This is a genomic window from Mycobacterium pinniadriaticum (assembly GCF_026242045.1).
Classification (GTDB): Bacteria; Actinomycetota; Actinomycetes; order Mycobacteriales; family Mycobacteriaceae; genus Mycobacterium; species Mycobacterium pinniadriaticum.
The window spans coordinates 224,514-336,562 of record NZ_JAPJDO010000001.1; the positions used below are offsets into that span (position 1 = coordinate 224,514).

114 protein-coding genes, 4 tRNA genes and 2 pseudogenes (2 of these 120 cut by a window edge) are annotated in these 112,049 nt (G+C 66.1%); 70 read left to right on the top strand and 50 right to left on the bottom strand.

The window, feature by feature from the left end; translation table 11 throughout:
* From ORI27_RS01150 to ORI27_RS01160, 3 genes are all read right to left on the bottom strand, one after another.
* Positions 1-232: the start of a hypothetical protein gene (locus tag ORI27_RS01150; protein ID WP_265994851.1), read on the bottom strand. It extends 296 nt beyond the left edge of the window; 232 of the gene's 528 nt are visible here — the first part of the coding sequence; it begins with the start codon at positions 230-232; the stop codon falls past the left edge of the window.
* Positions 229-1,584 carry an aromatic ring-hydroxylating oxygenase subunit alpha gene (locus ORI27_RS01155; protein ID WP_265994631.1) on the bottom strand — a complete coding sequence of 452 codons (1,356 nt, stop codon included), beginning with the start codon at positions 1,582-1,584 and terminating at the stop codon, positions 229-231. The genes ORI27_RS01150 and ORI27_RS01155 overlap by 4 nt, the downstream gene beginning before the upstream one ends.
* Before the next feature lie 167 nt (positions 1,585-1,751).
* Complete coding sequence (locus tag ORI27_RS01160) at positions 1,752-2,390, bottom strand: hypothetical protein (RefSeq protein ID WP_265994629.1); 639 nt, start codon at positions 2,388-2,390, stop codon at positions 1,752-1,754.
* 51 nt (positions 2,391-2,441) lie between these two features.
* On the opposite strand from ORI27_RS01160, the gene ORI27_RS01165 reads away from it, so the two are divergent.
* The 4 genes from ORI27_RS01165 to ORI27_RS01180 all read left to right on the top strand — a co-directional run bounded on the left by ORI27_RS01165 (position 2,442) and on the right by ORI27_RS01180 (position 6,724).
* Positions 2,442-3,335: a phosphoribosylaminoimidazolesuccinocarboxamide synthase gene (locus ORI27_RS01165; RefSeq protein ID WP_265994628.1), complete on the top strand. Its 894-nt coding sequence runs from the start codon at positions 2,442-2,444 to the stop codon at positions 3,333-3,335.
* Positions 3,332-5,446 carry a S9 family peptidase gene (locus tag ORI27_RS01170; protein ID WP_265994627.1) on the top strand — a complete coding sequence of 705 codons (2,115 nt, stop codon included), beginning with the start codon at positions 3,332-3,334 and terminating at the stop codon, positions 5,444-5,446. The genes ORI27_RS01165 and ORI27_RS01170 overlap by 4 nt, the downstream gene beginning before the upstream one ends.
* Positions 5,447-5,459: 13 nt before the next feature.
* The gene (locus ORI27_RS01175; protein ID WP_265994625.1) at positions 5,460-5,948 is read left to right on the top strand and encodes a glutathione peroxidase; all 489 of its coding nucleotides are present in this window, start codon (positions 5,460-5,462) and stop codon (positions 5,946-5,948) included.
* A 68-nt stretch (positions 5,949-6,016) separates the two neighbouring features.
* Positions 6,017-6,724 (top strand): DUF2334 domain-containing protein, encoded by a 708-nt coding sequence (locus tag ORI27_RS01180; protein WP_265994624.1) that lies wholly within the window; start codon positions 6,017-6,019, stop codon positions 6,722-6,724.
* Here the strand turns inward: ORI27_RS01180 and ORI27_RS01185 are convergent.
* The gene (locus ORI27_RS01185) at positions 6,713-7,513 is read right to left on the bottom strand and encodes an SDR family oxidoreductase (protein WP_323055516.1); all 801 of its coding nucleotides are present in this window, start codon (positions 7,511-7,513) and stop codon (positions 6,713-6,715) included. The genes ORI27_RS01180 and ORI27_RS01185 overlap by 12 nt on opposite strands.
* Positions 7,514-7,608: 95 nt before the next feature.
* Positions 7,609-8,247, bottom strand: coding sequence for an MBL fold metallo-hydrolase (locus ORI27_RS01190; protein WP_265994622.1), 639 nt, complete (start codon positions 8,245-8,247; stop codon positions 7,609-7,611).
* On the opposite strand from ORI27_RS01190, the gene ORI27_RS01195 reads away from it, so the two are divergent.
* From ORI27_RS01195 to purQ, 3 genes are read left to right on the top strand one after another with little or no spacing between them, the layout of a single operon-like run.
* Positions 8,224-8,937: an ATPase gene (locus ORI27_RS01195; RefSeq protein WP_265994621.1), complete on the top strand. Its 714-nt coding sequence runs from the start codon at positions 8,224-8,226 to the stop codon at positions 8,935-8,937. The genes ORI27_RS01190 and ORI27_RS01195 overlap by 24 nt on opposite strands.
* 52 nt (positions 8,938-8,989) lie before the next feature.
* Positions 8,990-9,229 (top strand): phosphoribosylformylglycinamidine synthase subunit PurS, encoded by a 240-nt coding sequence (gene purS, locus ORI27_RS01200; RefSeq protein ID WP_265994619.1) that lies wholly within the window; start codon positions 8,990-8,992, stop codon positions 9,227-9,229.
* The gene (gene purQ, locus ORI27_RS01205) at positions 9,226-9,900 is read left to right on the top strand and encodes a phosphoribosylformylglycinamidine synthase subunit PurQ (RefSeq protein ID WP_265994618.1); all 675 of its coding nucleotides are present in this window, start codon (positions 9,226-9,228) and stop codon (positions 9,898-9,900) included. The genes purS and purQ overlap by 4 nt, the downstream gene beginning before the upstream one ends.
* Before the next feature lie 64 nt (positions 9,901-9,964).
* On the opposite strand, the gene ORI27_RS01210 is transcribed toward purQ, so the two are convergent.
* The 3 genes from ORI27_RS01210 to ORI27_RS01220 form a co-directional block, all read right to left on the bottom strand.
* A complete protein-coding gene (locus ORI27_RS01210; protein WP_265994617.1) occupies positions 9,965-10,687 on the bottom strand; it encodes an SDR family NAD(P)-dependent oxidoreductase in 723 nt (240 codons plus the stop codon).
* 66 nt (positions 10,688-10,753) lie between these two features.
* On the bottom strand, positions 10,754-11,551 hold the full coding sequence (locus ORI27_RS01215) for a family 1 encapsulin nanocompartment shell protein (protein WP_265994616.1): 798 nt from the start codon (positions 11,549-11,551) through the stop codon (positions 10,754-10,756).
* Positions 11,551-12,576 (bottom strand): Dyp-type peroxidase, encoded by a 1,026-nt coding sequence (locus tag ORI27_RS01220; RefSeq protein ID WP_265994615.1) that lies wholly within the window; start codon positions 12,574-12,576, stop codon positions 11,551-11,553. The genes ORI27_RS01215 and ORI27_RS01220 overlap by 1 nt, the downstream gene beginning before the upstream one ends.
* A gap of 39 nt (positions 12,577-12,615) precedes the next feature.
* Between ORI27_RS01220 and ORI27_RS01225 the strand changes: the two genes are divergently transcribed.
* From ORI27_RS01225 to ORI27_RS01250, 6 genes are all read left to right on the top strand, one after another.
* On the top strand, positions 12,616-13,908 hold the full coding sequence (locus ORI27_RS01225; RefSeq protein WP_265994614.1) for a M18 family aminopeptidase: 1,293 nt from the start codon (positions 12,616-12,618) through the stop codon (positions 13,906-13,908).
* A 237-nt stretch (positions 13,909-14,145) separates the two neighbouring features.
* Positions 14,146-14,328 carry a hypothetical protein gene (locus tag ORI27_RS01230; protein WP_265994613.1) on the top strand — a complete coding sequence of 61 codons (183 nt, stop codon included), beginning with the start codon at positions 14,146-14,148 and terminating at the stop codon, positions 14,326-14,328.
* 4 nt (positions 14,329-14,332) lie between these two features.
* Positions 14,333-14,953 (top strand): TetR/AcrR family transcriptional regulator, encoded by a 621-nt coding sequence (locus ORI27_RS01235; protein ID WP_265994612.1) that lies wholly within the window; start codon positions 14,333-14,335, stop codon positions 14,951-14,953.
* A gap of 9 nt (positions 14,954-14,962) precedes the next feature.
* A complete protein-coding gene (purL, locus tag ORI27_RS01240) occupies positions 14,963-17,260 on the top strand; it encodes a phosphoribosylformylglycinamidine synthase subunit PurL (RefSeq protein ID WP_265994611.1) in 2,298 nt (765 codons plus the stop codon).
* The gene (locus ORI27_RS01245) at positions 17,257-19,041 is read left to right on the top strand and encodes an alpha/beta hydrolase (protein ID WP_265994609.1); all 1,785 of its coding nucleotides are present in this window, start codon (positions 17,257-17,259) and stop codon (positions 19,039-19,041) included. Before purL ends, ORI27_RS01245 begins: the two co-directional genes overlap by 4 nt.
* Positions 19,038-19,661, top strand: a complete 624-nt coding sequence (locus ORI27_RS01250) for an Rv0804 family intramembrane glutamic endopeptidase (RefSeq protein ID WP_265994607.1) — start codon at positions 19,038-19,040, stop codon at positions 19,659-19,661. Before ORI27_RS01245 ends, ORI27_RS01250 begins: the two co-directional genes overlap by 4 nt.
* Here ORI27_RS01250 and ORI27_RS01255 read toward each other — a convergent pair.
* Entirely contained in the window at positions 19,658-20,086 is a 429-nt protein-coding gene (locus ORI27_RS01255) for a PPOX class F420-dependent oxidoreductase (protein WP_265994606.1), read from the bottom strand. The genes ORI27_RS01250 and ORI27_RS01255 overlap by 4 nt on opposite strands.
* A 74-nt stretch (positions 20,087-20,160) precedes the next feature.
* Here ORI27_RS01255 and ORI27_RS01260 point away from each other — a divergent pair, with 74 nt between their 5' ends.
* Both ORI27_RS01260 and purF read left to right on the top strand, forming a co-directional pair.
* Complete coding sequence (locus tag ORI27_RS01260) at positions 20,161-20,553, top strand: sterol carrier family protein (protein WP_265994605.1); 393 nt, start codon at positions 20,161-20,163, stop codon at positions 20,551-20,553.
* A gap of 90 nt (positions 20,554-20,643) precedes the next feature.
* Entirely contained in the window at positions 20,644-22,176 is a 1,533-nt protein-coding gene (gene purF / locus ORI27_RS01265; RefSeq protein WP_265994849.1) for an amidophosphoribosyltransferase, read from the top strand.
* A gap of 3 nt (positions 22,177-22,179) precedes the next feature.
* Here purF and ORI27_RS01270 read toward each other — a convergent pair whose 3' ends face one another.
* Entirely contained in the window at positions 22,180-23,502 is a 1,323-nt protein-coding gene (locus ORI27_RS01270) for an NAD(P)H-binding protein (RefSeq protein WP_265994604.1), read from the bottom strand.
* A gap of 210 nt (positions 23,503-23,712) precedes the next feature.
* Here ORI27_RS01270 and ORI27_RS01275 point away from each other — a divergent pair, with 210 nt between their 5' ends.
* Positions 23,713-24,330 (top strand): DUF2461 domain-containing protein, encoded by a 618-nt coding sequence (locus tag ORI27_RS01275; RefSeq protein WP_265994603.1) that lies wholly within the window; start codon positions 23,713-23,715, stop codon positions 24,328-24,330.
* A 47-nt stretch (positions 24,331-24,377) separates the two neighbouring features.
* A complete protein-coding gene (purM, locus tag ORI27_RS01280; RefSeq protein WP_265994602.1) occupies positions 24,378-25,448 on the top strand; it encodes a phosphoribosylformylglycinamidine cyclo-ligase in 1,071 nt (356 codons plus the stop codon).
* 37 nt (positions 25,449-25,485) lie between these two features.
* On the opposite strand, the gene ORI27_RS01285 is transcribed toward purM, so the two are convergent.
* Complete coding sequence (locus ORI27_RS01285) at positions 25,486-25,671, bottom strand: DUF3073 domain-containing protein (RefSeq protein WP_265994601.1); 186 nt, start codon at positions 25,669-25,671, stop codon at positions 25,486-25,488.
* Between the two features lie 137 nt (positions 25,672-25,808).
* Positions 25,809-26,900, bottom strand: coding sequence for a CAF17-like 4Fe-4S cluster assembly/insertion protein YgfZ (gene ygfZ / locus ORI27_RS01290; RefSeq protein ID WP_265994600.1), 1,092 nt, complete (start codon positions 26,898-26,900; stop codon positions 25,809-25,811).
* Positions 26,901-26,965: 65 nt separating this feature from the next.
* Here ygfZ and ORI27_RS01295 point away from each other — a divergent pair, with 65 nt between their 5' ends.
* Complete coding sequence (locus tag ORI27_RS01295) at positions 26,966-27,829, top strand: aminodeoxychorismate lyase (protein ID WP_265994848.1); 864 nt, start codon at positions 26,966-26,968, stop codon at positions 27,827-27,829.
* Positions 27,830-28,097: 268 nt separating this feature from the next.
* Here ORI27_RS01295 and ORI27_RS01300 read toward each other — a convergent pair whose 3' ends face one another.
* From ORI27_RS01300 to lmeA, 9 genes are all read right to left on the bottom strand, one after another.
* On the bottom strand, positions 28,098-28,409 hold the full coding sequence (locus ORI27_RS01300) for a hypothetical protein (RefSeq protein ID WP_265994599.1): 312 nt from the start codon (positions 28,407-28,409) through the stop codon (positions 28,098-28,100).
* 327 nt (positions 28,410-28,736) lie between these two features.
* On the bottom strand, positions 28,737-29,045 hold the full coding sequence (locus tag ORI27_RS01305) for a hypothetical protein (protein ID WP_265994597.1): 309 nt from the start codon (positions 29,043-29,045) through the stop codon (positions 28,737-28,739).
* Positions 29,045-29,692, bottom strand: a complete 648-nt coding sequence (locus ORI27_RS01310) for a heme-binding beta-barrel domain-containing protein (RefSeq protein WP_265994595.1) — start codon at positions 29,690-29,692, stop codon at positions 29,045-29,047. Before ORI27_RS01310 ends, ORI27_RS01305 begins: the two co-directional genes overlap by 1 nt.
* 155 nt (positions 29,693-29,847) lie before the next feature.
* Positions 29,848-30,150, bottom strand: coding sequence for a DUF1416 domain-containing protein (locus ORI27_RS01315; protein WP_265994594.1), 303 nt, complete (start codon positions 30,148-30,150; stop codon positions 29,848-29,850).
* 2 nt (positions 30,151-30,152) lie between these two features.
* Positions 30,153-30,986, bottom strand: a complete 834-nt coding sequence (locus ORI27_RS01320) for a sulfurtransferase (RefSeq protein WP_265994593.1) — start codon at positions 30,984-30,986, stop codon at positions 30,153-30,155.
* Between the two features lie 35 nt (positions 30,987-31,021).
* Entirely contained in the window at positions 31,022-31,492 is a 471-nt protein-coding gene (locus ORI27_RS01325) for a DUF4395 domain-containing protein (RefSeq protein ID WP_265994592.1), read from the bottom strand.
* 90 nt (positions 31,493-31,582) lie between these two features.
* Positions 31,583-31,684, bottom strand: a complete 102-nt coding sequence (locus ORI27_RS33080; protein ID WP_407666191.1) for an Ms5788A family Cys-rich leader peptide — start codon at positions 31,682-31,684, stop codon at positions 31,583-31,585.
* A 20-nt stretch (positions 31,685-31,704) separates the two neighbouring features.
* Positions 31,705-32,127, bottom strand: a complete 423-nt coding sequence (locus ORI27_RS01330) for a thioredoxin family protein (RefSeq protein WP_265994591.1) — start codon at positions 32,125-32,127, stop codon at positions 31,705-31,707.
* On the bottom strand, positions 32,124-32,927 hold the full coding sequence (gene lmeA / locus ORI27_RS01335; protein WP_265994847.1) for a mannan chain length control protein LmeA: 804 nt from the start codon (positions 32,925-32,927) through the stop codon (positions 32,124-32,126). Before lmeA ends, ORI27_RS01330 begins: the two co-directional genes overlap by 4 nt.
* Before the next feature lie 198 nt (positions 32,928-33,125).
* On the opposite strand from lmeA, the gene ORI27_RS01340 reads away from it, so the two are divergent.
* The 6 genes from ORI27_RS01340 (at position 33,126) to pstB (ending at position 38,971) form a co-directional block, all read left to right on the top strand.
* Positions 33,126-33,938: a winged helix-turn-helix transcriptional regulator gene (locus tag ORI27_RS01340; RefSeq protein ID WP_265994846.1), complete on the top strand. Its 813-nt coding sequence runs from the start codon at positions 33,126-33,128 to the stop codon at positions 33,936-33,938.
* Positions 33,935-34,939 (top strand): mycothiol synthase, encoded by a 1,005-nt coding sequence (gene mshD / locus ORI27_RS01345; RefSeq protein ID WP_265994590.1) that lies wholly within the window; start codon positions 33,935-33,937, stop codon positions 34,937-34,939. Before ORI27_RS01340 ends, mshD begins: the two co-directional genes overlap by 4 nt.
* A gap of 149 nt (positions 34,940-35,088) precedes the next feature.
* Positions 35,089-36,201, top strand: coding sequence for a phosphate ABC transporter substrate-binding protein PstS (pstS, locus tag ORI27_RS01350; RefSeq protein ID WP_265994589.1), 1,113 nt, complete (start codon positions 35,089-35,091; stop codon positions 36,199-36,201).
* Positions 36,202-36,299: 98 nt separating this feature from the next.
* On the top strand, positions 36,300-37,259 hold the full coding sequence (gene pstC / locus ORI27_RS01355) for a phosphate ABC transporter permease subunit PstC (protein WP_265994845.1): 960 nt from the start codon (positions 36,300-36,302) through the stop codon (positions 37,257-37,259).
* Positions 37,256-38,161, top strand: a complete 906-nt coding sequence (gene pstA / locus ORI27_RS01360) for a phosphate ABC transporter permease PstA (RefSeq protein WP_265994588.1) — start codon at positions 37,256-37,258, stop codon at positions 38,159-38,161. The genes pstC and pstA overlap by 4 nt, the downstream gene beginning before the upstream one ends.
* A 33-nt stretch (positions 38,162-38,194) precedes the next feature.
* Positions 38,195-38,971 (top strand): phosphate ABC transporter ATP-binding protein PstB, encoded by a 777-nt coding sequence (gene pstB, locus ORI27_RS01365; RefSeq protein WP_265994587.1) that lies wholly within the window; start codon positions 38,195-38,197, stop codon positions 38,969-38,971.
* Positions 38,972-39,030: 59 nt separating this feature from the next.
* On the opposite strand, the gene phoU is transcribed toward pstB, so the two are convergent.
* From phoU to ORI27_RS01385, 4 genes are all read right to left on the bottom strand, one after another.
* Positions 39,031-39,696: a phosphate signaling complex protein PhoU gene (gene phoU, locus ORI27_RS01370; RefSeq protein ID WP_265994586.1), complete on the bottom strand. Its 666-nt coding sequence runs from the start codon at positions 39,694-39,696 to the stop codon at positions 39,031-39,033.
* Between the two features lie 94 nt (positions 39,697-39,790).
* Entirely contained in the window at positions 39,791-41,776 is a 1,986-nt protein-coding gene (locus ORI27_RS01375) for an LCP family protein (protein WP_265994585.1), read from the bottom strand.
* Positions 41,777-42,012: 236 nt separating this feature from the next.
* The gene (gene dusB, locus ORI27_RS01380; RefSeq protein WP_407666190.1) at positions 42,013-43,098 is read right to left on the bottom strand and encodes a tRNA dihydrouridine synthase DusB; all 1,086 of its coding nucleotides are present in this window, start codon (positions 43,096-43,098) and stop codon (positions 42,013-42,015) included.
* Between the two features lie 104 nt (positions 43,099-43,202).
* A complete protein-coding gene (locus ORI27_RS01385) occupies positions 43,203-44,198 on the bottom strand; it encodes an acyl-ACP desaturase (RefSeq protein ID WP_265994583.1) in 996 nt (331 codons plus the stop codon).
* 336 nt (positions 44,199-44,534) lie between these two features.
* On the opposite strand from ORI27_RS01385, the gene ORI27_RS01390 reads away from it, so the two are divergent.
* Together ORI27_RS01390 and ORI27_RS01395 are read left to right on the top strand one after the other, a co-directional pair.
* Positions 44,535-44,987, top strand: a complete 453-nt coding sequence (locus tag ORI27_RS01390) for a hypothetical protein (RefSeq protein ID WP_265994582.1) — start codon at positions 44,535-44,537, stop codon at positions 44,985-44,987.
* Positions 44,988-45,123: 136 nt separating this feature from the next.
* Positions 45,124-45,594 carry a hypothetical protein gene (locus ORI27_RS01395; protein ID WP_265994581.1) on the top strand — a complete coding sequence of 157 codons (471 nt, stop codon included), beginning with the start codon at positions 45,124-45,126 and terminating at the stop codon, positions 45,592-45,594.
* Here ORI27_RS01395 and ORI27_RS01400 read toward each other — a convergent pair.
* A complete protein-coding gene (locus ORI27_RS01400; RefSeq protein WP_265994580.1) occupies positions 45,576-46,172 on the bottom strand; it encodes a TetR/AcrR family transcriptional regulator in 597 nt (198 codons plus the stop codon). The two genes, ORI27_RS01395 and ORI27_RS01400, sit on opposite strands and share 19 nt — an antisense overlap.
* Positions 46,173-46,242: 70 nt before the next feature.
* On the opposite strand from ORI27_RS01400, the gene ORI27_RS01405 reads away from it, so the two are divergent.
* Positions 46,243-47,277: an oxygenase MpaB family protein gene (locus ORI27_RS01405; RefSeq protein WP_265994579.1), complete on the top strand. Its 1,035-nt coding sequence runs from the start codon at positions 46,243-46,245 to the stop codon at positions 47,275-47,277.
* A gap of 392 nt (positions 47,278-47,669) precedes the next feature.
* Here ORI27_RS01405 and ORI27_RS01410 read toward each other — a convergent pair whose 3' ends face one another.
* From ORI27_RS01410 to ORI27_RS01420, 3 genes are all read right to left on the bottom strand, one after another.
* On the bottom strand, positions 47,670-49,154 hold the full coding sequence (locus tag ORI27_RS01410; RefSeq protein ID WP_265994578.1) for a sugar transferase: 1,485 nt from the start codon (positions 49,152-49,154) through the stop codon (positions 47,670-47,672).
* Positions 49,155-49,255: 101 nt separating this feature from the next.
* Positions 49,256-49,924, bottom strand: coding sequence for a GAF domain-containing protein (locus ORI27_RS01415; RefSeq protein ID WP_265994577.1), 669 nt, complete (start codon positions 49,922-49,924; stop codon positions 49,256-49,258).
* 84 nt (positions 49,925-50,008) lie between these two features.
* Positions 50,009-50,081, bottom strand: a tRNA-Lys gene (locus ORI27_RS01420).
* A 120-nt stretch (positions 50,082-50,201) separates the two neighbouring features.
* On the opposite strand from ORI27_RS01420, the gene ORI27_RS01425 reads away from it, so the two are divergent.
* The 8 genes and pseudogenes from ORI27_RS01425 to ORI27_RS01460 all read left to right on the top strand — a co-directional run bounded on the left by ORI27_RS01425 (position 50,202) and on the right by ORI27_RS01460 (position 55,470).
* Positions 50,202-50,274 (top strand) — tRNA-Glu (locus ORI27_RS01425).
* Positions 50,275-50,304: 30 nt separating this feature from the next.
* A tRNA-Asp gene (locus tag ORI27_RS01430) sits at positions 50,305-50,381 on the top strand.
* 40 nt (positions 50,382-50,421) lie between these two features.
* Positions 50,422-50,495 (top strand) — tRNA-Phe (locus ORI27_RS01435).
* Between the two features lie 137 nt (positions 50,496-50,632).
* Positions 50,633-51,282 (top strand): annotated as a pseudogene (locus ORI27_RS01440) (SDR family NAD(P)-dependent oxidoreductase).
* Positions 51,279-52,106 carry an SDR family NAD(P)-dependent oxidoreductase gene (locus ORI27_RS01445; protein WP_265994576.1) on the top strand — a complete coding sequence of 276 codons (828 nt, stop codon included), beginning with the start codon at positions 51,279-51,281 and terminating at the stop codon, positions 52,104-52,106. The pseudogene ORI27_RS01440 and the gene ORI27_RS01445 overlap by 4 nt, the downstream one beginning before the upstream one ends.
* Positions 52,103-53,176, top strand: a complete 1,074-nt coding sequence (locus tag ORI27_RS01450; protein ID WP_265994575.1) for a phosphotransferase family protein — start codon at positions 52,103-52,105, stop codon at positions 53,174-53,176. Before ORI27_RS01445 ends, ORI27_RS01450 begins: the two co-directional genes overlap by 4 nt.
* A 9-nt stretch (positions 53,177-53,185) precedes the next feature.
* Positions 53,186-54,532 (top strand): flavin-containing monooxygenase, encoded by a 1,347-nt coding sequence (locus ORI27_RS01455; protein WP_265994574.1) that lies wholly within the window; start codon positions 53,186-53,188, stop codon positions 54,530-54,532.
* Positions 54,529-55,470, top strand: a complete 942-nt coding sequence (locus ORI27_RS01460) for an alpha/beta hydrolase (RefSeq protein WP_265994573.1) — start codon at positions 54,529-54,531, stop codon at positions 55,468-55,470. The genes ORI27_RS01455 and ORI27_RS01460 overlap by 4 nt, the downstream gene beginning before the upstream one ends.
* Here ORI27_RS01460 and ORI27_RS01465 read toward each other — a convergent pair.
* Both ORI27_RS01465 and ORI27_RS01470 read right to left on the bottom strand, forming a co-directional pair.
* Entirely contained in the window at positions 55,424-56,245 is an 822-nt protein-coding gene (locus tag ORI27_RS01465) for a mycofactocin-coupled SDR family oxidoreductase (RefSeq protein ID WP_265994572.1), read from the bottom strand. The two genes, ORI27_RS01460 and ORI27_RS01465, sit on opposite strands and share 47 nt — an antisense overlap.
* On the bottom strand, positions 56,242-57,417 hold the full coding sequence (locus ORI27_RS01470) for an acyl-CoA dehydrogenase family protein (RefSeq protein ID WP_265994571.1): 1,176 nt from the start codon (positions 57,415-57,417) through the stop codon (positions 56,242-56,244). Before ORI27_RS01470 ends, ORI27_RS01465 begins: the two co-directional genes overlap by 4 nt.
* Before the next feature lie 96 nt (positions 57,418-57,513).
* Here ORI27_RS01470 and fabG point away from each other — a divergent pair, with 96 nt between their 5' ends.
* From fabG to ORI27_RS01490, 4 genes are all read left to right on the top strand, one after another.
* The gene (gene fabG, locus ORI27_RS01475) at positions 57,514-58,254 is read left to right on the top strand and encodes a 3-oxoacyl-ACP reductase FabG (protein ID WP_265994570.1); all 741 of its coding nucleotides are present in this window, start codon (positions 57,514-57,516) and stop codon (positions 58,252-58,254) included.
* Positions 58,255-58,327: 73 nt separating this feature from the next.
* Complete coding sequence (locus tag ORI27_RS01480) at positions 58,328-59,539, top strand: acetyl-CoA C-acetyltransferase (protein ID WP_265994569.1); 1,212 nt, start codon at positions 58,328-58,330, stop codon at positions 59,537-59,539.
* A gap of 58 nt (positions 59,540-59,597) precedes the next feature.
* Positions 59,598-60,791, top strand: coding sequence for an acyl-CoA dehydrogenase family protein (locus ORI27_RS01485; RefSeq protein ID WP_265994568.1), 1,194 nt, complete (start codon positions 59,598-59,600; stop codon positions 60,789-60,791).
* Position 60,792: 1 nt separating this feature from the next.
* On the top strand, positions 60,793-61,479 hold the full coding sequence (locus ORI27_RS01490; RefSeq protein WP_265994566.1) for a GntR family transcriptional regulator: 687 nt from the start codon (positions 60,793-60,795) through the stop codon (positions 61,477-61,479).
* Here the strand turns inward: ORI27_RS01490 and ORI27_RS01495 are convergent.
* The 7 genes and pseudogenes from ORI27_RS01495 to ORI27_RS01525 form a co-directional block, all read right to left on the bottom strand.
* On the bottom strand, positions 61,464-62,081 hold the full coding sequence (locus tag ORI27_RS01495) for a maleylpyruvate isomerase N-terminal domain-containing protein (RefSeq protein WP_265994565.1): 618 nt from the start codon (positions 62,079-62,081) through the stop codon (positions 61,464-61,466). The two genes, ORI27_RS01490 and ORI27_RS01495, sit on opposite strands and share 16 nt — an antisense overlap.
* Before the next feature lie 11 nt (positions 62,082-62,092).
* Positions 62,093-63,587, bottom strand: a pseudogene (locus tag ORI27_RS01500) (class I adenylate-forming enzyme family protein).
* A complete protein-coding gene (locus ORI27_RS01505) occupies positions 63,580-65,085 on the bottom strand; it encodes a class I adenylate-forming enzyme family protein (RefSeq protein ID WP_265994563.1) in 1,506 nt (501 codons plus the stop codon). Before ORI27_RS01505 ends, ORI27_RS01500 begins: the two are co-directional and overlap by 8 nt.
* Positions 65,075-66,526 (bottom strand): class I adenylate-forming enzyme family protein, encoded by a 1,452-nt coding sequence (locus ORI27_RS01510; RefSeq protein ID WP_265994562.1) that lies wholly within the window; start codon positions 66,524-66,526, stop codon positions 65,075-65,077. Before ORI27_RS01510 ends, ORI27_RS01505 begins: the two co-directional genes overlap by 11 nt.
* Positions 66,526-67,317, bottom strand: a complete 792-nt coding sequence (locus tag ORI27_RS01515) for an enoyl-CoA hydratase/isomerase family protein (RefSeq protein ID WP_265994560.1) — start codon at positions 67,315-67,317, stop codon at positions 66,526-66,528. Before ORI27_RS01515 ends, ORI27_RS01510 begins: the two co-directional genes overlap by 1 nt.
* Complete coding sequence (locus ORI27_RS01520) at positions 67,314-68,126, bottom strand: enoyl-CoA hydratase/isomerase family protein (protein ID WP_265994559.1); 813 nt, start codon at positions 68,124-68,126, stop codon at positions 67,314-67,316. The genes ORI27_RS01515 and ORI27_RS01520 overlap by 4 nt, the downstream gene beginning before the upstream one ends.
* 16 nt (positions 68,127-68,142) lie before the next feature.
* Positions 68,143-68,955 (bottom strand): enoyl-CoA hydratase/isomerase family protein, encoded by an 813-nt coding sequence (locus ORI27_RS01525; protein WP_265994557.1) that lies wholly within the window; start codon positions 68,953-68,955, stop codon positions 68,143-68,145.
* An 85-nt stretch (positions 68,956-69,040) separates the two neighbouring features.
* Between ORI27_RS01525 and ORI27_RS01530 the strand changes: the two genes are divergently transcribed.
* The 3 genes from ORI27_RS01530 (at position 69,041) to ORI27_RS01540 (ending at position 71,943) form a co-directional block, all read left to right on the top strand.
* Positions 69,041-69,814, top strand: coding sequence for a FadR/GntR family transcriptional regulator (locus tag ORI27_RS01530; RefSeq protein ID WP_265994555.1), 774 nt, complete (start codon positions 69,041-69,043; stop codon positions 69,812-69,814).
* A 9-nt stretch (positions 69,815-69,823) separates the two neighbouring features.
* Positions 69,824-70,690: an enoyl-CoA hydratase/isomerase family protein gene (locus tag ORI27_RS01535; protein WP_265994554.1), complete on the top strand. Its 867-nt coding sequence runs from the start codon at positions 69,824-69,826 to the stop codon at positions 70,688-70,690.
* A gap of 77 nt (positions 70,691-70,767) precedes the next feature.
* Positions 70,768-71,943: a thiolase family protein gene (locus tag ORI27_RS01540; protein WP_265994553.1), complete on the top strand. Its 1,176-nt coding sequence runs from the start codon at positions 70,768-70,770 to the stop codon at positions 71,941-71,943.
* 44 nt (positions 71,944-71,987) lie between these two features.
* Here ORI27_RS01540 and ORI27_RS01545 read toward each other — a convergent pair whose 3' ends face one another.
* Positions 71,988-72,722: a TetR/AcrR family transcriptional regulator gene (locus ORI27_RS01545; RefSeq protein ID WP_265994551.1), complete on the bottom strand. Its 735-nt coding sequence runs from the start codon at positions 72,720-72,722 to the stop codon at positions 71,988-71,990.
* Positions 72,723-72,882: 160 nt separating this feature from the next.
* Between ORI27_RS01545 and ORI27_RS01550 the strand changes: the two genes are divergently transcribed.
* The 12 genes from ORI27_RS01550 to ORI27_RS01605 all read left to right on the top strand — a co-directional run bounded on the left by ORI27_RS01550 (position 72,883) and on the right by ORI27_RS01605 (position 86,051).
* Positions 72,883-73,644 (top strand): crotonase/enoyl-CoA hydratase family protein, encoded by a 762-nt coding sequence (locus ORI27_RS01550; RefSeq protein WP_265994550.1) that lies wholly within the window; start codon positions 72,883-72,885, stop codon positions 73,642-73,644.
* Positions 73,645-73,656: 12 nt separating this feature from the next.
* Positions 73,657-74,454 (top strand): SDR family NAD(P)-dependent oxidoreductase, encoded by a 798-nt coding sequence (locus tag ORI27_RS01555; RefSeq protein ID WP_265994549.1) that lies wholly within the window; start codon positions 73,657-73,659, stop codon positions 74,452-74,454.
* Between the two features lie 26 nt (positions 74,455-74,480).
* Positions 74,481-75,488, top strand: a complete 1,008-nt coding sequence (locus ORI27_RS01560; RefSeq protein ID WP_265994547.1) for a dihydrodipicolinate synthase family protein — start codon at positions 74,481-74,483, stop codon at positions 75,486-75,488.
* A gap of 77 nt (positions 75,489-75,565) precedes the next feature.
* Positions 75,566-76,408 (top strand): enoyl-CoA hydratase, encoded by an 843-nt coding sequence (locus ORI27_RS01565; RefSeq protein ID WP_265994546.1) that lies wholly within the window; start codon positions 75,566-75,568, stop codon positions 76,406-76,408.
* 18 nt (positions 76,409-76,426) lie between these two features.
* Complete coding sequence (locus ORI27_RS01570; protein ID WP_265994545.1) at positions 76,427-77,635, top strand: amidohydrolase family protein; 1,209 nt, start codon at positions 76,427-76,429, stop codon at positions 77,633-77,635.
* Between the two features lie 2 nt (positions 77,636-77,637).
* Positions 77,638-79,248 (top strand): acyl-CoA synthetase, encoded by a 1,611-nt coding sequence (locus ORI27_RS01575; RefSeq protein WP_265994544.1) that lies wholly within the window; start codon positions 77,638-77,640, stop codon positions 79,246-79,248.
* Positions 79,245-80,072 carry an amidohydrolase family protein gene (locus ORI27_RS01580; RefSeq protein ID WP_265994543.1) on the top strand — a complete coding sequence of 276 codons (828 nt, stop codon included), beginning with the start codon at positions 79,245-79,247 and terminating at the stop codon, positions 80,070-80,072. Before ORI27_RS01575 ends, ORI27_RS01580 begins: the two co-directional genes overlap by 4 nt.
* Complete coding sequence (locus ORI27_RS01585) at positions 80,073-81,110, top strand: acyl-CoA dehydrogenase family protein (protein ID WP_265994542.1); 1,038 nt, start codon at positions 80,073-80,075, stop codon at positions 81,108-81,110. It begins immediately after the preceding gene.
* A 12-nt stretch (positions 81,111-81,122) separates the two neighbouring features.
* Entirely contained in the window at positions 81,123-82,322 is a 1,200-nt protein-coding gene (locus tag ORI27_RS01590; protein ID WP_265994541.1) for an acyl-CoA dehydrogenase family protein, read from the top strand.
* A complete protein-coding gene (locus ORI27_RS01595; protein ID WP_265994540.1) occupies positions 82,319-83,557 on the top strand; it encodes an amidohydrolase family protein in 1,239 nt (412 codons plus the stop codon). Before ORI27_RS01590 ends, ORI27_RS01595 begins: the two co-directional genes overlap by 4 nt.
* 77 nt (positions 83,558-83,634) lie before the next feature.
* Complete coding sequence (locus ORI27_RS01600; RefSeq protein ID WP_265994539.1) at positions 83,635-84,837, top strand: acyl-CoA dehydrogenase family protein; 1,203 nt, start codon at positions 83,635-83,637, stop codon at positions 84,835-84,837.
* Positions 84,834-86,051, top strand: coding sequence for a cytochrome P450 (locus ORI27_RS01605; protein ID WP_265994538.1), 1,218 nt, complete (start codon positions 84,834-84,836; stop codon positions 86,049-86,051). The genes ORI27_RS01600 and ORI27_RS01605 overlap by 4 nt, the downstream gene beginning before the upstream one ends.
* Here the strand turns inward: ORI27_RS01605 and ORI27_RS01610 are convergent.
* Positions 86,028-87,209 (bottom strand): CaiB/BaiF CoA transferase family protein, encoded by a 1,182-nt coding sequence (locus tag ORI27_RS01610; RefSeq protein ID WP_265994537.1) that lies wholly within the window; start codon positions 87,207-87,209, stop codon positions 86,028-86,030. The two genes, ORI27_RS01605 and ORI27_RS01610, sit on opposite strands and share 24 nt — an antisense overlap.
* A 4-nt stretch (positions 87,210-87,213) precedes the next feature.
* Positions 87,214-88,359 (bottom strand): thiolase family protein, encoded by a 1,146-nt coding sequence (locus tag ORI27_RS01615; protein WP_265994536.1) that lies wholly within the window; start codon positions 88,357-88,359, stop codon positions 87,214-87,216.
* Between the two features lie 70 nt (positions 88,360-88,429).
* Here ORI27_RS01615 and ORI27_RS01620 point away from each other — a divergent pair, with 70 nt between their 5' ends.
* Positions 88,430-90,673, top strand: coding sequence for a molybdopterin-containing oxidoreductase family protein (locus ORI27_RS01620; RefSeq protein ID WP_265994535.1), 2,244 nt, complete (start codon positions 88,430-88,432; stop codon positions 90,671-90,673).
* A 1-nt stretch (position 90,674) separates the two neighbouring features.
* Here ORI27_RS01620 and ORI27_RS01625 read toward each other — a convergent pair whose 3' ends face one another.
* A complete protein-coding gene (locus ORI27_RS01625) occupies positions 90,675-91,886 on the bottom strand; it encodes a CaiB/BaiF CoA transferase family protein (RefSeq protein WP_265994844.1) in 1,212 nt (403 codons plus the stop codon).
* Positions 91,887-92,101: 215 nt separating this feature from the next.
* Here ORI27_RS01625 and ORI27_RS01630 point away from each other — a divergent pair, with 215 nt between their 5' ends.
* The gene (locus tag ORI27_RS01630; RefSeq protein WP_265994843.1) at positions 92,102-93,565 is read left to right on the top strand and encodes an aldehyde dehydrogenase family protein; all 1,464 of its coding nucleotides are present in this window, start codon (positions 92,102-92,104) and stop codon (positions 93,563-93,565) included.
* 10 nt (positions 93,566-93,575) lie between these two features.
* The gene (locus ORI27_RS01635; RefSeq protein WP_265994534.1) at positions 93,576-94,424 is read left to right on the top strand and encodes a mycofactocin-coupled SDR family oxidoreductase; all 849 of its coding nucleotides are present in this window, start codon (positions 93,576-93,578) and stop codon (positions 94,422-94,424) included.
* On the opposite strand, the gene ORI27_RS01640 is transcribed toward ORI27_RS01635, so the two are convergent.
* From ORI27_RS01640 to ORI27_RS01650, 3 genes are all read right to left on the bottom strand, one after another.
* Positions 94,421-95,632, bottom strand: coding sequence for a cytochrome P450 (locus ORI27_RS01640; protein ID WP_265994533.1), 1,212 nt, complete (start codon positions 95,630-95,632; stop codon positions 94,421-94,423). The genes ORI27_RS01635 and ORI27_RS01640 overlap by 4 nt on opposite strands.
* Before the next feature lie 117 nt (positions 95,633-95,749).
* On the bottom strand, positions 95,750-96,355 hold the full coding sequence (locus ORI27_RS01645; protein ID WP_265994532.1) for a cysteine hydrolase family protein: 606 nt from the start codon (positions 96,353-96,355) through the stop codon (positions 95,750-95,752).
* Complete coding sequence (locus tag ORI27_RS01650) at positions 96,352-97,356, bottom strand: aromatic ring-hydroxylating oxygenase subunit alpha (RefSeq protein ID WP_265994531.1); 1,005 nt, start codon at positions 97,354-97,356, stop codon at positions 96,352-96,354. The genes ORI27_RS01645 and ORI27_RS01650 overlap by 4 nt, the downstream gene beginning before the upstream one ends.
* Positions 97,357-97,433: 77 nt before the next feature.
* Here ORI27_RS01650 and ORI27_RS01655 point away from each other — a divergent pair, with 77 nt between their 5' ends.
* A complete protein-coding gene (locus ORI27_RS01655; protein WP_265994530.1) occupies positions 97,434-97,871 on the top strand; it encodes a nuclear transport factor 2 family protein in 438 nt (145 codons plus the stop codon).
* On the opposite strand, the gene ORI27_RS01660 is transcribed toward ORI27_RS01655, so the two are convergent.
* Entirely contained in the window at positions 97,864-98,787 is a 924-nt protein-coding gene (locus ORI27_RS01660) for a TIGR03619 family F420-dependent LLM class oxidoreductase (protein WP_265994529.1), read from the bottom strand. The genes ORI27_RS01655 and ORI27_RS01660 overlap by 8 nt on opposite strands.
* Positions 98,788-98,886: 99 nt before the next feature.
* Between ORI27_RS01660 and ORI27_RS01665 the strand changes: the two genes are divergently transcribed.
* Positions 98,887-100,497 (top strand): flavin-containing monooxygenase, encoded by a 1,611-nt coding sequence (locus tag ORI27_RS01665; RefSeq protein WP_265994528.1) that lies wholly within the window; start codon positions 98,887-98,889, stop codon positions 100,495-100,497.
* Complete coding sequence (locus tag ORI27_RS01670; RefSeq protein WP_265994527.1) at positions 100,497-101,609, top strand: PHB depolymerase family esterase; 1,113 nt, start codon at positions 100,497-100,499, stop codon at positions 101,607-101,609. The genes ORI27_RS01665 and ORI27_RS01670 overlap by 1 nt, the downstream gene beginning before the upstream one ends.
* On the opposite strand, the gene ORI27_RS01675 is transcribed toward ORI27_RS01670, so the two are convergent.
* Positions 101,597-102,205: a TetR/AcrR family transcriptional regulator gene (locus tag ORI27_RS01675; protein ID WP_265994526.1), complete on the bottom strand. Its 609-nt coding sequence runs from the start codon at positions 102,203-102,205 to the stop codon at positions 101,597-101,599. The genes ORI27_RS01670 and ORI27_RS01675 overlap by 13 nt on opposite strands.
* A 26-nt stretch (positions 102,206-102,231) precedes the next feature.
* Here ORI27_RS01675 and ORI27_RS01680 point away from each other — a divergent pair, with 26 nt between their 5' ends.
* From ORI27_RS01680 to ORI27_RS01695, 4 genes are read left to right on the top strand one after another with little or no spacing between them, the layout of a single operon-like run.
* Positions 102,232-103,287 carry a phosphotransferase gene (locus ORI27_RS01680; protein ID WP_265994842.1) on the top strand — a complete coding sequence of 352 codons (1,056 nt, stop codon included), beginning with the start codon at positions 102,232-102,234 and terminating at the stop codon, positions 103,285-103,287.
* Entirely contained in the window at positions 103,287-103,661 is a 375-nt protein-coding gene (locus ORI27_RS01685) for a nuclear transport factor 2 family protein (protein WP_265994525.1), read from the top strand. The genes ORI27_RS01680 and ORI27_RS01685 overlap by 1 nt, the downstream gene beginning before the upstream one ends.
* Positions 103,658-104,704: a TIGR03857 family LLM class F420-dependent oxidoreductase gene (locus ORI27_RS01690; RefSeq protein WP_265994524.1), complete on the top strand. Its 1,047-nt coding sequence runs from the start codon at positions 103,658-103,660 to the stop codon at positions 104,702-104,704. Before ORI27_RS01685 ends, ORI27_RS01690 begins: the two co-directional genes overlap by 4 nt.
* 5 nt (positions 104,705-104,709) lie before the next feature.
* A complete protein-coding gene (locus ORI27_RS01695; protein WP_407666189.1) occupies positions 104,710-105,855 on the top strand; it encodes an LLM class flavin-dependent oxidoreductase in 1,146 nt (381 codons plus the stop codon).
* 2 nt (positions 105,856-105,857) lie between these two features.
* Here the strand turns inward: ORI27_RS01695 and ORI27_RS01700 are convergent, their stop codons facing one another.
* Positions 105,858-107,357, bottom strand: a complete 1,500-nt coding sequence (locus ORI27_RS01700; RefSeq protein WP_265994523.1) for an acyl-CoA carboxylase subunit beta — start codon at positions 107,355-107,357, stop codon at positions 105,858-105,860.
* A 62-nt stretch (positions 107,358-107,419) separates the two neighbouring features.
* Here ORI27_RS01700 and ORI27_RS01705 point away from each other — a divergent pair, with 62 nt between their 5' ends.
* Both ORI27_RS01705 and ORI27_RS01710 read left to right on the top strand, forming a co-directional pair.
* Positions 107,420-108,454, top strand: a complete 1,035-nt coding sequence (locus ORI27_RS01705; protein WP_265994522.1) for an LLM class F420-dependent oxidoreductase — start codon at positions 107,420-107,422, stop codon at positions 108,452-108,454.
* A gap of 105 nt (positions 108,455-108,559) precedes the next feature.
* Entirely contained in the window at positions 108,560-109,651 is a 1,092-nt protein-coding gene (locus ORI27_RS01710) for an alkene reductase (protein ID WP_265994521.1), read from the top strand.
* On the opposite strand, the gene ORI27_RS01715 is transcribed toward ORI27_RS01710, so the two are convergent.
* Entirely contained in the window at positions 109,624-110,112 is a 489-nt protein-coding gene (locus tag ORI27_RS01715) for a DUF2834 domain-containing protein (RefSeq protein WP_265994520.1), read from the bottom strand. The genes ORI27_RS01710 and ORI27_RS01715 overlap by 28 nt on opposite strands.
* 74 nt (positions 110,113-110,186) lie before the next feature.
* Here ORI27_RS01715 and ORI27_RS01720 point away from each other — a divergent pair, with 74 nt between their 5' ends.
* From ORI27_RS01720 to ORI27_RS01730, 3 genes are read left to right on the top strand one after another with little or no spacing between them, the layout of a single operon-like run.
* Positions 110,187-110,786, top strand: a complete 600-nt coding sequence (locus ORI27_RS01720; RefSeq protein WP_265994519.1) for a TetR/AcrR family transcriptional regulator — start codon at positions 110,187-110,189, stop codon at positions 110,784-110,786.
* Between the two features lie 28 nt (positions 110,787-110,814).
* Positions 110,815-111,207 (top strand): nuclear transport factor 2 family protein, encoded by a 393-nt coding sequence (locus tag ORI27_RS01725; protein WP_265994518.1) that lies wholly within the window; start codon positions 110,815-110,817, stop codon positions 111,205-111,207.
* Between the two features lie 54 nt (positions 111,208-111,261).
* Entirely contained in the window at positions 111,262-111,675 is a 414-nt protein-coding gene (locus ORI27_RS01730; protein ID WP_265994517.1) for a hypothetical protein, read from the top strand.
* Here ORI27_RS01730 and ORI27_RS01735 read toward each other — a convergent pair.
* Entirely contained in the window at positions 111,558-111,911 is a 354-nt protein-coding gene (locus tag ORI27_RS01735) for a UBP-type zinc finger domain-containing protein (RefSeq protein ID WP_265994516.1), read from the bottom strand. The two genes, ORI27_RS01730 and ORI27_RS01735, sit on opposite strands and share 118 nt — an antisense overlap.
* 83 nt (positions 111,912-111,994) lie before the next feature.
* On the opposite strand from ORI27_RS01735, the gene ORI27_RS01740 reads away from it, so the two are divergent.
* Positions 111,995-112,049 carry the start of an SRPBCC family protein gene (locus ORI27_RS01740; protein WP_265994515.1) on the top strand. Its footprint extends 389 nt past the window's final position, so 55 of the gene's 444 nt are visible here — the first part of the coding sequence; the start codon lies at positions 111,995-111,997; its stop codon lies off the right edge, out of view.

Here is a 112,049-nt window from a genome sequence, read left to right on the forward strand (position 1 = left end):
GCAGCGAGTACACCTTGGCTTCCATGGTCGATGCGCGAGCGGACTCCTCCGGGAACTCGCTCAGTTTGAACGCTTCGTCGCCGGTGAAGTAGGGCGATGCGTACATGCAGTCCGGATGAAACTTCCAGACCTCGACGAACTTCTCCCCGTCCTGCACGCCTTGGCGCAGGTAGGCGTCACCATAGGCGTGGGCCATCCGGTTGTGCAGGGCTATGCGGTCCTCGAGATTCACTGGGCTGCCGTTCCGGCTATCCATCGGTCCATGGTGTCGTGGAACTTTGCGACGACGACTTCCTCTTTCACCAGCGTCAAGTGGTCGAGGCCCGCATTGCGTAGGCCGGCCTGCTGGCGCTGCATCTGCTCGTAATCCTGTTGCAGCGCTTCGAAATACTTGTAACTGCCCGGCTCGTCGACCTCGGTCAGGTCGACTTTGAAGGCGTCGGCCATCTCGGGTGGCAGATACATATAACTGGCCACATGCCAGATGCACCGGTTGGGATCTCCGTCGGGGTGCGGTCTGGACAGGATCACGTGGCACTCGCCGGCACGGATGGTCATCATGAAGTTGGGGAAGAGGAACCAGCCGTGGTTGTCGCTCATCTGGGCGTCGGTGAGTCCACTGACGTCCAGTCCCATCTCCGTCAGGTGCGTGCGGGTGGCCTTCTGTAGCAGGAAGCGCGCCGTGACACCCTCGGGGAAGTCGATGGACCCGTCGTCGGCGGTGTACTCCTTGACCAATTCCTGGAATCGCGGGATCACCGCGACCGTGCCCGGGAAGGTTTCGGGCAGAGCGAGGGTTCCCTCGACCTGCTTCTCCGGGGTGGCCCCAACGACCTCGAAAGGTGCCATGGCGATGCTGTGGTTCTCGAAGAATTTGTAGCGCGTGGTCTCGGGCTGGATGTTGAGGACTGCCAGCAGTTGCGGGTGCACGCCATTGACGTGGTAGCCCTCGTTGAAGGCATCCATGACGACTTTCCAGTTGCAGTCCAATGCCTCTCGGACGTTCATCACCGTCGACATCAGTTCCAGGTGGTACGGCTCGAGAGTCGCCATGGCCTCTTCGCCGAGCCACTCCGCCAACGGCTGGGCACCGGGATCGGGGTTGATGAAGATGAAACCGCCGAAGGAGTCCACCGGCACCTGGATCAGAGAGTTGTCGCTCTTGTCGAGGTTGCCCGAGCTTTCTTCCCGCAGCAGTCCCTTGAGTCGGCCGTCGAGGTCATAGGACCACAGGTGGTACTGGCACAGGAAGCCGCGCTTGGCGTTGCCGGTACGGCCCTGGCAGATCGCGTTGCCGCGATGCCGGCAGGCGTTGACGAAGCCGCGAAGCTTCTCGTCCTTGCCGCGCACGATAAGAAAGGACTGGTCGTAGACCTTGTACTCCATCCAATCGCCGATCTTGGGGAGATCGTCGACCCGTCCGGCGACCTGCCACGTCTTCATCCAGATCGCCTCGCGCTCGCGTTGGGCGTACTCCGTCGACCGGTAGCGGTCCGCGGAGACCCGAGGCGTGAATTGTCCGGCCAGGTCGTCCAGGCCCGGGGCGTGGTCGACCCATTCGCCGGGCAGCGCGGTTGCTGTCATGACGTGAAACCTCCTGAGCTCAGGAACACTTCTGCGACGGTTTTCTCGCGACGTTGATCGTCGGCACATCGCAGCGCGCCCAACTAATTAATCGATTGATTGATTTATGATGCGGGCCACATGCAGACGTGTCAAGGTGTGGTGCGGTCGCGTGCGCCCGGCGCTCGTCAGCGCGCCGGAGAACGCCAGTAGCGGGGGGCACGGACACCGGCCGAGCGCAGTTCGAGTGCGGCCAGTCCCCGAATGGCATAGGGATCCTCGCGCCGCCACGCGCCGACCGGGTCGAAGCTGACCTCGGTGAGCCGGCGCAGCGGCCGATTGGCCAGTGCCCGCAGTGCCAGCAGTTGCTCACCGGCCGGGGTTCTGGCCAGCATGATCACCGTCCATTTGCGCCGGAAGAAGCGGATCCGAAGAAACAGCCAGGGCATCCCGATCGCCAGGATCGGCGGCGCGGCCACCGCGATGCCCAGCAGCACCGCCAGCCAGGACGCGGTGGTGTCGAGGTTGTTGCCCGCGCCGGCCAGGTCGAGGGCCGCCTCGCTGGCCGCGCGCAGCGGTTTGGAGACCGTGTCGCCGACTAGCGGGATCTTGTGCGCACTGTCACCGGCGGAGTTCAGGTTGTCCGAGATCCCGGTGGCACCGTCTTTGACCTGGCGGCCCACCTCCGCGATGGTCGCGACCGCGGCGTGAACGGCCAGACCGACCAGCACCCATATCGTGATCCATAGCGCGACCAGCAGGTCGCTGACCAACTGCGCGAGCAGCCGACCCGGCGTGGTGGCGTAGGGCAGGAACCGCGATCTCATGGCTCGATCCCAGCACAGTCGCGCCGGGTCAGGGGCCGTTAGGCTGACGCGATGCGCCCTGCTCTGAGCGACTATCAACACCTGGCCAGCGGTAAGGTTCGCGAGCTCTATCGCATCGATGACAAGCATCTGTTGTTCGTCGCCAGCGACCGGATCTCCGCCTATGACTATGTTCTGGACAGCCTGATCCCGGATAAGGGTCGAATCCTCACCGCGATGAGCGTCTTCTTTTTCGACTACATCGACGCGCCCAACCACCTGGCCGGCCCGCCCGACGATCCCCGCATCCCCGATGAGGTGCTGGGCCGTGCTCTGGTGGTGCGCCAGCTGGAGATGGTGCCGATCGAGTGCGTGGCCCGCGGTTATCTGACCGGCTCGGGCCTGCTGGACTACCAGCGCAACGGCACGGTCTGCGGCATCGTGTTACCCCCAGGCCTGGTCGAGGCCAGCAAGTTCGCCTCGCCGTTGTTCACCCCGGCGACCAAGGCCGAACTGGGCGAGCACGACGAGAACATCTCATTCAACCGGACCATCGAGCTGGTCGGCGCCGTGCGCGCCAACCAGCTACGTGAGCGCACCCTGCAGATCTACATTCAGGCGGCCGACCACGCGTTGACGAAAGGCATCATCATCGCCGACACGAAGTTCGAGTTCGGTGTCGACGACGACGATCGGGTGGTGCTGGCCGACGAGGTCTTCACCCCGGATTCGTCCCGGTACTGGCCGGCCGACACCTATCGCGCGGGTGTGGTGCAGCCAAGCTTCGACAAGCAGTTCGTCCGCAATTGGCTTACCGGACCCGAATCGGGCTGGGACCGTTACGGTTCCACTCCGCCACCGCCGTTGCCCGACGATATCGTCGAAGCCACCCGGGCCCGCTACATCGAAGCCTACGAACGCATTTCCGGGCTGTCGTTCGCCGACTGGATTGGACCCAGCGCATGATCCCTCCCAACGCGAAACGTGTCGACACGCACCGTGTCCACCACGACGACGTTTTCGTCGACCCGTACGAATGGCTGCGCGAAAAGTCTGATCCGGAGGTCATCGCCCACCTGGAAGCCGAGAACGTCTACGCCGACCGCGCGACGGCGTACCTGGAGCCGTTGCGGCAGAAGATCTTCGAAGAGATCAAGGCCCGCACCAAGGAAACCGATATGTCGGTTCCGACTCGGCGAGGTCAGTGGTGGTACTACGGGCGCAGTTTCGAAGGCAAACAGTACGGGGCGCACTGCCGGTGCCCGATCACCGGACCCGACGATTGGGATCCGCCGGTGTTCGACGAGGACACCGACGTTCCCGGTGAACAGGTACTGCTCGACGAGAACACCGAAGCCGATGGATACGACTTCTTCGCGCTCGGCGCCATCGGCGTGAGTCTCGACGGCCATCTGTTGGCCTATTCGGTCGATGTCATCGGCGATGAGCGGTACACGCTGCGATTCAAGGATTTACGCACCGGTGAGCTCTACGCCGACGAGATCACCGGCATCTCATCCGGGGTGACGTGGGCCGCGGACAACGCGACTGTCTACTACACGACCGTCGACGAGGCGTGGCGTCCGGACACCGTATGGCGTCACCGACTCGGATCCGGTGAGCCCGACGAGAAGGTGTTCCACGAACCAGACGAACGGTTCTGGATCGGGATGGGCCGCACCCGCAGCGATAAGTACCTGATCATCGCGGCCGGCTCGGCGATCACCTCGCAAGTGTGGTTCGGCGATGCCGCCGACCCGAATGCCGTCTTCACCAGCGTGCTACCCCGCCGCGACGGTATCGAGTACTCGGTGGAGCATGCGGTCATCGGCGGTGAGGACAAGTTCCTCATCCTGCACAACGATGGCGCGGTCAACTTCACGCTCGTCGAAGCGCCGGTCGCCGACCCGGAAGACCAGCGCACATTGATCCCGGCGCGTGATGACGTCCGGCTCGACGGCGTCGACGCCTTCGCCGACCATCTGGTCGTCAGTTACCGGCGGGAGGCACTACCGCGGATTCAGTTGTGGCCCATCACCGCCGACGGCTATGGAACGCCCGAGGAGATCGGTTTCGACTCGGAACTGACCTCGGCGGGATTGGCCGGCAATCCCAATTGGTCGACCCCCAAGTTGCGAGTGGGTACCACCTCGTTCGTCACTCCGTTGCGCATCTACGACCTCGACCTGTCCACCGGCGACCGAGCGTTGCTGCGTGAGCAACCGGTACTGGGCGGTTACCGCCGCGAGGACTATGTCGAGCGCCGCGACTGGGCCGTCGCCGATGACGGTACCCGGGTGCCGATCTCCGTCATCCACAAGGCGGGTATTGAATTCCCGGCTCCCACAGTGCTCTACGGCTACGGCGCGTACGAATCGTCTGAGGATCCCCGCTTTTCGGTGGCTCGACTGTCGCTACTCGACCGCGGAATGGTTTTCGCCGTCGCCCACATTCGCGGCGGCGGTGAGATGGGGAGGCTCTGGTACGAGCACGGCAAGCTGCTGCGGAAGCGGAACACGTTCACCGACTTCATCACGGTGGCACAACACCTCGTGGACTCCGGTCTGACCCGGCCCCAGAATCTGGTGGCACTCGGGGGCAGCGCCGGTGGTCTGCTGATGGGTGCGGTCGCCAACCTCGCCCCGGGGCTGTTCGCCGGTATCCTCGCGCAAGTGCCCTTCGTGGATCCCCTCACCACGATCCTGGACCCGTCTCTGCCGTTGACGGTGACGGAGTGGGACGAGTGGGGAAACCCGCTGGAGAACAAGGACGTCTACTTCTACATGAAGTCCTATTCGCCGTACGAGAACGTCGAGGCCAAGGAGTATCCCGCGATCCTGGCAATGACATCGCTCAACGACACCCGGGTTCTCTACGTCGAGCCCGCGAAGTGGGTTGCCGCGCTTCGGCACACCAAGACCGACGAACATCCGGTGCTGCTGAAAACCCAGATGGCCGCCGGGCACGGCGGGATCAGCGGCCGCTACGAACGCTGGAAGGAAGCGGCGTTCCAATACGCGTGGCTACTGGCCACCGCCGACCCGGGACACTACGGCACACCCGCGGGCGGCTCTTGATAGCGTCAGCGGCATGAGTCTGACCGAGATCCCGCTCACCACGCTCACCGGTGCGCCCACCTCGCTGGCCGATTATGCCGACCGCGCGGTGCTCCTGGTCAATGTGGCCTCCAAGTGCGGTCTGACCCCGCAGTACGCGGCCCTCGAACAGCTGGCCCGCGACTACGCCGACCGTGGCCTGGCCGTGATCGGGGTGCCGTGTAACCAATTCATGGGGCAGGAGCCCGGGACGCCGGAGGAAATCCAGACCTTCTGCTCGACCACCTACGGGGTGACATTCCCGCTGCTGGCCAAGACCGATGTCAACGGGCCCGAGCGGCATCCGCTCTACGCCGAGCTCACCACCTTTGCCGACGACGAGGGGCAGGCCGGCGACATCCAATGGAATTTCGAGAAATTCGTCATCGCGCCCGGCGGCACGGTGGTCAACCGGTTCCGCCCGCGCACCGAGCCGGATGCTCCCGAAGTGGTTGCCGCGATCGAGGCCGTGTTGCCGGGCTGAACCGGATAGACGCCTGACATCTGGCTGCCCGACACCCTCCGGAAACCTGAAATTGCCACACTGCGAACGTGGCTGGGCAACTCATCGTGTCGGTATCCGGGATCAATCAACGGACGCTGGGCTACCTCGACGAGTTCTGCGGCTTGCTCGGCGCCCGACAGGTGCCGCTGTCGCTGCTCGTCGCGCCCAGGCAGAAGGACGGCTATCGCCTGGAATCCGATCCCCGCACCATCGAATGGCTGACGAGCCGCCGAGCCGGCGGTGACGCGGTGGTCCTGCACGGGTTCGATGCGGCCGCCACCAAGAAGCGCCGCGGCGAGTTCGCCAGCCTGCCTTCGCACGAGGCCAATCTGCGGCTGATGGGTGCCGACCGGGTCCTCGAACACGTCGGCCTGCGGACGAGGCTGTTCGCCGCCCCCGGCTGGACAGTTTCCTCAGGCACCGCTTTCGCGCTGCCACGCAACGGCTTCCGGATGCTTGTCGAGCTGCATGGGATCACCGATCTGGTATCGAGCACGACAGAACGCGCGCGGGTGGTCGGTATCGGTGAAGGATTCGTCACCGAGCCGTGGTGGTGCCGCACCCTGGTGCTGTCCGCGGAGCGCACCGCGCGCCGCGGCGGCCTCGTCCGATTGGCCGTCACAGCCCGGCAACTCGGTAAGGTCGGGCCCCGCCAAGCGATGCTCGACGCGATCGATCTGGCGCTCATGCACGGCTGCTCGCCGACGGTGTACCGATGGGGATCAGGCGCCGCCCCCGCAACTTCAGCGGCCTGAGCCGGACGCCGTCGTCGCCATCCCGCCGTCGACCGGGATGATCGCCCCGTTAACGTACGCGCCGGCCCGGCTGGCCAGGAACACCGCGATACCGGCCATGTCGTCGTCGCGCCCGATCCGTCGCATCGGCGATGCCGCCGCGATCGCATCCCCGAAGGCGTCGAGCGTGGCGGCCATCATCTTCGACTGGAACGGTCCCGGCGCTACAGCGTTGACCGTGACATGCTGCGGTCCAAGCTCTTTGGCCAACACGCGGGTCAGCTGGTGCAGTGCGGCCTTGCTGGCCGAGTAGGAGTAGGTGTGGGTGATCGGGACGTGGATTCCGTCGATGCTGCCGATGTTGATGATCCGCGCCGGGTCGTCCTGGGTCCCGGCCTTGCGCAATGCGTCCGCCAGCTCCTGAACCATCCAGAACGGTGACTTCACGTTGAGGTCGAGCACCTTGTCCCAGGCCGACGCCGGAAACGACTCCAGCGGTTCACCCCACGTCGCTCCGGCGTTGTTGACGAGGATGTCGAGCTTGTCGGTGCCGGCCAGAACCTCGGCGGCCAGCCGTCGGCATTCCTCCTGGCGGGATAGGTCGGCCGGGATAGCCCGGACCGGGCCGAAGGCCGAGAGCTGCTCCACCGCCTGTTCGCACTTGTCGGCCTTGCGGGAGCTGATGATGACGCTGGCACCGGCCTGCAGCAGACCGCGCGCGATCATCATCCCGATACCGCCGCTCCCGCCGGTGACCAGCGCGGTCTTCCCGGACAGCCCGAACAGCTTGGCCAGATCCGCTTGGCTCATGCGCAATCCGCCTTCGGCTTCGTGCTTGTCCTCATGCGCAATCCGCCTTCGGCTTCTTGCTTGTCCCCATCAAGAACCTTTCACAACAACGTGTTTCAGAACCGGACCGAATTTTCCTCGGGCAGCACTCGGAAGTCGGTGTCAGTCATCTCGGTGAGCCGACCGTAGTAGATTCCCCGAGCCTCCGGGGCCACTATGCCCTGATGGATCGGCACGGCGTGCGTTGGCGCCACCGCCCGCAGAAAGTCGACTGCCTCGGAAATCTTCATCCAGGGAGCGGCGGCCGGAGTGGCCAGGACGTCCACCGGCTCATCGGGCACGAACAGCGCATCGCCGGGGTGCATGAGTCGGGCGGGATGGTCGGCGTCGCCGATCAGATACGAGATGTTGTCGATCACCGGGATCTCCGGATGAATGACGGCGTGCCGACCGCCGACCCCGCGGATGGTGAGCCCCCCGACAGTCAGCTCGTCGCCGACGTGTACCGCGCGCCAGGGGCCGCCGAGTTCGGCCGCGGTGGCCGGATCGGCGTACAGGACAGCGTTCGGGTTGGCCTCGACCAGGGCCGGTAGCCGTTCCCGGTCTGCGTGGTCGGGGTGTTGATGGGTGATCAGAATCGCCGACAGGCCGGTCACGCCCTCGAAACCGTGGGAGAAGTTCCCGGGATCGAACAACAGCGTGGTGCCGTCGAACTCGGCGAGAAGACATGAATGCCCGAAATGCGTCAGTTCCATGTCTACGATTGTGCGCGCATGGGGAGGCGTCAGATCGTGCGGTTGGTCATCGCGGTATTGCTGGTGGCTTGTGGGCTTGCCGTCGCGCCGCCTGCTGCCGCCGAGCCCAATCTCTGTCCGCCCAATTGCGACCGCATCCCCGACGCCGCCTGGATCGCCCCGTGGGCGGTGCCGCTCAATGCTCGATACACCTGGCCGCGGTTGGCCGCGGTGGCGGTGACCGCCACCGTGCCGCGGTTCCGCTTCGAGGAGTTGTGCGGCACGCCGCCGGTCGCGGCCGATCCGCGCGCTTACGCCGTCGCCGAACGGGCCAGCGTGGTCAATCCGGTCGGGCAGTGGCAGCTGCAGGCCACCGTGGTGCACTGGCGCGGGGAGACCTGGCGTGGCGGTGAACTTGCCGAAGATGTCTTTCAGCGGGCCGTCGCCGCGTTGCGCTCGTGTCAACGCACCGATCCACTGGCCTCCCCCTCGCTGACCGTGGACCAGCCGGACCGGATGGCCGCGGTGATCAGCGGACCGGTGATCCTGCACCAATACCTGGTGGCCAGCCCTGCCAACAGCACTATCACCGAGCTGGCGCTCTGGTCCACCGCGCCGCCGCTGACGCCGTGGCCCACGGACGCGGACGCGGACGTGCTCGACGCACTCGGCGCGCCGCTGTGCACCGCCTACATCGGGTCGTGTCCGTGAGCCGCCGGTAGAGTTACCTCGCAATAATTTCCCGACGTCAGCAGGAGAGCCTGTGGCCCGTGTGGTTGTCAATGTGATGCCCAAAGCCGAGATTCTCGACCCCCAGGGTCAGGCGATCGTCGGCGCATTGGGCCGGCTGGGTCATGCCGGCATCTCAGATGTCAGGCAGGGCAAGCGATTCGAGCTCGAAGTCGACGATTCGGTCAGCGATTCCGAACTCGCTGAGATCGCCGAATCGCTGCTGGCCAACACCGTCATCGAGGACTGGTCAGTCACCCGGGAGCAAGCGTGAGCGCGCGGATCGGGGTCATCACCTTCCCGGGTACGCTCGACGACGTCGATGCCGCCCGAGCGGTGCGGCTCGCCGGTGCTGAAGCGGTCAGCCTCTGGCACGGCGACGCCGACCTGAAGGGCGTCGACGCCGTGGTGGTGCCGGGCGGATTCTCCTACGGGGACTACCTGCGCTGCGGTGCGATCGCGAAGTTCGCCCCGGTCATGGGCGAGGTCATCACAGCGGCGAATGCCGGCCTGCCGGTGCTGGGCATCTGTAACGGCTTCCAGGTGCTGTGCGAGGCCGGCCTGCTGCCGGGCGCCCTGACCCGCAACGCCGGTCTGCACTTCGTCTGTCGCGATGTCTGGCTGAAGGTCGACTCGATCACCAGCGCGTGGACGACCCGCTACGAGTGGGGTGCCGAGTTGTTGGTACCGCTGAAATCGGGTGAGGGCCGCTATGTCGCCGGCGAAGCCGTGCTCGACGAGCTGGAGGGCGAGGGCCGGGTGGTGTTCCGCTACGCCGACAACCCGAACGGCTCGATGCGCGATATCGCCGGGATCAGCTCGGCCAACGGCCGGGTGGTCGGATTGATGCCGCACCCCGAGCACGCCACCGAGGCGCTGACCGGGCCGTCCGACGACGGGCTGGGACTGTTCTACTCCGCGCTGGATGCGGTGCTGGCCGCCTAAGCCGTTGCGATTTCGGCGCGCAAACCGCCGCCAGGCGAACGAAAGCGCGCCGAAATCGCGTCTGTCAGGCGCTCAGCGCCACGGCGCCGCCGTCGACCGGCACGATAGCCCCGTTGATGAAGCCGGCGGCGCGGCTGACCAGGAAGGCGACGACGCCGGCGATCTCGTCGGCCCGGGCGACCCTCCCGAGCGCTCGCGTCTGGGCCAGCCCGTCGATGAATCCCGGTATGCCCGCGGTACCCGGAGTCTCGGTGGGCCCGGGTGACACCGCATTCACCCGCACCCCGGACTTGCCGAACTCGTCGGCCCACACCTTGGTGAAGAGCTCCAAACCAGCCTTGCTGGCGCCGTACCCCCCGGCGCCCTGGCCGGGAGTCGAGGCGACCACGGTGGTGATGTTGACCACGGCGCCGGTGCCGCGGGCAGCCATCCCGGGAACCAGCTCGCGCACCAGAATGAACGGCGCGCGCAGATTGGTGTTGAGCTGAGCGTCGAAATCGGCATCGGTGGTGTCGGCCGTCGCTGCGAAGGTGTAGATGCCGGCGTTGTTGACCAGGATGTCCACCTGGCCGGCCGCGCGCGCCAGCCGGCCCACTTCCTCTGCATTGCTGAGGTCGGCGGCGATGAATCGCGCTGCACCACCGGCATTCTCGATGTCCTGCACGACCTTTCTGCCGCGCTCGGCGTCGCGGCCATGGACGATCACGTCGGCGCCACCACGGGCGAGTTCGAGTGCGATCGCGTATCCGATCCCGGAGGTCGCCCCGGTTACCAGTGCTGTCGTCATGAAGTGCACGACACCTGCGCCCGATCGATTATTCCGAGCCTGCGGTCCGCGTGCTCTCGACAAAGCTCAGGCGGTCAGCGCGACCGACGCCTCGGCCGTGTAGCAGAGGAATGTCAGCGTCTCCTGCAAGTAGAGCTGCACGGTGTCGGCATCATGGCTCAGGTAGCCGATCGCGACGTCAGTGCCGAGCTGCAGATCGAAATCGCCGCCGCGGGTACTCAGCACGAACGCGCCGTCGATTGCGGGCGCCCAGATGATCTCACCGTCGACCAGCCGGTTGAGGTGCTCGCGGATCGGATAGCCGTGCTCGGTGGTCTCGCTCACCTTGGTGTAGGCATCAGCGGACAGCAGCACCGAGTAGGGGCCGTCCACACCGGCCAGCCGCAACTCAGACAGTGCTTGGGCGAAGACGTCGGGATACTCCCGGGCATCCTCGGGCAGCGCCAGCGCCGGGTTGGAGCTGGCGCTGCGGATCCCGCCGATCGACGCCGCCGAGTAGCCCTCGAAGATCGCGCGGTCCTCGATGAACGCCAGTTTCTTGGCGGCGTCCTTCACCGGATCCCAGTCGGAGTCCTGCGCACCGCGCTCCACATCGTCGATGGCGGTGCGAGACACGGTGAACGGCACCCGCAGCCGCACCAGCGGCTTGGATTCCCGAAGGTGGGCCACCACGCCATCGGCCGGGGCGGGCACATCGCGCAGATGGCCGGTGCTCACCGCGGCGGTCACCGGGCCGCCGGGATCACTGACATCGACGACCCGTCGGCCGGCGATGTGGCGCTTGAATGTCCGCGTGGCCTCCAATTCGATTTCACTCCAAGCAGACTCGGTGATTGGAGCGAGCTCGCGGTAGAGGTTGTTCATCAGGGCTGTCCTTTCAGGCTGCCGATCGCCAGTGAGCCGTCGGATGTGGTGGCTGGTGCCGGGGGAGCCGCCGGGACGTCACCGGAGCCCGGCCTCGGCGGCGGATCGTCGAGGAAATCGGCGATGGGGGTGAAGAACATCGTGCCCGTCAGGGCAGTGGAGAAGTCCAGGATGCGATCGGTGTTGCCGGGCGGGTCGCCGAGGAACATCTTCTCCAACATCCTCTCGGTCACGTCCGGCGACCGTGAGTAGCCGATGTAGTAGGTGCCGTACTCGCCCGTGCCGACTTCGCCGAAGGGCATGTTGGCCCGCACGATCTTGAGCTCGTTGCCGTCGGCGTCTTCGACGGTGTTCAGGGCCACGTGGGAGTTGGCCGGCTTCACATCATCGTCGAGCTCGATGTCCTCGAGCTTGGTGCGACCGATGACGTTCTCCTGTTCGGTCACCGACAGCGACTCCCAGGACGTCATGTCATGGACGTACTTCTGGACGTGGACGTAGCAACCGCCGGCGAAATCCGGGTCCTCGTCGCCGATCTCGGTGGCACTCAACGCTTGTGGACCATCCGGGTTCTCTGTGCCGTCGACGAAGCCCAGCAGGTCGCGGTTGTCGAAGAACTTGAATCCGTGCACTTCGTCGACGATGGTGATTGCGCCCGCCATCGCCTTGACGACCCGGCCGGCCAACTCGAAGCAGACATCGAGCACCTCGGCGCGGATGTGGAACAACAGGTCGCCCGGTGTGGACGGGGCGTGGTGGCGGGGGCCGCGCAGTTCGACGAACGGGTGCAGATCCGCCGGCCGCGGCCCGGCGAACAACCGGTTCCATGCGTCGGATCCGATCGACGTCACCATAGACAGGTTCTTGGCCGGATCGCGGAAGCCGATCGCCTTCACCAAACCACCCAGATCGGGCAAGGCGTCGTGCACAGCCGCTTCGCCACCCTCGTTGATCGTGGCCACCAGAAAGATGGCGGCGGGTGTCAGGGGAGCCAGAACCGGTTGGGGTAGCGGGGAGGGCACCATCTGACCCTAACGAAAATGATGTCGGCGATGATGGTGAACATGTCCACAGGTGCCACCGCGCACGGGTTGTGCGAGTTCATCGATGCCTCGCCGTCGCCGTTCCACGTCTGCCACACGGTCGCGCAGCGCTTGACGGCCGCCGGATTCACCGAGCTGGCCGAGACCGACCGATGGCCCGAGGGCGGTTCAGCCGGTCGGTACTTCACGGTGCGGGCCGGCTCGCTGGTGGCGTGGAATGCCTCTGAGCACAGCAGCGGCAATTCACAGCGGCCCTTCCGCATCATCGGCGGCCACACCGACAGCCCCAACCTGCGCGTCAAGCAGCATCCGGACCGAGTGGTGGCCGGGTGGCAGGTCGTCGCGCTGGAACCCTACGGCGGCGCGTGGCTCAACTCCTGGCTGGACCGTGACCTGGGAATCAGTGGCCGGCTGTCGGTTCGCGACCCCGACGCCGAGGGGGGTGTGTCGCACCGGCTGGTGCGCATCGACGAGCCCATCCTGCGGGTGCCGCAGCTGGCCATCCACCTCGCCGAGGACCGCGCGGCGGTCAAGCTCGACCCCCAGCGCCATCTCAACGCCGTCTGGGGGCTCGGCGAGGAACCCCGGTCCTTCCGCGACTACGCCGGCGAGTGGGCCGGAGTCGCCCCGGCCGACCTGCTGGCAGCCGACCTGATGACCCACGATCTGACCCCGTCAGCCCTCATCGGCGTCGAAGATCAGTTCGTCAGCGCACCCCGGCTGGACAACCAGGGCACCTGTTACGCCGGCCTGGAGGCGTTCCTGGCCGCAGAACCACGCGGCTATCTGCCGGTGCTGGCGTTGTTCGATCACGAGGAGGTCGGCTCGACCTCCGATCACGGCGCGCAATCCGATCTGCTGCTCACCACGCTGGAGCGCATCGTGCTGGCGGCCGGCGGCGACCGGGAGGATTTCCTGCGCCGGCTGACCGCGTCGATGGTCGCCTCCGGCGATATGGCTCACGCGACGCACCCCAACTATCCCGACCGCCACGAACCCGGGCATCTGATCGCGGTCAACGGCGGGCCGGTGCTCAAGGTGCAGCCGAACCTGCGCTACGCCACCGACGGCCGGACCGCGGCCACCTTCGAATTGGCCTGCCGCCAAGCGGGAGTGCCGCTGCAGCGCTACGAACACCGCGCCGATCTGCCGTGCGGTTCGACCATCGGACCGATGACCTCGGCGCGCACCGGCATTCCCACAGTGGACGTCGGAGCGGCCCAGCTGGCCATGCACTCCGCCCGCGAACTGATGGGCGCGGCCGACGTCGCGGCGTATGCGGCTGCGCTGCAGGCGTTTCTGTCGCCGGCGTAACTCCTCTGCGCCCAGCGGCCGACATCGCCGCCCGGACGCGCCAGCGTGCTGGTCCACGGCTTCAGCGCACCCGCCGTCGCGCACTGCTATGCCCGCTGGCAGACCCGACGGCGCAGCCGCGTCAGCTGCAGGAACCCTAGTTTGAGTCACGAGTATCAACACGAGATTTGCGTCTCACTAACCTCTCTCTCGAATCTGCCGAACCGAGGAATTCAGACGGCACTTACCCGCGCTCAGATGGACGAGAAGCTCGACGAGCATTTCCGCTTCGAAATGTCCGATGATGTCGACGGGGTCCTGGCGACCCTTGCCGGAGACGTCGAACACGACATCGTCGGCACGCCAGGTGGGCCGACGAGCGGCCGCGAGAACGTCTGGGTGGACTTGGTCGCCATCATCGAACAACTGCCGCCGGACTGACGCGATGGGCGCAGCGACGACGGGCCGGCACGACCAGCGAGCCCGCACCCGAAAAGACCTGCTGGAAGCCGCCTCTCGCCTGTTGAGGCAAGGTCACATGCTGACCATGGAAGAGGTCGCCGCCGAAGCGCAGGTGTCCAGGGTTACGGCACATCGCTATATCCCCAACGCCGAGATGCTGGTCGTCGAGGCCACCCCGGACTGGGCTACTCCCGAACCCGGCGACATCTTCGCGACAGCCTCCGACGATCCAGTGGAGCGGGTGGAGCTGGTCGATGACGTGTTGACCGAAATGATGGCCGCCAACGAGCCGGCCTTCCGGATCATGCTGGCGCAGTCGGTGCGACGGGGCATCGAGGGCGGGGATTATCCGGTCCGGCAGAACCGGCGGACCGCCCTGATCGAGGCGGCGCTGGCCCCGGTGCGTGATCGGTTTCGGCCGGACAAGCTGGACTCGCTGACCAGCGCACTGGCGGTGCTGCTCGGAATCGAGTCGATGGTGGTGTTCACCGACGTTCTGCAGTTCGACGCCGCTCGGGCCCGCGAGGTCCGGCGGTGGGCCATTCGTGCCCTGGTCGACGACGCTCTCGTCGCCAAGCCCGGCCAAGGCGCGGGTGCGAACTAGACTGTTCACGTGACATCTGGGCTCACTGGAGCTGTCGACACCGTCGACCGTGCGACGACCACCCCCGAGCATCCGCAGCCGTATCGCGAACTCGGCCTCAAGGACGACGAATATCAGCGGATTCGGGACATACTCGGCCGCAGGCCCACCGACGCCGAGCTCGCGATGTACTCGGTGATGTGGAGTGAACATTGCTCCTACAAGTCGTCGAAAGTGCACCTGCGCTACTTCGGCGAGACCACCACCGATGAGATGCGCTCCTCGATGCTGGCCGGAATCGGTGAGAACGCGGGAGTGGTCGATATCGGCGACGGCTGGGCGGTGACGTTCAAGGTCGAGTCGCACAACCACCCGTCCTATGTCGAGCCCTACCAGGGTGCGGCCACCGGTGTCGGCGGCATCGTGCGCGACATCATGGCGATGGGTGCGCGCCCGGTGGCGGTCATGGACCAGCTGCGGTTCGGGGCGGCCGACGCCCCAGACACCCGTCGGGTCCTCGACGGCGTGGTTCGCGGGATCGGCGGCTATGGCAACTCGCTGGGCTTGCCCAACATCGGTGGCGAGACCATCTTCGACCCCTCCTACGCCGGCAACCCTCTGGTCAACGCGCTGTGTGTGGGCGTGCTGCGCAAGGAGGACCTGCACCTGGCGTTCGCCTCCGGTACCGGCAACAAGATCATCCTGTTCGGTGCGCGCACCGGTCTGGATGGCATCGGCGGGGTGTCGGTGCTGGCCAGCGACACCTTCGGCGGCGACGAGGGGTCCGGGCCGGGCCGCAAGAAACTGCCCAGCGTGCAGGTCGGTGACCCGTTCATGGAAAAGGTGCTCATCGAGTGCTGCCTCGAGCTGTACGCCGCCGGTCTGGTGATCGGCATCCAGGACCTGGGTGGTGCCGGATTATCCTGCGCCACTTCGGAATTAGCGTCAGCAGGCGACGGCGGAATGGCCATCCAACTGGACAAGGTGCCGCTGCGGGCGGCCAACATGACCCCGGCGGAGATCCTGTCGAGCGAGTCGCAGGAACGCATGTGCGCGGTCGTGGCCCCGGGCAACGTCGAGAACTTCATGGCCGTGTGCCGCAAGTGGGATGTGTTGGCGACGGTGATCGGCGAGGTCACCGACGGCGACCGGCTGCAGATCAGCTGGCACGGCGAGTGCGTCGTCGACGTCCCACCGCGCACGGTTGCCCACGAGGGTCCGGTCTACCAGCGCCCGCTGGCGCGCCCGGACTGGCAGGACGCATTGAACGCGGACACATCCGCCGCGTTGCCGCGGCCGGTCAGCGGTGCTGAGCTCCGCGCGACATTACTTGCACTGGTTGGCAGTCCGCATCTGTGTAGCCGAGCGTTCATCACCGAGCAGTACGACCGCTATGTGCGCGGCAATACGGTGCTCGCCGAGCATGCCGACGGCGGTGTGCTGCGCATCGACGAATCCACCGGGCGTGGTATCGCGGTGTCGACCGACGCCTCGGGCCGCTACACCCAACTCGATCCCTACACCGGCGCGCAACTCGCACTGGCCGAGGCCTACCGCAACGTCGCCGTCACCGGCGCCACCCCGATCGCGGTCACCAACTGTCTGAACTTCGGCTCGCCCGAGGATCCCGCTGTGATGTGGCAGTTCGCCCAGGCTGTTCGCGGACTGGCCGATGGCTGTGCGGCACTGGGGATTCCGGTCACCGGCGGCAACGTCAGCTTCTACAACCAGACCGGGGCGACCGCGATTTTGCCGACGCCCGTTGTGGGTGTACTCGGAGTCATCGACGACGTGAGCCGGAGATTGCCGACCGGATTGGGTAACGAGCCGGGAGAGACGCTGTTCCTGCTCGGGGACACCCGCGACGAGTTCGACGGCTCGATCTGGGCGCAGGTCAGCGCCGACCACCTCGGGGGCGTGCCACCGAAGGTGGACCTGGGCCGCGAGAAGCTGCTGGCCGAGGTGCTCACCGCGGCGTCCCGAGACGGCCTCGTGTCGGCCGCACACGACCTGAGCGAAGGCGGCCTCATCCAAGCCGTTGTCGAGGCGGCGCTGGCCGGTGAAACCGGTTGCCGCATTGTTCTTCCCGAGCATGCCGACCCCTTCGTGCAATTGTTCTCGGAGTCGGCGGGCCGCGCCTTGGTCGCCGTGCCGCGCACCGAAGAGAGCCGCTTCACCGCGATGTGCGAGGCCCGGGGTCTCCCGACGACCCGCATCGGGGTGTCCGACCCTGCTTCGGATTCCGTTGAGGTCCAGGGCTTGTTCACTGTGACCCTGGACGAGCTGCGCACCACCTCCGAGAAAGTGCTGCCCGGGCTCTTCGGATGACCAGCACGGTCGACGACGCCACGGGTGAGACGCTGGCCCCGCCAGAGTCGAGGCGTCGCCGCGAATCGCTGATCGAGTGGGCGTGGAGCCTGGTCCGGCTCGACTTCGTCGGCGTGGCATTCGGTGCCTTCTTCTTCTGTCTGTCGCTGACACCGTCGTTGCTGCCGCGTGACTGGGTCCTGGCCGGGGTGATCGGCGGCATCAACGCGGCGATCGGTTACGGGCTCGGTGTGTTGGCCGGCAAGGTGTTTCGACGGCTCTTCCTCGAACGCCGGCCATGGTGGCCGCCGGGCACAAAGGTCCTGTACACGCTGAAGACCGTGACGGTCGTGCTGTCGATCGGCGCCAGCGTGGTGATGCTCGTGCCGGCGGCGGCCTGGCAGCGCCAGATCGCGGCGGTCATGGGGATCGAAGGTCCGTCCACGCTGGTCTATCTGCGAACCCTGGTCGTCGCGCTGATCACCGGCGGCGCGCTGGTCGGCGTGGCCCGGGTGATCAAGGATGCCATCAAGTTCCTCGCCCGGGTGATGATCCGGCGTTGGGACGTCAACGACGAGGTGGCCATGTTCATCGGCACCGCGATCGTGGTGGTGTTGATGATCACCCTGGTCAACGGTGTGCTCTACCGCGGCTTCATCGCCGGCGCGCGCACGGTGTTCCAACCCCAGAACGACACCACCCGCCCCGGTATCTCTCAACCGGTTGAACCCGAAAGATCAGGGAGCTCAACATCGTTTGCACCGTGGGACACCCTCGGGTTCCAAGGCCGCAACTTCGTGGCTTCCGGTCCGCACGCGGCCGAGCTGACCGAACTCAACGGGCGTCCGGCCAAGGAGCCGATCCGGATCTACGCCGGCCTGGAGACCGCCGACACCACCGAGGGCCGGCTGGCGGTTCTGCTGTCGGAACTGCAGCGCACCAAGGCGTTCGACCGCAAAGTGCTCGTCATCATCCCCACCACGGGCACCGGGTGGGTCGATCCGGTGGCGGCCCGATCAATCGAGGCGATGTACAACGGCGACACGGCGCTGGTGGCCATGCAGTACTCGTATCTGCCGAGCTGGATCTCCTTCCTGGCCGATCGGCAGAAGTCCGTCGAGGCAGGCACGGCGATGATCGACGCGATCCATCAACGCTGGTCGCAGTGGCCCGAGGGCAGCCGGCCCAAGCTGATGCTCTACGGCGAGAGCCTGGGCTCGATGGCCGGTCAAGGCGCTTTCGGCTATCTGCCCGACGTCGTCAACATGGGATTCTCCTCGGTGCTGTGGGTCGGACCGCCCAACGCCAGCACACTGTGGAAGGCCCTGACCGTGAGGCGCGACCCGGGCACCCCCGAAATCCAGCCGTGGTATGACGCCGGACGCACCGTCCGGTTCGCCCAGGCGGCCGGTCCGGCAGAGATCGCCGGGGTTGCAGCGTCCCCGCCGTGGAAGGGCACCAGGGTGCTCTACCTCCAACACCCGTCGGATCCGGTGGTGTGGTGGACACCCGACCTACTCTTCGAAAGACCGGACTGGTTGAAGGAACCGCCCGGCTTCGACCGCAGTGCGGCGATGCGCTGGTATCCGATCGTCACGTTCTGGCAGGTCAGCGCGGATATGGCCGGCAACGTGACCAGCTCGCAGGCTTCGCCGATCGGGCATGGCCACAACTACGGTGACAGCCAGCTCGACGGTTGGGTCGCGGTGGCGGCTCCGGACGGTTGGACGCCTGCTGACACCGAGCGGATCCGGCTTGCGCTGGACAACGCCATCGCCGCGGGTGGTCCCGAATTCCAGTGAATCGCAACAGCTACCGGGCACTGGCCCTGGCCTCGGGACTTGTCGTCTACAGCCTCACCGCCGGCCTCGAGTTGCCGGGACGGCGTCATCCCGTCGTCCAGGCGTCACTGGGTACTGGTTTGGCGCTGGCGACGCGAGCGCCGCTGGGGCTGCGTCCCGGCGGGCTGCGGTCGGGTTTGCGGTGGGGCGGGGCGGCGGCCGGCGCAGTGGCCGCTGGTGTCGCTGTGACCACGGCGGTGCCGTCGGTACGGACCGCGATGAGGGACCGGGAACTGCCGGCTTCTCCGGTGCAGTGGTTGGCCTTCGAGATTCCCCTGGGCACGGTCTGGTCGGAGGAGATGGCGTTTCGCGCGGCGCTGGGGACCGCCGCGGCGACGGCATTCGGGCACCGTGGCGGTGCTCTGCTGCAGGCGGCGGCTTTCGGGCTCTCGCACATCCACGATGCCAGAGCCAGCGGCGAGCCGGTCGCCGGCACGGTGCTGGTGACGGGCTTGGCCGGCTGGGCGTTCGGCTGGTTGGCCGGACGGTCGGGCAGCGTCCTGGCACCGGTGCTCGCACACCTGGCGATCAACGAAGCCGGTGCGATCGCGGCGCTTGTGGTGCAACGGCGCTCGGGCTAGTCAGCGGTCGTGGGCACATCGCGGCTGTCCGGCACCAGGTCGTGCGGTTCGGTGTCGGTGTCGTCGATGCCGAAGCTGATGATCCGTTTCGGGGTGATTCGGATGATGGCGGCGTCGATGTGCGCGCTTGCGGGCCGTGCGGCGTCGGCCTGCTCGGCCGTGCCCCGGATTTCCAGACACCGCACCCGCCACGGGCTGCGCGACGCGATGTCATCGACGACGAACGCGACGGTGTTGTTGGTGGCCAGATTGCGGAACTTCTTGCTCTTCGACATCCGATAACCGACGACGTCGATGGTGCCGAGCGCCTCGTTATAACTGAAGCCGACAGGGCTGTTCTGCAGTGTGCCGTCCGGCTGGATAGTGGCCAGTCTGCCGAGGTCCGCCGAGTTCAGGTACTCGATTTCGTGCGGTTTGAAGGACATCGCTAGACGGTAAAACCTCAAGTGCCGTTGATGTCAATGTCGTCGTGGCACCTACAGCCGCCATACTCGAGTCCATGCCCGCCCGCCGCAGCGCAGACCCCGACGCGACGTTGGCCGCGGTGCGGGCGGTGGCGGACTGGCTGCGCGACGAGTCCGCGGCCACCCCTGACCGGGCCGCGGTCGCGGCGGCGGTTCGGTTGACCGCCCGCACCCTCGCCGGAGTGGCGCCGGGTGCCAGTGTGGAGGTCCGCATCCCACCTTTCGTTGCAGTGCAATGCATCTCCGGTCCCCGCCATACCCGCGGCACTCCACCCAACGTCGTCGAGACCGATCCGCGGACGTGGCTGCGTCTGGTGACGGGCCTGCTCGACGTCGACTCGGCAGCGAATCGCGGGGCACTGCGGCTGTCCGGCTCGCGGGCCGGCGAGGTGGCGTCCTGGCTTCCCCTGGTGACGATCGGCGAGTAGTCGGCCCGACACTCGGCGTTCAATTCCGCGTTTCCCCCCGATGCCCGTAAACTGAGTTACGTCACCGACCCCCGCCAGGGAGCAGCCCATATCGTGACCGAAGAACTCGAAAGCCCACCAGCAGAAGAATGCGGCGTCTTCGGAGTTTGGGCTCCGGGCGAAGATGTTGCCAAACTCACTTATTACGGGCTTTATGCCCTGCAGCACAGGGGCCAGGAGGCAGCCGGTATCGCTGTCGGCGACGGCTCGCAGGTGCTGGTCTTCAAGGATCTCGGCTTGGTCAGCCAAGTGTTTGACGAACAGACCCTGGCCGCGATGGAAGGCCACGTCGCCATCGGCCACTGCCGTTACTCGACGACCGGCTCCACCACCTGGGAGAATGCCCAGCCGGTTTTCCGTAACACCGCGGCGGGCACCGGAGTCGCGTTGGGTCACAACGGAAATCTGGTCAATACCACCGAATTGGCGGCGCGGGCGCGCGACGCCCGGCTGATCAACCCGAACATGCCCGGTGCGGCGACCACCGATTCCGACATCCTCGGAGCCCTGCTGGCCCACGGTGCGGCGGACTCCAGCATCGAGCAGGCCGCTCTCGAGCTGCTGCCCGGTGTGCGCGGCGCGTTCTGCCTGACCTTCATGGACGAGACCACGCTGTACGCCGCCCGCGACCCGTTCGGGGTGCGTCCGCTGGCGCTGGGGCGGCTGGACCGCGGCTGGGTGGTGGCTTCAGAAACCGCCGCGCTCGACATCGTCGGCGCGTCCTTCGTCCGCGACATCGAACCCGGCGAGCTGCTGGCGATCGATGCCGACGGGGTTCGCTCCACCCGGTTCGCCAACCCGACCCCCAAGGCCTGCATCTTCGAGTACGTCTACCTGGCCCGCCCGGACAGCACGCTGGTCGGCCGCTCAGTGCACGCCACCCGCGTGGACATCGGCCGACGGCTCGCCAGGGAGAAGCCGGTCGAAGCGGACCTGGTCATCGGGGTGCCGGAATCGGGCACCCCGGCCGCCGTCGGGTACGCCCAGGAATCCGGCATCCCGTTCGGGCAGGGCCTGATGAAGAACGCCTACGTCGGGCGGACCTTCATCCAGCCATCGCAGACCATCCGCCAGCTGGGCATCCGGCTCAAGCTCAACCCCCTCAAAGAGGTGATCCGCGGCAAGCGGCTCATCGTCGTCGACGACTCGATCGTGCGCGGCAACACCCAGCGCGCACTGATCCGGATGCTGCGGGAAGCCGGCGCCGTCGAGGTGCATGTGCGCATCGCCTCGCCGCCGGTGAAGTGGCCGTGCTTCTATGGCATCGACTTCGCCACCCCGGCCGAACTGATCGCCAACGCGGTGGACGACGAGGGCGAGATGCTCGAAGCGGTGCGCCACGCGATCGGAGCAGACTCGCTGGTCTATATCTCTCAGCAGGGCATGATCGCAGCGACTGAACAGCCGCCGACCCGGTTGTGCTGCGCCTGCTTCGACGGCAACTACCCGATCGAACTGCCCGGCGAGACGGCTCTCGGCAAGAACGTCGTCGAGCACATGCTGGCCACCGCCGCCCGCACCGGCTTGCCGATCCAACCGGTCCAGACCGACAACGACAACGTTTCGGCGCTGAGCCGTCCCTGAGGATCATTCCGCCGCATCGATGACCTGGCGGACCCGCGCGCCCAGCCTCGACGACAGCAGTGGACGCTGCACGAACCAGGACAACCGCCCCACCAACCCGCGCGGGAAAAAGATCCAGCGCTGTTCGTAGCGGCTGCCGCTGCCTTGCGACGTCACCCGCATCTCCAGCCAGCGCGAGCCCAGCCTGCTGTCCTCGTCGCGAAGCCGCAACAGGTGTCCCGGGTCGCGGGTTTCCACCTGCCAGTGCGGTGGGGCGGCGCGTTCCACCGCTTCCCAGAGCTGCTCGCGGGTGGCCGGTGTGGGCTGTGACCGATGGTCGACATACACGACCGCGCCCGCCCATTCCGGATCGCCGGGCAGCTGCGCGGCGGTTCCGCCGTCCCAGGTGGTCTCGACCTCGCCGCGGGTGATGCAGTCCAACGCCAGCGCTACCGCTTCCCGGTACGGTGTCGGCCCTCCCGCCGGTGGCTCGATGATGGTGTCGATGTCGTGGTTGTCCATGACGGCATCGCAGTGCAGGGATTCGACCAGCGGGCGGGCCAGCCCCGACGGAATCGGCGTCACCAGTCCCACCCACAGCGCGGCGATTCGGGGCGTCAGGACCGGCAGCACCAGCATGCGTCGGCGTGCCAGCCCGGCGACTTCGGCGTAGATCTGCATCATGTCGCCGTACTCCAGAACATCCGGGCCGCCGACGTCCCAGGCTCGCGATGTCGGCACCGTCGCGGTGGCGGCGGCCGACAGGTAGTGCAGAACGTCGCCGATCGCGATCGGCTGGATCTTGTTGTGCACCCACCGCGGCGTCGTCATCACCGGCAGCCGATCCGTGAGGTGACGGATCATCTCGAAAGACGCCGAGCCCGAACCCACCACGACGCCGGCCTGCAGCACGATCGTTTCAATTCCGGACGCCATCAGGATCTCGCCGACGGTGGTGCGCGATGCCAGATGTGTTGAGAGTTCGGCATCGTCGGGGTGCAGACCACTGAGGTAGACGATGCGACGGACGCCCGCGCGGCGGGCGGCGGCGGCGACGTTCTGCGCGGCGCGACGCTCCTCGGCGGCGAAATCGGAGGAGGTACCCATCGAATGGACCAGGTAGTAGACGACGTCCACATCGGTGAAGGCGTCGCTGAGTGAGGCGGTGTCGGTCAGGTCGCCGCGGGCGACTTCGATGCTGTCGCGCCAGGGCACGCCGGCGAGCTTGTCCGGCCTGCGCGCCAGCGCGCGCACCGTGAAGCCGTCGTCCAGCAGTCGCGGCACCAGACGGCCACCGACATATCCGGTGGCACCGGTCACCAGGCATCGGGTTCGCTGCACCGACATGGGTCCTCCATTCACCGGCTCCTGAGATTCTGAGCCGATGACCGCAGGGATTGCCGGTTATTGGGCAGGGCAACCCGGATTGGGCAGAGTGCTCGCCTCGAATCGGGTGCCAGAACCGCCGCGCCTACCGCCGGAGGCGTCGCCAACCGCACTTAATGCCCCACGGTCGACGGCTTCCCCGTGTCGGAGACGGTGTTACACAATGTCCTCATGGCGTTTCGCGGGTGGCCGATCGAGGCGGTCGAGTTCTACGAAGGCTTGGAGGCCGACAACTCCAAGGTTTACTGGACCGAGCACCGGGCGATCTACGACCGTCAGGTGAAGGCGCCGATGGAGGAGCTGCTCACCGAACTCGCCGAGGAGTTCGGCGCGGGCAAATTGTTCCGGCCCTACCGCGATGTGCGGTTCAGCGCCGACAAGGCGCCCTACAAGACCAACTGCGCAGCGATGATCGGCTCGGGTTATGTGTCGTTCTCAGCCGAGGGGCTATCCGTCGGCAGCGGCCTGTACATGCCGGACCCGGCCGCGCTGGCCCGCTACCGTGCCGCCGTCGACGAGGAGAAGTCCGGCGCCCAGCTCGCCGGGATCGTCGCGGCGTTGCACCAGGGTGGCTACGAGACGATGGCGCACGACGTGCTCAAGACCGCGCCGAAGGGATATCCGAAGGATCACCAGCGTATCGAGCTGCTCCGGCACAAGGGGATCGCGATGATGAAGACTTGGCCGGTCGGCGCCTGGCTTGGCACTGCGAAGGCCAAGGATCGGGTGGTCACCGCATTGCGGGCGGGGGCGCCGCTCCGGGACTGGCTGGCCACCAACGTCGGCTGACGGTGGCCTGTATCGGCGTCGGTCGGCGACCGGTAGCCTTATGCGCGATGACGGATCGCGAGGACGACAACCACATCTCCTACGCATCGGCCGGGGTGGATATCGAGGCTGGTGACCGCGCGGTCGAGCTGTTCAAGCCGCTGGCGAAGCGGGCCACCAGGCCCGAGGTGCGTGGCGGGCTGGGCGGGTTCGCCGGGCTGTTCGCCTTGCGGGGCGGTTACCGGGAGCCGCTGTTGGCCGCCTCGACCGACGGTGTCGGCACCAAACTGGCGGTGGCCCAGGCCATGGACAAACACGACACCGTCGGCCTGGACCTGGTCGCAATGGTTGTCGACGACCTTGTGGTGTGCGGCGCCGAGCCGCTGTTCCTGCAGGACTACATCGCCGTCGGACGCACCATTCCCGAGCGGGTCGCCGCGATCGTGGCCGGTATCGCCGAGGGCTGTGTCGCCGCCGGATGCGCGTTGCTGGGCGGGGAGACGGCCGAACACCCGGGGCTGATGGAACCCGACCACTACGACATCTCGGCCACCGGGGTCGGCGTTGTGGAGGCCGACGATGTGCTGGGACCTGAGCGGGTGCGTCCCGGCGACGTGATCATCGCGATGGGTTCCTCGGGTCTGCACTCCAATGGTTACTCGCTGGCCCGCAAGGTCCTGCTCGACATCGACCGGATGGACCTGGCGGGCCACGTCGAGGAGTTCGGTCGCACTCTTGGCGAGGAACTACTCGAGCCCACCCGCATCTACGCCAGGGACTGCCTGGCGTTGGCCGCCGAAACGCAGGTCCGCACCTTCTGTCACGTCACCGGCGGCGGGCTGGCCGGCAACCTCGAACGGGTCATTCCACATGGACTGGTCGCCGAACTCGATCGCGGAACCTGGACTCCCGCACCGGTATTCGCGATGATCGCGCAACGAGGGCGGATCGACCGCGTTGAGATGGAGAAGACGTTCAACATGGGTGTCGGCATGGTCGCCGTCGTCGCGCCGGAGGACACCGACCGCGCGCTGGCGATCCTGACCGCCCGCCATTTGAACTGCTGGACGCTGGGCACTGTCACCAAAGGGAAGGACGGCCCACGAGCCAGGCTCGTGGGACTACATCCACGGTTCTAGGAGACCTAGACCCACGCTTTTGGAAGGGGTCGGCGCTTCAGCGCCGCCAGCTGCCCTCGTCGGCCCACGGGTCGTCGTCGAACCCGTTGTCGACGGTGTCGGGCTCACTCGAACCCGACCCTGACAGCTCTTGCTGGAGCCGGTCGAAATCGGTCTGCGGGGAGCTGTACTTCAGCTCCCGAGCAACCTTGGTCTGCTTTGCCTTTGCCCGGCCGCGGCCCATGGGGGAACCCCCTCGCGCAATAACGGAGCGGCCCGGGATGCAGGCGGCTCCGATCTGTGTGTTCGTTATTGTCCTGCCAACACCTTACCGTGCCCCGCTGCGATGTGCTGGCAGGCCCGTTCGGCCGGGGGTGAACGTCACAACCCGCCGCGGCGCAGGCGTTCGACGGCCAGCCGACCGGCGCCCACCGCGTCACCCGGCGGCAGCGACTCCGAGTCGATCTCCGCGGCCACCTGATGCTCGCCGCCCGTGGTCAGCGCGGTGCCGGCGAGAATGCCCCGCTTCACCAGTGCCAGGGCGATCGGGCCGAGATCGACGTGATCGACGACGGTGCCCACCCGGCCGACGACACGCCCATCGGCCAAGAGCGGATCCCCGGTCGCCGGGCGCTCACCCGACCCGTCGAGGTGCACCAGGACCAGCATTCGGGGTGGCTTACCGAGGTTGTGAACGCGTGCCACGGTCTCCTGCCCGCGATAGCAGCCCTTGTCGAGATGAACCGCCCCCTGCCCGGGCGCACCGATCCAGCCCGCCTCGTGGGGGATGGTTCGCTCGTCGGTGTCCACCCCCAGCCGCGGGCGCAGCGCGGTGACCCGGTGCGCCTCGTACGCCCAGATCCCGGCGCGGCGTACCCCGGCGGCCTCCAGCCGGGTGAGCCAGTCGGCGACACCGGCGCGCGGAACCAGCAGGTCGAGTTCGATTTGGCCGGATGGTGCGGGCGCCCGGCGCAGGAATCCGCCGCCGGTGACCGGCACGGCCGCCGACTCGGCGGGCAGGTCGTCGAGGCCAAGGGCCGCAAGCACGGCGGCGTCAGCAAGGCGCGGACCGAGCAGCGAGAGGACGGCGAGGTCGGCGGTATCGGCGGTCACGTCCGCCCAGAACACCATCCTGCGCAGGTAGGCCAGCAGGGGTTCACCACGCCACGGCTCGGTATCGAGATAGGTGACCCCGCCCAGCTCGGTCTGCACCCAGTGATCTTCGACACGACCCTGCCCGTCGAGGCTCAGATTCTCGGTGGACGTACCGTCGGGCAGCTCGCTGACGTGTTGGGTCGAGATCGAGTGCAACCAGCTCTGCCGGTCGGTCCCTGCCAGCGTGAGTACGGCGCGGTGTGACCGGTCCACGACGACGGCGTCGTGGGTAGCGGAGCGCTGCTCGCCGAACGGGTCCCCGTAATGCCAGATCGCACCGGCGTCGGGGGAACTGTCAGGAGTGGGGACGGCTGACACACATCAACTCTACGGGGCTGCCAGTACGCTGTGGCTTCATGCCTGGAATGCCCAGCCGGCCATCGGTGGTCGTCACTCTCGACTGCGAGGTACATGATCCGGGCCGGCCGCTGTTGTTCGCCGACGACCTCGCCGCGGTGCGCGGCGACGGCATCTTCGAGACGCTCCTGGTCCGAGACGGACGTGCCTGCCTGGTGGAGGCGCACCTGCGCCGACTGGTCCAGTCCGCCAAGATGATGGACCTGCCCGAGCCGGATCTGCCCGCGTGGCGGCGGGCCATCGGGATCGCGGTCGGACAGTGGGCGTCGCTGACCGCAGGGGAGGGTGCCCTGCGACTGGTCTACAGCAGAGGCCGGGAAAGCGGATCGGGCCCGACCGCCTATCTGACCATCAACCCCGTCCCGGAGCGGGTCTTCACCACCCGGCGCGACGGAATCGCCGCGGTGCTGCTTGATCGCGGCCTGCCCGCCACCGGAGTCGACTCCATGCCGTGGCTGCTGGCCGGCGCCAAGACGTTGTCGTATGCGGTGAACATGGCAGCGTTGCGGCACGCCGCGGACAAGGGGGCCGGCGATGTGATCTTTGTCAGCTCCGACGGGTATCTGCTCGAAGGGCCCCGCTCGACGGTGGTGATCGCCACCGATGACGGCGCGGGCGGCACATGCTTTCTCACCCCGCCGCCGTGGTATCCGATCCTGCGCGGAACCACCCAGCAGGCGCTGTTCGAGGTCGCTCGCGACAAAGGCTACGACTGCGACTTCCGCGCGCTGCGGCCGTCGGATTTGTTTGACGCCCAAGGCGTTTGGCTTGTGTCCAGTATGACGCTGGCGGCTCGGGTGCATACCATCGGCGGTCGTCATTTACCGCCCACCCGACTGGCCGCCGACGTTGCGGCGCTAGTCGATGCAGCGATCGTCAGTGATCGCTGATCGCTGATCGCGAAAACCTGTTGGCACCCCAGTCGTACGGCGGGTACGGTCAGCCGTACACAGGGAAGGAGGTGGTCCGGGAAATTGATAGCTTCTAGGACATGTGAGGTGGCTGCCCGCTAGCAGCACCAGGTGCCGGGAATCATCTGCGCCCTGCGCGCGCTGGCGAATTCCAGGCAGCTACCCGGCCCCCGAGCCCTTGGTCTGTCCCACCAGGAATACCGGCTCGGGGGCCGCCCCATTTCCGGGGTCTTCGTCGATGCCCCGCTCAGTGCTGCGGTGGCGGTGTGGGCGCGAGCGAAGCGCACGCCTGTAGTCCCTTGTCCCACACCGATTGGTCGACGCCCGGTGGTGCCGGCGGCGGGTCGCCGGGTTGACCGCCGTGCCCACCCGGACCGCCCTGTGGTGGCGGGCCCTGCGGTGCGGGCACGCCGTTCTCGGTCATGCACTTGACAAACGGATCATTGGGTCCGCCCGGCTTGTCGGGCGCTGCCACGCTCGATGGAGAACAGGCCACCACGGCGCCGATCAGAGCCACCCCGAGGGCGCTCACGGCCGCGGCCTGCAGTCGCAGATTCATCGTCGACTCCTTACTTCGGTAGTGAACTTCGCCGACGATATTGAGCCTCTTTAGATGTCAGTTAGCTCGAAGCTGTGCGGCGACTGTGGATGGACATCTGGATAGCGTTGAGGGGACTTCCATTTCGGCCTCGCACCGGGCCGGCTCTCGCCGTCGTGCGCGGTGATCGAGGTCGTCGTGTCGAACGTTTCCAAATCACGAGCAATCAGGGTTGACGACGTATGGACAAGTGGTCGAGCATGATTCGGCCATGCCTTCCGGGATGCCGCGCGGGTGGCAGTTCTCGGCCTCAGGCCATGGTCGGGGCGCACAACCCGCCGATGGCGGCTAGGACGCCGGCCCCGGCTGCAGTGCAGAGCACGCTTTCCTCGCCTGCTCCCACACGCCGGGGTCAACGCTTGCCGGTGGACCGATCACGGCGCTACCGGCCGACTCGGGCACGCCGTGCTGGTGCAGGCACTGCGCCAGCGACCCGTGCCCGGCCGGGCTGTCACCAGTGGTGACGGGCGTGGAGGCGTCGGTGCTGCTCGGCGCGGGACTGATCGCCGTCGGCTGTGACGGGGTCGGGGCCGGTGTACAGCCGGCGAGCACTGCTGCCGCAGCCGCCGCGGCGGCCCCGAGAGTCGGGCGGCGCATCAGCCGACGTATCGCGTCAGCCGGGCCGACAGGTGCGGAACCAGACCCCCGTCGGCGTCCACCCGCTCCTCGACATAGGCCAGATCGCCGCCCTCGACGATCCCGTAGAGCCGCTTGGCGCCACCGACGAGCACGCCGGACTTGCTCCGCGCCAGGGCATCGGTCACCAGCTCCCAGGACGACTGTGTGCGCGGCTGACCGTAGAACAACTCGATGTAGCCGGCGGAGTGCGCCAGCAGCAATTCGATGGCCTGCGACTCGCCGGGGTCGGCCGGATCGCTGACGAACCGCCAGAAGCCGGTCTCACGCAGGCCCGGGGAGTGGTAGTCGCCACTCTCGTCGAGGCGCCAGGATCGGGCATCCCAGTTCAGGTAGTCGCCGCCGTCATGCGAGACGATGATCTGCTGCCCGAAGTGGTAATCGCCGTGCGGCCCGCGGCCTTCGCCCTCACCGCGCCATACTCCGACGAGCGGCAACAAGGCCAGCAATGCGTCGTGCAGGTCGGCGCCCAGTCGCAGGTTGGCGGTGTCGGCGGGCAGCGGCAGGTCATCGAAAACCGGGATGTTGCGACCGGCCGTCTCCTTGGCCCGCTGGGCCGCGGCGGCTACAGCGCGATCACCGCTACTGGAGATGTCCTCGGAACTCACGACTCGTCGGTGATCAGTCGGTAGAGCGCGTACAACGCGAACCAGGTGATGAGCACGACCGTCGCGACCAGCAGGATCTCGTAGAAAAGAACCACGGGTGTCAGTCTATCGGTGGCTCGGGCGGTGTCACCGCCTGAGCCACCCCCGGTCCTTCTCTAAGCGACCTTGATATCGACCTCGTGGATACCGGCGCCAACGGGTGCCACCGTGGCGTCGCCGTTGCCGACCTTGGACAGCGCGCGCACGGTCCAGGTTCCCGGCGCGGCGAAGAACCGGAAATCGCCGGTCGCCGAGGCAACCACCTCAGCGGTGAACTCATCGCTCGAGTCCAGCAGGCGCACGAACGCACCGGCCACCGTCTGACCCGCGTCGTCCACGACGCGCCCGGTGATCACGGTTTCCTTTTCGAGGTCGACTCCGGCGGGCAGGGTCTGCCCTTGTTTCGGTGCAGAGCACATGATCAATTTCCCAACTCGATCGGGGCCCCCACCAGGGAGCCGTATTCGGTCCAACTTCCGTCGTAGTTCTTGACGTTCTTGTGTCCCAACAACTCCTGGAGCACGAACCAGGTGTGTGAGGACCGCTCGCCGATGCGGCAGTAGGCGATGGTCTCGTTCTCGCCGTCCAAACCCGCCTCGGCGTACAGCTTCGCCAAGGCCTCATCGGACTTGAAGGTGCCGTCCTCGTTCGCGGCCTTGCTCCACGGAACGTTGATTGCGCCGGGGATATGCCCGGGGCGCTGGCTCTGCTCCTGCGGCAGATGCGCGGGCGCGAGGATCTTGCCGGAGAACTCGTCGGGGGAGCGGACATCCACCAGGTTCTTGGCGCCGATCGCGGCGATCACCTCGTCACGGAACGCGCGGATGCTGTTGTCGGGTGCCTTGGCCGAATAGCTGGTGGCGGGACGGTTGACCGTGTCGGCGGACAGCGGGCGGTCATCGAGCTCCCACTTCTTGCGGCCGCCGTCGAGCAACTTCACGTCCTCGTGGCCGTAGAGCTTGAAATACCAGTAGGCGTAGGCGGCGAACCAGTTGTTGTTGCCTCCGTAGAGCACCACGGTGTCGTCGTTTGCGATGCCTCGATCGCTCAACAGCTTCGAGAACTGTTGGGCGTCAACGAAATCCCGTTTCACCGGATCCTGCAGGTCGGTCTTCCAATCCAGCTTGACCGCCCCGGGAATGTGGCCGGTGTCGTAGGCGCTGGCGTCCTCGTCGACCTCGACGAGCACGACGTTGGGTGCGTCGAGATTGCTCTGGGCCCAGTCGGCGGAGACCAGGACGTCGGAGCGAGCCATGGGGGAGTTCCTTTCGGTTGCGCGGCTTGGAGGCTTCAGGAGGTGGCGGGCGCGGGGCGTAGCCGGGCCGCGAGGGGATAGAGCTGGCAGCCGAGACAGATGCCGAAGGCCGCGTTGAGGAATGCGGCGAACAGGGCCAAAGCGGTCGCGATGACGCCGAGCAGAGATGCACCGAGCGCGAAGCCCGCGATGCCGACGGCAGCGAAGATCAAGCCCACCAACTGTGCGAACCTCAACGGCGGTATCGGCTCCCGCTCGGAAACGGGGCTCAGCCGCGGCGCGACCATCTTGGCGAAGACCAGCCCGTAGGGGTGCCGGCGGGGCCCTCGCAGCCCGCCGACGGCGAAAACGAGGGCCTGCAGCGAGAGCAGGACCGCCGCGGCCACCGTGTTGAACCCCGAGATAGCCAGCACCGCGATCAGTACGGCGGTGGTGACCCACGCCGCGAAGCGGGGCCCACGGACGTCCACCTCGGCGGCGGTGGTGGTGATGTTGTTGGCCGGCATGTATCTACTCCTGTTGCTCATCGGGCTGGACGGAGACAGGCCGCACACGGCCGCTCCAGAGTGGCGGCGCGAAAATGAGGGCGCGGCTACTCAGCAGCTACAGCAACAACAGCAACAACCCGCGACGCGGCACAGATCAACTGCGCGACGCTTGGTGAGCGCTAGCTCAAGGCGGGCCGACACGGCAGACATGCTACCCAATAACCGGGGTCTCAGGCCAACAGAGGTTCCAGCGCCGAGCGCAGGTCAGCGACCTTGGGCACCCCGGCCGTCCGGTACCGCTGCCGGCCCTCGGCGTCGAAGATGAATGTCGTCGGCAGCGACATGACCGAAAGCTTGCGTGCGGCAGCCGGGTTGGCGTCCATATCGATCTCGACGTGAGCAACCTCACCGATGTCGGTGCAGACTTGGTTGACCACACGCCGCACCCCCGCGCAGGGCCCACACCACACGGCGCTGAAGTGCACGATCGTCGGCCCGGTGCGGGACAGGCCCAGGTCGCTGACATCGACTTCGAGTGGCTCGGCATTGCCGCGCAAGACGCCCGAACGCCGGTTATGCCACATACCGGCGACCCCGGCCACACCCAGAGCGGCGGCGATGGCGACGGTCGCGGTGATGAATGCGGAACTCATGACTGTTTGAACTCGTCCAGGCGGATGGTTACTCCCTCGGTGATGCCTTCGATGATGATGTCCGACCCTCGGGCGCCCTCAGTGGTGGGGCGCACTCCGAACGGGAGCTTCTGACCCGGCAGGCTGCCGCTGAATGCCGCCAGCACGGCCTGTTTCTTGTCGTCGGGCACCGATTGGTCGGCGGTACCCGGGCCCGTCTGGACGTCGGTGGCGGTGAACACGAGCGTCGTCTGGTCCTCGCCGGCGATCGAGAGGTCGACCGCGACGCTGACCGGCTTGTCGAACCCGGCCTTCTTGGGCGTTCCGGTGAAGACCAGCCCCTTGCTGCCGGAGATGCCCGACTCGGTGGTACCGCCGGTGGCATCGTTGGTCTCCCTCGACGGGGCCTCCACCATCAGGTCCTTGATGCCCACGAAGCGGCCCAGGTGACCGGAGTCGATGATGATGCGGCTCTCCAGCTTCCCGACTGGCAGCCACGCGTCCGGTCTGATCAGCCACGATGCCTCGGTGAGATCGATGTTGTGCAGGGTGGCCTCCAGTGCGGCTTTGCCGATCACCGGGCGGTCCACCCCGTTGGCCTTGATCTCGATCTCGTCATAGTGGTGGTGCATGGCCTGGCGGATGAACGGAAAGCCCAGGATTGCCACCGACGGGTCGAACGACAGTCCCGCCGCGGACCGGACGGTGCGCGCCAGCCGATATTCGGCGTAGATGGTCGCTCCGAAATCGGCGCCGACCGCCCCGACGACCACTGCGGTGATCGTGGCACCCAGGGTGATCAACAGCTTCCGCACCTGCATATTCTGGCTCACCGGCGCCGGGGAACCACCGCCCCGCGCCCCCTTTGCGGCGTCCCGATCGGTTCGGATCGGCTAAATACCAGGTAGCGGGTTAAAGTTAGATGACCCATGGTCGGGTAACGGCCATATGTCGCCCATGAGTCTGGTAGGTCACCGCGACGGCGCTGTCGACGATGAGTATCCAGGGCATTGGAGAGTCTGTTGGACCTGCTGCTTCTCACCGTCGACCCGCACCCGGAATCGGTGCTGCCTTCGCTGGCGCTGTTGGCGCACACCGTGCGGTCAGCGCCGACCGAGGTGTCGTCGCTACTCGAAGCGGGCACCGCGGACGTAGCGATCGTGGACGCCCGCACCGACCTGGCGGCGGCCCGCGGTCTGTGCCGGCTGCTCGGCACCACCGGCACGTCGGTGCCGGTGGTGGCTGTCGTCAACGAAGGCGGCCTGGTGGCCGTCAACATGGACTGGGGACTGGACGAGATCCTGCTGCCCAGCACCGGACCAGCCGAGATCGATGCCCGGCTGCGGCTGCTCGTCGGCCGGCGCGGCGGCATGGCCACCCAGGAAAGCGCGGGCAAGGTCAGCCTCGGTGAGCTTGTCATCGATGAGGGCACCTACACCGCGCGCCTGCGCGGCCGCCCCCTCGATCTGACCTACAAAGAGTTCGAGCTGCTGAAATATCTCGCGCAGCACGCCGGCCGGGTGTTCACCCGTGCGCAATTGCTGCAGGAGGTGTGGGGCTACGACTTCTTCGGCGGTACCCGCACCGTGGACGTCCACGTGCGGCGCTTACGCGCCAAACTCGGCCCGGAATACGAGTCGCTGATCGGAACCGTCCGTAATGTGGGTTACAAGGCGGTCCGCCCGGCCCGAGGCCGTCCCCCGGCCTCGGAGCCTGAATTCAACGAGGACGACGACGAGGACGGCTTCGACGGCGCCGAGGACACCATCTCCGACTCGATGCGCGACGCGGTGCCGTCAGGCTCGATGCCTCACCCGCTCCGCAGTCAGTGACCACGCTGCACTGGCGCACCGCCCCGACCCCGGTCGAACAGGAGCAGGTGCGTGCCGTGATCGACGACGCCACTCGATTCGATGGTGTCGCCCCGGTTGGTGAGCAGGTGCTACGCGATCTCCGGCGGGCAGGAGCGCAGCGACGCGGGGAAGAACACCGGCGGGCAGGAGCGCAGCGACGCGGGGATCAATATAGCCACGAGCGCACCCGCCACCTGATCGCCACCGACGACGGGGACGTGGTGGGCTACCTCAATCTGACGCCGGGGAGCGACGGCGCCGACGCGATGGGCGAACTCGTCGTCGAACCACGGGCTCGCCGCCGCGGAATCGGGTCGGCACTGCTGCGAGCCGCCATCGACGCGGCCGGCGGTCGAGTGCGGTTCTGGGCGCACGGCACCTTGCCGGCGGCGCGGGCGGTCGCCGAGGCGCTCGGGATGACCGTTGTCCGGGAACTGATGCAGATGCACCGGACGCTGCGCGAAATCCCCGAGCCGGGGGTGCCCGAAGGCATCCACATCCGCACCTATCGGGGTCCGTCCGACGATGCCGAGCTGCTGCGGGTCAACAACGCCGCCTTCGCATGGCACCCGGAGCAGGGTGGCTGGGCGCAGGCCGATCTCGACGAGCGGCGCGGCGAATCCTGGTTCGACCCCGAGGGCCTCTTCCTGGCCGTCGACGACGACAGTGGTGGGCTTCTCGGTTTCCACTGGACGAAGGTGCATGCCGACCATCCGGGGCTCGGCGAGGTATACGTCGTCGGCGTGGATCCCGCCGCACACGGCCGCGGTGTCGGCCGCGCGCTGACTGTCGCGGGCCTCGCGTACCTGGCTCGGCGATTGGCCTCTCAGGACCGGCCCGAGGTCATGCTTTACGTCGAGGCCGACAATGTGGCGGCGGTGAAAACCTATGAACGACTGGGTTTTGCCGTATTCAGCGTGGACACCGCATATCGGCCGGCACCGTCAGCCGGTATTGACGCCGCCCGCAGTCACAGCTAGTTAACGGCTGCCCGCAACGCGCCGTTCACGAACCTGTTCACCTTGCGTTTACCTTCCTGGTGGGTTCCGTCTACCACCAACGCATACTTTCGCCCGGACAGTGTTTCGATCCGGCATGGAATACAGATCTGACGAGGAAAGTGGGACACGTGAAGTTTCACAGCGTTGGCAAGGCGTTCGGCGCGACGGTGTCCGTCGCAGCGCTCACCGCTATTGCGGTCGCGGGCTGCGGAAGCAACGAGAACACATCGGGCTCTACCGCCGCCAGTGACTGCACGGGCAAGGAGGCCCTCAAGGCGAGTGGATCGTCGGCCCAGAAGAACGCCATGACCAGGTTCATCACGGCCTACCAGGCGGCCTGCCCAGGCTTCACCGTCAACTACACGTCGAGTGGTTCGGGTGCCGGGGTGAGCGAATTCGTCGGCGGCATCACCGATTTCGGTGGTTCGGACTCTCCGCTGAACGCTGACAAGGGAGAGGTCGACAAGGCCAAGGAGCGCTGCGGCGGCAACGCCGCATGGAATCTTCCGACGGTCTTCGGCCCGATCGCGGTCACCTATAACTTGGACGGTGTCGACGGGCTCGCGCTCGACGGACCTACTCTGGCCAAGATTTTCAACGGTGGGGTGACGAAGTGGAACGCTGCGGAGGTCGCCGGTCTCAACCCGGGTAAGACGTTGCCTGACGAGCCGATCACCGTCCTGTTCCGTAGCGACGAGTCCGGCACCACCGACAACTTCCAGAAGTATCTGGATGCCGCGTCCAATGGCGCGTGGGGCAAGGGTGCGGGCAAGTCGTTCGCCGGTGGGGTCGGCGAAGGCGCCCAGGGCAACGAAGGTACGTCGGCGGCCATCAAGAACACGCCCGGATCGATCACCTACAACGAGTGGTCCTACGCGAAGAGCCAGGGCTTGCAGACGGCCAGCATCGTCACCCCGGCGGCGCCGGATCCGGTGGCGCTGACTTCCGAGTCCGCGGGCAAGTCCATCGACGCCGTGAAAGTCAAGGGCGAGGGCAACGACCTGGTGCTGGACATGACTTCGATCTACGTTCCCGCGGAGGCGGGGGCGTACCCGATCGTGCTGCCCACCTATGAGATCGTGTGCTCGAAGTACCCGCAGAGCGATGTTCCTCCGGCGCTGAAGAAGTTCCTCACCGTCGCGATCAACGAGGGACAGAAGGGGTTGGAGGACAACGGCTACATCCCGTTGCCGGATCGCTTCAAAGATCGCCTCAATACCGCAATCAACGCAATCTCCTAGTCGGCGCGGTTATGACCTTGAGACCAGACGAGACCGCTGTGGATTCGCAGGTTCAGCCTGCGGATCCACAGCGGCGAGGAGATACTGCGGGCGTGTCCATGCCAACGGTGAAGAGTTCCGGACTCAGGGCAGGCGGGCGGTTGGGCGACCGGATCTTCGGCTCGCTGGCGATCGCTGCCGGCGGGACCATCATCGCCGCGATTCTGTTGATGGGATTGTTCCTCCTCATTCGTGCGTGGCCTTCGCTGCGGGTCAACAAGGCCAACTTCATCACCAGTTCGGAATTCGTCACCAATGATCCTGGCAATCTTCGGTTCGGCATCGCGGAGCTCTTCCAGGTCACCGTCCTCAGTTCGGTGTTCGCCCTGCTGATTGCCGTGCCGATCGCCATCGGTATCGCGGCGTTTCTGACCAACTACACGCCGGCGCGCCTGTCCCGCCCGTTCGCGATGTTGGTCGACCTGCTGGCCGCGGTCCCGTCGATCGTTTTCGGCCTGTGGGGCATCTTCGTCCTGGCGCCCTGGCTGGATCCGGTTGCGCGATTGCTCAACGACAACCTGGGCTGGATTTTCCTGTTCGCCGACGGCAACGTCTCGATCCGAGGTGGCGGCACCATATTCACCGCGGGGATCGTCCTTGCGGTAATGATCCTGCCGATCATCACCGCGGTGACTCGCGACGTGTTCAGTCTCACACCGCGCGGTCAGGTCGAGGCCGCGCAGGCACTCGGCGCCACCAAGTGGGAAGTCATCCGGATGACGGTGTTCCCCTACGGTCGCAGCGGCATGATTGCCGGAGCGATGCTGGGTCTGGGCCGCGCCCTTGGTGAGACCGTGGCGGTCTTGATCATCCTGCGGGCGGCAGCCAAGGCAGGGGGGTGGTCGCTGTTCGACGGTGGCTACACCTTCGCGTCGAAGATCGCTTCTGCTGCAGCAGAATTCAGCGCACCGCTGCCCACCGGGGCTTATATCGCGGCTGGCTTCGTGCTGTTCCTGCTGACATTCGTGGTGAACGCGCTGGCCCGTGCGGCGGCCGGCGGAAGGGTGAGTGGCGGATGACCCAGCAAACTCTCGAGCCCCCGCTGAAGGGCCCGACCTTCCATCCGATCAGCCCAGCTCGCAAGATCAAGAACAACCTCGCGACGACGTTGTTCGCCGCGTCGTTTCTGATCGCTCTGATTCCGCTGGTGTGGGTGCTCTTCACGGTGTTGAGGCGCGGCCTGAAGGCGGTTCTGTCCATCGATTGGTGGACGCACTCGTTGTACGGCGTGCTGCCGGAGCAGTTCACCGGAGGCGTTTATCACGCCATCTACGGCACGCTCATCCAGGCGGCGATCGCCGCGGTGTTCTCGGTGCCGCTCGGCATCATGGTGGGCGTCTATCTTGTGGAATACGGCCGCGGGACACTCGCGAAGGTGACCACTTTCATGGTCGACATCCTCGCGGGCGTGCCGTCGATCGTGGCGGCTCTGTTCATCTTCGCGTTGTGGATCGCGACGATGGGGCTTCCGCAAAGCGCCTTCGCGGTGGCGCTGGCGTTGGTGCTGCTGATGCTGCCTCTCGTGGTGCGCAGCACAGAGGAGATGATGAAGCTCGTTCCCGACGAGTTGCGAGAAGCGTCGTATGCCTTGGGTGTTCCGAAGTGGAAAACCATTGTCCGGATCGTCATTCCGACGGCGCTGCCCGGCATGATCAGCGGAATCCTATTGGCATTGGCCAGGGTGATGGGCGAAACAGCCCCCGTGCTGATTCTGGTGGGCTACAGCACGGCGATCAACTTCGACGTGCTCCACGGCAACATGGCGTCGCTGCCGTTGTTGATCTACACCGAGCTGAAGAACCCGGAAGCTGCTGGTGTGGAACGTGTCTGGGGTGCGGCGCTGACCCTGATCGTCCTCGTAGGCGTCGTGTACTTGGCGGCAGCCGGCGTGAACCGGTTCTTGAACCGGAACCGGTCCTGACCACTTTCAAACCCAATCGGCTAAGGAGTCATCGTGGCCAAGCGCCTGGACCTCAAAGACCTCAATATCTACTACGGGTCCTTTCATGCGGTCGCCGACGTCGGCCTTTCTGTGCTGCCGCGGAGCGTGACGGCATTCATCGGACCGTCGGGCTGCGGTAAGTCGACTGTGCTGCGGACACTCAACCGGATGCACGAGGTGATTCCGGGTGCGCGGGTGGAGGGCTCGGTGTTGCTCGACGGCGAGGACATCTACGGTTCCGGCGTCGACCCGGTCAGTGTTCGCAAGACCATTGGCATGGTGTTCCAACGCCCGAATCCGTTCCCCACCATGTCGATTCGCGACAATGTGGTGGCCGGGCTGAAGCTGCAGGGCGTGCGCAACCGGAAGGTGCTCGACGAGACGTGTGAACGCTCACTCAAGGGCGCTAACCTGTGGAACGAGGTGAAGGACCGCCTCGACAAGCCGGGAGGCGGTATCTCGGGCGGCCAGCAACAGCGGCTGTGCATCGCCCGCGCGATCGCCGTGCAGCCGGACGTCCTACTGATGGATGAGCCCTGCTCAGCTCTGGACCCGATCTCCACACTGGCTATCGAGGATCTGATCGCCGAGCTCAAGCAGGATTACACCATCGTGATCGTCACCCACAATATGCAGCAGGCCGCCCGGGTGAGCGATCAGACCGCGTTCTTCAACCTGGAGGCAACCGGCAAGCCGGGCAAATTGGTCGAGGTTGACGACACCGAGAAGATCTTCTCCAACCCCAGCCAAAAGGCCACCGAGGACTACATTTCCGGCCGGTTCGGATAACCCGACATGTCAAAGGGGGCTGTCGCGCGATGCGCGACAGCCCCCTTTGACATGCAGGCCTAGTAGGTCGCGATTTCCTCTTCCTCGGGCAGGTGGCCGGTCACCTGGAAGATCACCCGGCGGGAGATCTCCACGGCGTGGTCGGCGAAGCGCTCATAGAACCGGCCCAGCAGCGTCACGTCGACCGCGGCGGCCACACCGTGCTTCCACTCACGGTCCATCAACACGGTGAACAGGTGGCGGTGCAGGTCGTCCATCGCGTCGTCTTCCTCGCGGATGCGGCGAGCCTTCTCCGGGTCTCGTGAAACCAGCACCTCGCGGGCGCTTTCCCCCAATTCGACTGCGACGCGGCCCATTTCGGCGAAGTAGCCGTTCACCTCTTCGGGCAGTGCGTGCTGGGGATGTCGACGGCGGGCGATCTTGGCGACGTGCAGCGCCAAGGCTCCCATCCGGTCGACATCGGCGACGATCTGAATCGAACTGACGATCGCCCGCAGATCACCGGCCACCGGCGCCTGCAGAGCCAGCAGCACGAAGGCCGCCTCTTCAGCACGGGCGCTGGCCGCGGAGATCTGTTCGTGGTCGGTGATCACCTGTTCGGCGAGGACAAGATCGGCCTGCAGCAGCGCCTGTGTCGCCCGTTCCATCGCAACGCCGGCCATCCGGCACATCTCTGCCAGCTGGTTGGTCAGCGCATCGAGTTGCTCGTGATATGCGGTCCGCATGGCCTCCACCCTACTTTCTGCATGAGCCCTCAGTATGTCCAGGCAGGGTGAACGAACGGTGAATGAAAGCAAACCGCGCCACGCCCGGGGCGGCTTACTCGCAGGTGATGTCCGCGGCGTTGGTGACCGTGAGGTCTTCGGGCAGCTGGGTGGGGGTGCTCCTGGAGTTGTGGCTCACGTGCACGCTGACCGGTGAGCCGCTTGGCGGCGGTGTGCTGACCGCATTGAAATCGGGACCGAGCACCACCTGCACGGTGTTGCCCAGATCGTCCACCCGCTCCATCTCCGCGCCGGGGAAGGCGGCGGAAACGGTGGCGGCGGCCTGCTCGTTTCCTGCCGAGAACATCACCGTCGTCGTGCTCAGGGTGCCCGGGTAGTCGTCGGGCGTCATTACCCGGAATCCATGTTCGCGCAGTGCCTCTGCGGTCGTGGCGCCCAACCCGTCTTGCCCGGTGGAGTTGGAGACTTGGACCCTGATGTCTTGCGGATCCGTTGTCACCGCGTTGACCAGCTCGGTCTCGGCGGTGTCGGGCGGGTCCTGGCTACCGGCTTCAAGGGTCTTCTGCGCCGCGATCAACGGGCTGGTCGTCGCGTTGGTGTCGTTTTCCCCCGGTAGCGGGTCGTCGTTGATGATCGCGTCGAACAATCCGCGGATGTCGTCGGTGCGCGGCTGCTCGTTGCCGTCGGAGTCGGTGATCCCGGTGGTGGGCACCGTGACGAAGGTGATCCGGCCGGCGTTCACGCCCTGCAACGACTGCCCGAGATCGACGAGGTCCTTCGTCCGGACGTTGTCCACGTAGGTGTCGGCGATGAACATGTCCACCACGTTGTTGAGCTTGCGGAGGCTGAACAGCGTGTCCTTGGAGATGATCGAGCGCAGCAGCGAGGACAGGAACAACTGTTGGCGCTTGATCCGGCCGTAGTCGCCGTTGACCTCGGTGGTGACCTGGCGAGCGCGGACGTAGTTCAGCGCGTCGTGCCCGTCGAGCACCTGTCTCCCGGCGCTGGCGAGCACCGTGCCGAGTTCGTAGTCCTCCAGCGGCGTGGTGCTGCAGACTTCGACCCCGCCGAGGGCGTCGACCATCTTGGAGAATCCCGTGAAGTCGACCGCCATGAACCGGTTGATCGACAGGCCCGACATCTTCTGGATGACCTTGACCAGGCACTTCGGCCCGCCGTAGGCGTATGCCGAGTTCAGTTTCGTCTCGGTGTAGCGGTAGTCGTCACTCACCTCACCGGTGTTCTTGTCGACGACGGGGCCGTACTTACCGGTATCGGGGTCCCAGGCCTGGCAGTAGGCCGGGGTGATCGCCAGGTCGCGCGGGAAGGACACCACGACGACGCGCTTACGGTCGGCGGGGACATTGACCAGCATGACGGTGTCCGAGCGCGCGCCATCGGCCTCCGCGGTGGTGCCGGCACCGATCTCGCCGTTGGCGCCGGTCCGGCTGTCGACGCCGACGATCAGGAAGTTCTCGTCGCCGAACTGGGCGTTGGGGTCGAGAATGTCGCGCGAGTCGGGATCCAGCGCGGACACGTTGCGCAACAGATTGTTCTTGGTGGACTGCCACTGCCAGGCACCACCGGTGAGCACGAGTGCCGACACCGCGAAAACCGCCGCCGCTGACCGGCCCGCCAACAGCAGCGGCTTGAGTGCCCGGGACTTCTTCTTCGTGGAGACCTTCGCCGAGGTGGCGGCGGCCGGACCGGGGTCGGCGACCAGCGGACCCCGAGCCCGGTTGAGGGCCTCGAGGTCAGGTATTTCGTCGGCGTAGGCGGCGGTGACGACCGGGATGGGCTCCGTGAGGTCTGCGGAGTCGTCGACGGGCTCGGCTTCGGCGCGGTGGGGGGTGGGGGCGATCGCGGGTGCGGTGGGGGACAGCCTGGCGATCAGGTCGGCGACCGTGATGCCCTCGACATGGTTACCGCTCGGCGGTGGGGTGTCGGGGGCGTCGTGTGAATCCGTCGGTCTCCGCTCCCATGGTGCCGCCCCAGCCGCCGATCGTGGTGCCCGGGTCACCCGTTCGCCCTCGTCAGGGGCGCGGTGCTGGCCAGGAGTGGCGTTGCCGCCATCACTCATGTTCCAGTCGCCTCCGACTCTGGTGCGGTCTTGCGCGTCGACGCGCGTACAAATCCCGCTGAGGTTGTCTGGTCACCGTGGCCGCGCACCGATGCGCGGCCGTCCCAACCGTTCTATGTCTTGTAGCAGCAGTCGGTGGGGGTTCGCCACTCCAGTGACCCACGCGACAAGATCACAATCGTACTGAGACAAGCCCGCTGCCCGCCAGCTCGCGCGGATGTCGAGACCGTCTCGGTTCAGCCTCCGGAGCTCATGACGTCGGCCCCGGTCGGCACGGTGCAGTCGTCCGGATCGTCGAGCCATCCCTCGGGCAGCGTGACCGATGACGCGGATCCCTGACGTCCGCGCGGGCCGGTCGCGGCCATCGGGAACGGAACATCCCGATCGAGCCGGTTGAGCAGCGCGTCGAGTTCGGCCAGGTTCTTGACCAGGGCCAACGCCCGTCTGATCTCGGCCCCGGCCGGAAAACCGTGCAGATACCAGGCGATGTGCTTGCGAATGTCACGCATGCCCTTGTCCTCGCCGAAATGATCGGCCAGCAGCTCGCCGTGGCGGCGCACGATATCGGTGACTTCGCCCAGGGTCGGCGGGGTCGGGGTGGGCGCGCCGGTGAACGCCGCCGACAGTTCGGCGAACAGCCACGGCCGACCCAGGCACCCGCGGCCGATGACGACTCCGTCACACCCGGTCGCGGCCATCATCGCCAGCGCGTCGTTGGCTTCGAAGATGTCGCCGTTGCCCAGCACCGGAATCGTCGTCACCGCCTCCTTGAGCCGCCCGATCTGGTCCCAGTCGGCGGTTCCCGAGTAGCGCTGGGCGGCGGTTCTCGCGTGCAGCGCCACCGCGGCGGCGCCTTCCTGTTCGGCGATGCGGCCGGCGTCCAGGTGGGTCTGATGCGAATCGTCGATCCCGATCCGGAACTTCACCGTCACGGGAACCGAGGTTCCCTCGGTGGCGCGGACGGCGGCGGCGATGATCTGGCCGAACAGGCGCCGCTTGTAGGGCAGGGCGGCCCCGCCGCCGCGCCGGGTGACCTTGGGCACCGGGCAGCCGAAGTTCATGTCGATGTGGTCGGCGAGGTCTTCGCTGACGATCATCCGGGCGGCCTCATAGGTGGTGGCCGGGTCCACGGTGTAGAGCTGCAGCGAGCGCGGCGATTCCTGCGGGGCGAAGGTCGTCATGTGCATGGTGACGGGATGCCGCTCGACCAGCGCGCGGGCCGTGACCATCTCGCAGACGTACAGCCCCGACACGGTTCCGGCCCGTGCTTCCTCGAGTTCGCGGCACAGCGAGCGGAACGCGACGTTGGTCACACCGGCCATGGGCGCCAAGACAACCGGGCTGCGGAGGGCGAACGGCCCGATCCGCAAACTCGTGAAAGCCGGACCGCGGTCGCGGAGGCCGACCGTAGTGGGTGTTGCGTCGACTATGTGGCCGCCCCCGCCAATGCCTTGGCGCTGCGCTTCTCGGCAAGCCGAGCGTCGCGCTCCAGCTTGCGCGCTTTCGCTTCTTCGAACTTGTCGCAGGTGGCTTCGAGTTCCTTGAGCAGCTCGGCTAGATCGTCGCGCATCTGCGCGGCTTCACCGGTGAAGTCCTCGCGCTCGAAGATGCGCCACTTCTTCAGCACTGGCATCACGACGTCGTCGAGGTGAATGCGCGGGTCATACACGCCGCCCGTGGCGATGATGACGGCCTTGCGTCGGAAGTCGGGCACGGTGTACCCGGGCATCTTGAAGTTCTTCAGTACCCGGTGCAGTGACTTCATCGCCTGGTTGGGGGCCACGTCGAAGCCGGCCTCGCTGACGTCGCGGTAGAAGATCATGTGCAGGTTCTCGTCGTTGGAGATCCTGGCGAGCAGCTGCTCGGCAACCGGGTCGTTGCAGGCCTTGCCGGTGTTGCGGTGCGATACCCGGGTGGCCAGCTCCTGGAAACTGACGTACATCACGGAGTCGAACAGGCTCTCGGCGAACAGGTCGCCCTGCTGATTCTGACCGGGGGAGAAGCCGCGGGTCATCTGCTCCATCCGCAGCTCTTCGAGCTCCACCGGATCGCAGTTACGGGTGACCACCAGGTAGTCGCGGATCGAGATGCCGTGCCGGTTCTCCTCGGCGGTCCACCGGTTGACCCAGTAGCCCCACGGCCCGTCCATGGAGAAGTTCATCGCGATCTCGCGGTGATAGGCGGGCAGATTGTCCTCGGTGAGCAGGTTCTGCACCATCGCCGTGCGGGCGACTTCGGAGAGCTTGGACTGCTCGATATCCCAGTCCTGACCGCCGAGGGCGTAATAGTTCTTGCCGTCCGACCACGGGATGTAATCGTGCGGGTTCCAGTCCTTCATCATCGTCATGTGGCGGTTGATGAGCTTCTCCGCTACCGGTTCCAGCTCGCGCAGGAGATCGAGGTCGGTCAGGTCTTTCGACATGAGCCCTCCAGTTATCTGTTCCTAGTGGTAGCAGCAATATATCTGTGTATCCCGGTGACATTCAAGTTACCCAGGCCTTGGCATGTCGTGGCGGCGCCGGGACCCATGGTCGAGCCGCCAGATCGGAGCCGACGCGGAAGCGGCGGGCGATAGTTGTACGGCAGCGGTCGAGACATCGTGAGTCGGATGCCGCGTCGCGTATTTTCGATCGGGTTGACCATTTGAATCACGACGGTGTAGTCATGGGCTCAAGATGGATTGAGCTAGTGAAAACCCTCGTGGCCACTTTTGTTTGTGCGGAGGCAGTGGCCTTAGGCAAGTGGAGAGGTGAGAACCATGAAAAAGGTTGTCCTGGTCGGTATCACCATCACGATCACCTCGGCGCCGTTCTTCGGGTGCGGTATCGCGTCCGCGGACAACGAGTATGTCGGGCAGACCTACGCCGATGCGACGCAAGCGATTACCCAGGCTGGAATGAGCGAGACCATAGCGACTGTCGTCGGTGATCAGCTGCCGACCTCGCAGTGCCGGGTCACCGGGTCCAGGTCCGCCACCGACATCGGCTCCACCGGTTTCAGTTCGGGTAGCCGGATCATGCTTGACCTGAACTGCAATGCCGATGTCGCTTCGCCCGGCAACCCGGGCAACTCCGTCGCCAGCCCGGAAGGTCGGCAGGCGCGTGAAGCCCAAGAGGCTCAGCAGCAGGCCGAGTCACAGCAGAACGTGGGCGACGAATTGCTCCAATCCGGCGATGTGCCCGGCCAGCCCGCTCCGATCCCGGGCGGGTAGCTGCGGGTTCGCTGCACCGGTCTTCATTGGCGCCGTGCGCGCTTAACCGAGCTGGAGTATCATTTGCGCACTGTAGCCACCAGCATTTGGTGTGCAAACGTACAGTCAACGCACATTGTTCCGGAGGTCGCAAGACGTGAAGAAGCCCTTGTTGCTCGGCCTTGGTGCCGTCGGTGTCGCGACCGCGACATTCGCGATTTTCGGTTCCAGCGTTGCCTCGGCAACCAATGAGTATGCCGGCGAGACCTATGCGGACGCCGCGCAGGCCATCAGCGATTCCGGCCAATCCCCGACCATCGCCACCCGGGTCGGTAGCTTCCTACCGACCGATCAGTGCATGGTCACCGGATCGCGCAGCGCTAATTTCCTGGATTCCAGCGGTACCAGCGGCGGCGGCCGGGTGCTGCTCTACCTGAACTGCAACAACAACTTCGCCGCTGCCGGTGTACCGGGTAACTCGATCGGCAGCCCGGAAGGCCGCCAGGCCCGCTCCGATTACGAGGACCAGATCGCCCAGCAGCAGGCCGAAGCACAGCAGAGTGAGACCGATGAACTGCTGCAGAGCGGTGAGGTTCCGGGCGACGCCGGTCAGGTCGCCGGCGGGTAGCTCGCCGCGCGCGACAGCAGCAGCTCAACGCAGTAGTCGATGAACTGCTCGCGAGTGGCTGCCAGTCTGCCCTCGAGGTAGGCGGTGAACAGAGCCGTCAGCGCCCCGATCAATCCGGTTGCCATCATGTTCTGCAGAACCGGGTCGTTGATCGCGGTCAGCTTGCTCTGCAGAAGCTCGATGAATCGGGGCATCCATTCCGCTCCGGAATGGGTCAGCACGGCCTCGACCTGCGGTGCCAACAGCAGCACCCGTCCGCGCACCGGATCGTCCACCATGAGCGCGACGAACCGTTGGACCGCCTCGCGTGGCGTACCCGCCGACGTCAGCGCCGCCATGGCGCGATTGCACACGTCGTCGTAGACGGCGCGGACGAACTCGTCGCGGTCGGGGAAGCTCTCGTAGAAGTACCGCTCGGTCAGCCCGGCATGTCGGCAGACCGCGCGCACCGTGAGCGCCGGGCCGCCCGGGCTGCCGAGGACGATCACCCCGGCGGCGATCAGTTCGTCGCGGCGCAGCGCCTGGCGGTCCGGCAGGGGCACACCCGACCAGCGGCCGCGTCGTTGACCCGACGTCACATCGCTCCTAAGCTCATGATGACAACGCGTGTAGTCAGAAATGCCTTCACGCCATGGGGAAGGTCACCAGTTGAGTCAAGATACGTCCGAGTCGTGCCCGGCCACCAGTGAAGGCGCGCCGCCGGCTTCGGGTTGTCCGGTGACCGGGGGAGCGTATGACGCGCCGCCCGATGTGCTCGGCCCTGATTCGCTGACGTGGAAAATCTTCGGTGACTGGCGTGGCCTGTTGCAAGGGCCGTGGGCCGGGTCGATGCAGAACATGCACCCTCAGCTCGGGGCCGCCGTCGAGCAGCATTCGATCTTTTTCACCGAGCGGCTGCCGCGCCTGCTGCGATCGCTGTACCCGATCGGTGGCGTGGTGTTCGACGGCGACCGGGCGCCGGCGACCGGGGCCGAGGTACGCGACTACCACATCCCGATCAAAGGTGTTGACTCTCAAGGGCGTCGCTATAGCGCGCTCAACCCGGACGTCTTCTATTGGGCTCACGCAACCTTTTTCATGGGGACTGTCCTCACGGCCGAGCGTTTCGGGGACGGGCTCACTGAGGACCAGAAGCGCCAGCTGTTCGATGAGCACGTCGTCTGGTATCGCATGTACGGCATGAGTATGCGCCCGGTTCCCGGAAGCTGGGAGGAATTCCAGGCCTACTGGGACCACATGTGCCGCAATGTCCTGGAGAACAACTGGGCCACTCGACAAGTCCTCGACCTGTCCACGATGCCGAAACATCCTTCCCTGCAGTGGGTTCCGGATGTCATCTGGTCGGCCTACCTCAAGGCGCTCGGACCGTTCGCGGTGTGGGTGACAGTCGGGCTCTACGACCAGCCGGTCCGTGACCTGATGGGCTACCCGTGGACCAAGCGCGACGAGCGTCTGCACTGGTTGTTCGGCCGGTGCGTCAATCTGGCCTTCAAGCTGTTGCCCAAGCGCCGCCGGATGCACCCGCGCGCCCGCGCCGGATGGGACCGAGCCACGGGCCGGCTGCCGGTAGACGCTCCGCTGGTACACAGCCCAGCGCGCAATCTGCCCCCAGTGGGTAAGCGGGACAAGGGAATTCATTACCTGGGTGGAGCGTGCCCGGAAAGCAAAACGCCGTCGGCCTAGCCGGCTGCGAACCCGAGCGGAGCGGTCGGCCCGGAACGGCCACATGCCTCGGCCCGGAGAGTTCGGAACCCGGCCGGAGACGACGGCAAATGCCCCGGGCGTCAGTCTGACGCAGGCGTCAAATACTTTGGGGCGCAGTCAAACCCCAGCACATCACCGCGTATGATGCGGCGAACGCGATGTCGTCGACGTCCTCCTCCTTGCCCCCGAGGTTCCGAACCTGTTCGGCAATGGCGTGGCGGATCACGTCGGTTGAGGTAAGTAGGGGGTGACTCATGTCTGCTCCTGTGGCGCGCGTGAATCGGGATCTCCCGCTCCCCCGATGCGTTAACTGAGCTCTACCCACTCCGGGTATTTTTCACACGCCAGCTAACCGCGCCATTATCGAAGCTTTACTCGGCCCGCCGCAGGACAGCGGGAATGGTCAGCGCGAGGATTTTCAGGTCGAGAGCAAGGGACCAGTTCTCGATGTAGTAGTTGTCCCATTCAGCGCGATCGGCGATGGAGGTCTGCCCGCGCAACCCGTGCACCTGGGCCCAGCCGGTGACACCGGCTCGTACGCGATGGCGTTCGCCGTAGCGCTGGATCTGCGCCTCGAAGAGCTCCACGAATTCCGGCCGTTCCGGTCGCGGCCCCACCAGGCTCATCTCGCCCCTCAGCACGTTGATGAACTGCGGCAGTTCGTCGAGCGAGGTGGCGCGCAGGACCTTGCCGATCTTCGTGCGACGATCCACGCCTTCCACACCACCGGGGGCCGCACCGGACTTCAGCTGGAACGCCGCATCGGAGGCCTCCGGTGCGCGCATCGTGCGGAACTTGAGGCACCCGAAGACCCGTCCGTCACGGCCGACTCGCGGCTGGCTGAAGAAGATCGGCCCCGGTGAGCTCAACTTCACCAGCAGCGCCAGAGTGAGGAACACCGGCGAGATCAGAAGCAGGAGCAGGGCGGCCACCACCCGGTCGAAGATGTGCTTGACGGTGAACTGCCAGCCGCGCGGGTCGGTGTGAGGCAGCGCGAGCAGAGGCGTGCCGCCCACATGATCGATCCGGGCCCGCTCACCGATTGTGTCGAACATGCGTGGCACCACCCACACCCGCAGTCCGTTGCGGTGGGCGGTGCGGACGACCTGGGTGAGGACCTGGTCCTGCGTGCGCGAGAACGCGATGACGATGTTCTGGGCGCCGGTGAGCCGGATCGCCTCGTCGATGTCTTGCGGTGGCCCCAGATAGGGGATGTCGGGTCGTGGGTTGCCCGGCTGACCGAACCAGGGTTCGGCGTCGACGATGCCGACCGGAGCCAGGCCATACTCCGGGAATTCCTCCAGGCGGGCGATGATGTGGCCGGCGACGCGGCCGTTGCCGACGATGAGCGTCGGCGCTACCAGGTGGTGGTGGCGCCGCAAGCTGCGCTGAATGAGCACCCGGATCAGTCGACCGAGGGGAATCATGATTGCGGTCGAGATCCAGATCTTCAGCACCGTCGAGCCCGGCCGCCCGCTTTGATGCGCGATCAGCATCCCGCTGAGCAAGAACATCGACGAGAGGGCAACGGTCGTCTGGACGGGCCCGATCTCGTCGAGGAATTCCCGGTTGAGGCGCCGCCGGTAAACCCGGCGCGAGGCGAGCATGACGATGACGAGGGGCACGTAAAGGATGGCCAGCCAGAGGCTGGGGAGACCGTCATGGGTTGCCACCGCCCACCAGCTACCGAGGGCGATCCCCACCGACGCCGACACAGCGTCGATCGAGATGGTGATGATCGTGCTCAGTGGATCGGTACGAACCCGCTCGGCAAAGGTCTTCCGATGAGTGGGCGGTGTACCGTCGCTTACCGGCGAAGCCGACGCACTATCATCGTGAAGGATCCGCATCGCCATGATCCGCTCACTTCACCGGCCGAATCACAGGCGGGACGCTACCCGATCTTGCTACCCGTCGCGTCATGTAACCCCCCCGCGTTGCGAAACTTTAGCAAATATCACTCGTTGCCCGGGTCGGCGAGGAGTCGCTGGCGGGCAACGGCGGCGAGGTCGTTGAGGATCTGCACCTGCCCGCTGGACCATTGCCGCGGACGAGTGTCCCAGGTGCACAACGTCCCAGCCACATGGCCCGCGCCGTCGATCAAAGGAATTCCCGCGTAGGCCAACACCCCGCCGTCGCGGACCGCCGGATGGTCCGCCAGCAGGGGATGGGCTCTGGTGTCATCGACCACCAGAGGCTCCCGGCTCGCGACGGTGAATTTGCAGATCGACATCTCGAGCGGCCGAACCCGGGGCATTTGCTCGTCGCTGGCGTTACATCCGGCCAAGACCTGCCGGTCGGGGTACACGATGGAGACCGCCGCCATCTGCGTGCCGAGGGCCTCGGCGGTCAGGGCGGCGACCCGGTCGAGCGTCGGGCTACGGACCTCGTCGTAGCTGCCGATCCGCTCGAGTGCTTCCAGTCGCTCTGGGTCGGACAGCGCGTCATCGACGATCTCGTCGACGGCGCTCTGCTCACCCGAGAGCAGGTCGGCGACCGCTCGCACGGCGTGATCGTGTTCCGGGGCGGCCAGTCGCGCAATCACGTGCCGGCCCGTGATGCGGTCGACGCCGCGGCGCGGACGCTGTCCGCCGCGATCCGCTGGTTGCGGCGCCGTGTTGCTCATGTCGTTCACGATAGGACACACCCGATGGCGACGGGGCGTGTCAGAGATGTCTCCCCCCGCGGAAGCTCTGCCAACCCGTCGAAGTGCCCCCACCAGGGCTCGAACCTGGGACCTGCGGATTAAAAGTCCGTAGCTCTACCAACTGAGCTATAGGGGCGCGCCGCACACAATACTGCCTTCGCGGCGGTTGCTCGTTTTGGGATTGGGCCCACAGTGCCCTAAGCTAACGACGCTCCAACGTAGACTCGTTGTGAGTACCCCGGAGAGATTCGGCTGGGCCCCCTTCGTCTAGCGGCCTAGGACGCCGCCCTTTCAAGGCGGTAGCGCGGGTTCGAATCCCGTAGGGGGTACGCACGACGTGTTTCGCGGAGTGGATGTAAGGCCCTGTGGCGCAGTTGGTTAGCGCGCCGCCCTGTCACGGCGGAGGTCGCGGGTTCGAGTCCCGTCAGGGTCGCCATGCTTGTGGCGAGGCACGTGGGTTGCACACAGTGCCTTCCGGCCAGGTAGCTCAGTTGGTACGAGCGTCCGCCTGAAAAGCGGAAGGTCGCCGGTTCGATCCCGGCCCTGGCCACTCAGAACGGCATCGCTTTCCCGTTTGGCTTCTTCCCATCCCGAGACGTGCTCCGGCCAACCCACCGCGGCTCTTGCCGTATACCTTACAGTTGACACGACTTGAGTGAATCCGCGCGAGCGTTCACAGGAGGCCGGATGTCGGAAAGTGCAGCGCAACGGGCAGTAGTCATCGGTGGTGCGTCGGGGATCGGCTGGGCGGTGGCCTCCGGTCTGGCCGCCACCGGGCGACACGTCGCCATCGCCGACCGCAACGCCGACGGCGCCGCGCAGCGGGCAGCCGAACTCGGCGCACCTCACGACGCCGCCGGCGTCGACGTCACCGACGAGGGCAGCGTCGCCGCGCTTTCGAGCGCACCGGAGAAGTCGACATCGTGGTGAACACCGCCGGCTTCGGCGACTTCGGCCGCATCACCGAGCAACCAGTCGAGGACTTCCGCGCGATCATCGCCTACTGCTCGGCCAAGGCCGGGCTGGCCATGCTGACCCAGGTCGCCGCCCTCGAGATGGGCCCGCGCGGAATCCGCGTCAACGCCGTATCTCCGGGCTTCGTCCACACGCCGCCGACCGAACTGGTCACGATGGCCGACGACGTCGTCGAGGACTACATCGAAAACACCCCGCTCGGCCGGGTCGGGGTCCCCGAAGATGTCGCCGAGGCGGTGCTGTTCCTCTGCTCGGAGCAAGCATCGTGGCTCACCGGCGAGGTCCTGGACGTCAACGGTGGCGCCCACCTCAAGCGCTATCCCGATGTCCTCGCCCACGTCGATCGGATGGCTTCGGCGTGACACGGTTCGCCGGACGACAAGCGATCGTCACCGGGGCGGGTTCGGGAATCGGCGCGGCACTGTGCCGGGCGCTGGCCGACGCCGGAGCCGACGTGGTGTGCACCGATATCGACGGCGCGGCCGCCGAACGTACCGCCGCGTCGTTGCCCAGGCCGGGGACAGCCGCGCAGCTCGACGTCACCGACGCGGGCGCCGTGCAGCGTGCCGTGGACGATGCCGTCGAGCGCGCCGGCCGGATCGACCTGATGTTCAACAACGCCGGAATCACCTGGGGCGGAGACACCGAACTACTCACCCTCGACCAGTGGAACGCGATCATCGACGTGAACATCCGTGGTGTCGTGCACGGGATACACGCCGCCTACCCCCACATGGTTCGCCAGAAGCACGGTCACATCGTCAACACCGCGTCGATGGCGGGCCTCGCGGCCGCGGGCCGGATCACCAGCTATGTGATGACCAAGCATGCCGTGGTCGGCCTGTCCCTGGCGCTGCGCACCGAGGCGGCCGGCCACGGAGTCGGCGTGCTGGCCATCTGCCCCACCGCGGTGGACACCCCGATCCTGGACAAGGGCTGGCTTGGCGATTTCAACGGCCGGGAGTTCTACCAGATGGGCCAGCGCAATGGGACGTTCTATAGCCCCGATCGGTTGGCCGCCGATACGCTCCGGGCGATCGAACGCAACAAGGCCCTCCTGGTCGCACCTCGTCAAGCCCACGCGGCGTGGCTGTTCGCGCGCCTGGCACCCGGCTTGCTCAACCGGATGGCCGTTCGCTTCGTCGACCGTCAACGCACCGCAGACAGAAGGCAACCGACACCATGAGCGCCCCGACCGCGATTCCCCGCTATCCCTCTGACGTCACCGGTAGCTGGCTGGCCGGCATCCTCAGCCGTCCCGGCGCTGTGGTGGAGGTCGAGACCGTCGACGTGACCCCGGTCGGGACGGGTCAGACGGGCGCCACGTTCCGGATCGCGGCCACCTATTCCACCAGTGCAGGCGACCTGCCGGGCAGCTTCATCCTGAAATTGCCCGCCGGCGACGACACCGTGCGCGACCGGGTGATGCTCGGCTACCGCAGCGAGTGCGCGTTCTACCAGTCCGTTGCCGAACTGGTCACGATCCCGATTCCGCAGTGCTACCACGTCGACATCGCCGACGAGGGAGCCAGCTACGCGCTGCTGCTCGCGGATCAGGCGCCGGCCGTCCAGGGTGACCAGATCGCCGGCTGCGGCCTGCCCGAGGCCCGCCTCGCGGTGCGCGCACTGGCGGGATTGCACGGACCCACGTGGTGCGACCCGCGCTGGCCCAGCTTTCCCGGACTCGCGATGTCGGTCACCGGTGAGGACGCCATCCGCGGCCTCGGCGAGATCGCCAAGATGGCCGCCGGTATCACCGTCGAGAAACTCGGGTCGCGGCTGAGCGCCCGAGACGCCGAAACCCTCGTCGCGGCTATGGATCTGGTGACGCCGTGGCTGCTGAACGCGCCGGACCGGTTTGCTCTGCTGCACGGCGACTACCGGCTGGACAACCTGCTCTTCGACGGCGAGCGGGTCAGCGTGGTCGACTGGCAGACGCTCGGCGTCGGGCTGGCCGGTCGCGATCTCGCCTACTTCACCGGGACCAGCCTGGAGCCCGACCTGCGGGCGCAGGCCGAGCAGGACCTGGTCGCGGAGTACCACCGGGCCCTGCTCGACACGGGAGTGCGCGACTACGACGCGGCGACCTGCTGGCAGGACTACCGGCTGGGAATGATTCAGGTTCCCTTGATCTCCGCGCTCGGCTGCGCGTTCTCGGTGGAAACCGAACGTGGTGACGACATGATGGCGGCCATGCTGCGCCGGGGCTGCCGCGCCATCCGCGATCTGGGCACCCTCGAACTGATCACAGGATAGGGGCCGCACGTGGGTGATTCCCTGCCGCGTACCGCGATCATCGGCGCGGGTGTCAGCGGGCTGACCTCCGGCAAGATGCTCAAGGACTACGGTGTGCCCTACACCACCTTCGAGTTGTCGGATCGCATCGGGGGCAACTGGGCCTTCGCCAACCCCAACGGATTGAGCAGTGCCTACCGCTCCCTGCACATCGATACGTCCAAACAACGGTTGTCGTTCAAGGACTTTCCGATACCGGAGCAGTTCCCGTCGTTCCCGCACCACAGCGACATCAAGAACTACCTTGACTCGTATGCCGAAACCTTCGGGCTGCTGGACAACATCGAGTTCAACAACGGTGTCCAGCATGCTGCCCTCAATGGCGACGGGCGCTGGGACATCACCGACAGCAGGGGAACGACCCGCGAGTTCGATCTGCTGGTGGTCGGCAACGGCCATCACTGGGATGCCCGCCACCCCGATTTCCCCGGCGAATTCACCGGCGAAACAATCCATTCCCACCACTACATCGATCCGCAGACGCCGCTGAACCTGACGGGCAAGCGGATCCTGGTGGTCGGGATCGGCAATAGTGCTGCCGATATCACCGTCGAGCTGTCCTCGAAGACACTGCAGAACACCGTCACCCTGTCGACCCGTTCCAGCGCGTGGATCGTGCCCAAATTCATCGCCGGTCGCCCGGGCGACACCATTTGGCGTACCTCGCCCCGCATACCATTGTCCTGGCAGCGCAAGGCGATTCAGCTCTTAGCACCCGCCATGGGCATCGACCCGCAGTTGTACGGCCTTCCGGCGCCGAACCACAAACTGTTCGAAGCGCACCCGACCCAATCGGTGGAGTTGCCGCTGCGGTTGGGGTCTGGTGACGTCATCCCCAAGCCCAACGTCAGTCGTCTCGACGGGGACACCGTGCACTTCGAGGACGGCACGAGCGCGGTGTTCGACGCGATCGTCTACGCCACCGGATACAACATCACGTTCCCGTTCTTCGACCCCGACTTCATCAGCGCCCCGGACAATGCCATCCGCCTCTATAAGCGAATGTTTCGCCCGGGCATGGAGAATGTGGTGTTCATCGGGTTCGCGCAGGCGGTGCCGACGCTGTTCCCGTTCATCGAATGCCAGGCGAAGCTGTTAGCGGCCTACGCGGTAGGCCGCTACGCGCTGCCGCCGACCGCGGAGATGGAGCGGGTGATCGACGCCGATCAAAAACTCTACGTGGGCCACTGCACCGACCGTCCGCGGCATACTCAGCAGGTCGACTACTTCCACTACGACCACGACATCCGCACCCGGGAGCTACCTGCCGGTATCAATCGGGCGGAACTGGCTCGCCGCCGTGAGGCCGCCGTATGAGCCGCACCGACATCGCGTTCGATTCCTCCGGAGTGCAGTGCCTCGCCTGGCATTTTCCTGGCGACGGCGACGCCTTCGCCGGCCCGGCGGGACGCCCCGTGGTGGTCATGGGTCACGGCTTCGGCGGAACCAAGGACTCCGGACTCGAGCCGTTCGCCGAGCGGATCAGCGCCGCCGGTATCGACGTCCTGGCTTTCGACTACCGCGGTTTCGGGGCCTCGGAAGGCACACCCCGGCAGACGGTTTCGGTGGCTGCTCAGATCGGTGACTTCGAGGCCGCGATCGCTGCCGCCAAGCGGTTGGACGGGGTCGATCCGAATCGGATCGTGTTGTGGGGATCGTCGATGTCGGGTGGTCATGTGGTGCGGGTCGCCGCCGATCACCCCGGCGTTGCGGGGGTCATCGCGATGACACCGCTCACCAGCGGGCTGGCGGTCAGCCGTGCGGCGATCGAACACCGTCACGTCGGACAGGCATTGAAGTGGACCGTGCTGGGGCTCAAGAGCCGCGTCGATGTGGCTCGGGGAGGCCGTCCGACGCTGATGCCACTGGTCGCCCACCCGGGCGAGCCGGGAGCGCTGGCGCTGGACGGTGCCTACGAAAGCTATACCGCCATGGCCGGGCCGACCTGGCGCAACGAGGTCGACTCGGCGGTGGGCCTGCAGATCGCGTCGATCCGAACGGCCGACGCCGCCAAGCGGCTACGCTGCCCGCTGCTGATCCAGGTCGCCGACTTCGACCGCTACGTGCCCGCCGAATCGGTGATGAAGACCGCGGTTCTCGGCAGGGCGGAAGTGCACCACTACCCGTGCGACCACTTCGACGTCTGGCCGGGACACGACTGGTTCGAGAAGGCGGCCGCCGACCAGGTCGCCTTCCTGCGCCGCACCCTCAGTACTTCGTTGAGCCCTGATCGACTGAAATCGCCTCAGCCGTAATCAATTTTGCGTCGTCGCTGGCCAGGAAGCACACCGTGTCGGCGATATCCTCCGGCTCGGCGATGTAGACCGGCAGGAATGGCAGCATCATGTTCTGCAGCGCCGGGTTGGTCTCCATAGCTTTGCCCAGCGCCGCGACCATGTCCCCGGTGCCCATATCGGTGTTCACCGGTCCCGGGTGCACACTGTTGACCCGGATGTTGTGCTTGCCGAGTTCCGCGGCGAACGCCCGGGCCATCCCGGTCACGGCATGCTTGCTCGCGGTGTAGTGCACCATGAACGGCTGCAGCTTGATACCGGCCGCCGAACTGATCAGGATCACCGATCCACCGCGTCCGCCTTCGACGATGGACGGTGCGCCGGCCATCACTGTGTTCCACGTCCCAGTGACGTTGACGTCCATGACATCCCGGAAAGCCTCCGGCGTGATCTCATCCCACGCCGACGGCGACGTGATGCCGGCATTGGCGACGATGATGTCGAGCCGGCCCAGCTTGGCGACGCCGTCCTGAACGGCTTCCTTGAGCCCGTCATGGTCACGGGTGTCGACGACGGCGGACACGATCGTGCTGCCGGTCTCTTCGACCAGGCGCACGGTCTCGGCGAAGTCCTCCGGCGTGGCCGGGTCGTACGGAACGCATTCCGGCAGCTTGCCCGCGATGTCGACGGCGATGATGTCGGCGCCTTCACGGGCCATCTTGACCGCATGGGCGCGGCCCTGCCCGCGGGCGGCTCCGGTGATGAACGCGACCTTGCCGCTGAGCTTTCCTGTCATGCCTTGCGCTGCGCTTCCTTGACTAGTCCGCCGCCCACGATCAGGCGCTGAATCTCGCTGGTGCCCTCGTACAGGCGTAGCAGCCGGACCTCGCGGTAGATCCGCTCCACCGGCACTCCACGCATATAACCCGCGCCGCCGTGCACCTGCACCGCGAGATCGGCCACGTTGCCCGCCATCTCGGTGCAGAACAGCTTGGCCACCGACGGTGCGATCCGGCGGTCTTCGCTGTTGACCCACTTATGGGCGGCGTCGCGGACCAGCGCGCGACCGGCCATCACCCCGGTCTGCTGATCGGCCAGCATCGCCTGCACCAGCTGGAAATTCCCGATCGGGGTGCCGCCCTGTGTCGCGGTCGCCGCATACGCGACCGACTCGTCGAGAGCACGCTGCGCGGAGCCGACGGCCAGCGCGGCGATGTGGATGCGCCCGCGGGCAAGTGAGGTCATCGCCGCCCGGTACCCGATGTCCTCGCTACCACCGATCAGGGTGTCGTCCCCGACCCGGACATCGGTGAAGTTCACATCCGAGGTCCAGGCCCCCTCCTGGCCCATCTTGGCGTCCTTGACGCCGACCTCGACACCCGGCGTGTCCGCGGGCACGAGGAACACTGCGATCCCCGGCCCGTTCTCGTCGGCGGGCCGGGTGCGGGCGAACACGATGAACAGGTTGGCCACCGGTGCGTTGGTGATGTACTGCTTACGGCCGTTGATCACCCAACTCTGGCCGTCGCGAACGGCTTTCGTCCTCAGGCCGGACGGATTCGAGCCGGCGCCCGGCTCCGTCAGCGCGAATGACGCGACGACCTCACCGGAGGCGATTGGTTCCAGCCAGCGGGCCTTCTGCTCATCGGTGCCGAACCCGACCAGCACCTGGCCGGCGATACCGTTGTTGGTGCCGAACATCGACCGCAGCGCCAGGCATGTGTAGCCCAGTTCCATCGCCAGCTCGACATCCTGGGCGATGTTCAGACCCAGCCCGCCCCACTCCTGTGGGATCGCGTAGCCGAACAGGCCCATCTTCTTGGCCTGGTCGCGCAGGTCGTCGGGCACCTTGTCCTCGGCGAGGATCTCCGGTTCCCGCGGTACCACGGCCGTCCGCACGAAGTGGCGGGTCTGCGCCAGGATCTCGCGGAAGTCGTCGTCGCTGACTTGGGACGTCGGGCTGGCCATCAGGCTCCTAGGGGGTGGGGGCACTGGCTGGCGCGATCATATATGAAATATGATGTTGCCGAATCGCAGGTCGTCGAGGGAAGTGGGAGAGATCAGATGTCGTTGCTGGCTGGCCAGACCGCCGTCATCACCGGTGGAGCGCAGGGCCTCGGCTTTGCGATCGCCGAACAGTTCGTCGCCGAGGGCGCCCGCGTGGTCCTCGGCGACCTCAACCTCGACGCCACCGAAGAGGCGGTCAACAAGCTCGGCGGGGCCGACGTCGCACGAGCCGTGCGGTGCAATGTCACCGCCTACGCCGATGTCGACGCCCTCGTCGACGCTGCCATCGAGCACTTCGGGAGCTTCGACGTCATGGTGAACAACGCCGGCATCACCCGTGACGCGACGTTGCGCAAGATGACCGAGGACGAGTTCGACCAGGTGATCTCGGTACACCTGAAGGGGACCTGGAACGGGCTGAAGAAGGCGTCGTCGGTGATGCGCGAGCAGAAGCGCGGCGCGATCGTGAACATGTCCTCGATCTCCGGCAAGGTCGGCATGATCGGCCAGACCAACTATTCGGCTGCCAAGGCCGGCATCGTCGGCATGACCAAGGCGGCCTCCAAGGAGCTGGCACACCTCGGCGTGCGGGTCAACGCCATCCAGCCCGGCCTGATCCGCTCGGCGATGACCGAGGCGATGCCGCAACGCATTTGGGATTCCAAGGTCGCCGAGGTGCCGATGGGGCGTGCCGGAGAACCCTCCGAGGTCGCCAAGGTGGCGCTGTTCCTGGCCTCCGACCTGTCGTCGTACATGACCGGCACGGTCCTCGAGGTCGCCGGCGGACGGCACCTGTGACCATGCGCCGAGATCGACGAAATGGTGCGATCTACTCGCACTTTCCCGCCCCTTTGTCGGTTTGGACGCAACGATGAGAACACCAGTCATCTGCGAACCGGTGCGGACACCGATCGGGCGTTACGGCGGGATGTTCGCCTCCTTGACGGCGGTCGACCTGGGGGTTGCCGCGCTGAAGGGTCTGCTGGCGCGCACCGGGATCGCACCAGACACCGTCGAGGACGTGATCCTCGGGCACTGCTACCCCAACAGCGAGGCGCCGGCGATCGGCCGAGTCGTCGCGCTCGACGCCGGCCTACCGGTGACGGTGCCCGGCATGCAGGTCGACCGGCGGTGCGGGTCGGGTCTACAGGCGGTCATCCAGGCGTGCCTGCAAGTCGCCTCGGGCGACAACGATCTCGTCATCGCTGGTGGCGCCGAAAGCATGAGCAACGTGGCGTTCTACTCCACCGACATGCGCTGGGGCGGCAGCCGCACCGGGGTCCGGATGCACGATGGTCTGGCCCGGGGGCGGACCACCGCCGGGGGTAAGCACTACCCGGTGCCGGGAGGCATGCTGGAGACCGCGGAGAACCTGCGCCGCGAGTACGGCATCTCGCGCCAGGAGCAAGACGAGCTCGCGGTGGCCTCGCATCAGCGGGCGGTCGCCGCGCAGAAGGACGGCATCCTTGCTGAGGAGATCATCCCGGTGACCGTCAGTACCCGGCGTGGTGACGACGTGATCGACACCGACGAGCACCCCAGGGCCGACACCACCGTCGAGTCGTTGACCAAACTCAAACCCGTTCTGCTCAAAGATGATCCGGACGCAACCGTGACGGCTGGAAACTCCAGCGGTCAGAACGACGCCGCATCGATGTGCGTTGTGACTACCCCGGAGAGGGCCGCCGAACTGGGGCTGACGCCGCTGGTGCGGCTGGTGTCCTGGGGCTCGGCGGGGGTCGGGCCCCAGGTGATGGGAATCGGGCCGGTGCCCGCCACCGAGGTCGCGTTGGCCAAAGCCGGTCTGACGCTCGCCGATATCGACCTCATCGAGCTCAACGAGGCGTTCGCCGCTCAGGCGCTGGCCGTCATGCGCGAGTGGAAGTTCACCGACGCCGACCATCAGCGCACCAACGTGTACGGCTCGGGCATCTCGCTCGGGCATCCGGTCGGAGCCACCGGTGGGCGGATGCTGGCCACACTGGCCCGTGAGCTGCACCGCAAAGGGGCGCGCTACGGGCTGGAGACGATGTGCATCGGCGGCGGCCAGGGCCTGGCCGCGGTTTTCGAGAAGGTGGGCTGACGCACCGTGACGTGTCGGCGACGATGCAGAGCGAAGCGATGAGGAGGAGTGACACCATATGACACGCATCGCCCAAACCCTCGGACTGACCGAGGTTCAGACCGAAATCGTCTCCACAGTACGGCAATTCGTCGACAAGGAGATCATCCCCAACGCTCAGGACCTTGAGCACTCCGACACTTATCCGCAGGCCATCGTCGACCAGATGAAGGACATGGGCCTGTTTGGCCTGATGGTCCCCGAGGAGTACGGCGGGCTCGGCGAGTCGCTGCTCACCTACGCACTGTGCGTCGAGGAGTTGGCCCGCGGCTGGATGAGCATCTCCGGGGTGATCAACACCCACTTCATCGTCGCGTACATGATTCGCCAGCACGGCACCGACGAGCAGAAACAGCGCTTCCTGCCTCGGATGGCCACCGGCGAGATCAGGGGAGCGTTCTCGATGTCGGAACCCGAGCTGGGTTCCGATGTCGCCGCGATCCGCACCAAGGCCAAGAACAACGGCGACGGTACCTACACCATCGACGGTCAGAAGATGTGGCTGACCAACGGAGGCAGTTCGACTCTGGTCGCCGCGTTGGTGCGCACCGATGAAGGTGCCGACAAGCCGCACCGAAACCTGACGGCCTTCCTGATCGAAAAGCCCTCCGGCTTTGGTGAAGTCGCACCTGGACTCACGATTCCAGGAAAGATCGACAAGCTCGGCTACAAAGGCATCGATACCACCGAGCTGATCTTCGACGGTTACCTGGCCAGTGCCGACGACGTCCTCGGCGCCAAGCCGGGCCAGGGTTTCTTCCAGATGATGGACGGCGTCGAGGTCGGCCGTGTCAACGTCTCCGCCCGAGCCTGCGGGGTCGGCGTTCGCGCCTTCGAACTGGCCGTCCGATACGCGCAGCAGCGCAGCACCTTCGGCAAACCGATCGCCGAACATCAGGCGATCGCCTTCCAGTTGGCCGAGATGGCCACCAAAGTCGAAGCGGCACACCTGATGATGGTCAATGCCGCGCGGCTGAAGGACTCCGGCGAGCGTAACGACGTCGCCGCCGGGATGGCGAAATACCTGGCCAGCGAATTCTGCGCGGAGGTCACCCAGCAGAGTTTCCGCATCCATGGCGGATACGGGTATTCCAAGGAGTACGAAATCGAGCGGTTGATGCGGGATGCACCGTTCCTGCTGATCGGCGAGGGCACCAGCGAAATCCAGAAGAACATCATCAGCAAGCGGCTGCTCGCCGACTATCGGATTTGACATGGGCGCACCCGATTTCGCGCCACGCCCGCAGCTGGCCGAGGATGTCGCCCGGTTCGTCCGGACTCGGATCTTCAACGGCACTTACCCCGCCGGGGAATACATTCGGTTGGACCAGCTGGCGGCGGAGTTGGGCGTCAGTGTCACCCCGGTCCGGGAAGCGCTGTTCGAGCTGCGCGGGGAAGGCCTGCTCGACCAGCTGCCCCGGCGAGGCTTCGTCGTGTTGCCGTTCACCGATCGCGACATCACCGACGTGTCCAATCTGCAGGCCCATGTCGGCGGGGAGCTGGCGGCGCGGGCGGCGCTGAACATCACCGATGTGCAGCTGCGGGAGCTGGTGGCGATCCATGACGAGCTGGTGGAGGCCTACGGGGCCGACGACGGCAACCGCGCGGTACGGCTGAACCACGAGTTCCATCGCGCCATCAACGTCGCGGCGGATTCGCCGAAGCTGGCTCAATTGATGTCCCAGATCACCCGCTATGCACCCGAATCGGTGTTCCCGACCATCGAGGGCTGGCCGGCCAAGTCGATCGCGGACCACAAGCGGATCCTGGCAGCGCTCAAGGCCCGCGACGGGGACCGGGCCAGGGCGGCGATGTCACAGCACTTGGCGGCGGGCGCGGCGCCTCTGATCGAACATCTGGTCAAACAGGGTGTAGCACAGCGCTTTCAGACGATGGAATAGCCCGGTGGCAGGGTGCCGCGACCGGTGAGGGCGCACATCAACGCCTGACCGTCGCCACGGCGTTGCGCGACTTCGACGGCGAGGTCAAGCACATTGCCGGCGACCTCCGGTGGCAACGCCTCGGGCATTCCGATGGCGCGAGCCAGATCGACGCTGTGCAACCCGAGCTCGAGGATGCGGGTGGGCAGGTAGTCCGACAGCCACATCCCACCGGCGATGGTGCGGATGAGCCGATCATCGGCGGCAAGTGCTGCGGCCGCTCGATCACGCAGTGCGCGGACGGCGTTCAAGGGATCGTCACCGAGTGCGAGTCCGGCTTGCACCGCGCGGGCGTCGATCTGTTCGGGGTCGGCGAGAATTCCGGCGATCGCCAGGTAGTACTCCGCGGCATCGGCGACGTCTACGCGCTCCGCCGGCCGCGCCGAGTACTCGACGACGGTGGTGAACGATCGGCCGATGTGGCCGACGAGCGTCCGCACCGTCCACGTCCCGAGTGCAGGACTGTCCCACCCGTCCTCGGGTACCTGCGCGATCACTGCCACCGCGTGGTCACCGGCCCGGTGATAGAGGTGGGTGCGCTTCTCGAGGGTGTGGTCGGTCATCGTTGTGAAAGCTACTCCTGCCCCGCCAGCAACTCACGCAGACGCCGAAGGTCGACCTTGCCGGTGGCCCCCCGGGGGACGTCGTCGGCGGAATCGAGCAGTAGCCACAAGGTCGGTACCTTGAACGAACTCAGTCTCGCGCGGGCCTCGGCGCGCAGATCTTTGCGCGTGGCGCCGTCGCAGATCACCGCGGCGCCGACCCGCCCCTCCACATCGGTGACGAACGCAGCTCGTACGCCGCCGATTTCCCGCAGCGCCGCTTCGACTTCACCGGGGTACACGCTGGCGCCGCTCACCTTGAACATGTCGTCTGATCGGCCGTGGTAGAACAGGAACCCGCCATCGTCGAGATGGCCGAGGTCGCCGGTCGGGTAGAAGCCGTCCGTGGTGAACAGCTGCTCGCGACTGCGTCGGCACATCCCGCGCAACAAGTGTGGCCCGCGGAGCTGGATCATGCCGATGGAGCCGACGGGCAGCGGGTCGCCGGTGTCGATATCGACGATGCGAACCTCCATGCCGTCGAAGGGTTTCCCGCAGCTTCCCCATGCCGATTCAGGCAGGTCGGTGTCGGCGGGGTAACCGCAGTAAGGTCCGAACGATTCCGTCATGCCGAAAAGCTTCGCCCGCGCGCCAGGCGAGGGCCGCTGGTCGGCGGGCAGCAGCGCATCCAGGCTCCCCCCGCGTAGCGCAGACAGGTCGGCCCGCACTTCGGCCGCGGCGCGGGCCAGTGCTTCGGCCTGATCGGGCCAGCCGCGAAACAGTGTCACCTTCTCCCGTTCCAGGAGCCGCAGCGTGGTTTCGGGTTGCGGGATCTCCTCGGTCACCAGGGTGGCGCCGGCGACCAGTGCGGACAGGATGCCGCTGCTGAAGCCGCCGACCCAGAAGAACGGCATCGGCAGATACAGCCGGGTGGCGCTGTCGATACAGCGGGCAGCCAGCCCGGATCGCGCGGCTGCCAGCGCGCTACCGTGCGAGTGGATCACTCCCTTCGGCGGTCCGCTGCTGCCGGAGGTGAACATGACGACCATCGGATCGGCAGGCACGACAGTGGCGGCGAAATCGCCGATTTCCGCGCCAGAGGTGCCTGTCGGGAGCTCGGAGGTCGACCATACGCGCTGCAGTGCAGGGAGTTTGGTGATTTCGGGTGCGAGATCGTCCAGGTACCGATGGCCCCGGAATTCCTCGACGGCGATCAGATGGCGCACCGAGGCGACTCGTAGCTGGGCGGCGAGCTCACCTGCGGTCAGCAGAGTACTGAGCGGAACCAGCACGGCGCCGACACGCGTCAGCGCCAGGGCAAGCTGCACCCAACTGACACTGTTGGGCATGATCAGCCCAACCCGGCTGCCCTTGCCGATCCCCGCGTTGATCAGCGCGGCGGCGAGAGTGCTTGTCACACGAGTCAAGCTCGGCGTAGGTCATCCTGTTCGTCGGGTCGATGACAAACGGCTTGTCGGTGAACCGGTTCGCCTGGGCGCGGATGAGCGCGTCGACGGTGTCAATCATCGAATACCGCCGCGAGCCTGGCCAGGTCGACTTTCCCGCTGGAGGTCAGCGGCAGTTCGTCGGGCGAGAGTGCCGCGAAGCGCCGCGGGATCTTGTACGACGAGAGTTCGGTCTTGAGCTTCTCCCGCAGCGCGCCCTCGTTGAACGACCCGCCACCCTCGACGATCACCGCCGCGGCGACGATCTGACCGCGCCCTGGATCGGGCAGCGCGAGCACATGGGCGACCAGGCCGTCGGCGACCTTGGCGATTGCCTTTTCCACCTCGGCCGGAATGACGTTCGCGCCCGCGGTTTTGATCATGGACTTGCGCCGGCCGACGTAGTAGAAGAACCCGTCGGCGTCGGTCCGGAACAGATCGCCGGTATGGAACCATCCGTCGGCGTCGAAGCACTCCTCACGGCTGCGCTTGTAGTAGCACTGCATGAGGTAGCGGCCCCGGATGCACAGCTCGCCGATCTCCCCCGTGGCGAGCGTGCCGCCGGTATCGGGGTCGACGATGCGCGCCTGGAAACCGGGGGCGGGCACACCGAACGATCCGCGGCGGTGTTCAGGCTGGTCGGTCTCGTCACCGCTGAGCAGCACAACGCTGCCGGCCTCCGTCATGCCCAGCATGTTGTGACGCAGCTCCGGATCCCGCGGCCGAACGGCGGGATCCATGATGGGGTAGAGGTTGCCGCGTCGCATCGACGACAAGTCCCGGCCCGGGAAACTCGGATGACGCGCCAAATGCAGGATTCCGGAGGCGAATCCGTTGGTCATCGTCGGCCGTACCTCCTCGAGGAGATCGAGGACCTCCCCGGCGTCGGTGGCGTTCGAGCAGACCAGCGTGGCGCCCGCAGCCAGGGTCGCCAGGAGGGCGAACCCCAACCCGCCGATCCAGAAGAACGGGGAGTTGCAGAACAATCGGTCATCCGCACTCAGCCGGCGGATCTTGTTGAGGTTGCGTTGGTGGCCCAGCAGCGACTCGTGGGTGTGCACAACCCCCTTGGGTGCCCCGGTGGATCCCGATGTGTAGACGATCACCAGCGGGTCGCAGCCGTCGACGTCCGCTTCGAGGGCGGCCAGCTCTGGAGCAGCGGCCCCGGGGAGGTCGCCATCGAACACCACCTGACGTAACCACGGCGCCGTCACGTCCCGAAGCCGGGCGAGGTAGTCGTGACCGCGAAAGGATGACGCGGCCAGCAGGATCTCGGTGTCGCTGTGGACGAGCTGATCACGCAACTCAGGACCGGTGGAAAAGGTGGAGAAGGGAACAACGACCGCGCCGATGCGGGCCGCGCCCAGCATCGCGACGACGAACTCGGGGCTGTTGGGGTAGAGCACGCCGACATGAGTGCCCTTACCGGCACCCAGAGCGATCAGTCGACGGGCGAGGCCGGCCGAGCGTAGTTCGGCGTCGGCGTAGCTGAGCCGCTCGGAATCGCACACCAACAGTGGATGATCGCCGCGGACGGCGGCCTGCTCGCACAGCAGCCGCCCGACGGTGTCAGCGTTCACGTCCTGTGAAATGTCGCCGGACTGCGGTGAGATCCGCCTTCCCGGACGGCGTCCGGGGGATCGCCTCGACGATCGCGATGGCGGAGGGAATCTCGTACGGTGCAAGTCTGGTTCGTAGGTACTCGGTTAATTCAGCGTCGTTCACCGGTGGCGTGCCGCGCAACTCGACCATCGCGACGGGAGTCGCGCCCAGGCGTTCGTCGGGGCGGCCCACCACCGAGGCGCCGAGCACCGCGGGGTGGCTTTCCAACGCGGCCCGAACATCGTCGGGCAGCACCTTGAAACCGCCGCGGATGATGGCCTGATCGGCCCGGCCGATTATCCAGAGGAAGCCATCGGCGTCGATGCGCGCCAGGTCGGTCGTCCGTACCCACCGCGCCCCAGGCCCGAGCTGACCCGGCTTGACCTCCAAGAGGCCGGTCTGACCCGGCGGCACCGGTACGCCATCCTCGGATACCACCCGCAGTTGGGCGCCGAGGCTGGCTCGGCCGACGCTGCCTCGCTTGGACTCCCAGTGCTCCCGGTAGTCGGCCAGCGTCCAGCCGGCCACCCCACCGCCGAATTCCGTTGCCGCGTACGAGGCGAGCACGGGTATGCCGAATTTCTCGGTGAACGCGTCGGCATCGTCGGCCGACAGCGGAGCGGTGCCTGACGTCACGGCCCGCACCCCGGCGAGGTCGTCGCGACCCAGATCGGAATGCAGCACCATGCGCAGCGCGGCGGGCACCAGTGACACCGCCTTGGGGCGATATCGGCGCACAGCCTCGGCCCAGGACGTCAGCTCAAAGCGTGGCAGCAAGACGAATGGCCTTGCTTCGCAGACACATTGCAGCACCCGGTACACACCGCCGATGTGGACCAGCGGCGCGTTGACTATCGCGACGCTGCCGGAGAGCCCCGTCGGCGCCGGGGCGGTGGCGAAGTCGCTGCCGATGACCGAAACCGCGAGCATGTCGTAAGTGAGGTCCACTCGCTTGGGCGGACCGGTGGTACCGCTGGTCAGCATCCGCACGGCGACCGTTGTCGGGCCCGGGTTGCTTGGCACCCCAGTGCGGATCCGCGCGGGACTGTCCACGTCGCTGATCGTGATCATGGTGGTGGTGTCGTCCGGGGTCGTCAGCATCCTGATGTCGTCGGCAGTGCCGACGACGATCGGCAGGTCAAGCTCGGCCAGGTCGGCCCGGATGCGGTCATCCCCACGCGACGGATTGACCACGACCACGCATCCTCCCGCCGACAACACGCCCAGCAACGATGCCACGTGTGCGGGTGTGTTACGCAACAGGATTCCGGTCTGGGTTCCTGGCTGTACCGCTGCGGCGACCTGCCCGCACAGGCTGGCGAGCTGTCCCCAGGTGCACCAGCTCCCGTCGTACTCGATTGCGTTGCCGTCGGAGTCCAGGCTGACGACCTCGCTGATCCGCCGGCACAGCGCATGCATCACCGCACCCTTGGGGCGGTCCGGGTGTCGTTGTTGTCCTGCTCGGCCAATTCGGCCTGGCCCAACGGATTACCCAGCCGGGTGTAGATCAGGTTCTGCTCCATCGCTGCGCGGTAGGGTTTGTCCAGCGACTCCCAGATCGCCTTGACGGTGCCCTGGGTGGCCGACGGGGGCTTGGCGGCGATGGTCGCGGCGATCTCGTGGGCCCGGCTCCACAGATCGTCGGGTGCGACGACCTCGGACACCAAGCCGATGCGCAGAGCGGTGTCGGCGCTGACCCGTTCGTCGTTGCCCATCAGCGCGATTCGCAAGGACTCGGCCAGCCCGACCTTGCGCATCAACCCGATCGGCTCCAGGGCGCAGACCAGCCCGGCACTGACGTGGGAGTCGAAGAAGGTCGCCTCCGAGGAACAGATCACCACGTCGGCTTCGTTGATGAAGTAGAACGCCCCGGCGGTACACATTCCGTGCACGGCGCACACCACGGGCTTCCACATCTTCTGCCATTTGGGGCTGAGCAACTCGCCCGGATCCTCGTGATTCCACACGTTGTGCGGCTGACCGTATGGGGTCTTGATGTCCAGACCGGCGCTGAATGCCCGGTCCCCGGCGGCGCGCAGAACCACGGCGTTGATGGCGTTGTCGTTCTTCACGATCCGCCACGCGGCCGCCACCTCTTCGCACATCGTGCGGTTGAACGCGTTCAGCCGGTCGGGGCGGTTGAGAGTGATGGTGGCGACGTGGTCGGTCCGGTCGAAGTCGAGCAGGATGGTTTCGAACGCGGCGGTCATCGGCACTGCCATTCCGGGGCGCGCTTCTCGACGAATGCTTTGGGCCCTTCGAGGGAATCCGCGGTGTGCAGGTTGCGCTCCCGGAAGGCCTCGGCCAGCATCTCGGCCTCGTGCATGGGAATCTCGCGGCCCTTGATGACCGCCAACCGGGTACCCCGAACCGCCAACGGCGCGTTGCGGTTCACGGTGTCGGCGATCTCGTGTGCTCGTTCGAGCAGACGGTCGTGCTCGACGATCTCGGTGATCAATCCGAGGTCGTAGGCGCGCTGGGCGTCCATTCGTTCGTGCTTTCCCATGATCGCCATCCGCAGCGCCACCGTGCGAGGCAGTACCCGGGCCAGCCGGACCATCTCCCGCCCGGCCACCAAGCCGATCGACACGTGCGGGTCGAAGAACGTGGCCTTCTCGGAGGCGATCACGATATCGCCGGTGGTCACCCAGTCCAGGCCGGCCCCACAACAGATTCCGTTGATCGCCACGATCACTGGTTTGGCCATCCGGCGAAACGGCGGAGTGCCTTCCTGCGGCGCCTCCCACTGGTCGTAGGTGGATAGGTAGGGCCGCTCGTTGATCACCTTGCCGTCTTCGGGTATCTCCTTGACGTCGGCGCCGGTGCAGAACGCACGTCCGGTGCCGGTGACGACCAGCAGCCACACGTTGTCGTCGTTCTCGGCGTCATCGTATGCGGCACGCAACTCGGAGATCATGTGCGGACTGAGCGCATTGAGCGCTTCCGGACGGTTCAGGGTGATCGTGGCCGTGTGGCCGTCGACCTGGTAACCGATGGTGTCGTACGCACCTGCCGACATCTATCTTCCCTTCGTCTCATCGCCCGGTGAAGTCCGGTGAACGCCGTTCCCGGAAGGCTGCCAGACCCTCTTTGAAATCCGATGTCCGGCAGGACAGTTCCAGGTTGAACAGCTCCTGCATCATGGCTTGGTTCAGGGTGGCGTGCTGGCTGTGGTTGATGGCCTGCTTGGCAAGGCCGACGGCGACGGTCGGGCCTGATGCGAGCCGCTCCAGCAGGGTTCCCACGGTTGCGTCGAGGGCTGCGTCGTCGGCACTGCGATGGATCAGCCCCCACTGCGCCGCTGTCGCGCCGTCCACCTTCTCGCCGAGAAGCAGCATCTCCTTGGCGCGCGCCATCCCCACCAGTCGGGGCAGCAGCCACGTCGAACCGGAATCCGGGCTGAAACCGCGGTTCAGGAACGGCTCCCAGAACACGGCGTCGGTGGCGGCGACGGTGAAGTCGGCGGCCAGCGCCAGATTGCAGCCCATGCCGGCGGCCCAGCCGCGCACCGTGCACACCACAGGCAGGTGCAGGGTGTGCACCAATTCGATCACCCGGTGCGCGGTGTGGGGGATGCGGCGAACCAGGTCGCCGGTGCGGGGCCGCCGGCCACCGCTGTTGGAGTCCGCCCAGTCGACCCCGGAGCAGAAGTCCGGACCCGCTCCGGTGAGATGGACCGCGCGCAGGCCGTCGTCGCTCGCGGCCTTCGCCAGGGCATCGACAAGAGTGTCGATCATGCTGTGGCTGAGGGCATTACGCCGGCCGGATCGCTCGAGCACGATCTGCAGGACGGCGCCATCCCGCGATATCGTCACGACACCGTCAGTCGACCGGGCCTCGTCACCCACCGAAGAATCCGCCCTTCGTGACTTTACAGATGGTCATACAGTAGTGCTATCTTGTACAAGATAGCAAGGATAGGATGGACTGACGGTGGCCGCTGCTCCCCGCATCCGCTCGCCGCGGGTCGCCGAGATCGTCGCTTCCCGGCTGCGTGATGACATCCTGTCCGGGCGGTTGCGCGAGGGTGACGTACTTCCGTCGCAGGAGAGTCTCTTCACCGAGTTCGGGGTCAGTCCACCGGCGCTGCGCGAGGCGATCCACATCCTCGAGGTCGACGGGTTGGTGTCGGTGCGCCGCGGCAACATGGGCGGCGCGGTGGTTCATCTCCCGTCCGCCGAGCGCACCGCCCACATGATCAGCATGGTGCTGCAATCACGGTCCTCCACCCCGGCCGACGTCAGCGGTGCGTTGATGCATCTGGAGCCGATCTGCGCAGGCATGTGCGCCGCCCGCGAGGACCGGATGGCGGAGGTCGTGCCCTATCTCCAGGCCGAAATCGACCGTCAGGAAGCCCAATTCGGCGACACCGCCCAGTACGTTCCCAACGCCCGCCGCTTCCACGAGGCGCTGGTCTCACGGTGTGGTAACGAGCCGATGATCCTGCTGATCGGCTCGCTCGAGCTGATCTGGTCGGCCCACGAGTCGTCGGTGTGGAGCGACGAGCCGGACCCCATGCGGGACAAGACCATGCGGGCCGCGCTGCGCGATCACCACAAGATGCTCGACGCGATAGCCGACGGCAACGCCGACCGCGCGGTTCGGCTGGCGCAAGACCACCTCGCCGCCGCGCGGCGCAACACCCTGGCCGTCGGCCGGGACCGAACCATCGAAGCCAAGCTCATTTCCAACGCAGACCCCAGATGAGGAACCGATATGACCGACGACGATCGTGTGCTCTTCGAGGTTGACCGCGACCAGCGGATCGCCACGATCACCCTCAACAACCCCGCTCAGCGCAACTCCTACGACGCGGTCATGCGCGAGACCGTCGCACGGTACCTGGATGTCGTGGCTGAGGACGACGACATCACCGTCGTGCTGTTGCGTGGCGCCGAAGGGGTGTTCTCCACTGGGGCGAACATGAACAATGCCTACGCCTGGTATGGCGGAAAAACCGAGGAACAGGCCAAGCGCCGACCCAGCCAACGACGCCGGCTCACGGTGGACCGCAAGTCATTCGGCTTCTACCACAACCTGATGGGCTTCCCGAAGGTCACGATCGGCGAGATCAACGGGTACGCGCTCGGCGGTGGATTTGAGATGGCGTTGATGACCGACATCTCAGTTATCGCCCGCGACACCAAGATCGGCATGCCGGCCACCCGGTTCCTCGGCCCGGCGCTGGGCAGCCTGCACATGTTCTTCCACCGGCTCGGGCCGGTACTGGCCCGGCGGCTGCTGCTGACCGGCGACATCATCACCGCCGGCGATGTCGAGCACCTGGGCGTCTTCACCGACACTTGCGACGCCGACAAGGTGACGGCACGAGCGCAGTACTGGGCGGAGAAGACGGCCAAGATGCCGGCCGACGGCGTCGTCATCGCCAAAGAGGCGTTCCGGCTGGTCGAACAGAGCCAGGCCTACCAGGGTGAAGAGGTCGCCAGCTACATCTTCCACGCCTACGGCACCAACCTGCAGTTCGCGCCGGGAGAGTTCAATTTCGTCAAGACCAGGGCGCAGGTCGGGACCAAGGAGGCGTTCCGCCTGCGTGACGAGCATTTCCACGTGCCGGAGCCTTGAGTGACATGGACCACTTACCGTCGGCAATACAGTTTCTGCTACTTTTGTAACGTCTGCAGAGTCGAAGCGAGGTCGTCATGCCCGAACCAGTCATCGTCGGTGCCGTCCGGACCGCGATCGGTCGTTCCTTCAAGGGGACGCTGGTCAACACGCCGCCCGAAACACTCATCACTGCGGTGCTGCCTGAGGTCATTCGCCGCTCCGGTGTGGACCCGGAGGTGATCGATGACATTATCTTCGCCGAATCCCATTACGGCGGTGGCGATCTCGCACGCTACGCGGCCGATGCGACTGGTCTGAAGAACATCCCGGGCCAGTCGGTCAACCGGCACTGTGCGGGCAGCCTGACCGCGATCGGCAACGCCTCGGCCCAGATCGGCTCCGGTATGGAGCGCGTGCTCATCGCCGGCGGTGTGCAGTCGCTGTCGATGACGCCGCTGACCAACTGGCGCATCCCCGGACCTGAACTGAAGTTCGAGGAGCGGTGGATGCCGCCGACTCACGTCGAGACTCCCGACGCACCCGCCAAGGACATGTCCATCACGGTCGGGTGGAACACGGCACAGTCCTACGGCCTCACGCGCGAGGATATGGATGCCTGGGCGGCGCGCTCGCACCAGCGCGCCATCGCCGCGATGGACGCCGGCAAGTTCCTCGACGAGATCCTGCCGCTGAAGATCCAGCAGTTCGACGGCTCGGTGGTCGACTTCAGCGTCGACGAGCACCCCCGCCGCGACACCACCGTTGAGAAGCTGGCCGGCCTGAAGGTGCTGCACCCGGAGATCGAGGGCTTCTCGATCACGGCCGGCAACGCCAGCGGCACCAACGATGCGTGCGCGGCCGTCGCGCTGGTCGATCGGTCCTACGCCGACGCTGAGAAGCTGGACGTCATGGCCACGGTCAAGGCCTGGGGTGCGGTGGGCGTCCCCCCGTGCGACACCGGTCTGGGCGGGGTCAAGGTGATCGGCAAGGTGCTCGACCGGGCCGGCCTCAAGCCGTCCGACGTGGCGCTGTGGGAGATCAACGAGGCTTTCGCCTCAGTGCCGATTGCCGCCTGCAAGGAGTACGGCCTCGACGAGGAACTGGTGAACTTCTCCGGCAGCGGCTGCAGCCTGGGACACCCGATCGCGGCGTCCGGTGCCCGGATGGTCACCACCCTGGTGTACGAACTGCGCCGTCGCGGCGGCGGCATCGGTGTCGCGGCGATGTGCGCCGGCGGCGGTCAGGGTGGCGCGGTCGTCATCGAGGTCTAGTACCTGCTGCGAGCAGACACAAACGACTCCGACACGCCGGGAGTTCAGGACCGTTTGCGACTGCTCGCTGAAGAACTCTTGCCGTCCTCGATCAGCTGGCTGGCATGGTCGAGGATGCACCGCAGGCCGAACTCGAAATTGCGCTCATCGGCGGCGCCGATCCGGTGACCCTCGGCGCTCACCTGGGCCAGTAGCGGCGTGCTCTCCGCATTGCCGATGATGGCGTCCTCGAGTGGGTGCGCGTCCTCGTTGGCGGCGACGTTCTTCTCGTAAAGCCGGTGCAGCACAACCGAACCCCGCACATGCACCGAGACCGCGGAGTAGGTATCGAACGCGTCCTCGGCAGACAGGCCCGCCTCGACCAGGCTGGCGATCGCCTTCTCCACCTCCTGCTCGCCCGCGCGCACGGCCCGCGGGCTGAGCGCGGAGCGGATCAGGATCAGATCGCACAGGATCGGACTGCCCATGAAGGTCTTTCGCATAGCTCGGGCGTGATTGGCCAGAGTCTCTCGCCAGTCGGCGGCTTCGACGTAGGGGGTGGCGAAGACATACTCGCGAAGCGCCCGATCGGTCATCGCGTTGAGCAGGTCGTCCTTCTTGCGGAAATACCAGTAGATGCTGGTGACGCCGACGCCGAGGTGCTTGCCGAGCAGCGGCATGCTCAGGTTGTCGATCGACACCTGCTCGGCGAGTTCGAAAGCGCCCGCGATGATGTCGTCGGGGTTGATCGACCCACGCTCGCGCCGTGGGCGCTTGGTGGCGGTCGCTGGCTTGGCCACTGCAGGTCCACCTTCCGTTTGGCAATCGGCGGCTAGCAATCTACCGGTCGTTGCGGTGTGAACTGCGTCTCCGCTCCAGATCGTTCGGTCTCTACCCGTTACTGTAAAGCCTATAGTAGGTTTTACCGATACCGTCGGAACAAACACGGAGGAGCACCGGGTGTCGGACGCAGTGCTGCGTGAGCGCCAAGGCCGGATACTGATCATCACGATCAATCGCCCTGAGGCCCGCAATGCGGTGAATCTTGCTGTGAGCCAAGGACTTGCCGACGCGGTCGATGAGCTCGACAACGACCCGGACCTGACCGTCGGCGTGGTCACCGGCGCAGGCGGGAATTTCTGTTCCGGGATGGACCTCAAGGCGTTCGCGGCCGGTGAAGTGGTGGCCATCCCCGGGCGCGGTATCGGCTTCACCGAACGCCCGCCGCGCAAGCCGCTGATCGCCGCCGTCGAGGGCTACGCCGTTGCCGGCGGCACCGAGGTGGTGCTGGGCACCGATCTGGTGGTCGCCTCCAAGACCGCGAAGTTCGGCATCCCCGAGGTCAAGCGTGGTCTGATCGCGGCAGGTGGTGGGCTACTGCGGCTGCCGCAGCGTATTCCGTATCAGAAGGCGTTCGAGCTCGCGTTGACCGGTGAGACGTTCACCGCCGAGCAGGGCGAGGCATGGGGGTTCGTCAACGTCCTCACCGAGCCGGGTGAGGCGCTGGCCGGGGCGATCGGGCTGGCCGAGAAGATCAGTGCCAACGGCCCGCTGGCCATCGCCGCGACCAAGGATGTGCTGATCCAGTCCGCGGACTGGAGCCAGGCCGAGATGTGGAAGAAGCAGATGGAACTCATCATCCCGGTCTTCTCCTCCAACGATGCCCGTGAAGGCGCCGTCGCGTTCGCCGAGAAGCGTGCGCCGAACTGGACCGGGACCTGAGTTCGGCCGACGGTGGATCTCGGACTCGGTGATGCCACCGCCGTCGTTGTCGGAGGTGGTCGCGGAATGGGGCTGGCCGCCGCGCGCTGCCTCGCCGACGACGGCGCCCGGATCGGGCTCGTGGGCCGCACGGCGGCGGTGCTCGAGGCCGCGGCCGAGGAGTTGACCGGGCGGGGTAGCCCGGATGCGCTCGGTGTGGTGGCCGACACCGGCGACGATGCCCAGGTGCAACGGGCGTTCGATCAGATCGGCGACCGGTGGGGTGGTGAGCTCAACATCCTCGTCAATGCCGTCGGGCCAAGTGTGCAAGGGACTTTCGACGACCTGACCGACGATCAATGGCGCGCGGCCATCGATGAGGGTGCGATGGGCATGGTGCGGTGCGTGCGTGCGGCACTGCCGTTGCTGCGGCGTGCCGAATGGGCGCGCATCGTCAACTTCTCGGCCCAGTCGACACAACGACAGAGTGCACGGTTGTCGGCGTACACGGCGGCCAAGGCGATGGTCACCAGCGTCTCGAAGAACCTGTCGCTATTCCTGGCGCCCGACGAAATCCTGGTCAATGTCGTGTCGCCGGGCAGCATCGCCTCCGAAGCCCTGACCGGCTGGGCTGAGTCCGTCGGCGTCGACGGATCTGACCCCTACGCGTTGATGTCCGCGATCGATGAGCATTTCGGCCACCCCGCTCATCTGCCGCGGGCCGGACTGCCCGAGGAGATCGGCCCGGTCGTCGCCTTCCTCGCGTCGAAGCGCAACTCGTACATGACCGGAGCCAATATCAATGTCGACGGCGGTTCAGATTTCACCTGAATCTGAAACCCAACCAAGGAGTAGCGATGGCCACAGCGCGCGACGCCCGGGAATGGGCCCGCACGACCCTGCGTGGAATCGGCAACAGCCTCTACACACCGTTCTGCGGCATCGACGGCGACGATATCGACTGGGATGCCTACCGTACCCTGGTGCGGTACTGCGTCGGTGAACTCAGGCACCCGATGCTGTGGTGTACCAGCGGCATCGCCGAATTCTGGTCATTGACTCTTCCCGAGCGAAAGCGGTTGCTGGAGATCGCAATCGAGGAGGGCCGGCGGATCAACCCCGACCTGGTCATCCAGGCCTGTACCGCGGCGACGGCTGCCAAGGACTGTCTCGAGCTCACTGCGCACGCACAGCAGGCAGGCGCCGACATCGCCTATATCCAGACGCCGATGATGGAGACCCATGGCGGGGAAGGGGTGCTGCGCTTCTTTCGCTACATCGCCGACCGGACCGATATCGCGCTCGGCATGTTCAACTCGCCGTCGTCCGGCTACGTGCTGACACCAGCGGAGGGGGCCCGGATCTACGCCGAAATCCCCGCGGTGTGCGCGACGAAGGAGGGCGCGTTCCGCCCCGGGAACAGCCGAATGCTGCACGAGCTGGCGCCGGGGTTGGTGATTTGGGAGTGCGATCTCACGGTTTACCGCGCGGGGTGGTTGCGCGCGGGGATCGTCGGCCCCGCGCAGCTGGGCACCGCGGCCTATCTGAACGAGACACCGCAACGGCCGATCATCTCCGAATACTGGGAGCTGGTCTGGGCCGACAAACTCATCGAAGCCATGGACTACGCGGAGAAGTCCGGACTGGACCAGTGGGGCATCGACATGGGCTCGTGGTTCACCTGCTATCCGGGCCGCCCCGACTACTTCACCCACTGGGGTGGCGCCTTCAAATACGCCGCCTCGCTGCTCGGATTGCCGATCGGCGACTATCCGCATTCGCGCCCGCCGCAGACCGAATTGCCCGAGGCTGGAAAGGCCCAGATACAGCAGGCCTACCAGCGCCTCGGCCTCATCGCGGGCTGATTGCGGAAGGGGATACCGAGAGGTGTACAGTATGGACCTATACACAGGCCGGCGCGCCATTCCTGGAGGTAGCGTAGGTGACCGACACCCAAGCTGATGTCCCCGCGAATTCCGCTGCGGCCCAGCCCGTTCTCTACGAGGTCCTCGATAGCGGCGTCGCGGTCGTGACATTCAACCGGCCCGAGCGGATGAACGGCTGGGGCGGCGGGCTGGCCGCCGGGTTCTATGCCGGCATGGACGCCGCCGAAGCCGACCCCGATGTCCGCGCGATCGTAGTGACCGGATCGGGGCGCGCCTTCTGCGCCGGCGCCGACATGGGCGACCTCTCGTCGATCAGCTCGGCCAGCGTCGACAGTGCGGGCGAGGCCGACCTGACCAAGATGGTGGGGGAGCGGCATCCGCTGTTCGTCACGACCGTCAACAAGCCCGTCATCGCCGCGATCAACGGAGCGTGCGCCGGCATCGGGCTGACGCAGGCATTGATGTGCGACATCCGCTTCGCCGCGGCCGGCGCCAAGTTCACCACATCGTTCGTCCGCCGCGGGCTGATCGCTGAGTACGGCATCTCGTGGATCCTGCCGAAGGTCATCGGCTGGGGAGCGGCACTGGATCTGCTGATGAGCGGACGGGTGTTCTACGCCGAGGAAGCATTCGCACTCGGCATGGTCAAAGAAGTCGTCGCCCCCGAGGAGCTGCTGGGTCGAACGGTGGAATACGCCGCGGACATCGCCGCCAATTGCGCACCCAGCTCACTGGCCGTCATCAAACGGCAGGTCTACGGCGACGCGCTGCGCGAAGCCGCCGACGCCAGCCAGCGGGCCGAGACGCTCATGCACGAATCCATGCAACGCCCCGACTTCATCGAGGGCATCACCGCGTTCTTCGAGAAGCGGCCACCGAACTTCCCTCCCCGGACATGAGCTGAGAGGACGACACTGATGACTCTGGACTACAAGGCAATTGACGTCGACAACCACTACTACGAGCCGCTCGACTCGTTTACCCGGCATCTGCCCAAGGAGTTCAAACGCCGTGGCGTGCAGATGCTCACCGAGGGCAAGCGCACCTTCGCCGTCATGGGTGGTGTCATCAACCAGTTCATCCCCAACCCGACCTTCGACCCGATCATCGAGCCGGGCTGCCTGGACCTGTTGTTCCGGGGTGAGATCCCCGAGGGCGTCGACCCGGCATCGCTGATGAAGGTCGACCGGTTGGCCGATCACCCGGAGTATCAGAACCGCGACGCCCGGGTGAAGATCCTCGACAAGCAGAACCTCGAAAGCGTATTCATGCTGCCGACTTTCGCGTGCGGTGTCGAAGAGGCTCTCAAACACGACATCGAAGCGACCACCGCCTCGGTGCACGCCTTCAACCTCTGGCTCGACGAGGACTGGGGGTTCGATCGGCCCGACCATAGGTTCCTCTCGGCGCCGATCATTTCGCTGGCCGACCCCGACGCAGCGGTGGCCGAAGTCGAGTTCGTGCTGAGCCGGGGTGCCAAGATCGTCTGTGTGCGGCCGGCGCCGGTGCCGGGGCGGGTCAAGCCGCGTTCACTGGGCGACCCGGTGCACGACCCGGTGTGGGCCCGCCTGGCCGAGGCCGGCGTGCCGGTGGTCTTCCATCTCTCCGACAGTGGCTATCTGGCGATCTCGGCGCTGTGGGGCGGCACCGGGACCTTTGAGGGCTTCGGGAAACGGGATCCGCTTGACAGCGTGCTGATGGACGATCGTGCCATCCACGACTCGATGGCATCGATGATCGTGCACCAGGTCTTCACCCGGCACCCGAAACTGAAGGTCGCCAGCATCGAGAACGGCTCGTACTTCGTCTATCGCTTGATCAAGCGGCTGAAGAAATCGGCCAACAACGCGCCCTACCACTACAAGGAAGACCCGGTCGAGCAGCTGAAGAACAATGTCTGGATCGCCCCGTACTACGAGGACGATGTGAAGTTGCTGGCCGACACGATCGGTGTGGACAAGATCCTGTTCGGCTCTGACTGGCCGCACGGCGAGGGTCTGGCAGACCCGATGTCGTTCACCGCCGATATTCCCCAGTTCCCGGAGTTCAGTGTCACCGACACCCGAAAGGTCATGCGGGACAACGCGTTGGATCTCCTGGGCGTCTCGGTCGCATCGGCGGCCTGAGTATGCCCGAATGGACGATCGGTGCAGTGCTCGACGCCATCGCCGAGGTGATCCCCGATCGGCCGATGACGATCTGCGGGGACCGCGTCAGCACCTACGCCGATTCGGCGGACCGCACCCGTCGGCTGGCGAATTTCCTGGCGGGCAGGGGTTTCGGTGCCCACCGCGAGCGCCACGAGCTGCGGAACTGGGAGTGCGGTCAGGATCGGATCGCACTCATCATGCACAACGACCTGTACCCGGACATGGTCATCGGGTGTCTCAAAGCCCGGGCTGTGCCGGTCAACGTCAACCATCACTACACACCGCGTGAAGTCGCCGAGCTGCTCGACTACGTCAAGCCCCGCGGGGTCATCTACCACCGGTCGCTCGGCGCGAAATTCGCCGACGTGCTGCCGCCCCGCAGCGCCGAGCTGCTGCTGTCGATCGACGACGGCAGCGACGCACCCGATCTGCCCGGCGCGATCGATCTGGAAGACGCTCTGGCACAAGGTGATCAGGACCAGGGAATCACCCCGTCGCCGGACGACGTGATGATGATCTGCACCGGGGGGACGACGGGACGCCCCAAGGGGGTGATGTGGCGGCAAGCCGACACCTACGCCATCTCCATGAACGGTGCCGACCACGAGTCGGTGTCCGAGATCCACGACAAGTTGGGTACGCCGGGGGCACCGTGGTTCGCGGTGTCGCCGCTGATGCACGCGGCCGGGATGTGGACGGCGTTCGCGGCGGTGCTCAACGGGCAGACAGTCGTGCTCTACGACTCGCCGAAGTTCGACGCGCAACGGGTGCTGTCCACCGCGCAGCGCGAGAAGGTCGGCATGATGACGATGGTCGGCGACGCCTATGCGGCGCCGCTCGTCGAGGAGTTGCAGCGCGGTGACTACGACCTGTCCTCGTTGTTCGCGTTGGCGACCGGTGGGGCGGCGACCAACCCCAAGCATCAGCACGCACTACTGGAACTACTGCCCAACATCATCCTGATCAACGGTTACGGGTCGTCGGAGACCGGCAACGTCGGGTTCGGCCGCAGTATGCGCGGTGAACACAAGGACACCTTCGAATTACGTGAGGGTGCCATGGTTCTCGCCGAAGACTACAGCCGCTTCCTGGACGCCGGTGAGGACCAGGTCGGCTGGGTGGCGCGCGCCGGGCGGATCCCGCTGGGCTATTTCGACGACGCGGCCGCGACGCAGAAGACGTTCCCCGAGGTCGACGGTGCGCGGGTGGTGATCTCCGGCGATCGTGGTTCGCTGGCCCCGGACGGAACGCTGCGCCTGTTCGGCCGGGATTCCCTGGTGGTCAACACCGGCGGGGAGAAGGTCTTTGTCGAAGAGGTCGAAGAGGTGGTGCGGATCTATCCCGGCGTCGCCGACGCTCTGGTGGTGGGCCGGCCCAGCGAGAGGTGGGGGCAAGAGATCGTGGCGCTCGTCGCGCTGCAGGACGAGGTTTCGCACGACGCGTTGCGCGAGCACTGCACCGCACAGCTGGCCCGCTACAAGGCACCGAAGGAGTTCATCGTCGTCGAACAGATCAAGCGCCTCGGTAACGGCAAGGCCGACTACCGCTGGGCGAAGGAAACTGCCAGTAGCAAGGTTTCGCTGTCGTGACACGCAACGTGATTGACGGTCTGGTCAACGTCCACTTCGGTGAGGCCGAGCAGCAGCCGACGTGGATGCTCAAGGTTCGCGATGACTACTTCAAGGGGCCGGCGTCGATGTTCGCCCCGGTGGACATGGCCGAGCTGCTCGAAGAGATGGACGCCCAGGGTGTGCGCAAGGCCGTCCTGATGGACAACATCGTCAAGCCGCACGTCACGGCGCGCAAGTTCGCGCAGGCCCGCCCGGACCGGTTTGCATTGGCGATGGGTGGGCTCAATCTGCTCAAGCCGATGCCCACCCTCCGGGAGCTGACCGCGATCGCCACCGACCTACCGGTGGTGTATGCCGCTGTGGGGCCGAGCTTCTGGGGCGATGGCATGTACCCGCCCAGCGACGCGGTCTACTACCCGCTCTACGCCAAATGCGCCGAGCTCGACCTGCCGCTGTGCCTCAACACTGGACTCCCCGGCCCACCGATCCCCGGTGAGGCGCAGAATCCGATCCACCTGGACCGGGTGTGTGTGCGCTTCCCCGAGCTGCGGTTGTGCATGATCCACGGCGCCGATCCGTGGTGGGATGTCGCGATCCGATTGATGATCAAGTACCAGAACCTGCATCTGATGACCTCGGCCTGGTCACCGAAGAGGCTGCCGGACAGCCTGCTTCACTACATGCGCACCCGCGGACCCAACAAGGTGATGTTCGGGTCGGACTGGCCGGTGCTGAAAATGCACCGCGTCGTGCCGGAGGCCGAGGCGCTGGATCTGCCGCCCGAGGTCCTGGACAACTACCTCTACAACAACGCCGACGAATTCTTCTTCAGGGAGCGCTGAATGGACCGTTACGAACTGCGCAGGCTCGACTACAGCCTCACCGAGGACCACAAGGATCTGCAGACCGCCTACCGGCAGTTCTTCAAGACCCACAGCCCCATCGACACCGTGCGGGCCGCCGAGGCCACTGGTTTCGACAAGAGCCTGTGGGAACGCCTGTGCGCCATGGGCGCGACCACCATGGCGGTGCCTGAGGCGGCCGGCGGTGACGGCGCCACCCTGGTGGATCTCACCCTGGTGGCCGAGGAACTCGGGCGCTGCGTCGCGCCGGTGCCGTGGATCGACCATGTCTGCGCCGCGCGTCTGCTGGCGTCCCTGGGAGCGCTCACCAACGAGGTCATGAGCGGAAACCAGATCGCCGCCCTGGACACGGCCCTGGACAGCTCGCCCGGAGTACGGCTGATTGCGGCCGGTTCCATCGCCGATCAGATCATCGCCCGCGACGGCGATGAGGTCGTTGCACTGACCTTCGGAACCCGCCCGGCGAGGGTCGACAATATCGGCAAACTCCCGATGGCCTGGGTTGATCCCGCTGCCGCAGACGGCCGAACGGTCCTGGCCAGCGGCGAAGAGGCGCTCGCCAGATATGCCCGGGCGCTGGACGAGTGGCGGCTTCTGACCGCGGCCGCGCTGGTCGGTCTGGTCGAGGAGACGATGACCATCGCCGCCGAATTCGCCAAGTCGCGCTACACCCTGGGCGTACCCATCTCCACGCTGCAGGCGATCTCGCACCCGTTGGCCAACATGGTGATCACCGTCGAAGGTGGACGCAACCTGGCCCGGCGGGCGGCCTGGTTCCTGGACAACGAGCCCGACGCGCGCCCCGAACTGGCCCCGTCCGCGTTCGTCTTCATGGCCGAGGAAGCCGCCAAGGCGGCCACGATGGCCGTGCACATCCAGGGTGGTCTCGGGGTGTCGTCGGAAGCCGCCGCCACCGCCTACCTGGTGCGTGCCAGGGGCTGGCCGCTGGCCGGCGGCGATCCCGGTGCCAGCGCCAAGCAGATCGCCCACATCCTGGCCGACCGCGAAAGCGCCTAGGAGGAAACCAGAATGGATTTCACACGCGTCGAACTCGACGCCGAGGATCAGGGCTTCCTCGACGAGGTCCGCGGCTTCCTGACGACTCACATCACCGACGAGGTGATCCGGCAGGACCGGGAGACGGGTGACAACTTCCATGAGGGCGTGCACCTGGCACTGGGTGCGGCCGGATACCTCGAGGCCGAGTGGAAGCCGGAATCCGCGGGCGGATTCACCAGGGTGCGCCGGCGCATCTGGGAGCTCGAGAAGCGGCGCTTCCACGTTCCGTGGGTCACCTGGGGCACCACCGCGATGGTGGCGCGCTCGGTAGACACCTTCGGGTCCCAAGAGCTCAAAGATGAAGTGCTGCCGGGGGTGTTCAGCGGGCACGTACGGCTGTGCCTGGGCTACACCGAACCCGAGGGCGGCTCGGATGTGGCAACCTGCAAGACCCGCGCGGTGCGGGAAGCGGATGGTTCAACTTGGATTATCAATGGGTCCAAGATGTTCACCACCGGCGCCCACAACTGCCAGTACGTCTTCCTGATCACCAATACCAACTCGGAGGCACGTAAGCACCAGAGCCTGACCATGTTTCTCGTCCCGCTGGACACTCCGGGCATCGAGATCCAGGGCATCCGGACGGTGGACGGCGACCGGACGAACATCGTCTACTACAGCGATGTCCGGGTGGACGACAAGTACCGGCTCGGCGAGGTCAACGACGGCTGGACGGTGCTGCGTGAACCGCTCAACGTCGAGCACGGCGCGGTGGCTGCCGCCGACGACGGGTTGGCCGACGTGTCGATCATGATGCACCAGGCCAATTTCATGGCCACCGCGGTCGACAAGGTGGCTGCGCGTGCCAGCCGAACGGCTCCGGACGGAAGGCGCCCGGTCGACGACGGTGCGGTGGCGTATCGTCTCGGGCGGAGCGCAGCACGGCTGGAGGTTGCGCTGAGCTCGTCGAGCTTGTACGGCCGGGTGGCGATCGCACAGACCATGCGCGATATCGCCCCGGACCTGATGGATGTCATGGGTGCCGCCGCGGCGCTTCCGGTGGAGACCGAGGGCGCGGCCGATGACGGGGCCTCGGAGTACGTGTACCGCTTCGCGCCGCTGTCGGGCATCTACGGCGGAACGCTGGAGGTGTTCCGCAACATGATCGGTCAACACGTTCTCGGGCTGGGCAAGCCGGCCTACGCACCCCAGGCGAAGAAGGCGTCATGACCGCAACGCAACTCACCGATGTGCCGATCTTCGATGCCGATCAGCACATGTACGAGACTCCCGATGCGCTGACCCGCTACCTGCCCGAACGTTATCGCTATGCGGTGCAGTACGCGCAGATCGGCCGGCAGACCCGGATCGTGATCAACAACCGGGTCAGTGACTTCATCCCGAACCCGACGTTCGAGCGGGTCGCCGCGCCGGGTGCGCACGAGAAGTTCTTCGCGGGGGAGAACACCGAAGGCCTGACCCTGCGCGAAATGCAGGGCGCGGCAATCGAAGCGCCGAAGGCGACCAAGGACCCGGCGGATCGGATCGCCGAGCTCGAACGTCAAGGTGTCCTCGAGGCGCTGAACTACCCGACGCTGGCCAGTCTCGTCGAGCATTCCTCTGCCGACGACCCGGAGTTGACACTGGCCATCATCCACGCGCTGAACCAGTGGATGGCCGAGCACTGGTCCTTCGTCTACGATAACCGGTTGTTCTCCACGCCGATCATCAACCTTTCCGAAGTCGACGGTGCGCAAGCCGAACTCGAATACATCCTGTCCGCGGGAGCGAAGGTCGCGTTGATCAAGCCCAGCCCGGTCCGCGGGGTGCACGGGTGGCGATCGCCTGCGCTGCCGGAGTTCGATCCCTTCTGGCGCGATGTCGAGGCCGCCGGCCTGCCGATCGTCCTGCACGCCAGTTACCCGCCGCTGGACGAATACGTCGGCAGGTGGGAGCCGCCACACACGCAGAACTTCATGGCGATGAGCGCATTTCGGTGGATGGTGTTGGGTCACCGCGAGATCGCCGACATGATCACCAGCCTCATCTGCCATGGGACGCTGACCCGGTTCCCACGGTTGCGCATCGCCAGCGTGGAGAACGGCAGCTCGTGGATATTCCCGCTGTTCAACGACTTCGAGGATCTGTACAAGAAGATGCCGCAGAATTTCCCGGAGCACCCCCATGACGTGTTCCGGCGCAATATCTGGGTCAGCCCGTTCTGGGAGGGCAGTGTGTCGGATGTGGTGAACACCGTCGGCTGGGACCGGGTGCTGTTCGGATCTGACTATCCGCATCCGGAAGGGCTCGCCGAGCCGCGTGGTTTCTGGAAATACGCCGAAGGCATGGACGAGCGGAGAACCTACGACTTCATGGGCGACAATGCCCGCCGCTTCATGGGTCTGCCGCTGGCCAACCCGGACCCCGCAGCGGTCAACCCACCGGAGCTGGTGGTCCCGTCCTAGCGGGGGACCCCCTGCCGCCGAGACTGTAGTTACAGCCTCGGCGAAACCCCTCACCGAGCCCTGTGACAAGAGGAGCCATGGATTTCTCTGAAGTCGACCTGAGCCCTGATGACGCTGCTTTCCAACGGGAGCTGCGGGCATTCCTGTCCGAGTTGGTGACCGACGAGGTCCGGCTTCGGGACCGGCAGACCGGCGACAACTTCGACGAGGGTGTGCACCTGGCCCTCGGTGCCCGTGGTTTCCTGGAGGCGGAATTCAAATCGGGGACTGACAGCGGATTCAATCGCGTGCGCCGCCGGATCTGGGACCTCGAGCGTCGCCGCGCTCATGTGCCGTGGGTGACCTGGGGTACCACCGTGATGGTCGCCCGAGCGGTCGCCGCCTTCGGCAAACCAGAACTGGTCGACGAGGTGTTGCCGAGAGTTTTCGACGGCACGGCGCGGATGTGTCTGGGCTACACCGAGCCCGAGGGCGGCTCGGACGTGGCGACCTGCAAGACCCGCGCCGTCCGAGACGGCGATCACTGGGTCATTAATGGATCGAAGATGTTCACCACCGGCGCCCACAACTGCCAGTACGTGTTCCTGCTGACCAACTCCGACCCGGATGCACCAAAACACAAGAGTCTGAGCATGTTTCTGGTGCCACTGGACACCCCGGGCATCGAGATCCAGGGCATCCGCACCGTCGATGGTGACCGCACGAACATCGTGTACTACACCGATGTCCGGGTGTCAGAGAAGTATTTGCTCGGGGAGGCCAACGGTGGCTGGACCGTCCTGCGCGGACCGCTGGACGCCGAACACGGTGCGGTCGCCACCGAGCCGGACGGGCTAGCCGATGTGTCGATCATGGCGCATCAGGCCGGTGTCATGGCAGCGGCGGTCGATGCCGTCGCCACCAGGGTCGGGCTGCCTGACGCCGCAGGAACCCGGCTGGTCGACGATGGTGCGGTCGCCTACCGTCTTGGCCGCAGCGCGGCGCGTTTGGAGGCATCCCTTTCCACGCCAAGCATTTTTGGACGGGTGGCGCAGGCACAGACGATGCGTGACATCGCGCCCGAACTGATGGATATCGCCGGCGCCGCCTCGGTGTTGCCCGTCGACGCCGACGGTGCGGCCGACAACGGCGCATCCGAGTACGCGTTTCGATTCGCACCGCTTTTCGGCATCTACGGCGGCACACTCGAGGTGTTCCGCAATATGATCGCTCAGCACGTCCTGGGGCTGGGCAAGCCGAACTATTCCCCGCCGGCCGCCAAAGTGCCGACAAAAAAATGACGCCTCCCGTTGTCTTCGATCCGTTCTCGGATGACTTCTTCGTCAGTCCCTATGAGACCTACCGCCGGATGCGTGACGAGGCCCCCGTCTATTACAGTTGGGAGTACGACTTCTACGCGCTGACCCGGCACGACGATGTTGCCGTGGCGTTCAAGGACTTCGAAACGTTTTCCTCGGCGTACGGCGTCGACCTCGGTCAGGTCCGCAAGGGTGAGGTGACCAAACACGGGTCGATCATCGCGATGGACCCGCCCGCGCATCGGCGGATGCGCAGCCTGCTGAACAAGGTCTTCACCCCCCGGGCGATCGAAGCGCAGCGCGCCCTGGTGGTCGAACTGGTCGATAAGCATCTGTCCGCCGTCGATCCGGCGGGATTCGACTTCGTGCAGGAGTTCTCGGCGTTGTTCCCGGTCGACGTCATGACCAGCCTGCAGGGTGTGCCCGTCGACGACCGCCAGCAGGTCCGGTTGTGGATCGACGAACTGCTGCACCGCGAGAACGGCGACGTCGAGATGACCGAGGCGGGCCAGAAGGCCGCCGTCGACATGGCGATCTACTATTTCCGTCTGGTCAAGCAGCGCCGGGAGAACCTCGGTGACGACCTGCTGAGCAAGCTCATCTGTGCCGAGATCGAACGGGACAACGGCCAGATGGAACCGCTGGACAACATCGAGATCACCGAATTCGCCACGCTGTTGGGCGGTGCGGGCGCGGAGACGGTGACCAAGCTCATCGGTAATGCGGCTGTGGTCTTCGCGCAGAACCCCGACCAGTGGGCGCTGCTGCAGGACGACCGCAGCAAGATCCCGCTGGCCGTCGAAGAACTGCTGCGCTATGAGGCCCCGGCCCAGTACAACGTGCGCTGCTCGCTGCGCGACATCACCCTGCACGGCGTCACCATTCCGGCCGGCAAGCCGGTCTTCCTGGTCGGTGGATCCGCCAACCGCGACGAGCGGGCGTGGGACGAGCCGGACCGATTCGACATCGACCGGGACCGTAGCCAGGCCCAGAACCTGGGCCTGGGCTACGGAATTCACAGTTGTCTGGGTGCGGCCCTGGCGCGGTTGGAAAGCGCCATCGCACTGGACAAGATGCTGGACTTCATGCCCCGCTACGAGGTCGACTTGAGCGGTTGCATGCGGGTGAACATGCAGAACGTCGCGGGCTGGAGCAACGTGCCGGTGAAGGTACTAGACGATGCCGCCACGTCGTAGATCGGCGATCTCTGCTGTACTGTAACCGATTTCGGCAAGTACCTCGTCGGTATGCTCGCCCAGTAGCGGAGCGCGCCGCCGGATCGAGCCCGGTGTCGCTGACAACCGGAATGGTGTCTCGATGAGGGGGACAGGTCGAGAGGCACCGGGAAACGGTACGCGTTTGAGGTAGCCCATCGCCTGCACATGCGGGTCATCGAGAACCTCTTGGGGGGAATTCAGCGGAGCCGCTGGAAGTTTCGCCGCCTCCAGCCGTTCGAGCGCTTCGGCTTTGGTCTTGCCGGTGCACCATTGCTGCATCAGGTCGTTGAGGATGTCACCGTGCTCCCAACGGGAGTCGTCGTCGGCGAACCGCGGATCGTCGAACAGGTCCTCGCGGCCGATCAGCCGGCACCACCGTTTGAACATCGGCTGACCGGCGATCTGGAGCAGGACCCAGCCGTCGGAGACCTGGTACAGGTCACACGGAGCGACCGAGGTGCCACGGTTGCCCGCCCGGGGCTTGTCGACTCCGAGCAGCGCGCGCTCGATGAGGAAGGCGTTGGACAGCATCAATGCCGTTGGCAGCAAGGCACCTTCGACGTGCTGGCCCTGCCCGGTCTGGCTGCGGTGATACAAGGCCATCATGACCCCGATGGTCAGCGTGAGTGCCGTGCCGAAGTCGGCTTGGGGGACCACGGTTCGGATCGGCAGCTCGGGCAGGCCCTGGCGGTAGACTGCGCCGGACATCACCTGACCGGCACCGTCGAATCCGATGCGGTCGCTGTAGGGGCCACCCTCGCCGTACGCGGTGGCGCTGGCCAGGATGACGTCGGGTCTGACGGCGCGCAGCGAGTCGTAGTCGAGGCCGCTGGCCCGCATACCGGCCGCGGGCATGTTGGCGATGACGATGTCGGACCGCGCCACCAGCCGCCGGGTGATGTCGGCGCCTTCGGGGGTTGTCGAGTCGAGGGTCAGCGAACGCTTGTTGCGGTTGCACTGCAGGAAGGTGCCGCCTTCGCCACCGTCGGTAACCGACTGCACCCACCGGTCCTCGCCGCCTTCGCGTTTCTCGACGCGCAGGACGTCGGCGCCCATGTCGGCCAGCAGCGCACTGCACCAGGGTGCGGCGATGAACCGGCCGTAGTCGAGCACCCGGATGCCGTCGAGAACGCCCATGTACTCAGAGAGTGAGGACGGTCGCGGCCGCGGTCCCAGGGGCACCGTAGAGCTGAGTGAAGCCGACCTTCGGTTCACCGGGGACCTGGCGATCACCGGCTTCGCCGCGCAGCTGACGGACGATCTCGTGGATCTGCCGGAGCCCGGAGGCGCCGATCGGCTCGCCATTGGCGATCAGGCCGCCGTCGGTGTTGATCGGCATGGATCCATTGATCTCGGTTTCGCCGTCGGCCAGCAGACGCTCCTGATCGCCGTCTGCGCAGAATCCGCATTCGGCCATGTGAATGATCTCGGCACCGGCGTCGGTGTCCTGCAGCTGGATGACGTCGACATCCTGCGGTGACACACCGGCCTTTTCGAAAGCAGCGCGGGCCGCATGGACGGTCGGTGCGACATCCTCGGCGACCGGGCCGAAGGTCGTATTGACCTCGTAGGCGCCGTATCGCCGAGTGCGAACCTCGACGGCCTTCAGGTAGACCGGCTTGGATGTGTAGCGATGCGCGATGTCGGCGCGGCACATCACCACGGCGGCCGCCCCCTCGTCGGGCGCACAGAACATGTACTGCCGCAGCGGGTAGTTCAGCACAGGTGAGGCCATGATGTCCTCGACGGAGATCTCCTTGCGGCGGAAAGCGTTCGGGTTGAGCACACCGTTTCGGAAGTTCTTGTTGGCCACCCGTGCCAGCGTCTCCTCGGAGATACCGTGATCGTGGATGTAGCGGTTGGCCTTCATGCCGAAGAACTGGGTGGTCAGGTACTGACCGTTCTCGGCGTACCACCGCGGCATCCCCACCAGGGCGGGATCTTCGGTGAAGGCGCCACGGGGATGCTTGTCCAAGCCGATCGCGATGCCGATGTCATAGTCGCCCAGCCGGATACCGTCCGCACACGCCTTGGCCGCACTGGCGGCGGTCGCGCAGGCGTTGAACACGTTGGTGAACGGGATCCCGGTCAGCCCCACCATCGCGACGATGGCGTCGGGGTTGGCGACCGTCCAACTGCCGCCGGTGGCGAACTGGACGTCCCTCCACTCGATGCCGGCGTCGGCGACCGCGGCGAAGATGGCGTCCACCCCCATCTCCATGGCCGTCTTACCTTCGAACCGGCCGAACGGGTGCAGTCCGACGCCGATGATGGCGACATCGTTCATCGATGGTCTTCCTCCCGGGATATCGCCGTATGAGCGAACAAACTGTAACACTTACAGTATCTTGGCCTATGTGGCTTCGACCATCGAGCACAAGACCACGTTCTGCCGGATCTGCGAACCGCTGTGCGGCATGGTGGCCACCGTCGAGGATGGCCGCCTGACGGCCCTGCGGCCGGACAAGGAACACCCGCTCTCGGCGGGTTTCGCCTGCCAGAAGGGCATCGCGTTCACCGAGGTCCAAAACGATCCGGACCGGGTCACCACGCCGCTTCGCCGGCGGGCAGGAGCGAAGCGACCCGGGGATGAGGAGGGGTCTGCCAGCGGCTATGTCCCCGTGAGCTGGGACGAGGCGCTGTCGGATATCACCGATCGGCTGGCTGCGATCCTGAAGGCCCACGGCTCGGGGGCGGTCGGCTGGTATATGGGGAACCCGGGTGCGTTCAGCTACGCGCACACCTTCGCGGCGTTGATGTTCATCAAGGGCCTGGGTCGGCACGGCCACTACTTCACGGCGTCGTCACAGGACACCAACAGCAGACTGATCGCCAGCCAGCTGCTCTACGGGGCACCGACCTCGGTGCCGATCCCCGATCTGACGCGTACCGATCTCCTGGTCATGATGGGATCCAATCCCATTGTCTCCCACGGTAGTTTTCTGACCGCGCCGCGGATCAAGGACCGCATGACCGATATCGTCAAGCGGGGCGGGCGCGTCGTCATCGTCGATCCTCGTCGCACGGAGACGGCGGCGGCGTTCGAATGGCTTCCCGTCGTGCCCGATACCGACTCTTTCCTGCTGCTGTCACTTCTGCAGGTGATGTTCGCCGATGACCTCGTCGACACCGCGAGGGTGACGGCGCAGGCCGACGGCGTCGACTGGCTGAAGGCGCTGTGTGCGCCGTTCACCCCTGAGTTCACCGCCGCCCGCACCGGCATCGACGCGGACACTGTCCGGTCGCTGGCGCGGGACCTGGTGCGCGAACCACGGGCGGCCGTCTACGGCAGGCTCGGTACCTGCGTAGGCCGTTACGGCACACTCACCACCTACCTGATCGACGCGGTGAACCTCGTCGCGGGCAATCTCGATGCCCCCGGCGGGTCGGTGTTCAGCTCGATGGAGACCGTCGGAGGGCGCTGGCAGGCCACGATGATGGGCCTTGCGATGCGGCGCTCGTATCGCAAGCGGTCCCGGATCGGCGGGATCCCGATCGCCGTCGCGATGGAACCGGCCGCGCTGATGGCCAAGGAGATCACCACCGGCGGTGACAGGCAGATCAGGGCGATGTTCGTCTCGGCGGGTAATCCCGTGTTGTCGGTACCCAACGGCGATGAACTCGAAGCGGCCTTCGACTCCCTGGAACTATCTGTGGCACTTGACTTCTACGTCACCGAGACAACCGGACGATGCGACTACATCCTGCCGGTGACCACGATGTACGAACGCGATGACTTCCCGTATACCTTCCAGGCCTTCCAGGCGACGCCCTTCCGGCAGGCCACCGAGGCTGTGGTCGCGCCGTCGGGCGAGGCCCGTTCGGAGTGGGACATCGTCGAGGATCTCACGGTCCGACTGGCACACAGCGTTCCTGCGTTCGCCGCCCTGGCTGCCGCGCGGAAGGCGTTGGGCCTCTTCGGGATAGCTCTCAAGCCACGAATGATGATCGATGCCCTGATCCGGATGTCGCAGGGTGGCGACCGGTTCGGACTGCGTCGCGGGGGGCTGACACATCGACGGCTGACCGAGAACCATCCGCACGGTGTGGTCGTGGCGCCGCATATCCGCACGGGTGTGCTGCGCAATTCGGTGGCCTACCTGTCCCGCCGTGTTCGCCTCGCCCACGCCGGTATCGGCGCCGAAGTCGACAAGCTCGTTCGCCGAGGCGATCCCAATGGGTATCCGCTGCGGATGATCGGCATGCGCGAACCGCGCTCGGAGAACTCGTGGATGCACAACTCGCCGCTGTTGATGCGGGGCGAACGGGGCCAACGGGCACTGATCCATGTGGACGATGCGGCCGGACTGGGTATCTCCGACGGCGATGTCGTGCGGGTGTCTTCGCCGTACGGCGAGATCACCGTCGAGGTGAACACCACCAAGGATCTGATGACCGGTGTGATCGCGGTACCTCACGGCTGGGGACACCAGGGCACCGGGACCTGGCGGCTGGCGAATCGCGCCGGCGGCGCCAACGTCAACAGACTGACGTCGAGCGCGCCGGAGGACGTCGAGTCGTTGTCGGGGATGGCATGGCTGACCGGTGTGCCGGTTCGTGTCGAGCGCGTTTCCGATGTGGTGGCCGCCGATCCGGTCTGAATCAGGCGATCGCGCCCGATTCCTTCAACGCCTCGATCCGATCCCAGTCCAGACCGATCTCCATCAGCACGATCTCGGTATGCTCACTGGCCTGCGGCGCGCGGGTGGTCTCCAAAGCCTCGTGGTTGAACTGCACCGGCCCGCGGACCACCTTGAACGGCGCACCACCGTCGGCGGCCTCCACCTCGACGATCATGTCGTTGGCGATGGCCTGCTCGTCGGTGGCCAGATCGACGAGGCTCTGGAACGGCGCCCACTGGCCCTTCATCGTCTTGAGATGCTGGCGCCAGTACTCGAACGGCTTGGCGGCGATCGCCTCGGCGATGAGTTGAACACCTGCTTCGGCATTCTGGATCAGTGGCATCACGTCGGAGAACCGTGGGTCGTCGGCGAGCTCGGGCAATCCGAGGTGCTCCCACGTGTCGCGGATGTAGCCGGTCGGGCTGACGATGCACAGGTTGATGGTGCCGCCGTCGGAGGTCAGGTAGTTGGCCATGAACGGGTTGACCGACGTGGTGGTGCCCGGCATCAGGGACCGCATGGTTTCCCCGGTCTCCATGCCTTGAGTGACGCTGGCGCCGGCCGCCCACCACGCGGTGCTCAACAGCGACACGTCGATCTCCACCGCTTCCCCCGTCCGCTCCCGATGGAACAGCGCCGCGGAGATTCCGCCGGCGATGTTCATCCCACCGATCGAGTCGCCGAACGCTGGAATACCTTGCGGCAGAGCACCGCCGATCTCCTCGGGCGTCAGGGCATGTCCGATGCCGCTGCGTGTCCAGAACGCCGTGCCGTCGAAGCCGCCCACCAGGCGTTCGGGTCCCTTGTCGCCGTAGGCGCTGCCGCGTGCGTAGATGATGTTCGGGTTCACCGCGCGGATGTGCTCGACGTCGAACTTGTTCTTCTGCCGGGCCTGCGGCATGTAGTTGGTCAGAAAGACATCGGCCGTCTTGGCGATCTCGTAGAGCACCTCCTGGCCGTCGGGCGTGGACACGTCGATGCCGACGCTGCGCTTGCCGCGGTTGGGGTGCTCGATCAGCGGGTGACGATTGGGGTCGAGCTGGAAGCCGCCCATGTTGATGAACCCGCGCTGGGTGTCCCCGCGAACCGGGTGCTCGACCTTGATGACGTCGGCGCCCCAGTCGGCCAGGATCGCCCCGGCCGCCGGGACGAACGTGAACTGCGCGACCTCCAATACCCGGATGCCGTCCATCACCTTGATCACGATCGTCTCCTTTCGCCCGGCGGTGGTAACCACATTCTCATACCCCGCCCGCCCCAGGCCAGAGAATCGGCCCAACATCGCCGCAGGCAATTACTGTAACCTTTACAGTTGACCGTCCCAGAACAGAAGGTGGTGCATCGGTGGCCGAACAGGACACGAGCGTGGAGCTCGGCTTGCGCGCGGCGCAGCGATCCGAGACCCGGATGCTCATCGACGGGAAACTGACCGCGGCCGCCGACGGTGCCGAATTCGACAATCTGAGCCCGGCCACCGGCCGAGTCCTTGGTGTCACCGCCGCCGCCGGACCCGAGGATATGGACCGCGCGATCGGCGCGGCAAGACGTGCGTTCGACGACACCGACTGGTCCACCAACCGCGAGCTGCGCAGGCGCTGCCTGGCCCAGCTGCAATCCGCCCTGGAGTCCGACAAAGAAGACCTGCGCGAAGAACTCGTCGCCGAGGCCGGCTGTCCAGTGATGTCCACCGGCGACGCCCAGTTGGAGTGGCCACTGGCCGAATCGCTGCGCTACCCGTCCCGGTTGATCGACGAATTCGACTGGGAGCGAACGTTGGACGGTGGCGGGCTGTTCGGTGAGCGCAACGTGCGCACCGTCGTCAAGGAACCGGTCGGGGTCGTCGCGGCCATCACCCCGTCGAACTACCCGATCGAAGTCATCCTCAACAAGCTGGGACCGGCCCTGGCCACCGGCAACACCGTCGTCCTCAAACCAGACCCCAACACCCCGTGGAACGCCACCCGCATCGGTCGCCTCGTCGCCGAGCGCACCGACATCCCCGCCGGCGTCCTCAATGTCGTGCCCACCCCGTCCAACGAGGTCGCCGCGCTGCTGGCCACCGACCCCCGGGTGGACATGGTGTCGTTCACCGGGTCCACCGCGGTCGGCAAGCAGTTGGTGCGCGACGGCGCTGACACCATGAAACGCACCTTCCTGGAACTGGGTGGCAAGTCGGCGCTGATCGTGCTCGACGACGCCAATCCGGCGCATGTCATCGGCGGCGCGGTGGGGGTGTGCGTGCACGCCGGCCAGGCCTGCGCACTCACCACCCGGCTGGTGATCCACGAATCGCTCTACCCCGAGGCGTTGGCGGCCATCACCGCCGCGTACCAGGCCGTGCCGGTCGGAGATCCCGCGTTGCCGGGAACGTTCGTCGGTCCCGTCGTCAGCGCCAAGCAGAAGCAGCGGGTGCTGGACGCGTGTGACCAGGCTCGCCGCGACGGCGCCGAAATCCTGGTCGGGGGAGGGAGTTTCGACGGGTTGCCGGACTACCTGGCCGGCGGGCACTTCGTCGCGCCGACGGTGATCACCGGAGTCGACAGCAAGGCCGCGATCGCCCAGCAGGAGATCTTCGGTCCGGTGCTCGTGGTGCTGCCGTTCCGCGACGACGACGACGCCGTCCGCATCGCCAACGACAGCGCCTACGGGCTTGCCGGGGCGGTGCTGTCCGGCTCGATCGAGCGGGGCATGGGCATCGCGCGGCGGATCCGTACCGGATCGATCGGGGTCAACGGCGGGATGTTCTACGGCGCGGACGCGCCGTTCGGGGGATACAAGAACAGCGGTGTCGGACGGCAGTGCGGAATCGAGGGCTTCGGCCAGTATCTGGAAACCAAGACCGTCGCGTTCCGTACACCACGCAAGGCTTGAGAGGACCCCCGTGGGCAAGTTGGACAACAAGGTCGCCGTGGTGTCGGGAGCCGCACGGGGACAGGGGCGTTCGCATGCGATCGCGCTCGCGGCCGAAGGCGCGGACGTCATCGCCCTGGACATCTGCGCCGACCTCGAGGGCAACACGTATCCGTTGTCGCGCCCCGAGGATCTGGACGAGACCGCACTGCTGGTGGAGAAGGAAGGGACGCGATGCCTGACCGCGATCGTCGACGTCCGCGAACGGGCCACGGTATGGCAGACCATCGCCGAGGCGGTCGAGGAGATGGGCCACCTCGACATCGTGGTCGCCAATGCCGGAATCTGTCCGATGGGCAAGGGCCAGACCCTGCAGTCATGGTCGGACACCATCGACACCGACCTGGTCGGGGTGTTCAACGTCATCCAGGCGAGCATGCCGCACCTCAACGACGGCGCTTCGGTTATCGCTACTGGCTCCCTTGCCGCGCAGTTGGGTAGCGCCACCAACCAGGGCCCCGGCGGGTCGGCGTACAGTCTGGCCAAGCAGATGGTCGCCCGATACGTCAACGACCTGTCAATCCAGTTGGCCAGAAGGATGATTCGGGTCAATGCTCTGCATCCGACCAACGTCAACACCGACATGCTGCACAACGAGGGCATGTACCGGGTGTTCCGGCCCGACCTGGTCTCGCCGACCCGCGACGACGCGGAAATGTCGTTTCCCGCGATGCAGGCGATGCCGGTGCCCTACATCGAACCCTACGACGTGTCGGCCGCGGTGGTGTTCCTGGCCAGCGACGACTCCCGCTATATCACCGGGACGCAGTTGCGCATCGACGCGGGTGGATTCGTGAAGGCCAAGCCCTGGAAGGGCTAGCGGACGGCGTCGAAGGTCACCGGCAATGACGTCGGCGACCGGAACGGCTGGCCCTGGATGTGCGGGTCTCCTTCATCGAGCAACGTGATGTTGCTCAGCCGGTCCAGCAATGACTCCACGGCGACCCGGGTCTCCATCCGCGCCAGGTGCAGGCCCATACAGGTGTGCTCACCGGCGGCGAACGAGATATGGGGCATGTGCTTGCGGAAGATGTCGAACTCCTCGGGCCTTTCCCAACGGCTTTCGTCGCGGTTCGCCGATCCGATGCACACGTCGACCACCGAACCGGCCGGTATCGCAACGCCTTCCAGCTCGCTGTCTTCGGTGGCGAATCGTTGCACGGTGGTCAGCGGCGTTTCGAAACGCAGCCCCTCCTCGATGGCGGGCCGGATGAGGTCGCGATCGGCCTGTACCGCGGCCATCTGCTCGGGATGGGTGAGTAGCAGGTAGAGCAGATTGCCCGAGGAGCGGTAGGTGGTTTCCAGACCGGCGGGCAGGAGCAGCCGCAGGAACGAGTAGATGGCCTCGTCGGTGAGTTTCTCGCCGTCGATTTCCGCGGTCACCAGGTCGCCGATGATGTCCTCGGTCGGCTTGGACCGGCGCTTGTCGATCTGTTCGAGGAAGTAGTCCTTGAGAGCTGCCGAGGCTTCAAATGCCTTCTCGTAGTTGACCGCATAGCTGATCAGCTGGACCGCCCGGCGCCGGAAGGTGGGCAGATCCTCCTCGGGCAGCCCCAGCAGCCGGGTGATGACCCGGGTGGGGAACTCGAAGGTGAACGCCTTCACCAGATCGGCGTGGCCTTCGTCGATCAGCTCGTCGATGAGTCCGTTCACGATGGGACGGACGACCTCGGGTTCCCACCGGGACAGCGACTTCGACTTGAACGCCGCCGATACCAGGTTGCGATGCTCCCAGTGCACCTTGCCTTCCATCGCCAGGATGGTCGGGCCGATGAACAGGCCGATGGTCGAGTCGTAGATCTTGGAGTTGAACGCCTTGCCGTCGCGGAATACCGTGTTGACGGCGTCGAAGGATACGGCTGCGTACTCGTTCTTGGGCCGGAGTGACTCGGGGGTCTTGGAGTGGTCGATGACGGTGCCGCGGAAGATTCCCGCTCCACGGCGCATCTCGGCGAAGAACGGGTAGGGATCGCGCAGGTAGTCGGCGGGCAGTTGCGGGACGGCGGCGTCCTGGGTCTGGCTTCCCACGGCTACCCCTCTGCTAGCGGCCTACTGTAATGATTACAGTAGCGTACACGACGGTATATCGGTGATGGGGCGACAGTGCCACCGTCAATGCGCCGGCCCCGGCGAGCACGCTGTCGGTCACGTCCAGGCCGCGATCAGGTCATCGGTGGTGGTGACGGTGGCCAGCAGCGCCAGGGTGTTGTCGATGATGGCCGCGCCGTATTCGGGGGGCACCCCGGCCACCGCGTCGCGCGGCAGCACGACGCGGTAGGCGGCGTTGACGGCGTCCATCACCAGATTGGGAATTGCGACGTTCAACGACACTCCGACGGCCACGATGGTGGTCACGCCGAGATTGCGCAGGATCGCGTCGAGGTCGGTTCCGCCCATCGGGCCGAGGCCGTGCCAGCGGCTGAGCGTGAGATCGGCTGGTTCTGGGCCGAATTGGGGGAGCAACGTGGCGCCGGCGCTGCCCGGCGCGATGTCCACCCCGCTGGCGCCGATCGCGAACAGCTTGGCATTGTGATTGGAACCGAGTCCGTCGGGCCGGCGTTGCACCAGGCAGTGCACCACCTTCACCCCGGCCGCGCGCGCCACGGGCAACAGCCGTTCGATATTGGGCAGGGCCTCGCGCTCAGCCTCTCGGGCCAGTGCCGCCAATCCGGCGTCGGGCCCGACGACCGCACCCTGCAATTCCTGGGTGACGATGGCGGTGTGAGCGGGGCCTACGAGTTCGGGTTTCATACCGGGGCCGCTGCCGACACATCGTAGAACTGCAGCGCCCATTTACGCATCGCCATATAGGGTTTGGCGTCGACCTTGGCCAGGGCGGGATGCTCGACATACTTCTGGTAGCGCCAGATCTCGAGGTCGTCCCACACCGTACCGAGGTACTGCTTTTCCACCCGCTCACGGACGTCGGCGGGTGGAATATCACTGGTGTCACCGTCTTTCCGCGGCCACCAGATCGAATAGAACATGTTGGACACCTCGTCGTCGACGGGTGTGCAGGCGAAGATCAGCCGATGGTTCGACGAGCCCTCGAACGCGCTGATCGCGAAGCCCAGGCCGGAGAAATGGCTGTGGATGCGCAGCGCCATCTTGTTGGGATCGTCGCTGCGGGCATCCGGCCAGCCGGTGAGGAACCGCCACTCTTCGTCGACCGCCTCCCACTCCAGGCACACCGGTGTGACCGTCGCCTTGTGGACGTAGTGGAAATGTGCACTGTCCGGGCCGTTTTCGGCCACGATCTGCGGATGTACCGGCTCGTTCTCGGCGAACCGGGAAAACTCCGGGTAGGGCCGGTAGTAGGTGTCCGGGTCGACGGGAAACTGCGGGAACTTGGTGAAGATGTCGGGCAGCTCCCACCGCGGTGGCTCGCCATCGGGATGGTGCCACATGAAGATGCAGCCATGCTGCTCCTGAACCGGGTAGGCGCGAAGGCGCAGACCCTTGTTGGGCTTGTCCGGTTGGTAGGGGATGTAGGTGTTGGCACCGTCGGGTCCCCACCGCCAGCCGTGGAACGGGCACTCGACGCAGTCGCCGACGACGGTGCCGCCGTGCCCGATGTGCGCACCGAGGTGCTTGCAGTGGCCCTCCAGCACGTGCAGTTCACCGGACGCATCGCGGTAGATGACGAGGTCCTCGCCGAAGTAACGCAGCGACGCGACGTCGCCGACTGCGTATTCTGCCGACCAGCCGATCATGAACCAGCCGGTGACCTTCCAGGTGAACGGAACCTTCACGTGGATCCTCCTCGGACTCAGGGCTTACTAAGAGTATTACAGTAGTGCTTTCAGGCAAGGCGAATGGGAGGCGTCCGATGGTCGACGGCAGCGACGAACTCGAGGCGATTCGCCAGCTCAAGGCGAGATACTGCCGCTTCCTGGACACCAAGGATGTCGAGTCGTGGCGGGGCGTCTTCGCCCCCGATCTCACGGTGTTGTTGGACGGTTCCGTCTCGACCGGCGGCGCCGACCCGCAGACCGGGCCGCCGATCCATGGCGTCGACGAATTCGTGCCCATGGTGATCGGCACTCTGGAAGGCGTGGCGACGGTGCATCACTGTCACACCCCGGAGCTCACCCTGACGTCGGACACCACGGCGACCGGCATCTGGGCGATGGAGGATCTGCTGTTCTTCGGCGACGGAACGCGGTTGCACGGCGCCGGGCACTACCACGAGACGTATGAGAAACGCGACGGCCGGTGGCTGATCACGTCGCTGCATCTGACCCGCACCCTGCTGCGGTTCAGCTGACCAGATCGGCGGCGATGACGGCCTCGCCGAACGCGTCGAGATAGTCGCAGGCCTCCCGTGGGGTGGCCGCCTCGACGTGGGCGACGGCCCAGTTCGCACCGTGCCCGGCCAGTTCGCCGAGCGCGTCTTGAGCCTGCCGCAGCGAGGAGTCGTCGTCGAGGTCGATCCACGGGCAGATCACCTGGACGTCGACGGAGAGCGGATCGCATCCGGCGTCGGCGAGCGCGTTGCGCAGCCGGTGCAGCAGTGCGCCGAACTGCTCGGCGTTCTCCAGTGCGGCCGTGCCGATCGCCGATGCCATGCCCGCGGGCGCGATCAGCGGCATCCAGCCGCTGCCGTGCTGGACTACCCGGCGGATCGCCGCAGCGGTATTGCCTCCGATCCAGATCGGCGGATGCGGCCGCTGTACCGGCGGCTGCAGCCACATCGGACCGGTCGCTGTGAATCCCTCTCCGCTGACAGGTGTTTCGGGATCCGTCCAGATCGACCTCAGGGCCGACAGCGCTTCGTCGAGCAGTCGGGCGCGGCTCTCTACGTCGACGCCGAGCGCGGCGAACTCCGAGCGCAGATACCCCGCACCCACGCCGGCGATCAGCCGGCCGCCCGACAGGATGTCGAGGCTGGTCAAGGACTTGGCGGCCAGATACGGATTCCGGAACGGCAGTACGTAGAGGTTGGTCATCAGCCTGATGTCGCTGGTCACCGCAGCCATGAAGCTCAGCGCCGCGATCGGGTCGAGGGTGTCGTGGCCGCCGCCCCGCCGCCATTTCAGCGAGGGGGCCGGATGCTCACTGAGCGCGATCGCGGAGAACCCGGCGGCCTCGGCCCGGGTCGCGACATCGCGGATCACGGCCGGTTCCAGGAAATCGTCGGGTGCGGTGGGGAGCTCGCTCGGATATTCCAGGGTGTACCGCATCGCCCACCTGAGGATTTCGGGGATCCGGCGGCCAGGCCGGTTCCAATACTGTAATAGTTACAGTAGCATCCGCCGTGCGAGCAAGAGAAGGGTCCGTGGATGGACAGTGCTGATGTGCTGGTGATCGGGGCCGGGTTCTCCGGTCTGTACATGCTGCACCGGCTGCGGCAGCTGGGGATGCGCGTCCAGGTGCTGGAGAAGGCCGAAAAGGTCGGTGGTACTTGGCTGTTCAACCGCTATCCCGGCGCCCGCTGCGATATCGAGAGCATCGAGTACTCCTACAGCTTCTCCGACGAGATCCAGCAGGAGTGGGTCTGGACCGAGACCATGCCGGCCCAGCCGGAGATCGAGGCATACCTGAACTTCGTCGCCGATCGGCTCGACCTTCGCCGCGATATCCGGTTCAACAACGAGGTCATCGCGATGACCTTCGACGAGGACACTGCGACCTGGACGTTGCGGACGGCCACCGGCGAGACGTTCGTCGCCCCGTTTGTCGTCGCGGCCTCGGGCATCTTATCGGTACCGCTGCAACCCGACATCGCCGGAATGGAGACCTTCGCCGGGGAGTCGTTGTTCACCAGCCGCTGGCCGGAGGGTGGCGCGAACCTGAGTGGTAAGCGGGTGGGTGTCATCGGGACCGGCTCGACCGGCGTACAGATGATTCCGGTGATCGCCGCGGATACCGAGCAGCTCTTCGTCTTCCAGCGGTCCCCGGCGTTCACATTGCCGTGGGACGTCCGGGCCTTCGAACCCGGCGAACTCGACGAGATGAAGGCACGCTACGGCGAGATCCGCGAAGCCCAGCGCCAGCATCCGGTCGGTGCCGCACGATTGTCGGCGTTCTCGGTTCTGATCGACATGCTGGTCAGCCCGCCGATCAAATCGGCCACTGCCGAAGAGCAACTGCGGGCCGTCGAGGAACGCGGGGTCATGGGCGCACTCAACTGGGGCGACATCTTCTTCGACATCGAGGCCAACCGCATGGCCACCGCGTTGTACGGCGAGGCGATCGCGCGGATCGTCACCGATCCCGAGACCGCGGCGGCGCTGGTGCCGAGCCATCCCTTCGGCTGCAAGCGCCCGATCATCGACCAGGGCTACTACGAGACCTACAACCGCGACAACGTCACCCTGGTCGATCTGCGCAAGGATCCGATCCGGGCGGTCACCGCAGACGGTATCGACACCGACAACCGGCACTTCGACCTCGACGTCATCATCTACGCCACCGGATTCGACGCCATGACGGGGGCGCTCACCCGCATCGATGTGCGGGGCCGGGGTGGGGTCGTGTTGCGCGACGTATGGGCCACCGACGGTCCGGTGTCCTACCTCGGCCTCGCGGTCGCCGGTTTCCCCAACCTGTTCATCGTCCAGGGTCCGGGAAGTCCGTCGGCAGCCACGAATTTCGTCACCGCGCTGGAGCAGCACATCGAATGGATCGGTGACTGCATCAACTACCTGAAGGGAGGCGGATACCGGACCATCGAGGCGTTGCCGGACGCCCAGCAGGAGTGGATCGAGCACACCACATCCCTCGTGGCGCCGACGGTCCTGGTGCATCCCAGCTGCAACTCGTGGTACAACGGCGCCAACGTCCCCGGCAAGAAACGGATGTACATGGGTTACACGGCGGGTATCCCCGAATACCGGCGGCGCTGCGACGAGATCGCGGACGGCGGATACGTCGGGTTCAAGCTGGCGTGATGCGACTGAGCTCCCACGCGCATCGCCTGGCAACCCAGCTCGGCGGTGTCCTGCCGCGGTCGGTGGCGGCCCTACAGGAGTCGGACGACTGGAATCCGCTGTCCGGGCGCGGGATGCGCCAGGTCGCCGAGGTGGCGCTCGACGAGTTGGTGGTCACCGGTATGACCCTGATGTCCTCACCGCCGAAGCTCGCCCGACCGGTCGACGAGTACGCCGCGGCGGCTGGCGAACTCGCCGCGCTTGGGGTGAGCGGTGTGCATCGCGATCCGGAACCATTGCAGGTGAACGGGATTCGTCCGGTGAACGCTGGCGTGCTCTCCTATGAGCGGATGAGCTATGACCACGACCCGCATCTGGTGCCGGCCCTGGCCGCCGAAGGGCACGACGGACCGGCCAGCGCCGAGGTGGTGCTGTTCCGCCACGACGACGGTCCCAGGCCGTGGCTGGTGTGGGTGCATGGCGCGGGTCAGGGCGGAATGTCGGACATCGTCGTCGCCAGGATCGGCCGGATCCACCGCACGCTCGGCTTCAACGTGGCGATGCCCGTTCAGCCGGGGCACGGGCCCCGCCGAAATAGGTGGCCGGCCTACCCCGGCACCGATCCGGTCGCCAACGTCGCCGGGATGGTGCGGGCCGTCTCCGAGGTGCGTGCGGTGATCGGCTGGATCGAGCCCGACTCGACTGCCATCGCGGTGTCCGGATTGTCATTGGGCAGTGCCGTCGCCGCTCTGGTCGCGGGTCTGGAGGAGCGGGTCGACGCGGCGGCCCTCTACACACCGATCCTCGGCCTCAACGGGATGATCGCGCGGCACCTGCACCGGTGGGGTCCGGTGGCCGATATCGCCGGTGCGGCAATGGCATCCGACATCGTGGCGGAGCTGACGTCGGTGATCGATCCACTGGCCCTCGAGCCGTTGCCGCCGCCGGACCGACGGCTGATCGTCGGCGCCTGGCATGACCAGATGGCCTACCGGCAGTGCGCGCTGGCCATGCAGGAGCGGTGGGGCGGGCGGCTGTACTGGCACGACGGCGGGCACGTCGGGCACCTTTTCTCGGGTGGCGTGCAGGAGCAGACCGAGCAGTTCCTGGGTGAGCTGACTCAGGCGCCATAGTCCCGCACGATTCGGCTGCGCGCGTGCGCCAATTCGGTGTCGAGGTCGAAACCGGCGGGCAGCGCCACCCACAGGAACGCGATGCCGAAGAACACGGCGGTGATATCGCTGACCGCCCGGTCCAGATCGATATCTCGACGAACAGATTTGTCCCGCTGTCCTTTCCGCAAGCCATCAGCCACGTTGGCGATTCCGCCGGCCAGCTGGTCGCTGACCCGTTGACGCAGGGGTGAGGTCGTCTTCATCGCCTCGAAACTGGAGACGAACATCGCGCGCAGGACGTCGGGGTCATGGGCGTACAGGTCCCGGATGCGGTCGATGTGGGCGAGCACCTGGTCCATGCCGGTAACTCCCGGATTGAGTTCCGGGCTCAGTCTGCTCACGTACTCATGCAGGAAGTCCTCCAGGATGGCTTCCTTGCCGCCGAAGCGGGCGTGCACCATCGTGCGGCTGTACCCCGCCCGCCGCCCGATCTCGGCAGCTGTGGTTGCCTCCCAGCCCTTCTCGACGATCAGCTCGGCGGCGGCTTCCATCAGCCGGCGACGGGAGGTCTCGACCCGTTCCGGTTGCGTCAATCCGCGGGCAGGAGAAGGCACCCTTGCATATTAAACAGGTGACAACTATGTTGCCAGGGGTGACCTCAGCCACGGCAGCGGTGCCGTCCGGCATCGACGCTGTCGACCCGGAGTGGCTCAGCGACGCGCTGGGTACGACCGTCACCGAGGTCGTCGCGGAACAGATCGCCCAGGACAGCGGCTTCTCGTCGCTTCTGTATCGCCTGCACCTGACCGGCGACGGCGTTCCAGCGACGATGATCGCCAAGCTGGCGGCCCAATCCGAGGCCCGCGCAGCGATGGAGCTGCTCGGCGGGTATCGGCGCGAGCTGGCGTTCTATCGCGATATCGCCGGCCGCGCGCCCATGGACACCCCGCACGTCTACGTCGCGCGGATGGCCGACGACTCCGCCGACTTCGTGCTGGTGCTGGAGGATCTGCGGGACTGGGATAACGCCGACCACCTCGCCGGCTTGTCGATCGAACGGGCCCGGCTGTGCATCGCGCAACTCGCCGGGCTGCACGCATGGTCGATGAAGCCGTCGAACACGGCGGCACTGCAGGTGTTTCCGAGCATTGACATGCCCGCGGTCCGTGATCTGCTGGTACCCGCCTTCGGGCCCGGCTGGGAGATTTATCGTCGGCACTCCGAGGCGCCGGTCTCCGACGCCGTCGCCCGCTTCGCGGAGAACTTCACCGAGCACGCCGCCACCGCGCTCGCCGGGTTGACCGAACGAACCATGCTGCTGCACGGCGACATCCGGGCCGACAACATGTTCTTCGCCGGTGACCGGCTGAAGGTGGTGGACTTCCAATTCGCGTGTGTGGGCGCCGGTGCGGCCGACATCGCCTATCTGGTCAGCCAGGGCCTGCCCACCACCGTCCGCCGCGGCCAGGACCAGGCGCTTCTCCGCGGCTACCTGGACAACCTCGGTGAGGTCGGCTATTCGTTCGACGAGGCGTGGCGGCACTACCGCCTGGCGGTCGGGTTCCTGATGGTGCTTCCTGTGATCACCCTGATCGGGTGGGACGCGCTGCCGCAACGGTCGCGAGATCTGTGCCTGACGCTCACCGACCGGGCGGTGGCCACGATCGACGGCATCGACGCACTGGAGGTCTTCTGATGAGCCGGACGGCGCGCGAGGTCGTCGAGCTGTACAACCTGGTGGTCTGGAACGAACGTGACATTGCCCTGGCCGAGGAGTTGCTGGGCGACAGCGTGATTCGCCACGAGGTCGGCGAAGCGGTGGTGCTCACCCATGACGAGGCCGTCAAGCGTGTTGTCGACCACCTGGAGATGTTCGAATCGATCCGGTTCGACCTCAACGTGGTGGTGGCCGGTGACGACGGCGAGCACGTCGCGATCGTCTACCAGTCGCCGATGAGGCTCAAGGACGGTACGCAAGCAGATGTCGGCAGCATGGAGATCTTCCGGGTCGTCGACGGCAGGATCACTGAAGTCTGGAACTGCGGCTACCAGCAGGGAGTTTGGGCGTGACGGAACCTGTTTTGGATGAGCTCGGCTACTACCTGCTGGCCGGGGCCGGCGGCGAGGGCCCGGCGACCCTGATGGAGGAAGCCCGTCGCGGTGAGGAGTTGGGCTTCGGCACCGGCTTCATCTCCGAACGCTGGAACGTCAAGGAAGCGTCCTCACTCGTCGGCGCGGCCCTTGCGGTCACCAACCGGATGCAGATCGCCACGGCGGCGACCAATCACAACACCCGCCACCCGCTGATCACCGGTTCGTGGGCCACCACCATGCACCGGCTGTCGGGCGGCCGGTTTACGCTCGGCATCGGCCGTGGTATCGCGGCGATCTACGGGGCATTCGGCATCCCGCCGGTCACCACCGCGCAGATGGAAGACTTCGCCCAGGTGATGCGCAAGCTGTGGCACGGCGAGCTGATCTTCAACCACGATGGGCCGCTGGGGAAGTACTCGATTCTGTTCCTGGATCCGGACTTCCGCGAAGACATCCGGCTGGCCATCGTGGCGTTCGGCCCCGAGACCCTCAAGCTCGGTGGGCGGGAGTTCGACGACGTCATCCTGCACACCTACTTCACCCCGGAGACACTGGCGCGCAGCGTCAAGACCGTCAAGGACGCCGCCGAGCAAGCCGGCCGCGACCCCGACAGCGTGCGGGTGTGGTCATGCTTCGCGACTGTGGGGGACCACCTCCCTGAAGAACTGCGGCTGAAGAAGACCGTCGCCCGGCTGGCCACTTACCTGCAGGGTTACGGCGATCTGCTGGTAAAGACGAACAGCTGGGATCCCGCTGTGCTGGAACGCTTCCGCGCAGACACCGTGGTGCAATCGGTGGGCGGTGGTATCGACCATAAGGCGACCGCCGAGCAGATCGAGCATATCGCGACACTGATCCCCGACGAGTGGCTGGAACCGTCGGCCACCGGTTCGGCGCAGCAGTGTGCCGCCCGGATCCGCAAGGAATTCGACTACGGCGCCGACGCGGTGATCATGCACGGCGCGACGCCCGATGAGTTGGAGCCGGTGGTCGCCGCCTACCGCGAGTCCGACACATAACCGAATTGTCCCGTCTTCGGGTGGGTCTGATGGACCCGGTGATGGCCGCTCGCCCGACTGCGGACGCCTTCAGCCGGGCCAACTATCTGTCCGCGGTCGCCGGCCGGGTCGATTCGTACTGGGTGCCCGATCACATCAACGGGCAGACGCCACGTCCGCTATGGGATCCGAAATACACTGCCGCGGCGCGACTGCTGCAGTCGCCGGACGCGGCAATGGAGGCCTGGACCCTGCTCGGGAGCCTCGCGGCGCGGCGGCGATTCAACCGCATCAGCCTCGGAATCGGAGTCACCGACACCGGCAAGCGCCATCCCGCCGTCACCGCGCAGGCCGCCGGGACGCTGAACCTGCTCACCCGTGGGCGGGCGATGCTGGGCATCGGCCCGGGTGAACGAGTCGGCAACGAGCCCTACGGGGTGGATTGGTCGAGGCCGGTGGCCAGGTTCGAGGAGGCGTTGGCGACCATCCGGGCGCTGTGGAATTCCAACGGCCGCCTGGTCAACCGCGATTCGCAGTTCTTCCCGTTGCGTGAAGCGATCTTCGACCTGCCGCCCTACCGGGGCAGCTGGCCGCCGATCTGGGTGGCCGCTCATGGGCCGCGGATGCTGCGCGCGACCGGACGCTACGCCGACGGGTGGTTCCCCGGTTTCGCGCACCGGCCCAAGGATTATGCGAATCGGCTCGACGTGATCCGCTCGGCGGCATCGGATGCCGGTCGCGATCCGATGTCGATCACGCCGGCCTCCTGGATTCCGGTATTCGCGGGAACCAGCCGGGACGTGGTCGACGAAGGTCTCGACACCACCGTGGTGAAGGCCTGGTCGCTCAATGCCCCGGCCGAGTTCTTCGCACACCAGGGTGCGTCACACCCTTTGGGTGCGGAGTGCACCGGCATGCAGGACCACTCCAACTTCACGATGGACGAAGCGGCCGTTCATGCGGCGGCCGCGCGGGTGCCGCTGGCGGTTGTCAAGGCGATGATGCTGACCGGAACCGTCAATGACGTCCTCGAGCAGGCCGCGGTGTGGCGTGACCACGGAGTGCGCCACATCGTCGTGGTGAATTTTGGCGCCATGCAACCGAATCTGCGTAGGGGACTGGCCACGACGCTGTACTTCAGCAGAGTCCTGCGCGGTCTCCGGAGACTGTGACCCTAGGGCGTGATCGCGGTGCGGCTCACCGGTTCGGCCGCCTCCTGACGGCTGAAGATGCCGCGCTGCAGCGCCAGCACCAGGGCGTTGCGCGTCTCCTCCGGTGAAATCAGCTCGTCGAACCCGAGATGGCCCGCCGACCGGTACGACGCTTCGAGTTCCATCTTCTTCAGGATCTCGGTTACGTCCTCGTCGGCATGCGAGGCGCGGCTCAGCGCGGCCGCGCTCATCGCCCCCATGGTGGCTCCGGGGTAGGCGAATGTCGCGACCTGGTTGTCGAAACCCAGCAGGGACATGACCATCGAGCCGAATCCGAAGGCCTTTCGCAATGTGACATGCAACTTCAATGTGGTGGCTGCCGTCTGCGCGGCGAACATCCTTGCCCCGCTGCGCAATACACCGTTGCGCTCGGACTGGCCGCCGGGCAGCATGCCGGGGTTGTCGGCCAGGAAGACGAGCGGCAGATGGAAGGAGTCGGCAACCGTGATGAAGTGTGCGGCCTTGTCGGCGGCGTCGGAGTCGATCGAGCCGGCGATCTCGGTGGGCTGGTTTGCGACGACCGCGACCGGAATCCCACCGAGGTGGGCCAGGGCGCAGATGATCGCCTTGCCGAACTTCGGCTGGATTTCGAACCAGTCGGTCTCGTCGAAGACCACGTCGAGAACGGTGCGCATGTCGTAGATGTTGCGGTTGTCGCGCGAGATGATGTCGAGCAGCTCCGGAGTCGGGCGAAGACCGGCCTCCTCGTCGTACAGCCGGGTCGGGGGATACGACCAGGCGCTGGAAGGGAAATAGGACAGGTAACGCCGGATGTCGTCGAGCACGCCTTCGTCGGTCTCGGCGTAGTTGTGGATGACGCCACTGGGCAGCGCGACCGACGGTCCGCCGAGATCCTCCTTCGAGATATCCTCTCCGGTGGCCTCTTTCACGACGGGGGGACCGGCGGTGAAGATCGCACCTTGGTCACTCATAATCGAGAAATCGCAGACCGGCGCGACCAGGGCACCGTGGCCGGCCGACGGGCCGAGTACCGCCGAGATGGTGGGTACCTTGCCGGAACACTGCGCCTGGGCGATCAAATCGGTCGGGGTGCGGCCGTAGTGCTCACCGCCAGCTGCCCGGAAACCGGCACCCTCCAACAACATCACCAACGGGATCTTGTTGCGCAGCGCAAGCTCGGCCAGTCGATAACGCTTGGCGTTTCCGCCGGGGCCAATGCTGCCGGCCAGTGTGGTGAAGTCCTCGGCACCCACCATCACCGGTGTTCCGTTTACCCGACCCGCGCCCGCGACCAGCCCATCGGCGGCGATATCACCGCCGACCAGGGTGCCGAACTCCTGGAATGTGTCCGGGTCGAGGAGGTGGTCGATTCTGGCTCGGGCGTCGAGCTTTCCCTTGCCGTGGTGTTTGGCGACACGTTCTTCGCCACCCATCGCGTGGGCGTGTTGGCGGCGACGACTCAGGTCGTGGAGGGTCTCCTGCCAATCCTGCGCGTTGCTCATCGACGTGTCCTAACCATGGCGGCGTTGACCATACTGAAGTGCTTACTGTAGCGTCTGCCGCCATGGGCGAGGTCGGCGGTCTCAAGGTCGACCGGGGTGTGATCAGCCGGCTTGCCGGTGTCGGTGATGCGGCCCGCGAGCTGGAGCGGCTCGGCTACGACGGGTGTTGGAGCGCGGAGATCAACCACGACCCGTTCCTGCCCCTCACACTGGCCGCCGAGCACACCACCCGCATCGAGCTGGGAACCAGCATCGCGGTGGCCTTCGCGCGCAATCCGATGACGGTGGCAAATATCGGCTGGGATCTGCAGGACTATTCCCAAGGGCGTCTGCTGCTCGGGCTGGGCACCCAGATCAAGCCGCACATCGAGAAGCGGTTCAGCATGCCGTGGAGCCATCCGGTCCGGCGTATGCGGGAGTTCGTCGTTGCGCTGCATGAGATTTGGTCCTGCTGGCGAGACGGTACAAAGCTGAACTTCGATGGCGACTTCTACACCCATCGCCTGATGACGCCGATGTTCGTACCCGAGCAGCACCCGTACGGGTCGCCGAAGGTCGTCATCGCGGCGGTTGGTGAGCTGATGACCGAAATGTGTGGCGAGGTCGCCGACGGGCTGATCGCGCATGCCTTCACCACCAAGAGGTACTTCGATGAGGTCACGAATCCGGCGTTGCAGCGGGGGATGGCCAAGTCTGGGCGGTCACGCAGCGACTTTCAGGTGATGGCACCGGTGTTCGTGGTCACTGGTGCCGATGAGGCGGAGATCACGGCTGCCGCGGTGGGAACCCGTAAGCAGATTGCGTTCTACGCCTCCACCCCCGCGTATCGAAAGGTGTTGGAGTTACACGGCTGGGGCGAGTTGCAGACCGAGTTGCGCCGACTGTCGTTGGATGGCCAGTGGGACGCCATGGCTGCCCTGATCGACGACGACATCCTGGAAACGTTCGCGGTCGTCGCGCCACTCGACAGCCTGGCCGCCGCGCTGAGGGAGCGCTGTGATGGCGTCATCGACCGGGTGATGGTCGGTCTGCCGCCGTCGGCGTCGGAGCAGACGGTACGGGCATTCCTGGACGAGGTGCGCGCGCCCAGCCTGTAGCTGTCGACATCTCCACTCGGTCGCACTTCTTCGCGACAACGACAGGCTGGGTGAGATCTGTCCGTCAGGGAATGAAACGGCACATCCGTGCAGTTCTAAGCCAGCATGACGTTCACACTGGCCGACGACGCAGCCCTGCTCCAGCCGATCACGATCGGGGCGAACACCGCCCGCAACCGGCTGTTCATGGCGCCGTTGACACGCTCACGTGCGGAAGCGGACGGAACGCCCAGCGACCTGCAGGTCGAGTACTACGCGCAGCGCGCGACGGCCGGCCTGATCATCACCGAAGCCACCGCCATCTCGCAGGTCGGCAATGGTGCCTATGTCAACACTCCGGGCATCTACACCGATCGCCACCAGCAGAAGTGGGCCGAGGTGGCCGCGGCCGTCCACGCGCAGGGCGGGTTGACGTTCATGCAGATCTGGCACGTCGGCCGGATGGCGCACCCCGACATCAACGGGGCCGAGTCGGTGGCACCGTCGGCGATCGCGGCGAACATGTCGGCGCACACGCCGACGGGCAAGAAGCCACTCCCGGTGCCCCGAGCGCTGAATGGCGACGAAATCGCCGATGTGGTGGCCCAATTCCGAGCCGCCGCTCGTCGTGCCGTCGACGCTGGTCTCGACGGTGTCGAAATACATTCCGCCAACGGCTATCTCCTGCATCAATTCCTGGCAGATGCGACCAACGCCCGCACCGACAGGTATGGCGGATCGGCGGAGAACCGAGCTCGACTGGCCGCCGAAGTCGTCGAGGCGGTGGCCGAAGAGATCGGCCCGGGCCGGGTCGGTGTGCGGATATCGCCCGGAAACCACGCCGGTGACGTCAACGAGGTCGACACCGTCTCGGCCTACGAAGCTCTGCTGCAACGAATCTCGCCGCTGGGTATCGCCTATCTGCACGTGCTGATCAACCCTGACGCCGCCGAATTCGGAATTGTGCGTGCGCTGTGGCCGGGGCCGTTCGTTCTCAACACCGGCCGCGACGTCGACACGAGTTTCTGCCAGCTGGAGAACCTCGCCGATTGGGGTGTCATCAGTGCCGCCGCCGTCGGCCGGGCATACCTGGCCAACCCCGACCTCATCGAACGGCTGCGCGCCGGGGCCGAGCTCAACGAACCCGACGTGGCTACGTTCTACTCACCCGGTCCTGCCGGCTATGTCGACTACCCGGCGCTGACACCGACGGTCTGACGCGACTTCTCGTGAAGCCGCTGGCGTTCCACCGTGGCGAGGTAGAAGGCCCAGGCGAACGCGAAGCTGGTGAACAGGCTCGACACGAAGTACAGCCACGGCCGGCGAATCCCGCGCCGGTAGCCGTCGATGATCGTGAACAACGGCAGCAGGATGACATTGCCGATCGTGTAGTCCTGGCTGGCTGACGCCGCGGCCGGGTTGTCGTACCCCAACGTGATGAACTGCCACCAGCTTCCGGCGCCGGTGAATATGTTGCCGGTGCCGTCGGCGTACTGGTGGACGAACTGGATGTTGAAGTACCAGCCCAGCGCGATCGATGCGAGACCGATGACATAGAAGAGAATCTCAAGCGCGCTGACTGCGGGCCCGGTCGCCGGCCGGCGGAAGATCGAGGAATTGGATCCGATGATCCAGGCGATGACGAGGACGGCCAGCACCGCGTGAACGAGGAGCGTCATGACTTCGTAACTCTAGTGAACACCAGGTCACGTTTTGTCAATTTTGACAATTCTCTTTGCGGTACGTTACCCCCGTGGTTCGGCCTGCTCAGACGGCGCGCAGTGAGCGCACTCGCGATGCGTTGCGCCGTGCTGCCCTGGTCCGCTTCCTCGCGCAGGGCGTGGAGGACACCTCCGCCGAGCAGATCGCCGACGACGCCGGCGTCTCGCTGCGCACGTTCTACCGGCACTTCACCTCCAAGCACGACCTGCTCTTCGCCGACTACGACGTCGGTCTGGAATGGTTCCGTGCCGCGCTGAACGCCCGCTCACCGGGGGAGTCGATCATCGAATCGGTGCAGTCGGCCATCGACGCCTCGCCCTATGATCCGGAGGCCGTCGCCCAGATCGCCTCGCTGCGTGCCAAGGAACTGGACCCCGGCCGCATCGTCCGCCACACGAGGCAGGTGGAGGCCGAGTTCGCCGACGCGATCGCCGACCAGCTGTCCCTGAGCACCCCGCCGACCACACCCGACGAGCGTCTGCGCGTCATCGTCACGGCCCGCTGCATTGCCGCGGCTGTCTTCGGGGCGATGGAGCTGTGGATGGTCGGCGAGGACAGGTCCCTGACCGAGTTGGGGCGGCTGTGCCGTACCGCGCTCGAGTCGCTGCGCGGCGGGATCATCGACGAGTAGAACCACCACCCGTGGCATGCTGAGAAGCATGCATGCGTTCCGTGCCGCCGTCGAGGCCGGCGATTTCGATGCCCTGCCCGCCCTGTGCGCTGAGGATGTGGTTTTCCGCAGCCCCATCGCCCACAAGCCGTACCAGGGCCGCGACCAGATCGGCGTGATCCTGCGCGCCGTATCGCGGGTCTTCGCCGACCTGACCTACGTGCGTGAGATCGGGCACGAAGACGATGCCGACCACGCGCTGGTGTTCACCGCCAAGGTCGGTGACCTCGACATCAACGGCTGCGATTTCCTGCACACCCGCGAAGACGGGCTCATCGACGAGTTCACCGTGATGCTGCGCCCGCTCAATGCCGTCACCGCGTTCGCCGAGCGGATGAGCGTCGAATTTGAAAAGGAAATGGCCGCGGCCGGATTGGCGTAAGAGTTCGGCGTGTGCTTCCGCACATCGACCGCGGGGCGGCGCACTATCTAATGTATGGCGAGGATCGGTGACGACTCCCTGATCGTCTGCGGGGAACAGCGCCGCGACGGCACTTGGCTTTTCACCATCCGTTACACCGTGCACTTCGAGCCCGGCGAGGTCGGCACCCGCTTCGACGACTCGGTGCAGATTTCCGCCGACGGCACCGCGTCCCCGGTTGCGTTCATCGCCTGCGGCCGCTCGGTGCTGCGTAAGAAACGCGTCGTGGTCCACGACGATCCGCTGGCCGTTCGCGACGACGTCTACGCAACGGTGTGCGTGCGGCGCCGCGGCTGCGCCGATGCGTTGACTCAGTCGGCGCGACTGCGCAGGATCTCCGCCCAATCAGTCGGGACTCGCCCGCGCGGGCCCGGTGTGGTCTCCTCGGGCGGCCTGCTCACCGGCGGCGCCAGCTCCGGTCCGTCGTAGTACTGGCTGGTCTGGTAGTCCCAGAACCAGTTTTCGCCAGGCTCGAACGACCGGATGATCGGATGCCCGCTCGTCCGCCAGTGCGCGGCCGCGTGCCGCATCAGCGAATCGTCGCAACAGCCGATGTGGCCGCAGGCCGCACAGCGGCGCAGGTGCACCCACCACCCGCCGGCGGCGTCACATTCGACGCAGCCGAGACCGCTTGGTGAAACCGACGGATCGACCGCTTCAGCCATACCCGCGAGCGTACTGCCGCGGCGCGGCCGCGCTCGTCGCGGAACTGGCGTGCGATTCGTCTCCAGCAACTATGGTCACGCCCATGGCAGTCAAAGATTCCCGCGAGGTCGTGATCGAGGCAACCCCCGACGAAATTC

What these genes read in the sequence shown, in the direction of transcription:
- dusB (WP_407666190.1), bottom strand. Translation starts at nt 43,098, where the DNA reads ATGGCCGGTGTGACCAACGTCGCGTTCCGCTCGCTGTGCCGCGAACTC.
- ORI27_RS01305 (WP_265994597.1), bottom strand. Translation starts at nt 29,045, where the DNA reads ATGCGCCGCCCGACTCTCGGGGCCGCCGCGGCGGCTGCGGCAGCAGTG.
- fabG (WP_265994570.1), top strand. Translation starts at nt 57,514, where the DNA reads ATGTCGTTGCTGGCTGGCCAGACCGCCGTCATCACCGGTGGAGCGCAG.
- ORI27_RS01725 (WP_265994518.1), top strand. Translation starts at nt 110,815, where the DNA reads ATGCATGCGTTCCGTGCCGCCGTCGAGGCCGGCGATTTCGATGCCCTG.
- ORI27_RS01710 (WP_265994521.1), top strand. Translation starts at nt 108,560, where the DNA reads ATGACGTTCACACTGGCCGACGACGCAGCCCTGCTCCAGCCGATCACG.
- ORI27_RS01660 (WP_265994529.1), bottom strand. Translation starts at nt 98,787, where the DNA reads ATGCGGTACACCCTGGAATATCCGAGCGAGCTCCCCACCGCACCCGAC.
- ORI27_RS01645 (WP_265994532.1), bottom strand. Translation starts at nt 96,355, where the DNA reads ATGAAACCCGAACTCGTAGGCCCCGCTCACACCGCCATCGTCACCCAG.
- ORI27_RS01195 (WP_265994621.1), top strand. Translation starts at nt 8,224, where the DNA reads ATGCCCGAAATGCGTCAGTTCCATGTCTACGATTGTGCGCGCATGGGG.
- ORI27_RS01515 (WP_265994560.1), bottom strand. Translation starts at nt 67,317, where the DNA reads ATGACCGCCGCGTTCGAAACCATCCTGCTCGACTTCGACCGGACCGAC.
- ORI27_RS01715 (WP_265994520.1), bottom strand. Translation starts at nt 110,112, where the DNA reads ATGACGCTCCTCGTTCACGCGGTGCTGGCCGTCCTCGTCATCGCCTGG.
- ORI27_RS01330 (WP_265994591.1), bottom strand. Translation starts at nt 32,127, where the DNA reads ATGAGTTCCGCATTCATCACCGCGACCGTCGCCATCGCCGCCGCTCTG.
- ORI27_RS01730 (WP_265994517.1), top strand. Translation starts at nt 111,262, where the DNA reads ATGGCGAGGATCGGTGACGACTCCCTGATCGTCTGCGGGGAACAGCGC.
- ORI27_RS01600 (WP_265994539.1), top strand. Translation starts at nt 83,635, where the DNA reads ATGGATTTCTCTGAAGTCGACCTGAGCCCTGATGACGCTGCTTTCCAA.
- ORI27_RS01685 (WP_265994525.1), top strand. Translation starts at nt 103,287, where the DNA reads ATGAGCCGGACGGCGCGCGAGGTCGTCGAGCTGTACAACCTGGTGGTC.
- ORI27_RS01560 (WP_265994547.1), top strand. Translation starts at nt 74,481, where the DNA reads ATGGCCACAGCGCGCGACGCCCGGGAATGGGCCCGCACGACCCTGCGT.
- ORI27_RS01155 (WP_265994631.1), bottom strand. Translation starts at nt 1,584, where the DNA reads ATGACAGCAACCGCGCTGCCCGGCGAATGGGTCGACCACGCCCCGGGC.
- ORI27_RS01465 (WP_265994572.1), bottom strand. Translation starts at nt 56,245, where the DNA reads ATGACAGGAAAGCTCAGCGGCAAGGTCGCGTTCATCACCGGAGCCGCC.
- ORI27_RS01185 (WP_323055516.1), bottom strand. Translation starts at nt 7,513, where the DNA reads ATGAGCCAAGCGGATCTGGCCAAGCTGTTCGGGCTGTCCGGGAAGACC.
- ORI27_RS01490 (WP_265994566.1), top strand. Translation starts at nt 60,793, where the DNA reads ATGGGCGCACCCGATTTCGCGCCACGCCCGCAGCTGGCCGAGGATGTC.
- ORI27_RS01165 (WP_265994628.1), top strand. Translation starts at nt 2,442, where the DNA reads ATGCGCCCTGCTCTGAGCGACTATCAACACCTGGCCAGCGGTAAGGTT.
- ORI27_RS01485 (WP_265994568.1), top strand. Translation starts at nt 59,598, where the DNA reads ATGACACGCATCGCCCAAACCCTCGGACTGACCGAGGTTCAGACCGAA.
- ORI27_RS01245 (WP_265994609.1), top strand. Translation starts at nt 17,257, where the DNA reads ATGACCAGCACGGTCGACGACGCCACGGGTGAGACGCTGGCCCCGCCA.
- lmeA (WP_265994847.1), bottom strand. Translation starts at nt 32,927, where the DNA reads ATGCAGGTGCGGAAGCTGTTGATCACCCTGGGTGCCACGATCACCGCA.
- ORI27_RS01625 (WP_265994844.1), bottom strand. Translation starts at nt 91,886, where the DNA reads ATGGACGGCATCCGGGTATTGGAGGTCGCGCAGTTCACGTTCGTCCCG.
- pstC (WP_265994845.1), top strand. Translation starts at nt 36,300, where the DNA reads ATGCCAACGGTGAAGAGTTCCGGACTCAGGGCAGGCGGGCGGTTGGGC.
- ORI27_RS01595 (WP_265994540.1), top strand. Translation starts at nt 82,319, where the DNA reads ATGACCGCAACGCAACTCACCGATGTGCCGATCTTCGATGCCGATCAG.
- phoU (WP_265994586.1), bottom strand. Translation starts at nt 39,696, where the DNA reads ATGCGGACCGCATATCACGAGCAACTCGATGCGCTGACCAACCAGCTG.
- ORI27_RS01570 (WP_265994545.1), top strand. Translation starts at nt 76,427, where the DNA reads ATGACTCTGGACTACAAGGCAATTGACGTCGACAACCACTACTACGAG.
- ORI27_RS01220 (WP_265994615.1), bottom strand. Translation starts at nt 12,576, where the DNA reads ATGGTGCCCTCCCCGCTACCCCAACCGGTTCTGGCTCCCCTGACACCC.
- ORI27_RS01230 (WP_265994613.1), top strand. Translation starts at nt 14,146, where the DNA reads ATGGACGAGAAGCTCGACGAGCATTTCCGCTTCGAAATGTCCGATGAT.
- ORI27_RS01605 (WP_265994538.1), top strand. Translation starts at nt 84,834, where the DNA reads ATGACGCCTCCCGTTGTCTTCGATCCGTTCTCGGATGACTTCTTCGTC.
- ORI27_RS01535 (WP_265994554.1), top strand. Translation starts at nt 69,824, where the DNA reads ATGACCGACGACGATCGTGTGCTCTTCGAGGTTGACCGCGACCAGCGG.
- ORI27_RS01175 (WP_265994625.1), top strand. Translation starts at nt 5,460, where the DNA reads ATGAGTCTGACCGAGATCCCGCTCACCACGCTCACCGGTGCGCCCACC.
- ORI27_RS01510 (WP_265994562.1), bottom strand. Translation starts at nt 66,526, where the DNA reads ATGCATGCGCTGTGCCGGCGGATCAGCGAGGTCGTCAGCCTGGACTCC.
- ORI27_RS01700 (WP_265994523.1), bottom strand. Translation starts at nt 107,357, where the DNA reads ATGAGCAACGCGCAGGATTGGCAGGAGACCCTCCACGACCTGAGTCGT.
- ORI27_RS01615 (WP_265994536.1), bottom strand. Translation starts at nt 88,359, where the DNA reads ATGAACGATGTCGCCATCATCGGCGTCGGACTGCACCCGTTCGGCCGG.
- ORI27_RS01255 (WP_265994606.1), bottom strand. Translation starts at nt 20,086, where the DNA reads ATGTCCTTCAAACCGCACGAAATCGAGTACCTGAACTCGGCGGACCTC.
- ORI27_RS01655 (WP_265994530.1), top strand. Translation starts at nt 97,434, where the DNA reads ATGGTCGACGGCAGCGACGAACTCGAGGCGATTCGCCAGCTCAAGGCG.
- ORI27_RS01610 (WP_265994537.1), bottom strand. Translation starts at nt 87,209, where the DNA reads ATGGGCGTTCTCGACGGCATCCGGGTGCTCGACTACGGCCGGTTCATC.
- ORI27_RS01300 (WP_265994599.1), bottom strand. Translation starts at nt 28,409, where the DNA reads ATGAATCTGCGACTGCAGGCCGCGGCCGTGAGCGCCCTCGGGGTGGCT.
- ORI27_RS01390 (WP_265994582.1), top strand. Translation starts at nt 44,535, where the DNA reads ATGAAAAAGGTTGTCCTGGTCGGTATCACCATCACGATCACCTCGGCG.
- ORI27_RS01275 (WP_265994603.1), top strand. Translation starts at nt 23,713, where the DNA reads ATGGCGTTTCGCGGGTGGCCGATCGAGGCGGTCGAGTTCTACGAAGGC.
- ORI27_RS01225 (WP_265994614.1), top strand. Translation starts at nt 12,616, where the DNA reads ATGTCCACAGGTGCCACCGCGCACGGGTTGTGCGAGTTCATCGATGCC.
- ORI27_RS01480 (WP_265994569.1), top strand. Translation starts at nt 58,328, where the DNA reads ATGAGAACACCAGTCATCTGCGAACCGGTGCGGACACCGATCGGGCGT.
- ORI27_RS01495 (WP_265994565.1), bottom strand. Translation starts at nt 62,081, where the DNA reads ATGACCGACCACACCCTCGAGAAGCGCACCCACCTCTATCACCGGGCC.
- ORI27_RS01235 (WP_265994612.1), top strand. Translation starts at nt 14,333, where the DNA reads ATGGGCGCAGCGACGACGGGCCGGCACGACCAGCGAGCCCGCACCCGA.
- ORI27_RS01210 (WP_265994617.1), bottom strand. Translation starts at nt 10,687, where the DNA reads ATGACGACAGCACTGGTAACCGGGGCGACCTCCGGGATCGGATACGCG.
- ORI27_RS01270 (WP_265994604.1), bottom strand. Translation starts at nt 23,502, where the DNA reads ATGTCGGTGCAGCGAACCCGATGCCTGGTGACCGGTGCCACCGGATAT.
- ORI27_RS01665 (WP_265994528.1), top strand. Translation starts at nt 98,887, where the DNA reads ATGGACAGTGCTGATGTGCTGGTGATCGGGGCCGGGTTCTCCGGTCTG.
- ORI27_RS01375 (WP_265994585.1), bottom strand. Translation starts at nt 41,776, where the DNA reads ATGAGTGATGGCGGCAACGCCACTCCTGGCCAGCACCGCGCCCCTGAC.
- ORI27_RS01170 (WP_265994627.1), top strand. Translation starts at nt 3,332, where the DNA reads ATGATCCCTCCCAACGCGAAACGTGTCGACACGCACCGTGTCCACCAC.
- ORI27_RS01575 (WP_265994544.1), top strand. Translation starts at nt 77,638, where the DNA reads ATGCCCGAATGGACGATCGGTGCAGTGCTCGACGCCATCGCCGAGGTG.
- ORI27_RS01680 (WP_265994842.1), top strand. Translation starts at nt 102,232, where the DNA reads ATGTTGCCAGGGGTGACCTCAGCCACGGCAGCGGTGCCGTCCGGCATC.
- ORI27_RS01705 (WP_265994522.1), top strand. Translation starts at nt 107,420, where the DNA reads ATGGGCGAGGTCGGCGGTCTCAAGGTCGACCGGGGTGTGATCAGCCGG.
- ORI27_RS01320 (WP_265994593.1), bottom strand. Translation starts at nt 30,986, where the DNA reads ATGGCTCGCTCCGACGTCCTGGTCTCCGCCGACTGGGCCCAGAGCAAT.
- pstA (WP_265994588.1), top strand. Translation starts at nt 37,256, where the DNA reads ATGACCCAGCAAACTCTCGAGCCCCCGCTGAAGGGCCCGACCTTCCAT.
- ORI27_RS01285 (WP_265994601.1), bottom strand. Translation starts at nt 25,671, where the DNA reads ATGGGCCGCGGCCGGGCAAAGGCAAAGCAGACCAAGGTTGCTCGGGAG.
- ORI27_RS01215 (WP_265994616.1), bottom strand. Translation starts at nt 11,551, where the DNA reads ATGAACAACCTCTACCGCGAGCTCGCTCCAATCACCGAGTCTGCTTGG.
- ORI27_RS01460 (WP_265994573.1), top strand. Translation starts at nt 54,529, where the DNA reads ATGAGCCGCACCGACATCGCGTTCGATTCCTCCGGAGTGCAGTGCCTC.
- ORI27_RS01450 (WP_265994575.1), top strand. Translation starts at nt 52,103, where the DNA reads ATGAGCGCCCCGACCGCGATTCCCCGCTATCCCTCTGACGTCACCGGT.
- ORI27_RS01325 (WP_265994592.1), bottom strand. Translation starts at nt 31,492, where the DNA reads ATGCCGGCCAACAACATCACCACCACCGCCGCCGAGGTGGACGTCCGT.
- purM (WP_265994602.1), top strand. Translation starts at nt 24,378, where the DNA reads ATGACGGATCGCGAGGACGACAACCACATCTCCTACGCATCGGCCGGG.
- ORI27_RS01160 (WP_265994629.1), bottom strand. Translation starts at nt 2,390, where the DNA reads ATGAGATCGCGGTTCCTGCCCTACGCCACCACGCCGGGTCGGCTGCTC.
- ORI27_RS01415 (WP_265994577.1), bottom strand. Translation starts at nt 49,924, where the DNA reads ATGAGCAACACGGCGCCGCAACCAGCGGATCGCGGCGGACAGCGTCCG.
- ORI27_RS01260 (WP_265994605.1), top strand. Translation starts at nt 20,161, where the DNA reads ATGCCCGCCCGCCGCAGCGCAGACCCCGACGCGACGTTGGCCGCGGTG.
- ORI27_RS01670 (WP_265994527.1), top strand. Translation starts at nt 100,497, where the DNA reads ATGCGACTGAGCTCCCACGCGCATCGCCTGGCAACCCAGCTCGGCGGT.
- ORI27_RS01520 (WP_265994559.1), bottom strand. Translation starts at nt 68,126, where the DNA reads ATGTCGGCAGGTGCGTACGACACCATCGGTTACCAGGTCGACGGCCAC.
- ORI27_RS01410 (WP_265994578.1), bottom strand. Translation starts at nt 49,154, where the DNA reads ATGGCGATGCGGATCCTTCACGATGATAGTGCGTCGGCTTCGCCGGTA.
- ORI27_RS01315 (WP_265994594.1), bottom strand. Translation starts at nt 30,150, where the DNA reads ATGTGCTCTGCACCGAAACAAGGGCAGACCCTGCCCGCCGGAGTCGAC.
- ORI27_RS01585 (WP_265994542.1), top strand. Translation starts at nt 80,073, where the DNA reads ATGGACCGTTACGAACTGCGCAGGCTCGACTACAGCCTCACCGAGGAC.
- ORI27_RS01190 (WP_265994622.1), bottom strand. Translation starts at nt 8,247, where the DNA reads ATGGAACTGACGCATTTCGGGCATTCATGTCTTCTCGCCGAGTTCGAC.
- ORI27_RS01385 (WP_265994583.1), bottom strand. Translation starts at nt 44,198, where the DNA reads ATGTCGAAAGACCTGACCGACCTCGATCTCCTGCGCGAGCTGGAACCG.
- ORI27_RS01590 (WP_265994541.1), top strand. Translation starts at nt 81,123, where the DNA reads ATGGATTTCACACGCGTCGAACTCGACGCCGAGGATCAGGGCTTCCTC.
- ORI27_RS01735 (WP_265994516.1), bottom strand. Translation starts at nt 111,911, where the DNA reads ATGGCTGAAGCGGTCGATCCGTCGGTTTCACCAAGCGGTCTCGGCTGC.
- ORI27_RS01630 (WP_265994843.1), top strand. Translation starts at nt 92,102, where the DNA reads ATGCTCATCGACGGGAAACTGACCGCGGCCGCCGACGGTGCCGAATTC.
- ORI27_RS01470 (WP_265994571.1), bottom strand. Translation starts at nt 57,417, where the DNA reads ATGGCCAGCCCGACGTCCCAAGTCAGCGACGACGACTTCCGCGAGATC.
- ORI27_RS33080 (WP_407666191.1), bottom strand. Translation starts at nt 31,684, where the DNA reads ATGTCTGCCGTGTCGGCCCGCCTTGAGCTAGCGCTCACCAAGCGTCGC.
- ORI27_RS01540 (WP_265994553.1), top strand. Translation starts at nt 70,768, where the DNA reads ATGCCCGAACCAGTCATCGTCGGTGCCGTCCGGACCGCGATCGGTCGT.